The sequence below is a fragment of the Micromonospora sp. NPDC049048 genome (assembly GCF_043197615.1).
In the GTDB taxonomy this organism is placed as follows: domain Bacteria; phylum Actinomycetota; class Actinomycetes; order Mycobacteriales; family Micromonosporaceae; genus Micromonospora.
Genome location: NZ_JBICTM010000004.1, coordinates 1 through 115343, shown reverse-complemented (window position 1 = coordinate 115343; position 115343 = coordinate 1). Strand labels below are relative to the sequence as shown.

The window sequence follows — 115343 nt, the reverse complement described above, 5'->3', positions numbered from 1 at the left end:
CACCTGCGCCGCGCCGACGGCCAGCGGGTCGACTTCGACACCCCCGGCAAGGTCGCCGGCTTCCCCATGCGCGCCGGCGACGTCCTGGTGATGGAGTCCGCCGGTGGCGGCGGCTGGGGAGACCCGCTGGACCGCGAGCCCGAAGCCGTCGCCGAGGACGTCCGCCAGGACTACCTGACCGGCGACGAGGCCCGCCAGCGCTATGGCGTGCACCTCGACGCCGCCGGAGACGTCGACCGCGCCGCCACCGCCGAGGAGCGCCAACGGCTGCGCAACGAGCGGAACTGGCTGCGCCTCACCACCACCGACCGGCCCGCCTACACCGGGCGGCGCGGCCAGCGCCGACTGGCCTACGTCGCACCCGGCAGCGGCCTGGCCGAGGAAAGCCTCGTCGAACTGCACGGCGTGCACCCGGCCCCACTGCGGGCCTGGCTGCGGCACGACACCACGCTCGCCGCCGACGAGCTGGCCCTCGACGACGACGGGATGCAGATCCTCGGCACCAGCACCGAACACCGCGCGTACGTGCGCGTCCTCACCGGGGAGGAACGGTCATGAGCAGAGTCTTCCGCGTGCCGGTGCCGACAGCCACCGCCCGCACCGCGACCGGCACCGGCAGCGCCCCCGCCCCGCAGCCCGCGCCGGCCCGCGCCGGCATCGTCGCCGGCTGCCTCAGCCCGCACCCGCCCCACCTGATCTACGCGGAGAACCCGCCGCAGAACGAACCCCGCTCCACCGGCGGCTGGGAAACCCTGCGCTGGGCCTACGAGCGACTGCGCAAACGCATCCGCGAAGTGCACCGCCCCGACGTGCTGATCGTGCACGCCCCGCACTGGATCACGATGGTCGGCCACCACGTCAACTGCGCACCGAACCCGCGCGGCATCTCCGTCGAGCCGATCTTCCCGCACCTCTTCCGCTACCGGTACGACTTCCGTACCGACGTGGAACTCGGCGAGGCCATCGCCGACGAGGCCAGCGGCCTCGGCCTCGTCACCCGCAAGATGCGCGACCCCCGGGTACGCGTCGACTACGCCACCATCGGCGCGCTGCACCTGGCCAACCCCGCCTGGGACATCCCCGTGGTGTCCCTGTCGGCGAACAACAACCCGTACTTCTACTCCGACGCGTCGCTGGAGGAGATGGAGGTGCTCGGCGAGGCCACCCGCCGCGCCGTCGAGGCCACCGGCCGCCGCGCCGTCCTGCTCGCCTCCAACTCCCTGTCGCACCTGCACTGGCACGAGGAGCCGGCGCTGCCGGAGGACATGGAACGCGAACACCCGTACAACAACCACCAGTACCGGTGGGACATGAAGCTGCTCGAGGCGATCCGCCGGGGACCCACCGCCCCGCTGCGGGAACTCATCACCGAACACATCGAGGCGACCGCGTCGGAGACGAAGGCCGGCAGCCTCACCTGGATGCTCGCCGCGATGGGCTGGCCCAAGGTCGCCGGTGACGTGCTCGGCTACGGCACGATCATCGGCACCGGAAACGCCGTCGTCGAGTGGCTGCCCGAGGGGAGTCCCCATGGCTGACCGGACCGGAATCGTCGCCGGAGCGCTCCTGCCCGGCATGCCCCACCTGCTGGCGAAGGAACCCGCACCGAGCTGGGCGGCACTCGCCGCGGCGGCACGCGACGTGGGAGACCGACTGCGCCGGCTGGAGCCGGACGTCGTACTGCTGCTGTCCACGCAGTGGTTCACCGTCCTCGGCCACCAGTTCCAGTGCGACCCCAACCCGCGCGGCGAACACGTCGACGAGAACTGGTACGCCTACGACTACGGCCTGCACCGCTACGACCTGCGCTTCGACGTGGAGTTCACCGAACGGTGGGCCGACCGGGTGCAGGCCGACGGCAAGCAGGCGCGCCGCACCCGCTACGAGGGCTTCCCCATCGACACCGGCACCATCGTCACCTCGGCGCTGCTCGACCCGGAGCGCAAGCTGCGCTGGGCGCAGGTCTCCTGCAACCTGTACGCCGACGCCGACACCCTCGCTGACGTCGGCCGGGCCGGTGCCGCCGTCGCCCGCGAGGCCGGCGTACGCGCCGCCGTCGTGGTCGTGAGCGGCCTGTCCTCCGGCCTGATCCAGCAGTGGATCGAACCCGGGCAGGACCACATCGGCGCACCCGCGCACGAACAGTGGAACACCCGTGTACTCGACCTGCTGACCGCCGGCAAGGTCGACGAGGTGCTCGCCATCCGCGAGGACTACGCCCGGCAGGCCCAGGCGGACAGCCAGTTCCGGGCCCTCGCGTTCGCCGCCGGGACCGGCGTCGCGAGCGGCCCGGCGCAGCTGCACTCGTACGGCCCGATCTGGGGTACCGGCGGCGCCGTCCTGTCCTGGAACCTCCCCGAGCGTCCCTGACCGAAGCCGACCCGCAACCAGAGCAAGGAGTAGACATGCGAAACGTGGCCGTGGGCTTCGTCGAAGCCGAAGGGTTCACCCCCATCTTCGACGCCGTCGACGCGATGGTGAAGGCCACCGAGGTCGAGGTGACGAAGGTCGTACGCCTCGGCGGCGGCATCGTCGCGGTCGCCGTCCGCGGTGACCTCGCCACCGTCGAGGAGGCGGTGGACATCGGCGAGGAGACCGCCCGGGCGCGCAGCCGCTCGGTGCGCTCGATCGTCTTCGCCAGCCCCTGCGACGCCGTGAGCGCGCTGGCGGTTGAACCTGACCTCGTCGGCAACTGACAACCGGGTAAGGAGAATCAGACATGTCCTCAGACATCGCGATCGGAATCGTCGAGACGCGCGGCCTGGTGGCCCTCTCGGCGGGCATCGAAGCCATGATCAAGACCGCCGACGTCCGGTGCGTGGCCGTGGAACGGGTCACCAGCGGCTACCTCGCGGTCGCCGTCCGGGGCACCCTCGCCGCCGTACGCCAGGCCGTCTCCGCCGGTGAGGCCGCCATCCGCGCCCACGGCGAGCTGCGCAGCTCCCAGGTCTACCCGAAGCCCCACCCGACCACGGCGGCACTGCTGGACGCGGCCGAACCGTCCCGCATCCGCGAGGTCATCGCCGGCCTGCGAGGAGAAACCGATGGTGCTCGGTGACGTCGTCGGCAAGGTGTGGGCCGACCGCATCCTGCCGGGGCTGCAGGGCAAACGACTCGTCCGGGTCCGGCCCCACGGCGACGGGCCCGAACTGGTCGCCGTCGACCCCCTGAACGTCGGCGTCGGCACCACCGTCCTGGTCGTCACCGACGAAGCCGCGGCGGCGGTGACCGGCCAACCCACCGTGGACGCCGCCGTGGTCGCGCTCGTCGCCGACTCCGGCAGCGAGCGGACCGAGCCCAGCACCTGAACCGGAAGGGACACCAGAGCATGCCCGAGTCATCCTGGCCGGTGAGCCTGCGCGACGGCCACCCGAGCGCCGACCCACCGGTCCTGCGCAACTTCGTCGGTGGTGAGTTCGTCGAGGGTGGGCGGCGGTTCGTCAAGCGCAGTCCGGTCACGGGCGAGCCCGTGTTCGAGGTCGTCGAGGCGGACCGGGCGTGTGTGGATGATGCGGTCGCGGCGGCGCGGGCCGCGTTGCGGGGGCCGTGGGGTCGGATGGGGGAGCGGGAACGCGCGGAGGTGTTGCGTCGGGTCGCCGATGAGTTGGAGCGGCGTTTCGATGATCTGGTGACCGCTGAGGTGGCGGATACGGGTAAGTCGATTTCGCAGGCGCGGACGTTGGATGTTCCGCGTGGTGCGGCGAACTTTCGCGCGTTCGCGGAGATCGTGGCGACGGCGCCGACGGAGTCGTTCACGACGGTCACCCCGTCGGGTGGGCGGGCGCTGAATTATGCGGTGCGTAAGCCGGTGGGTGTGGTGGCGGTGATCGTGCCGTGGAATTTGCCGTTGCTGCTGTTGACGTGGAAGGTCGCTCCTGCGTTGGCGTGCGGTAATGCGGTGGTGGTGAAGCCGAGTGAGGAGACGCCGGCGTCGGCGACGTTGTTGGCGGAGGTGATGGCGGCTGCGGGGGTGCCGGAGGGTGTGTTCAATCTGGTGCACGGGTTCGGTCCGGATTCGGCGGGGGAGTTCCTGACCCGGCATCCGGACGTGGACGCGATCACGTTTACCGGTGAGTCGTCGACGGGGAGCGCGATCATGCGGGCGGCGGCTGATGGGGTGCGGCCGGTGTCGTTCGAGTTGGGTGGGAAGAACGCGGGTCTGGTGTTCGCGGATGCGGATCTGGATGCGGCGGTGGCGGGTTCGGTGCGGTCGAGTTTCACCAATGGTGGTCAGGTGTGTCTCTGTACGGAGCGGATTTATGTGCAGCGGCCGGTGTTCGAGGAGTTCACGGCCCGGTTGGCGCAGCGGGCTGGTGAGTTGTCGTTCGGGTGGCCGGCGGATGAGGCGACGGTGAACATGCCGTTGATCTCGCATCAGCATCGGGAGAAGGTCCTCGGCTATTACGACGTGGCCCGTGGTGAGGGGGCGCAGGTGCTTGCCGGGGGCGGGGTGCCTGCGTTCGGTGACGCCCGTGACGGTGGGGCGTATGTGCAGCCGACGGTGTTGACGGGGCTGGGTGCGGATGCGCGTACCAATCGTGAGGAGATCTTCGGGCCGGTGGTGCACGTCGCCCCCTTTGACGACGAGGACGAGGCGTTCGCGCTGGCCAACGGCACGGAGTACGGGCTGGCGGCGGCGGTGTGGACCCGCGATGTGGGTCGGGCGCACCGGGCCGGTATGCGGTTGGACGCCGGCATCGTGTGGGTGAACACGTGGTTCCTGCGCGACCTGCGCACCCCGTTCGGTGGGGTGAAAGCGTCCGGGATCGGGCGTGAGGGTGGCGTACATTCCCTTGATTTCTATTCCGAGTTGACCAACGTCTGCGTGGACCTGACATGAGCGGCGGCGTTCGCATCAGTGACGTGGATGCGGTGGACGTGGCAAGCACATCGTGGGTCGGGCGCACCGGGCCGGCAAGGGGTTGGACGCCGGCATCAGTGTTGCGGGGTGTCCGTCCGGCTTCCGGTCGACCCGCGGCTTTCGGTAGCGGCGGCGAGTGGAGTGGAGAGCTGACATGAGCGTCGACTACGAGGCCGCCGCCAGGGATCTGGTCGAGGCGCGGGAGAGCGGCAAGCCGTGTCCGCCGCTGCGGGGGCGGCTGTTGCCGGAGGGCGACGTCACGTCGGCCTACCTGGTGCAGCAGCTCCAGGTCCGGCGGTGGTTGGACGCCGGCCACCGGCGGGTCGGTGCGAAGGTCGGGTTGACGTCGCGGGCGGTGCAGGAGTCGTTCGGCGTGTTCCAGCCGGACTTCGGTGTGCTGCTCGATGACATGGCGGTGCCTGACGGGGCCGAGGTGTCGATGGGCCGGCTGTTGCAGCCTCGGGTGGAGGCGGAGGTCGCGTTCGTGTTGGGCGCGGATCTGCCGGATGAGCGGATAACGAGTGCGGATGTGATCCGGGCGGTGGATCACGTGTTGCCGGCGATCGAGATCGTGGATTCGCGGGTGGCGGGTTGGGACATCTCGATCGTGGACACGGTGGCGGACAACGCTTCCAGTGGTCTGTTCGTGTTGGGCACGACGCCGCGTCGGTTGGCGGATGTGGATCTGCGGTTGTGCGGGATGGTCCTGGAGCAGGCGGGTGAGCCTGTGTCGGTGGGGGCGGGCGCGGCGTGTCTGGGTAATCCGTTGCATGCGGTGCAGTGGTTGGCGCAGACGATGGCCTGTTCCGGTGACTCGCTGCGCGCCGGGGACGTGGTGCTGTCCGGTGCGCTCGGCCCGATGGTTGCGGTGACGCCCGGCGCGGCGTACGAGGCGCGGATCTCCGGCCTGGGCTCTGTCCGCACGTGCTTCTCCAAGGAGGCGTCGTGAGTGCGGTGGGGGTCTTCGCGGTGCGTGCGCGGGGTGGCGGGGCGGCCGTCGCGGTCTTCGGTGAGGGGGAGGCGTCGTGAGCGTTGGTGTGGCGGTGATCGGGTCGGGCAACATCGGCACCGATTTGATGATCAAGGTGTTGCGGTTGTCGGAGTCGCTGCGGATGGTGGCGATGGTGGGCATCGACCCGGAGTCCGATGGGTTGGCGCGGGCGCGCCGGTTGGGTGTGGCGACGACTGCCGAGGGTGTCGACGGCCTGGTGGCGATGCCGGAGTTCGCCGAGGTGGAGTTGGTGTTCGATGCCACGTCGGCGGGTGCGCATCGGCGTAACGATGCGGTGTTGGCGGCGCATGGTCGCCTCGTGGTGGATCTGACGCCGGCGGCGATCGGCCCGTATGTGGTGCCGCCGGTGAATCTGGACGAGCATCTGCATCAGCGGAACGTGAACATGGTGACCTGTGGTGGGCAGGCGACGGTGCCGATCGTCGCGGCCGTCGGTCGGGTGACGCCGGTGGTGTACGGGGAGATCGTGGCGTCGATCGCGTCGAGGTCGGCGGGGCCGGGAACGCGGGCGAACATCGACGAGTTCACCGAGACGACGGCGCGGGCGATCGAGGTGGTCGGTGGCGCTGATCGTGGTAAGGCGATCATCGTGTTGAATCCGGCTGATCCGCCGTTGTTGATGCGCGACACGGTCTACTGCCTGTGTGAGGACGCCGACGCGGATCGGGCGGCGATCGCCGGGTCGGTGGCGGAGATGGTGGCGGCGGTGCAGGAGTACGTGCCGGGCTACCGGTTGAAGCAGGACGTGCAGTTCGACGTTGTGGATGCGTATGTGCCGTCGTTGGGGCGGCGTCTGCGGGGGTTGCAGGTGTCGGTGTTCCTGGAGGTCTCCGGCGCGGGCCATTACCTGCCGGCGTACGCGGGGAATCTGGACATCATGACGTCGGCGGCGTTGCGTACGGCGGAGCGGCTGGTCGGGCTGCGATCGGCGGCGTCCGGCAACGGCAGCGCGGGCCAGCACAGCACTGATGGCGCGGGTCGGGGTGTCGTGGAGGTGACCCGGTGACTGATCTGTACATCCAGGACGTGACGTTGCGCGACGGCATGCACGCCGTGGCTCACCGGTACACCGTGGAGCAGGTCCGTACGATCGCTGCCGCGTTGGATGCGGCGGGGGTGGCGGCGATCGAGGTCGCCCACGGCGACGGTCTCGCCGGGTCGAGTGTCAACTACGGCCATGGTGCGGCCAGTGACGCCGACTGGATTGCGGCGGCGGCCGAGGTGATGACGAACGCGAAACTCACCACCCTGCTGCTGCCCGGCATCGGCACCATCGCCGACTTGAAGGCGGCGAAGGCCCTGGGCGTGACGAGTGTGCGGATCGCGACGCACTGCACGGAGGCCGATATTTCGGCGCAGCACATCGCGTGGGCGCGGGAGAACGGCATGGACGTGTCCGGGTTCCTGATGATGTCGCACATGAACGATCCGGCCGGTCTGGCGGGGCAGGCGAAGTTGATGGAGTCGTACGGGGCGCACTGTGTCTACGTCACCGACTCCGGCGGCCGACTGCTCATGTCGGACGTGGCGCAGCGGGTGGACGCGTACCGGCAGGTGTTGGAGCCGACCACGCAGATCGGTATCCACGCCCACCACAACCTGTCCCTCGGCGTCGCCAACAGCGTCATCGCCGTCGAGCACGGCCGGATCCTCGGTGACGGGCCGCTCGGTTCGGCGCACGGGCGGACGGTGCGGGTGGATGCGTCGCTGGCCGGGCAGGGCGCCGGGGCCGGTAACGCGCCGTTGGAGGTGTTCGTGGCCGTCGCCGAGTTGCACGGGTGGGAGCACGGCTGTGACGTGTTCGCCCTGATGGACGCCGCTGACGACATCGTGCGGCCGTTGCAGGACCGGCCCGTGCAGGTGGACCGGGAAACCCTGTCGCTGGGCTACGCGGGGGTGTATTCGAGTTTTCTGCGGCACGCGGAGCGGGCGTCGGACAAGTACGGGGTGGACGTGCGGTCGATCCTGGTCGAGTTGGGACGCCGCCGGATGGTCGGCGGGCAGGAAGACATGATCGTGGACGTGGCACTGGACCTCGCCGGCAAGGAGACATCATGATCGGGCCGGACACCGCCGGTATCGCCGAGCGGTTGGGCGTGGCGGCGGACACCGCCACCGCCATCCCACAGTTGGCCGCCGAGACCGGTCTGGACGTGGACGCGGCGTATGGGGTGCAGACCGCGTTGATCCAGCGTCGTCTCGACCGGGGTGAGCGGCTCGTGGGGTTGAAGATGGGTCTGACCAGCAAGGCGAAGATGGCGCAGGTCGGCGTGGACGAGGTCATCTGGGGCCGCCTCACCGACACCATGCGCATCCCCGACGGCGGCACCCTCGACACCACCGCGTTCATCCACCCACGCGTGGAGCCGGAGGTGGCGTTCCTGCTCGACCGCCTGCCCGAACCGGGCGAGCCGGTCGGGGACTTCACCGACGCCGTCCGCGCCGTCGCCCCCGCGATCGAGATCATCGACTCCCGCTACGCCAACTTCAGCTTCTCCCTACCGGATGTGATCGCCGACAACACCTCCGCCGCCGCGTTCACCATCGGCGCCTGGTCCCCGGTCCCGGACGGCCTGGACAACCTGGGTGTGCTGCTGGAGATCGACGGACGGGTCGCGCAGGTCGGCTCCACCGCCGCGATCCTCGGCGACCCCCGCCGCGCCTTGGACGAGGGCATCCGGCTGGCCGGCCGCCACGGCGTACGCCTGCGCGAAGGGTGGGTGTTCCTCGCCGGCGCCGCCACCGCCGCCGTCCCCCTGAAACCCGGCGCCCACGTCCGCGTCGTCGTCGAACACCTCGGCACCACCTCCCTGCGAGCAGCCGCATGAGCGCACAGGCGCACGTCGTCGCCGGCAAAGCCGTACCCCGCGGCGCGTTTCCCCACGTCAAGGTCGCCGGCGGCTTCGTCTTCGTCTCCGGCACCTCCAGCCGCCGCCCCGACAACACCCTCGCCGGCGTGCAGGTCGACGAGCTCGGCACCACCAACCTCGACATCCGCGCCCAAACCCGCGCCGTCATCGACAACATCGCCGACCTACTACGCACCGTCGGCGCCGACCTGACCGACCTCGTCCAGGTCACCACCTACCTCGTCAACATGAACGACTTCGGCGGCTACAACCAGGTCTGGGCCGAATACTTCGACGCCACCGGCCCCACCCGCACCACCGTCGCCGTCCACCAGCTACCCCACCCACACCTGCTCATCGAGATCCAGGCCGTGGCCGTACTGCCCTGACGGACGAACAGTGCTTCACGGTGCGGACGACATGGTTTCGTAGACCGTCTCCAGGCCACGCTCCGCGCGGACCAGCGAAGCCAGCCACTCGCGCGTCTCGGGATCGGTCGAGTAGAGCAAGGTGCCGCGCATGCCCCGGGTCATCAGCACCTTGTAGGTGTTGCGGATCAGACGGTCCGCCTCGTTGTCGCTGAGCGCCTTGCGGCTGCGGAACGCCGGATCCTTCGACTCGGAGCGCCGGGTGACCAACTGCCCGTCGCGGGCGACCAGGTCCGGCCCGATGATCACGCCCGACCACTCGTACTCGAAGCCCTGGGCGGTGTAGACGCAGCCCACCTGGCCGAATCCGTGCGGGTCGGTGGCCCAGAACGCGCTGCCCGGCGCCTCGCCGACGCTGCGGTCGCTCTTGACGTTCCACGGCCGGGCCCAACTGCCCACCTGCACATCAGGAACGAGGGTGTCATCCGGGCGCGGATCGCTCCACGGCCAGCAGTATCCGGCAGACATCCGTGCCGTCTCCCCAGCCGCCTGCTTCCTGACGAGAAACGCCTCCAACTCATCCAGCGAGTCGGCGAGCCGAAGGTCGAAGCGGCCGTCGCCGGTCCAGACCGTCGGCTCGCCACCGTCGAGACCCAGGAGATCAAGCACCCACTTCTCGTACGCCTCGCTGCCGCCGCAGCGAAACTGGTCGTGTAGCGAAACGACCTCGACCTCCAGGCCGAGTTGCTCGGCATACCGGGAAATGACGTCGACGCTGCCGAGTTCGCCGGGCTTGACCACCTGGTGCTCGTCGAGCAGGAACACCGGCACCCGCGCGGCGGCGATCAGTTCGTCGACCTGCGGGCGGGCCTTGTCGCGCTTCGCTTTCGGCGTGAACCGGTTGACCGAGGTCTCCCGGATGCGGTGTGCCTCGTCGCAGATCAGCACGTCGAACCCGTTGCGTTCCGCGTTCGTGAAGCTGTTGAAGTAGGCGAACAGGTTCTTGATGCGGGTGGACCCCTTGCCGGCGTAGCGGCGTAGAGTCTGGGTGAACGACCGTGAGCCGGTGGCGTGCATGACCGACCGGTTCTGCCGGGCCAGTTCGCCGAGCACCGACAGGGCGATCACGCTCTTGCCGCTGCCCGGCCCACCGGCGACGACCACGACCGACTTGCGGTCCGCCGACTGGGCCCGCTCCACGGCGTGCAGGACCAACTCGTACGCCAGGCGCTGGCCGTCCAACAAGGTGAAGTGCGACCGTTCCTTCAGTTCCTGCGCGGCGTACGACAGAAGGTGCCTGCTGGGCCGGACGGAGCTGGTGAGGAACCGGTCCGCTGCGGATGCGCCCGGCGCCGGCGCGAGGTGCGTGCGGAGGTAGTCGAGGAACTGGCCGCGACGCTGTTTGGTGAAGATCCGGCTCTGCTCCGTGGGGCGACGCGCGAACAGGTCTTCGACGTCGCGGTCGACGGCGTTGTGCAGGTACGCGGCACCGCGCACCGGATTGTGCCGGTCGGCGAGGACACCGAGGAAGTCCGTCAGGTATTCGCAATAATCGCTGATCTGCACCCCCGGGTGGAGGCGCGGACCTCGGGCGTGCTCGACCAGAACGAGTCGGTCGGAGCCCTCATAGGACTCGGCCTGGGACCACTGCTTCAGCTCCACGACCACGTAGGAGTCCTCGGCGGTCCTCGGGTCGACACCGGCCAGCACCACGTCGACACGCTTGCTCGTCAGCGGAAGCTGGTACTCGACCAGCACCTCGACCTGTCCCAGCCCGGCGTCGGCGAGATCCTGACCGAGCACCAGGAGGCTGCGGGACCAGGACCGCCGTTCACTCTGGCTCACGGCGTGGCGGAGGTTCTCGGAGATCCGGTCGGCCAGGGTGCCGTTGGTGGCCAGTCGGAGCAGACCATCGGCGGAGGTGCGGAACGCTGACAACACTTGCCCCCGGGCAGCACGAAATGATCGTGCGCATGGGGGGCGTGTCCAGCCACAGCCGGAAGCCCGTCGTTACGCGCCTGTATGAGGGGACTGTAGCGAAGAGATCAACTCATCGCCACGATCAAGGCCGTGCCTTTGCGGCCGAGCCCTTCGCCCGCTCCACCGGATACCGGACGGCCACCTCGTCGAGTTTGGTCATGGCAGCTTCGACGAGGTCGATGTCGAGCACGTCGGCGAGTCGCGTCAGATAGACCATGACGTCGCCGATCTCGGCCTTGACCCGGGCACTGGCCTCTGGGTCGGACATGACCTCGGTGGCCTGCTCGGGCGTAAGCCACTGGAACTCGGCGATCAGTTCACCCACCTCGCCGGCGAGCGCCATGGCCAGGTTCTTGGGCGTGTGAAACTGTTGCCAATCACGTTCGTCCGCGAACGCGCGCAAGCGTGCCGCCAGGAGATCCATTCGCGTGATCCTGCCATGCCAAGCGTGGCTCGTCGTACGTCGGGCCTGGCAGCACATGCGAAAGCCGACCAGATCGGCGACGACGGAACCAGAACGGTCAGGCCCGTGAACCACCGAGCCTGACTGTTCTGTCACAGGCTGACGAACAGCGGCCCGGCCACGGTGGTGCGTGGGTCCGCGCCGCCGTCGCCGGGGCGGCCGGGTCCGCGGGCGTCGGAGGCGCGGGAGGTGGGCAGGGTCCGGGCCGGTACCCGCACGGCCGCCGACGGCAGGGTGAGGTCCCCGTGCGACCCGCGCTGCCCAGGGCAGCCCTTGGTGCCGTCGCTGGCCCTCGGGGTGGGCAGCACCCAGCACCGGCTCGCCGGCCTGAGGTGCCGGTGTCGCTGGCTCTTGGTGTCGGCAGCAGTCAGGCAGCGTCGGTCAGGGTGCGGTCCGCGTGTCCGGTGGGTGTGGCGCGTGCGGCGGTGGCATTCGCGGAGGAGCGGCTGTCGGCCGCCGTCGGTATCGGCGGCAGCGGGGTGGCGATGCCGGCGAGGCTTGGCCGGCGGGCCGCCCCGGCCGTTGGGGACATGTTCGACCCGTAGGCCACCGCGGTCGGGTCGGTAGTAGGCCGTGGCGGGTTCCGGTCGGTTCGATGAGGTCGGGCAGCCCGTACTGGTGGCCGGGGCCCTTGCCGTCACGGGCGCATGGTGTCGGCAACGTCCGCACCTCCCTGGAGTGGCTCGGCGGGAGTGGCCAGCAGGAACAGCCGGTCTCTGCGGTGGGCGGCGCCGACGTCGGATGCGCGTAGGCATAGCCAGCTCGTGTCGTATCTGATCGTGGCCAGATCACGGTGGACGATGTCAAGTCTTCGCTGAAGGAGAGCGGCGACGTTCTCCACGAAGAGCAGCTGCGGTCGAAGGACGCGAACGGCTTCGGCGACGTGGGTTCCAGACGCTGGAGTCTTTACCGGTGATGCCGACACGTCTCCCGGCATTGGAGATGTCCGCGAGCGACGCGTGTCCCGGGCGGCAGGTTCAGGGCGTGGGTCATGAGTCGAAGCTCCGTCGCAGCAGTTGATTGACGCGGTCGCGGTCGATGGCGGTGATCTGGCGCAGCGCGTCGTCCCATTCGGTGCTGGTGAAGTGCGGGCCGGATATCAGGTCGTGCAGCCGCTGGACCGGTGCCGCCCAGTCCTGCTGCCAGATCTCCGGTTCCAGGACGGTGCGCAGCTGATCGAGTGCCTGGTGTAGATAGGCCAGCCGGGGCAGGTGGCGGGGTGTGACCACCGCGTTCGCGCAGGCGGTGCAGGCCAGGAACGACGCCCAGCATGACTCTCCGGGCTCGCTGAACGGGCTGGCGTGGTAGCCGGTGCAGCCGGTGGTGGCGGTGTCGCGGCTCGGGTCGCTGTCGATGCGGCTGGCCCGGGCGTGGAAGGTCGTGTAGGCGGCCGCGATTGCGTCGGCGACGCCGGCGCTGATCTTCAGTGCGGCTTCGGCATGGGTGCGCGGGTCCGGCAACACGTAGCGCGTGTCGTGGGTCTCGCGGGTGTGCTGCGTCGGCGTGCGGCGATGCGCAATCACGACGGTTCTGCGCAGCCGTCGCAGATTGAGGCTGACCCCTTCGCCGAAGCTGGTGCGCCGGTTGTGCCAGATGTTGTCCTGCCAGCCGGTCTCGAACATCCGGCTGGGATCGCCCGCGACGCTGCGGGGACTCCATCCACGGCGCCAGATGATGAGAGCCGATCGGATGGCGTGCCCAGGGCGGGCGAGTGTCTCCCGGGCGGCCCACGTGGCCTCCAGCGCCTGGGTCACCAACCGGCAGGGTGAGTTCGCGCCCCAGTCGGCGAGGTTGCGGGTCTCGTACTGGGGCGCGGCACCGCGGCGCCGTTTCTCCAGTTCGATCCGGTGGATGATCTGGTCGGGGTTGCCGGCGTCCGGGGTCGAGTCCGGAATCCTCAGCTCCATCACCGGGGTGACGTTCCAGCCGTAGGCGGCCACTGTCAACGCCGGCTGAACTTTGGCTCTGGCACACATTTTGTGAGTCGCGCTCGTCGGTAGTTCGGGTTGGGTGCCGGGATGGAGATCATTCCGGCGTTGCTGCCGCACCTGACGGGCCTGCGGTTGGGTGCGGTGGTGGTCCGCGGCGTCGGGGTCAGGATCGACGCGGCGACCCAGACGGTGCGGGCGCGGTGTGGCGCGTGCGGCACCTGGTCAACCACTGTGCATGGTCGCTATGTGCGGCGGCTGGCCGATGTCAGGTTGGGTGGCCATGAGGTGCTGGTCGCGCTGACGGTCCGCCGATTCACCTGTGCGAACGCCGGATGCCTGCGGCGAACGTTCGTCGAGCAAGTGCCCGGTCTGACTCGTCGGCATGCCCGTCACACCGTCTTGGCGGCGGGCGACCTGGAGGCGGTCGCGGTGGCGTTGGGCGGTCGACCGGGCAGTCGGTTGGCGCAGCGGTTGGCGGTGTCGGTATCGCGGATGACGTTGATCCGGATGATCCGGCGGATGCCCGATCCGCCGCCAGGGACTCCGACGGTGCTGGGCGTGGACGATTTCGCCCGCCGTCGTGGCCACCGCTACGCGACCGTGCTGCTCGACATGCACACCCGCCGGCCGATCGACATCCTGCCCGACCGCACCGCCGACACCCTCGCCGCCTGGCTGCGCGACCATCCCGGCGTTCAGATCATCTGCCGCGATCGAGGCGGTAGCTATGCCGACGGCGCCCGCAAGGGAGCACCTGACGCGATTCAGATCGCCGACCGGTGGCACCTGCTGAAGAACCTCAGCGACACCGTCGAGAAAGTCATCCGCGGGCACCGCCGATGCCTACGTACGCACACCGCTTCGACACCCGCCCTGGCCCCGCCGACCGACGAGCCGGTCAGGACGGGACGTCGGGCAGCGAACACCCGCCAACGCCATACGGCCGTGCACGCCCTGCGAGCCGAAGGACTCTCAATCAGCGCGACCGCCCGCCGCCTCGACATGAACGTCAGAACTGCCCGCAAGTACGCCCACGCCGCCACCGCCGAGGCGTTGATCGGCCCGAACGCCAGCAGCCGACCCAGCGTCCTTGCCCCGTTCCACTCCTACCTGCGGCAACGCCTCACCGAGGGCACCCATCAGACCGCTGACTTGCACGGGGAGATCGTGGCCCGCGGCTATCAAGGGAGCTTGCGGGTGCTGCGGGACTGGCTCGCAACGAACCGCACCCGACCCACCCCTGCAACCGCAGTCCGGGTGCCGTCGGCACGGCGGATCACCGCCTGGATCATGCGACCCGGCCACAAACTCACCGACGACGACCGCGCTGATCTCGCCGACGCCCGCAGTCGCTGCCCGGACCTCGATACCGTCGCCGGTCTCGCCCGCAGGTTCGCCGCCCTGGTCCGCCACCAGGGCACCGGGCAGCACCTCGACGCCTGGATCGACCACGCCCGCCACGCCGGATACCCCGAGATCCGCGGCTTCGCCGCCGGCCTCGCTGGCGACCGCGACGCCGTCGTTGCCGGCCTCGCCCAGCCCTGGAGTTCAGGTCCGGTCGAGGGTCAGGTCAACCGCATCAAGACGATCAAGCGACAGATGTATGGCCGCGCGAACATCGACCTCCTACGCAAACGCGTCCTGACCAACCCGTGAGCCACCACCAAGACCAATCACAGAAAGTGTGCCAGAGCCAGTTTTCAGGCGGAGCCGACATCGGTTCCTGCTCGACTCGGGTATCGCTCCGGACGTGGTCGACGTGGCCACCCGCTCCAGCTCGACTGGGCCGCGCGGTGGCCGGCGGTCACGAGCGGGTTACCGCCGTTACACCACTGCGCTCTCGACGATCACGGGGCGACCGCAGGCTCCTCGGCATAGGCAGCGTTCAGAATGTGCAGGAATTCCTGGTCCTGGACGAGCGGCTCGTCGCCGAGTCGCGCGACCGCGATGCCCGGCGTCCACGAGTTCATCACCGCGGCCGCGAGACGCCCGCCGAGCTCGCCGCGCCTGACCTCCTGCGTCCGTTGAGGGACTCTTAGTGCGTCGAGTCGGCGCGTCAGGATCTGCATCGTGACGCCGGGGAGGACCTCGGCGCACGGCCAGATAACGGCCTCTCCGTCCCAGAAGGCGAGGTTCCAGATGGTGGCCTCGCTCAGCCGACCCGATCGGTCGGCGAACGCGGCGTCGTCGAAGCCCCGGGCGCTCGCGCGCCTGAGCAGGAGCGTCTTGGACACCTCGCCGACGTGCTTGACGCGGGGAAGATGCCGCTCGTGCTCGACGACGTCGAGCGAGAGAGGTCCGGACGGCGCAGTCGCGGGATCGGTGACCTTCACCAGCACGTCGAGGTCAACGTCGTCCCCAGCGGGGGCGAACTCTCTCGGCCGCGAGGAGACGAAGCATGTCAGCGACGCGTCCGGGGGAGCGGCCGCCAGAGCGCTGCGCATCTGCTCGAGGATCGTCTCGTCAGCCAGGTGGCGGCCGAAGAGCTCGTCGCTGGCGTCCCGGAGACGGGCCAGGTGCAGGTCCAGCCCCCGCACACGATGGTTCCGGACCTGCATCGCGGTGAAGTGGGCGAACCCGGCGAAGGCCAGTGGCGCGAGATCCGCCGCCTCGGCCGCCCTACCATTGAACAGAGTGATCGATGTGGTCATGCAAGCGACCGTAGGAGTTGACACCAGTGGCAGGGGCAAGCGGCGCGACCCAGGGAACGGCGCTGCGGATCGGCGATGTCGCGGCTCTCACGTCGGCCACGCCGCGGATGCTGCGTCACTACGAGAACCAGGGCCTCATCGCCGCGGAGCGCTCGTCCGCCGGCCAGCGCCTGTTCGATCCGTCCGTCGTCGAGCAGGTCCGCTCCATTCGGTGGCTGCTCGGCGCAGGGTTGCCCGTGGAGGCTATCCGCGAGCTCCTCGACTGCATCCACGACACCGACCGCCTCGAACCGTGCGCAGTTCCGCTGCTCGTGGAGCACCTTCAGGCGTACGACCGCCGCATCGCCGAGCTCACGACGACGAGGGACGCGCTGCAGGGGCTCATCGACGCGTCGAACGGGTGATGATCGATCATCTGCGTCCCTGATGGCGGCTTGGATCACCGTCGACACGATGTCGTTTCACGTATCAGTGCACGAGCCTCCGCCGATACTTGGATCATGGCGAAGGCGCGCGAGAAGGAACCCGAGACCATCACCGCGGACGGACTTCGCGCGGCGGCGGTGGAAGTCCCTGATGGCGAACACGGTCGCGCTGGTCGAGGACGCGGCGCTCCTCGCCTCCCATGACGGCCCCGGCCGGGCGCAGGCGCTGATCGTGCTCGCCATGGAGGAACTCGCCAAGGCGCGCTGGCTGTACGAGGCGGCCGAGCACCAGTGGACGGCTCCGCTTGGCCTCTACGGCCTCGAACCGAGGCCCGCGGGCGACGTGATCGTGCCGGAGGGTCTGAGCTCGACCCGACGGCCCGAGCAGGATCGCATCGCCGAAGCTGACCGGTTGCTCTCCGAACTCGGAGAAGATGATCGCGGTGCCATCGCGCACGATGATGATCCGCACGCAGTCGTACGCTGCCGGCCCGATGGGGCGGTGAATGCTGCGGGTTCGGGCCTTGAGCGGCTCAACCATCATCGCGGTGACCCGCCGGTTGGATGAGCGTCCCGCGGGTGTGGGGAGGCCCCGACATCGCCCGCAGGACGCTCATCTGTGGTTCGGCCGGTCTATGCGGTGACCTCGGCCTGCTCAGCGGCGGGTACGGCGTCTTCCTGCGTGGCTGCTTCGGGCAGGCGGAGGAAGATCGCGAGGATGATCGCTGCGCCGATGGCGATGGCGGCGTTGCCGCCGATCGCAAGCTGCAGGCCCGGCAGCAGGGTGGCTGCGACGACGCCGGTGGCGATGGCCGACATCACCGGGGTGCCGAGGGCGATGCCGACCTGCTGGCTCATCGTCACCAGCCCGGTTGCGAGGCCCTGCTTGTCGGCGGGGACGCCTGCGGTGGAGGCGACAACGTAGCCGACGATCGCCACGAGGTTCGCGATGCCGCCGATGAAGGTGAGGATCAGGATCGGGATCAGCCAGTTCCGGCTGTCGCCGGCGAACGCGAGCGGCGCCGTCGCTGCGGCCTGCACGATGAGCCCGGCGACGATCGCGGTCTTGGCGCTGGTCTTGCCGATGATCTTCGGCGCGATGAGCCCGCCGATGACGGTGCCGATGCCGAGCACGCCCAGGATGAGGCCTGCGGTGATCGCCGAATAGCCGAGGATCTGCTGGAGGTAGAGGGTGAGCAGGAACACGAGCGAGGTGAAGGTGCCGAACGCGAGGAGGCCGGCGGTGTTGCCCCAGCCGATGTTGCGGCGCTTCAGCAGCCCTGGGGCCACCAGCGGTTCCTTGACGCGACCCTCGATCGTGAAGAACACGACGAACAGGATCAGGGCGGCCAGGATCGGCCCCCAGGTTCCGGGGTGGGTCCACCCGGCGTGACCGGCGGTGTCGATCCCGAACACGAGGGCGACCAGGGCGAGGGTGATGGTGATCGCGCCGGGCACGTCGAGCTTCGGGCGCTGGCCGGCCGCGGGCTCGCGCAGGACGAACGGGGCGACGAAGATGACGGCGACGGCGACGGCGACATTGATGAAGAACGCCCACCGCCACGAGACCGCGCCGGTGAGGAGGCCGCCGAGCACAGCGCCCGCCGTGAACCCGGCCGCCATGAGCGCCCCGTTGAGTCCGAGCGCCTTGGAGCGTGCCGGACCCTCGGGGAACATCGTCGTCATCAGCGACAGCGCGGCGGGGGTGACCATCGCGGTGGCGATGCCCTGTCCGATCCGTGCCGCGATGAGCAGCACGGGCTCGGTGGCGAGCCCGCCGGCCAGCGACGAGCCGCCGAGCAGCACGATGCCGATCATGAACAGCCGCTTGCGGCCGAACAGGTCGGCAACACGGCCGAAGAACAGTGTGAACCCGGCGGCGCAGAGCGCGAAGGAGGTGACGATCCACTGCAGCGCGGAGGTCGGGAACCCGAGCTCCGTGCCGATGTGCGGGAGCGCGACGTTGAGGATCGAGAAGTCCACGGCGAGGGTGAAGTTCGCCGTCAGGAGGACGGCCATCGCGATCTTCTGGATCGGCGTGAAGCGCTCCGCCGGGATCGAGGTCGCGGCGGTGCGTGGTGGTGGTGCGGTGTCTGTTTTGCTCATGCCACCCAGACTCGGGCCGCGCGAATGAGGTAGCCAGATCCCCGGTTGCCTGGCCTATCGTTGCCTAGCACTCACAGGGTCAGGCTCCGCTCGCACGAGTGGCAGACAATGGATGCCATGGCAGCACAGTCTCTGGATACGGACGGCCCGGTCACCGAGCTGGGCGAGTTCCTGCGCTCACGCCGCGACCGCATCTCGCCCGACGAGGCCGGCGTCAACTCCTACGGCCGTCGCCGCGTGCCGGGCCTGCGCCGTGAAGAGCTCGCGCAGCTCGCCGGTGTTTCCGTCACGTATCTGACTCGGTTGGAGCAGGGGCAGTCGCAGAACGCCTCGGATGCGATCATCGACGCGCTCGCCCGTGCCCTGCAGTTGGATGCCGACGAACGCGCCCACCTGTACGCCCTCGCGCATCCGGCCCCGGTCAAGCGGCCCCAGGCGTCGAAGCCGGAGGTCGCCAAGCCGGGCGCGGAGCAGTTGCTGCACTCGATGGGCGATGTGCCTGCGGTGCTGCTGGGCCGGTTCAACGACATCCTTGCGTGGAATCGTGCTGGGCATCTGCTGCTGGCCGGGCACCTGGACTGCGACGCACCTTCCGACGTGGAGGATCGTCCGAACCAGCTCAAGCTCCTGTTCCTTGACGAGCACACCCGCGACCTCTACGTCGATTGGACCGACGAGGCCGCCCTTGCCGTCGCCTCGCTGCGGTATGTCGCGGCGCAGTTCGCCGAAGATCGCCGCCTCGCCGCGCTGGTCGGCGAGCTGTCGATGAACAGCCCCGAGTTCGCCCGCCTCTGGGCGGGCCACGACGTCCGCCTGTGCACGAACGGGTCGAAGCGGTTCCGCCATCCCGAGGTCGGAGAGCTGGAACTCGGGTACGAGGTGCTGCACCTGCCCGAGGGCAACGGGCAGCGCATCCTCACCCACACTGCCGAGCCCGGCAGCGCATCGTTCGCCGCCCTGCGGCTGCTGACCTCAACGTCCTGACGCCAGGCCTGAAAACGTCGAAGCGCTCCGAGGAAATCTCCTTGGAGCGCTTCACTGTGCGCAGCAGGCTATGCGGCGAAGCGTTCGGCGAGCAGCCGGTGGGAGGCCAGTCGGTCTGCGGGATCGCTGGTGAGGGTGTTGACCATGATTTCCTCAGCCCCGTGCGCCGCCGCGAGCGCGGTCAGCTCGGCATGTACCTCGTCGGGGGTGGCGGCGCTGATGGTCTTGCCGCGGGCCTTCGCGCGGATGCGCTCCTGATCGTTCCACCCGTGACGGGCCGTGGTCTCGGCGGACGGGATCGGCCCGTCCTGGCCGAGGTCTTTGCACGCCCGCCACAGCAGCAGCGCATCGCCCTGGGCTTGCGCCCGCTGCTCGGTCTGGGCCGTGATGACCCGCACCGCGAGCATCGTGTGCGCGGCGTGCCCGGCCTCGTCCGCGGCCTCCCGATAGGCGTTGGTGGCTTCCTCGCCGCCGCGGGGTACGGAAGAAGTGCTCGTGCGCATATCCCGCGCCGAGCTCGCCGGCCAGCGGCGCGGTCGAGCCGCCTGCGCCGAGCACCCACACCCGGCCAGCGGCTTGCCAGCCACCGGTCCGTGCGGCGAACCGCGCTCGCGAACGAGCTGGGCGGTCTTCTCGCCGTAGCGTTGGTCGTCCAGCGCCGCCCGTCCGGTGTCCACGCGATCTCCGTGCACCTGCCCGAGGGTTCCCATCACCTCAGCGACCTTGGACGCCGGGTACAGCGGGAGCAGGATGCGGCCAGTGCCGACCCGGGTCGTGGTGGTGCGTTCAAGGGCGAGGGAGGTCATCATCTCCGGGGCCGGGCTCGCGAACGAGCGCGAGCGGTGGTGCTCGGCGAACCAGATCCGCTGATACCCCAGCTCCTCAGCCTCCTGTGCGAAGCGGATGCCGCTCGCGACGGCCTCCGCCTCCGTGGGGGCGTGCTCGGTGAGGGGCACCTGGTCGAGGATCGAGATCCTCACGCCGACCACAGCTCCTCGCCTGCGGGGTGGAGGACGGGGATGATGCGCCAGTCACCACCGACCTGGAACACGAGATTGTGAATGTCCGCGCCCGCGATCGTGCGCAGCACCGGGATCAGCTCCTCGGCGTGCTCAGCCTTGGCGACATTGAGCGGCCATTCCCCGATTGTGGCGCCGCGCAGGTGCGGGTGGTGGATCCCGGCTCCGTAGGTGGCGATGATGCTGATCGGGGCGAGGTTCGCGGCCCGCTGCTCGGGCCAGGTCAGCAGCCAGGAAGCGATGAGTCCGCCGCGCTGGTCGCGGTGCAGGCCGGTGACCTGGATCTTCCCGGAGCCGGCGAGCAGGTGCTCGTTGAACTCTGCCAGCACCCGCCGCGTCGGGGCATCCAGGAGGTCAACGGCCTCGGCGAAGGCCGACTCCTTGCCGGAACGGGTGACGTGCCCGAAGTGGTTGCCGTCGCGCAGGTCGATGAAATGCCGGGTCAGCGCCTCCATGGGCGCAGGAACGGTCGTATCGATGGTGGTCATGAGGGGGCTCCTCTCGTTGTCGCGGTGTTGTGGTCAGGTCAGTTGCGGGTAGCGCTGAGCGCCGGAGTGGACAGTGCGGCTGCGACCGCCGCCGTCACGTTGCTGCCGGAGCGGAGCAGCTCTGCGTGCCCGGCGCCGGCGACGGTGTGCATCACCGGCACCCCGTCGGCACGGAGCCGGCCCGCGTAGGCGGCCACGTCATCGCGCACCGGATCGTCCTCACCGACCACCAGAGCGACCGGGGCGAGCCCGGCCAGATTCGATGCCGCGAGCGGTGCCGGCGGAAACGTCGGATCGGGCGCCCTGCCGAGCCAGAGCTGCCAGGCGACGCGCAGACTGGCGGCGCTCGGGAACGCACCGGAATCAGCCGCGTAGGAGGGGCGGTCGCATGCCGGGTCGAGCGGCGGATACGCGAGTAGGTGCGGCGGCACCGGCTCACCGGCGTCGCGGCGAGCGAGCACGGCGATGGCAGCGACGGTACCGCCGGCGCTATCGCCACCCACGACGACCGGCAAGCCTTCTGTCTGGTTCTCAGCCCAGGTGAGCGCGGCGAGCATATCGAGCACGGCGGCCGAAAAGCGGTGCTCCGGCGCGGGACGGTAGTCCACCGACGCGACCGCCCATCCCGAACGGGCGGTGAGCGCGGCCGTGACCGGCGCCCAGGCCGCGGCGGAACCATACTGCCAGGAGCCGCCGTGCGCCCACACCAGCCATCCCCGCGGCGTGCTCGGGCGGTGCGTCAGGATCGGCACCCGCGCACCGTCTGTGGCGACCGCACTGGTGAACGCCGCCTCGGGTGCAATGACAGTCGTCATGGTCATCCTGCTCCTCAGAGCTGGCGCAGCGCGCCGCCATCGACCGACCACTCCGCGCCCGTCACCTGTCCGGCCCGCGGCGAGAGCAGGTAGGCGATCACGCCGGCGACGTCCTCGGGGCGGCCGATCCTGCCGGTGGGCAGGCGGCGCTCCTCCCGGATGAACCGATCGACCGCGGTGTCGGGATCGGTGCCGAAGCGCGCGGCGAGCTGTTCGGCGAAGCCGCCCTGCGCATCGAACAGAGCAGTGCGGGTGGGGCCGGGCGAGACGACGTTCGAGCGCACCCCGACCGGGCCGAGCTCAGCTGCGAGCGACTTCGACAGCGACAGGATCGCTGCCTTCGACGCCGCATAGGGCGCCATCGTCGGATCGGGCATCCGGGCGGCCTCACTGCCCAGGTGCACGATGCTGCCGCCACCGGCCTCCCGCATCGCGGGAATCACCGTACGGGTCAGTCGGGCGACGGCGAACAGGTTGACCTCGAACGTCGACCGCCACAGCTCGTCCTCGATCTCGGCGAACGAGTCGCGGGTGTCGAACAGGGCGGCGTTGTTCACCAGGCCGTCGATGCGACCATGCCGTTCAAGAGTCTGCGCCACGAGCCGTGCCGTGGTTTCCGGGCTGGTGAGGTCGGCGGCGATGAAGTCGGCCGAGGCCGGCAGCACGCCGTCGCCGGGTTCGCGGCGGGCGACGGCGACGACGGTGGCGCCCTCGGCTGCGAGGTTGTGGGCGGTGGCGAGGCCGATGCCGCTGGTTGCGCCGGTGATGATGACGACGCGGCCGTCGAGTTCGAGATGCATGAGCGGGCTCCTTCTCAGGGAGTCAGGGACGGATGGATGCGGTCTTGCGGCGCGCGGCGATGCGGGCGGCCACGATGAGGGCGAGCCCGAGGAGGGTGAGCGCCCCGCCGGTGATGGTCGGGCTTCGCAGCCCCCATCCGGCGGCGATGGCCGCGCCTGCGAGGCTGACGCCGATGGTGTTGCCGAGGTTGAACGCGGCGATGTTCGTGGCCGACGCGAGTGTCGCGGCGCCCTGTGCGTGGCGCATCACCCGCGCTTGCAGGCCGGGCACCGTCGCGAAGCCGACGAGCCCGAGCAGGAACAGCAGGATCGCCACGAGGATCGGCATACCTGCGACGGCGCCGAGCGTCAGGATCACGACCGGCAGCAGGATCGACAGGACCAGCACCGCGTTGTCGGGGTTCCTGTCGGCGGCTCTCCCGCCGAGGATGTTCCCGGCGAACAGGCCCGCTCCGAAGACCACCAGCAGCGACGGAATCGCGGCGGTGGAGTAGCCGGTGACCTCGCGCAGCAGCGGCTCAATGTAGGTGAACACCCCGAACATGCCGCCGAACACCAGTGCGGTGGTGAGCAGTGAGGCGAGCACCTGCGGGCGGACCAGCGCACGGAACTGCTGAGCAACGGGGAGCTGATCCTGCTCGGGGTCGGTCTTGGGCACCAGGGCGATGAGCCCGGTGAGGGCGACGACGCCGAGTGCGCTGATGATCCAGAACACCGTCCGCCAGCCGAGCTGTTGCCCGACGAGCGCGCCGGCCGGCACGCCGAGCACGTTCGCGATCGTCAGTCCCGCGAACAACGCAGCCACCGCAGAAGCCCGCTTGCTCGTTGGTACGAGCGCGGCGGCGAGCACGGCGCCGATGCCGAAGTAGCCGCCGTGTGCGAGCGCCGCGACGATCCGGCCTGCGAGCATCACCTCGTATGTCGGCGCCCATGCCGAGAGCATGTTGCCGACGACGAAGAACCCCAACAACAGAACGAGCGCGTACTTCGGGGGTTGCCGCATGAGGAACGGGGTGATGATGAGCGCGCCCGGCACAACCGCGAGTGCGTAGACGCCGACGAGGTGCCCGGCCTGGCTGATTGTGACGCCGAGATCGTCGGCCACCTCGGTGAGCAGGCCGGCGATGACGAACTCGGTCAACCCGATCCCGAACCCGCCCACGCTGAGCGCGAGCAGCGCCAACGACGCGGCACGGCGCGTCACACCAGTGGACTTGGTCGAAGGGGCGGCAGCGGTCGTCATTCGGCGTTTTCCTCCTCGGTCGGGTTTCCTGAGGAGCGGCCGTATCTGCCATGGCCCAGTCCCATATCCACCATGCGTGGGTGCCGAGGAGGTAGCCAGAACCCTCGGTTGCCTAGCACTGGCAGGGATAGGCTCTGTGTGCGCCCTGTTCACCTCGTGGATATGACGGTCTCGATGCGGGTGATGTCGGCCGGTGCCGGCTACGAGTACCTGCTGCGCACCGTCGCCGTCGGCGATGGCGACCGTGATTTCTCGACTCCGTTGACGAGGTATTACACGGAGGAGGGAACTCCTCCGGGGTTTTGGATGGGGTCGGGTCTGCCGTATCTCGGCGGCGGTGAGCTCGCCGAGGATGGGCAGGTGTCCGAGGCGCAGCTTCAGCTCCTGGTTGGGATGGGCCGCGACCCGATCACGGGTGAGCCGCTGGGTGAGGCGTATCGGCAGTACGCGAGCGTGCAGGACCGCGTCGGCCGGCGGGTCGTCGACCTCGACCCGGAGCTTGGGCCGGTGTCTCGTGCGGAGCAGGTCGCGACGATTGAGGCGGAAGAGGCCGAGCGCGGCTCCCGTCGGGCGGTTGCGGGCTACGATCTGACGTTCTCGGTGCCGAAGTCGCTGTCGGCGTGGTGGGGTGACGCGGACGCGGGCACGCAGTCGCTGATCGCGGACGCGCACCATCAGGCGGTGGCGAAGGTGATCGCGTTTCTCGAACGCGAGGTCGCGGCCACCCACGTCGGCGCGGCCGGACCGGAGGGCGCGGTCGCGCATGTCGATGTCGCAGGCGCGCTCGCGACCGCGTTCGATCACCACGATTCCCGCTCCGGCGACCCGCAACTGCACACGCACGTGGTGGTGAGCAACAAGGTGCTCACGGTGCAAGATCAGAAGTGGCGGACCCTGGCCGGGCGGCCGGTGCACGCCTCGGTCGTCGCACTGTCCGAGCTGTACAACGCGACCCTCGCCGACCGGATCACCGACATGTTCGGGATCGAGTGGGAGGGCCGGGATCGGAACCCGGTGTGGGAGCTCGCCCCGGTGCCCGAACTGGTCGACAAGTTCTCCTCACGGTCCCGGCAGATTGAGGAGGAGAAGCCCCGCCTGATCGACGCCTACCGGAACAAGCCGGAACAAACACGGCCGCGAGCCGTCGGCGAAGACCGTGCTCAAGCTTCGCGCCCAGGCGACGCTGGCGACTCGTCCGGAGAAGCGGGTGCAGTCGCTCGCTGACCTCACCGTCGGATGGCGACACCGCGCCACCGAGCTGCTGGGTGAGGACGCGACCGCCTGGGCACGCACCCTCACCACAACCGGAGAGCAGGCGGCCTTGTTGCGGGCCGATGACGTACCGATCGACACCATCACGGACCTCGGCCGTTCGGTGGTCGCGGCGGTGGGTGAGAAGCGGTCGACGTGGCGGCGCTGGAACCTCCACGCCTCGGGTGAAGGCGTGCAGATGAGGTAGATCGCCCGCGCGGACCTGGACCATCCAGAGCGAGAGCTGGTCGGCGTTTCTCGGCTGTGGCGTCAGGAGTTCGGCGAAGCCGGCGCCGCTCACGCGTCGATCACGCCGATGTCCTGGCGAAACGCCAGATCAGCGAAGTGCGGCTGGAGTACTAGTCGATGCGTTTACTGCCGGCACCGCGATGTTGACGGACGTTCTGGACTCGGCCCATTCGACCCGTGCGCCTGGCGAGTCGGGGCCGGTTCTACCGGATGCGCCTACAGCCAGGCAGTAACCAGCGTCATCTCATCGGCTACGACAGCGCATTGCGCCGGGCGCGGCCAACGCGCGGACAGCGGCTACTTGTTTCATTGACCTGCGACCGTGGCCCGGCCAGGCTTCGGTCGAGGCGCCCGGGTTGTCGCTCTCATTGCGGCTGCCCACGCTGGTCGTGTGGCTCTCATTTGGCCTGCGCAGCCCGGGCGTCGCCCCAGGGCGGGGAGAGGCTCAAGAGGGGTTTGCTCTGCTCGAAGTAGCGTTGCCCTCCCGGCTCGACAACCCAGGTGGATCGAGCAATGGAGGACCTGTTGAGCGTCGCGTTGGATCGCGTGGTCATCGGTATGGACCCGCACAAGCGTTCCGCCACCATCGAGGTCATGGCCCGCGACGAGACCATCGTCGGCGGCGGCCGGTTCGACACCGACCGCGACGGCTACACGGCGATGAGGACCTACGCTAGGCGGTGGCCGCACCGGGTCTGGGCGATCGAGGGCTGCCAGGGCATCGGCCGGCACATCGCCAACCGGCTGCTCGCCGACGGCGAGCAGGTCGTCGACGTCCCGCCGAAGCTGTCCGCCAGGACGCGGGTGTTCGCCACCGGGCAGGGCCGCAAGACCGACGCCACCGACGCCCACTCCATCGCGCTGGTCGGCACCCGCATGGCCGGGCTGCGCCCGGTGGTCAACGATGAGCAACTGGCCCTGCTGCGGATCCTGGTCGACCGACGCCGCTCCCTCGGCGTCGACCACACCCGGATGGTGTCCCAGCTGCACCAACTACTCCTCGAGCTGATCCCCGGCGGGGCGAAGAAGAGCCTCTCCGCCGCCCAGGCCAAGGCACTGCTGGCTACAGTCCGGCCCCGGGACGCGGTCGGCAAGGCCCGACGGCGGGTCGCCGCGGAGCTGATCAGCGACCTCGAACGGATCTACCAACGCACCAAGCAAGCCGACAAGGAACTGAAAGAACTGGTCGCGGCCACCGGCACCACGCTGATGGACCTGCACGGCATCGGACCCTCCGGCGCCGCCCGACTGCTGGTCGAGGTCGGCAACATCACCCGGTTCCCCAACCGAGCCCACTTTGCCTCCTGGAACGGCACCGCCCCCATCGACGCATCATCCGGCGACCAGGTACGACACCGACTCTCCCGCGCAGGGAACAGGCAGATCAACCGGGTGCTGCACATCATGGCCACCGTCCAACTCCGCAACCCCACCGAAGGACGCGCCTACTTCGACCGGAAGAAAGCCGGCGGTAAGACATCGATGGAAGCGATGCGCGCTCTGAAACGACGCCTGTCCGACATCGTCTACCGACGCATGATCAACGATGCGGTGGCCACGGCGGCGGGCCCGGGAGGACAACGGGGAACGGCAACTGGCTCCAGCGTGACCGGCTCTCATCCCCCAGCCGGCTCTTCGGAGAAGTCACTTCCCGGACCCGCCGAGACCCAGGATAGAACGCTCCTCCCGGCGGTGTCTTGACACAGAGGGGAGCCAGATCCGGATGGTAGCCAGCGAACTCGGTTGCCGCTCTGTCGATGCCTGTGACACGGTGCAGATCCCCGACCCCCGGCTCCGAGGCCCAGATGACGATCTACTTCTACGGTGCCGACGAGGTTCCGTACGGTTGCTTCTCCAACTTCTCCGGCCACGGCTTCGACCTCGACGGCCACTGGTGGACGACCTCCGAGCACTATTTCCAGGCTCAGAAGTTCCCCGGTACCCGCCACGCCGAACTCATCCGGCGGACGGCGTCCCCGTTGCGGGCCGCCGAGCTGGGCCGCGACCGGTCCCGGCCGCTGCGCCGCGACTGGGATCGGGTCAAAGACGACGTGATGCGCCAGGCCGTGACGGCCAAGTTCACCGCCCACGCCGACATCCGCGCCATCCTGTTGGACACCGGCGACGAGGAAATCGTCGAGGACACCAGCACTGACCACTACTGGGGACGCGGCCGGAGTGGCACCGGCAAGAACATGCTCGGACGGATCTTGATGCGCACCCGCACCCAGCTACGCACCGACCTCACCCAGAACGCCAATGGCCGGGCTACCTCATCCTCGACGTGGTCCACGACGAGATCAGGTACGTCGAAGTGCTGTACCGATCACCGCTGTGCTGACAGCGCTCGCCTCCACAGTCGCGCGGTCGGCGGCATGAGCGTGCAGCCGACCTAGCCTTCAAGCTGCCCGGGGAAACGCACCTCGACGACCTCGGCCACGGCTTCGCTGTCGCCGCTTTCCGCCACCGTGAGTAGGGCACGGTCTTGGTCTAACGAGATCCCGACGTGCCCGCCTCGCAGGCGGATCGCTGTTCGAGCCGGAAAACCGTTTGAGTCCTCCTTCCGCGTTCCCGTAGGTTGCCGATGCCCCGTCGCAGCGAGGACAGAGGACAAACCGCGTGACCCCGCCCGCTCTTTAGACCTGACGCCTTCTTCCGCGCATCTACAGGCCGACCCTCCCGTCGGTTCTGCCGGGCTGCCCGCGTGCGCCCGTCCATGCAGCGTTTGAGGCCGCGCGCAATCGGCCTCGTGTCAGGTCTTTAGAGAGATCATCATGTCTTCACAACCTCATACTGTGCTGCCCTGGATCGTTCGCCGAACCAGGCTGCCTCTGCTGTCGTTGCGGTGCGTGGACTGCCGGTCGGAGTCGGCCACCACCGGCGAAGGCAGGTTCCGCGTCAACGCCAACGGCAAGCTGCTGGACGTGTGGCTACTGGTCCGTTGCGTCTCCTGCAATCGGACGAGCAAACTCACCGTGCACGAGCGATCGTCCGTCAGATCCCTCGATCCGGCGTTACTCGACGGTTACCACGCCAACGATCCGGAACTCGTGGCGGCCACGCTGCTGGATCCGCTGCTCGCTCGGCGCAACCGGTACACCCTGGACTGGCAGGGGGCCTGGCAGCTGGACACCCCACCGGCACAGCTCGACGAGGCGTGGCCCCTGCAGGTGGAGGTCGACTTCCAGGATCCGGTGCCGGTCCGCCCGGAGCGGCTCATCGCGCAGGGGCTCCACCTCAGCAGAAACGAGGTACTGCGCCGGATCAAGTGTGATATTTCCCTGCGCCGTCCGACGAGCACCGGATTCACTTTTGTCGTGATGATGAGGGACTCGATGAACTAATTTGCACTCCCAGCGGTGCGAGTCGCAGCCGCTACCACGTCACATACGCATACAGCGGGAATCAGAAGTGGGGACATAGGCCGGCTCGCCTATGTCCCCACTTCTGACAATGTTCGTTCGTTGCCGTCTACCGCTCCTGACTTGATCAAATGCACTCAACTCGGCAGATCCGCGCATTGGCGTGCGGCACCAGCAGTCTTGACCCTTACGCACCGTTACTTGGCTCTCGGCGAGGCCGCCCGTGGTGGGTCCCTTTATGGCCGCCCCGGTGGAGCCCATTTCGGCCGTCATAGCCATGATGACCAAGGATCGGTTGTGGGTCCTGAGCAAGGCGCGCACCGAGAAGTCCACCGTGGCGGAGTGGGCTCATGGTATGCGCGCTCCTCTCTGGGCGGTGACGGCGTTGGCAGCGGCTGGGGCTGGAGCTAGTACTGCAACAGCAGTAGGCGAATCGAGTTCGGCTCGCGTTCGTTGGTCTGCCTGTGACGGATGTTGATGTTGGCCGGTGGCATGGGAGTTGGACCGGTTGCACGCGCGGATCGGGCCTCGGTTTCGTCGGTCGCAGCCGCGGCGGCGGGCGCGTCAGTACCTGTGTGGGCTGGTCTCGGGTCTGGGCCGTAAGAACGGTTGGACCCTGGCTGAGCAGGTCGGGATGTGTCGCCGGACGGTATGCAGCGGTTGTTGCGGTGGGCGGACTGGGTCGTCGACGCGGTCCGTGACGATGTGCGGGACTACGTGGTCGAGCACCTCGGCGATCCGGGCGGTGTGCTGATCGTCGACGACACCGGCTTCCTGAAGAAGGGCAACCGGTCGGCCGGAGTGCAACGGCAGTACTCCGGCACCGCCGGTGACGCGTGGCCGGCCGGTGACCGGGCCAGGTCAGAGCGCCGGCGACAGGTACAGGAGACGGTTGGGCGAGCCGACCCCCGGGTTGATCACGACCGGGCTGGCGACGCTGAACAGGTAGCTGGCCACCTGGGCCGGCGTCCAGGTCGGGTTGTTGCTGAGGACCCGAGCGGCGACGCCGGCGACGAGCGGTGCGGCGTGTGAGGTGCCGCTGATTGTCTGGGTCGCGGTGATCGAGCTCCACCAGGCCGACGTGATGCGCTCGCCGGGGGCGAAGATGTCCAGGCAGGGTCCGAAGTTTGACCAGCTTGCCCGGTTGTCGTTCGTTGACGTCGCGCCTACGGTCAGCGCGGTCGGCACCGATGCGGGCGAGACGTTGCAGGCGCTCACGTTCGAGTTGCCGGCCGGGACCGTTACCGTGATGCCGTCGGCGACCGCGTTCGTCACTGCGGTGTTGAGCGCGACGGTGGGGCTGGTCAGCACGCCGATGTTCGCCACGGCCGGCTGCCCGGCGGGGTGGTTGGCGATCATCCAGTTGATCCCGTTGATCAGCATTGACAGCGTGCTCGGCAGGGCGCAGTCGAACACCTTGACCGCCACCAGCACGACGTCCTTGGCTGCCCCGTAGGTCGTCCCGCCGACGGTGCCGGCGGCGTGGGTGCCGTGTCCGCTGCAGTCGTTGGCCGGGAGTGCGCCGTCTACGGCGTCGTAGCCGTACACCGCCTGGCCGCCGAAGTCGGCATGGCTGATCTGGATCCCGCTGTCCACGATGTACGCCCGGACGCCGGTCCCGACACTGGTGAAGTTGTAGGTACCACTGAGCCCCAGTGATGCGTCGATCCGATCAAGGTTCCACGGCGCGTTCGTCTGGGTGGTCGCCAAGCTGGTCAACCGGTCCTGCTCCACGACCGCTACCGCCGGGTCGGCGGCCAAGCGCCGGGCCACCGGCTCGGAGGTCCGCACGGAGAAGCCGTTCAGCGCGTCACGCCAGACCTGGTCGGGACGGAAGCCGAACCGGTCGGCGAGGCGGGATACGTCAGCCTGCCGATCCCCGACCGTATCGCCGCTGTCCTTGAGGATGACCACGTAGCTGCCGGGCACCGGGGTGGCGTCGCCGGTGCCGAGGATCTCACCGGTCGTCTCGGAACGCGGTTCGGGGACGGGTGTCGCAGTGGCCGGTCCGGCAGCCGCGGTGAGGAGCATGACCGTGGTGGCGAGCGTGGCAATGGCGGCCGTTCCTGCTCGACGCTCGCGGGCGAAGATCGTGTGGCGGTGGAGCCTCATCTCCCAGCCTCCCTTTGTTCCGGCCATTTCGGCGGGCGTACGACGCGCCGATTGAATGGTCTGAATGGTTTTGCTGGATCGTATCGCCGATATGCAGATGGATTCCATAGCCAATGCATAGAGTTCAATCGACGGAGGTCTTTTTGCGCATCAAGTGAGAAGAGTTCCGGCTCGATGTATCAGGGCTGCTTCCGGTGCTCCGCCTGCGGCTGCTGCTGTCTGCGGGGGCCGCGTTGCGGCCTCGTGCTGGGTGCGGCCCCAGGCCTCGTCAAAGTCGTGGCTGGGTCGGAGTCCGATGAAGCTCGACTGCCTTCGCTCGGGGAGGGCCTGGCCATAGCCCGCGCCGTGGGCAACGTCTTGGCCGCCCGCCGGCGATGGCCCGGAGGAGCTCGCGTAAGTCAATCCTTCTGGGAAGAATTCTGGTGTTGGAACGTTGTTTCGCTGCTGCGCACCGTCACAGGACGACCACAGGCCCTGGTGTCGTACCGCTGATCGAAGCTGCGGCGGCAGGGCGGGGTGGCCCGTGCGTGCGGGGAGGACGGACAGGTCACCCCTGCCAGCCCGCGAGGGAGAGACCGGCAGCAGATGAGCGTCCGCAACCAGCGACCGGCAGCGAACTACCGCCTCTCGGCGTACACCAGTCTGCTGCCGTGGCAGGTTCGCGAGCGACTCTTCAACCCGGTCGGCCTCGGACGCTGCGGCCTGGAGCCCGCCGACGTCTACGACTTCCTCGATTGAGTCGCCGGCGACATGGCCAACGTCTACGCCGCCCTGGCCGCCAGCCACCGGGAGGCCGCCGTCCTCAAGGACACGCTGCGCCGCCGGCGGTCCGAGCAGCCTCGCATCCGCGCCGACCGGGGAAACCGGGCATGACCCAGCGGTACGTCGTCCATCTGCCCGTCGCCGCCGCCGACCTGCCGGCCGCGCAGCGCTGGCCGGAGTGATCAACCGTTGGCTGCTGGTGCTGCCGCAGACCGACCCGGGAAGATCACCGTTTCGGAAGAAGACAACCAGCACGTGCGTTAGGTTCTGTCTCGCGGATCTTGGTCGTCGGGGATGGCGCGTAGCCAGTCGAGGGTTTCGACCAGGTCGAGGGTGGCCTGGAAGTTGGCGGCCAACTTGTCGTATCGGGTGGCGAGTCCTCGCCAGTGTTTGCGCCGGTTGAAGCCCCGTTCGACCTGGTTACGGCGTCGGTAGGCGACCGGGTCGAACGTCGGGGGTCGGCCGCCGCGTCGTCCTTGCCGCTTCCGGTTGGCGATCTGGTCGTTGGGCTCGGGGATGACTGTGGTGATGCGCTTGTCCCGCAGTGCGGTCCGGTTCGCTCGGGAGGAGTACGCCTTGTCGCCGGTGAGCGAGTCTGGCCGCTTACGGGGTCGGCCCATGCCGCCGGGGCGGGGCACCCGGATCTGTTCCAGCAGCGGGATCAACTGGCGGGTGTCGGCCGCCTGACCAGGAGTGATCCGGGTGGCCAGGGAACGGCCACGCCCGTCGGCCAGGGTGTGGATCTTCGTGGTGAGACCACCCGGCGATCGGCCGATGGCCTGTGCTGCCCGCGGCTCCTCACGGGTCAGCCCCCTTTACGGGCACCGGCGGCATGCTGGTGGGCACGCACGATGGTGGCGTCGACCTGGGCGTTCCAGTCGATGCCGTCGTCTAACTCGGCCAGGGCGATGACGTGGGCCTTCAACCGGGCCCACGTCCCGTCGGCCGCCCATCGGCTGAACCGTCCGTGAGCGGTTTTCCATGACCCGTACCGTTCCGGCAGGTCCCGCCACGGCGAGCCGGTGCGTTTCACCCAGCAGATCGCGTTGATGACCTGCCGATGATCCCGCCACCGGCCGCCCCGCACGGGCTGCGCCGGCAACAATGGCGCCAACACAGCCCACTCGTGGTTCGTGAGGTCACCTCGCGCCATACCAGGCTTAACGAGCGAGACTCATGATCCGCAAGACAGAACCTAGCGGGTCTTCTGTGACCTGCGGATGCCTGAGGGCCGGCGCTGCCTGCTCCGTGCCGACCACGACGGCCCTTGCTCCCGCCGCCTTCCTCGGTGAGCACTCCGACAGTGCACCTGTTGAGTTGCGGGCCGAACTGGTTCCCTACTCGGGATAGCCAGCGGAGTAGGTCGCGTCCACGAGTTCTTGAAGGTGTCGGATGACCGAGGCCTTGTGGTCCGTCTCCGGAAGTTGTTGCTCGCCAGCCTTGACGAGCCCGCCTCGCCAGTGGCGGATGATCTCGCGCTGGGCCCTTGTGGACAGCTGGTCGATCCAGAGAGATCCGAGGTTGTTGTCGATGATTTCTTGAAGATGGTCGGCAGCTTCCCGGTCGGAGAGCCGTTCGACCAGAAACTCCAGTGTCCAGTCGAAGAGACCACCGGTGGCGGTCCAGTCGACCCCGGGTTTCAACACGATCAGGCCGGCCATCACTTCCCCACGATGAATACCCGTGGACCGAGATCACGGTCCGCTAGGAACTGTTCAACCCTGGCCGTCTGCTCGGCCGAGAACTTTGAGACGTCAACGGGCACGAAGTCGGCCTTGTCCAGGTGTCGTTCGATCTGATACTGAAGCTGCGGCCACTGCCGGTCGAAGAACTGGCCGGGGAAGTTACCGACGGCATCATATGTGCGCCCCGCGTCGTCGACCCAGTCGGCCGAGGAATCTGCAGGGGCGCGACTGAGTTGAACGCCGATGAGTTGTTCCAACCGTACCGCGGTTTCGGCCTCGCCTGGCCTGAACTTCCCGGTCGCCGGGTCCATGCCGAGAGCGTGGACGCGTTCTTCCTCGCTGGCGTGTCGAGCGGGGGGCTCACGAGGCGTCCCGGGAGTCGAGGTGCCGTCACCGGATCTGCCTGGTTGGCTACTGACCAGCCGCCCCAGAGCCTGCTTCAGCTTCTCGATGAGGTCGCCGAGTCGCCGGATCTCCGGCATCAGCCGTCGCAGGCTGGCCAGTAGTCCTCGTAGCAGCCGTGCGATCCGCCCCGCCCATGACGCCACCAGCGTCGTCACCTGCTCCACCACCAGCGGCGCGGCGAAGCCGCCGGTGACGACCAGTTCGCCGGCGTACACGATGAGCCGGGAGACGCAGGTGGCGATGGCGTCGCGGACCAGCAGCCGGACGGCGGCGACCAGGCCGGCGGCTCCTTCGGTGACGGCGGCGAGGGTGTCGGCGCCCTGGGCCAGCCCGCCGATGGCCTGCTGCTGCTCGGCGGCCCAGGCTCGGTAGGCGGGGCCGGCGCCGCCACCCCAGCCTGCGACGTCGGTACGGACGGCGGCGGCCAGGTCGGCGGCCTCCCTGCGCAGCGACGCGGCGACGTTGCGCCAGGTCTGGGCGTGGGCGGTGATCTGCGCCGGGTCGCCCGCGAGCCAGTCCAGTGCCTCGCTGAGCGGTTTGACGTGTTCGATCAGCCAGGCGATGCCGTACTGAAGCAGCGCGCCGACCGGGTCGGAGACGAAGGCGAGGGCGTCCAGGCCGGCGCTGACGACGCCGAGGGTGCCGTCGATCCAGCTGCCGGTGCGGACGCCCTGGGCGATGAGCTCGATGTCCTCGCAGATCCAGATGCCGGCCCAGGTGCTGGGCGGGGTGTCGGATGCGGTGGCGACGAGCGGGTTGGTGGTCACTCCTTGTGCCGTATCCGCTGTAGCGACCGCTCGGCCCGAGCGTCGGCGGCCCGGTAGCGGTCGGCGCCGGTCCGCAGCCTGTCGGCCGTGTCGCGTACCGAGCCGGCCGCGGTGTCGATGCCCTGGACCAGGGTCTGCTGGAGGCCGTCGAGTAGCACCGGCATGACCGCGCAGAGCCGTCCGTACGCCTCGGCGCCCAGCCGGACGTGCTGGCCGGCCTGGCGGGCGGTGTCGAGACTGTCGGCGCGGCGGTCGAGGCGTGCGGCGTGGCGGGTCAGGTCGTCGGGGTCGACCTGGATGCCCTCAGCGCCGGGCATCCGGTGTGCCCCGGTCGGGATCCAGCCGGCGGCGGTACGACTCGACCAGCGCCGCCGCTGTCGGATCCTCGGCGCCGAGGACGCCCGTGGTCGCCTCGGTGATCCTGCTCAGGAGGTCGGTGTGAGCGGCTTGGGTGGTCGCCAGGATCTGCCGGGCGGTGTGCGCCGCGGAGTGTTGTCGGGTCCGTTCGTCCAGCCGCAGGCCGACCAGCAGGCCCGATGAGTCGACGGTGACCTCGATCGCCCGGTCGGGGCTGGTCGCCGTGCCCCTCAGCGCCTGCACCCGCGAAGCCAGCTCCTTGGCCCGGGTCGCCCGGTCCGCGACGGACGTTTCCCAGTCGTCGAGCCGGCGCGTCGCCTCGTCCAGCGCGGCTTCGTCCGTCCACATGACTGACCCTCCCCAGGGCATCGACGCCGACCGGTCGGTGTCGCCGTCACGCTATCAATCAATGGCATCGCGTACGGTGACGGCCGCCGCTCTGGCCCCGCACGCGTCGGCACGCTCTGGTTACGGAAAGTTTGTAGATCATGGTTGACAAACCGTGCTCGAGGTCTACTTTGTAGACAGGGTTCTACAAGGAGGTGAAGGGCCCGTGGTGCGAGAGATGCTCAGCGTGGCTGACATCGCGGCGATGTTCGGCGTCGAACCGAAGACGGTCAGCATGTGGCGGCTGCGCTACCCGGAGTTTCCCGAACCGGACGTTCTCGTCGGCGGCATGGCGGGCTGGGATCCCGAGCGGGCCGAAGAGATCCGTGTCTGGGAGAGCCGGCGCCCCGGACAGGGGCGGCGCGCGATGCTGGCCGAGCACATCCAGGAGACGTTGCGGCGGACGTTCATCTTCCGGTTCATGCGCCCCGATGACTTCGCCTGGGCACCGATCGACTTCCCCGGCATCGAATACGAAGACGGTCGGCTCGCGGACGGCATGCAGGTCAAGGCCGCGGAGCACCTGATCGGCGCACTTCGCGACCAGGGCTACGAGATCGTCTTCCAGGACCCCGGCACCGACACGACGGAGGCCGTGCGACACGTGCTCTGGGACCGGTGGACCGCGCAGGAGGTCGGGGGGAACGAGTTCCTCGGGCAGTTGTTCGATGACTACGGACGGATCTACCGCGGCTGCACGGCCTTCGATGCCGCCTCCTACACGCTGAACCGGCTCGAAGCGCTCGGCGGCGAGATCCGCACCGTACTCGGACCGTCGCCGCAGGTACGGGCCCGCCGGTCGCGATAGCGCGATTGCGCGGCCCCGAACAGCACAGTCCCCTCTCGGGGGCATCGACCCGACGCACAACTGGTCGCCGGACGACACCGGACAGGAATCGAGCGGCCGGCGTGACGGCATCCTGGAGGCTGGAGACTTCGTGGAGACATCCGAGCACCACATCGAGCCCGCCGTCGGCAGGCTGGGCGTCCTGACAATCGGGCTCGGCGCCGTGGCGTCGACCTTCATCGCCGGCGTCGAGCTGATCAGGCGCGGCCTCGCTGAGCCCGTCGGCTCGCTCACCCAGATGGGCACCATCCGCCTCGGCAAGCGGACCGAGCACCGCGTGCCGCTCATTCGCGACTTCGTACCGCTGGCCGGCCTCGACCAGCTGGTCTTCGGAGCCTGGGACCCGATCTCGGACACGGCCTACGACGCCGCGCTCAAGTGCGGTGTGCTCGACCGGTACACACACATCGAACCGATCGCGGCCGCGCTCAAGGAGATCGAGCCCATGCCGGCCGTCTTCGACCAGCGTTACGTACGGCGGCTCGACGGCACCAACGTCAAGCCCGCAGCGACCAAGCGCGAGCTGGTCGAGGCCATCCGCAGGGACATCCGCGAGTTCAAGGCGAAGCACTCCTGCGCCCGGCTCGTGATGATCTGGTGCGCGTCCACCGAGACCTACATCGAGCTTGGCCCGGCCCACCAGGACCTGGAGGCGTTCAACGCCGCGATCGACGCGAACGACGAGACCATTGCGCCCTCGATGCTCTACGCGTACGCGGCGCTCACCGAGGGCGTCCCATTCCTCAATGGCGCACCGAACCTCACCACCGACATGCCGGCGCTCACGGAACTCGCCCACACGGCCGGCGTACCGATCGGTGGCAAGGACTTCAAGACGGGGCAGACGCTTCTGAAGACCGTGCTGGCGCCGATGTTGAAGGCCCGCATGCTCGGGCTTCAGGGCTGGTACTCGACCAACATCCTCGGTAACCGCGACGGCGAGGTGTTGGACGACCCCGACAGCTTCCGCACCAAGGAGAAGTCCAAGCTGGGCGTGCTCGAGCACATCCTGCAGCCGAGCCTCCATCCCGAACTCTACGGCGACTACTACCACAAGGTACGCATCAACTACTACCCGCCCCGCGGCGACCAGAAGGAAGGCTGGGACAACATCGACATCGTCGGCTGGCTCGGCTATCCGATGCAGATCAAGGTCGACTTCCTATGTCGTGACTCGATCCTGGCAGCCCCCCTGGTACTCGACCTGGTGCTCTTCACGGACCTCGCCCAGCGGGCGGGGCTCAGGGGCGTGCAGGAATGGCTGTCGTTCTACTTCAAGGATCCGCAGCATGCGCCCAGCGTCTATCCCGAGCACGACCTGTTCATCCAGCAGACCAAGCTGAAGAACACCCTCCGCTGGCTGATGGGCGAGGAGCAGATCACCCACCTGGGAGCCGAGTACTACCAGGACTGAAAACCGGCTCGTCCCCGCCCGCCGAGCACGGTCAGCGGGCGGGGACGAGCCGGCCCCACTGACATGGCCGACCAAGCGTCGGCGTTCGCCACGGACCGACCGGCGGCCTTCTGCGAACCCGACAGCCGTCGACGACCGTACGGCCAGCACCTCCGCGAGTTCGTCGGCCAGCCAGCAGGCGGCCTACCGGGACGGCAGCGGGGCGGCCGGACGAACCGCGGTGAACTGGTCGTGCTCGTAGCGGGTGGCGGAGAGCAGCAGCAGCCACTCGTCGCAGCCCTGCCACGGGTAGAGGTCGGCGGCGCCACCGCGTACGGTCCGGGGTCCGTCGCCGGTACGTGGCCGGGCATCCGCCGGCGCACCCGCGAAACCGGGGATCCACACGTCGGCGCAGATCTCCCCAGCCGAGCCCATCGCCGCCAGGCCGAAGGCATTCTCCCCGGCGGCCGTGCGCTCCTCGTCGCCGAAGTCGTCGAGGATCTGCTCCTCGTCGGGTTTGTCATCGCCACGGAACGTCAGCGTGGTGGTGCCGGCGCGGGCCGCGTACTCCCACTCGGCTTCGCTGGGCAGCCGGAAGGGCAGGGCGTCGAGCAGGTCGTCCAGATCGTCCTCGAGCCGGGCCGTGTTGGTGTCCTCGTCGGCGTAGTCGTCGTCATAGTCGGCCAGCCAGTGCCGGACCTGCCCGACCGTCAGCGGGTGCCAGGCGAGCAGGAACGGTGCGACCCGCACCTCACGCACCGGCTGGGCGTCCCTGGCGGCCCTGAAGAAGGGCTCGAGGGTGTCCTCGACTCCTCCGTCGCGCTCGATCGCACGTACGGCCTCCAGTTCCGCCTCGGACAGACCCATGCGGAACGTGCCGCCGGGCACCTCCCGGAACACCACCCCCGACGCGGTGTGCCGCCACGCCGGACGTCCGGCCACGATCTGCTCCGTCCACATGGCGCCGAACGCTAGCAGCCGAGGCATCCCGCGGTGGAGCCGTCCGCCCGGATCGTGGTCGCCGCGCGCCGGACGTTCACCGCGCGCCGTCGGCGGAGGGTCAGTCGGGCTGGATGCGTAGCGTCGTGATGGTCGTGGCAAGCATGACGTAGTGCCCGACCAGCAAGCACAGCTCGATGCACTCGCGTTCGTCCAGATGGGCGCGCAGCGCCGCCCACGCCTCGTCGTCGAGGTCGCGCTCGCGAACCAGCGCATCGACCGCGACCAGCACGGCGTGAACGCGGCCAGACCACCCGGCGCCGACGTCGTCACCGGTGACGCGCTCGATCTCCGCGTCGGTGACGCCGGCCCGCCGCGCGAGCCTCAGGTGGTGGTCGTGCTCGTAGCGGCAGGCGCACAGGTGCGCGACCCGCAGGATGACCAGTTCGGTCTCCCGGCGGGGCAGCACGCCGCCCGGCATCAGACGACGGGCGAAGCGCAGCCAGCCGCGAAACAGCGGGCGGTGACGGCCGAGCGTGAGGAACAGGTTCGGCGGACCGGTGCCCGTGACCCGGCCCGCCGCCCGGCTGAACAGCCAGCCGAACGTACCGACGTCATGCCGGCCGCCCGGGCTGATGCGTGGCCCGGTCACGGCTGGTCGGCCGGCTGCGGCGTGGTCAGCGGCGGACGCTCCTCCCGCGCGATGCGCAGCACGTCGGCCAGCCCGCGTTGGAACCTCCGGTCGAGCAGCGGCTGGACCGCCATGCGCAGCGGCAGCACGGGCCGCACCCAGCCGGGGGCGACGATCCGCCGGCTCCGTCGGGCGATGCCGCGCTCCAGCGCGGCGACGCCGACCTCCAACGAGGCGACGCGGTGCAGCCGGCTGCCGCGCAGCAACGCCGTCGCGGCTTCGGTGCCGAACCCGCGCGAGGTCATGTCGGTGTCCAACTCGGCGAAGTACGCGACGCCGGCGCGGGCGCCGGAGGGCCGCAGCTCGACCCGCAGCGTGTTGCCCAACGCCTCGACCGCGGCCTTGGAGGCGCTGTACGCACCGAGCAGCGGCGCGTGCACCGCCGCGGCGAGTGACGCGATCACCAACGCGTAGCCGTTCGGGTGACTGATGTGCGGGCACGCGGCGCGCAGCGTGTAGTAGGTGCCGAGCACGTTGACGGCGTTCGTCCGCTCGAACACGTCCGGGTCACCGCCGACCAGCGGCAGTTGGGCGGCGACTCCCGCGTTGGCCACGACGACGTCGAGCCCACCGAGCCGGTCCACGGCCATGTCGACCGCGGCCTCGACCTGGGCCCGGGAACGGACGTCGCAGGTGCGCCACGGTGCGTCGCCGCACGCCGCCGACACCTCGGCCAGCAGCTCGGGCTCCAACCCGACGACGGCGACCCTGGCGCCCCGCTGGTGCAACCGACGGGCCAGCGCGGCGCCGATCCCACGGGCGGCACCGGTGACGAGGACCCGCCTGCCGGCCAGCGAACCCGAACCAACGTTCATGGCGGAAGTATAGATACGTCCGGATGGACTGCGAGGTGCGAAGCCTGCCGGCTCAGCGGCGTCAGCATCGGTGCCGCTCGGGGCGAGGGGTTCCGGACGGTCACCGCCCCGGCTCTGGCTCCCGCCGTTCGGGCTCGTCTTCGGCCCGCCCACGACTGAGGAAGTACGCCCCGAGGGCGCCGGCGAGGGTGCCGAACACCACCACGGAGTAGACGGCCAGCACCAGTTCCAGTATCTGCGCGAACGTGTCGGTGGCATCGAGCGGCACCCCGGTGATAGTGGTGAGCGCGGCATCATGCAGGGCCTGTCCGAGCGTCGGGTAGGAGCCGGTGAGCGTCAGCAACTGCCCGGCGGTGACGGCGATCGTCACGGTCACGACGGTGAGCCAGGCCAACCGGTCGGTGAGCAGCCGGCCCGCCGAACGGGAGCCGCGGACGGCGGCGGCGATCACCCCGGCTCCCCGGGCGGCCCGAAGCGCGATGGCCGCGCGGGCGAAACGTAGGAAGGGCACGGCGAGGAAGATCACCTGCCACCAGTTCTGCTTCCAGAACTGCCGGGCGCAGCGCCGAGCCAACCAGGCACGAAGGACGAACTCCGCCACGAAGACGGCCCACAGGATCCAGCTGGCGACAGTGAGGACGGTGCTGAGCGGCTCGTCGTGGGTGACCGCCTGGACGAGCACCAGCAGCAGGAACAGCACGCCGAGGGCACCCATCGGCTTGTCCAGCCGGCGGACGAGGTCGTCGAGATCGGTGGACACCGTCAGGCACCGGACGCACGGGTGTCGGGTTCGGCCGTACCGGCCGGGCGCAGCCGGGCGACGCGGCTTCGACCGATGTCCAGGGTCGGGTCACCGGTTGCCTGCATGTTCTGGCTCCTCGGGCCGGTCGTCCGGGGTGCGACGTCGATTACCGACCGTAGGGCTCGACCGCGCCGTGACCCGCTGTTTCCGGCAAGCGCCGGATATTCGCAGGCCACCCGACGACCCGGTGAGCCCGTCGTCGCGCTCGATGCCTGCCGTACGGGGTCGCGGCTGACCGACGTTCAGTCGTCGCAGCCGATCCCGTCGCCGTCCCGGTCGAGGTCGTAGATGTCGCTGCCCACCACTCGGACCGGTCCGTGGACGTAGGCGGGACCGTTGCCGCTGCCGCCCGCGCAGTCGACGTCACTGGCGATGGGTACGCACGCCCCGCTGTAGTTCGGGTCGCACTGCCGCGTCTCCTTGGTCCCGACCCTGACCACCCGAGTGACCGGCGCCTTCGTGATCTCCGACTTGACCAGCTTCCTGGCCGTCTGCACGCCGTCGGTGTGGGTGACCTGGTAGGTGAGCGTCCTGACGCCGGCGACTCCCCGGGTGGACACCTTCCTGGTGCCCTTCGGCAGGGAGGAGTCGCGGATCGTCCTGGTCTGGAAGGCGATCCGCTGCGTCTCGGTGACCGTGCGCGTCCGCACCACCGGCGCCGCGGGCGTCGTCGGTTCCGCTGCCCCGGTGGGCGTAGCGACCTGCTGAGGGGAGGCCGGCACGGTCACGGGCGGGGTGGCATCGGCGGCCGGGACAGTCGGCACGGCCTCGGCGGCGGGCTGCTTCTGGCCCTGCGGCTCCGGAGGGGCAGCGACGATCGTCGAGATGATGACACCACCGCAGCACAACAGCACCAGCGTGACGGCGCTGATCAGCGCGACCTGCACGCTGGTGCCGCGCTTCGGTGGCGCCGGGAGAGCCCCGCCGGCGGGAAACTGCGCGATCGGGTACGGCGGTGGCCCGGGTGCGGGGAGAGGTGGGGTCTGCCCGTGCCACGGTTCCTGGGGGTACGTCACGGCTGAAAGTGTGCGCACCAGGGCCACCGACCAGCACCGGCCAGTCAGCCACGTTCCGTAGCAGTCTGCTGACGGCGCACCGTTCGTTCGTCGGGCCGCTGCCGTCATGAGGTGAAGATCGCCGTCGATCGTTCCTGCGCGCAGTGCGACGGAATCGTGCGGTCAGCCGTCCGGCTCGCGACGAGCCACCGTACGCCCTCGTGCTCACACCGATGGGCGCGCCCATCGGGTCAGAGGGTCGGCACCGCCGTGATGCTGCGCGGTTGGAGCCGGATCGTGAACCGTACGCCCCCGATCGTGGTGACGCTGTCGCTCTCGGCGTTCTTCTCCGCCCAGTCGTACGCCTGCTGGCGCAGTTCCGGGTTTCCGGCGAGCACGGCGTCGGCCGTGGTGGCGAAGAGCGAGGCGCACACCTTGGCGCCCGGCTTGAACGCACAGTCCGCCCGGATGAGGCGCACGTGGGTCTCGTCGTCGAACTCGATGGAGACGGTCAGGTCCCACCTCAGGTTGCCCGGCGCCGTGCACTGCTGGAACTGGGGGGCCTCGCTGACTGTCCTAGAGGGCCGTTCGGGAGGCGTACAGGTGTAGGAGTTGGTCTTCTTCAGCCAGTCCTCGGCGATGGTCGCGACCTTGACGCCGGGCAGGTAGCGGCGATCCGCGGAGGGGAAGTCGGCGCCGGTCGACGGCAGCGCCGACGGCCCGACCGGATCGGTGGTGAGCGTGCCGGCGGCCCCGCCCGAGACCGCGCCGGCGAGCCCGCAGAGGACCAGGGACACGACCACGGCCAGCACCAGCGCGATCCTGCCCGGCCCGGGGGAGCGCCCTGCTGCTCCGGGTGACGGCGGCGTGGCGCCCGGTCCGGTGCCGATGCCGACGGGCGGCTGAGGTGGCGTGCTCATCCCTGCCCCACCCAGACCCGCAGGCGCAGGGATTCCTTGCCGGCGGCCGTCAACTCGTAGCGGTAGGCGCCGATGGTCGCCTTGGCGCTCTCGCCGCCATCGAGGCGCTGGTCGAGCCAACCGCGCACCTCCCCGACGGTGACCGGGTCGTGGGAGACCGGGATGGACCCGAGCCAGGTGAGGAAGGACCTGGTCGTCGCGGGGACCTTGTCGCCGTAGTCGGAACGCACCGACCCGGACAGGTTGGTGATCAGGTTCTCGTGGCTGTCGACGTATGTCGTGAACTCCGCTCCGGCGATCCCGAGCTCGCACGTCGAGACGCCGTGGCCGCGCTCCTCGCAGGTGAAGCCCTTTTGCGTGAGCGCGTCGGTGAGCATGGCCGGGCTGAGGCCGGGGATGCAGCGGCCGCCGCCGCACCGGGCGGTCTGCGCGCCGAGCTCCGAGTTCCGGGCGACGGCGTAGCCGCCGGCCCCGGCGCCGAGCAGCGCGACCAGGCCGACCACCCCGGCGACGAGAGCGAGTCGCCGCCAGCTCGCCGCGCGCCGCCCCTTCACCTGGCCGGCATCGCCCGGCCCTGAAGGACCGGCCGGTGTGCCGGAGGGACTGGCCGGGTCAGGGCCCGGGGTGGGGGGCGTCGGCTGCACCGCGTCACGCTCCACTTCGTACGAAGGTTGCCCACTGCTGGGTGAAGGCGCTGCTCGTCATGCCGAGCACCCGCTTGCAGACGGCGTTGAAGATCGGCGTCTGCACCAACGGTTCGCCCTCGGTGTCGTTGTACTTGATCACGCTGGCGTAGAACTCGACCGCGGCCGTCCGGCCCTTCGTCCGTTCCACGAAGTAGAAGACCGTCGAGGACAACGCGTACTTGAAGCTGGCGTCCCGGTCGTAGAAGTCCTTCGAGGTCGGCACCGCGCCGCGGAAGGCGCCGGCCGCCACCCGACTGTTCAGGTAGGGGCGGTCGTTGACCTGCTCGGCCCAGCGGGCGAAGCCCTCGACGGCCCAGGTCGGCGCGCCCAGCACCCAGCCACCCGGGCTGAGCGCGGTCACCCGGGCGCCGACACTGTGCGCCACCTCGTGGCGGATCACCCGGCGCGGGTCGTCACCGATGGCCGCGATGTTCTTGAGGTTGACCACGACCCGGGAGCCGGCGTACTGGTCCTGGTAGACGTCGCCGTTCTGCCGTACGCCCTGCTGCGGGATCTGGAAACCCTCGATCTCGGGCTTGAAGTTGCTGCTGCCGCCGAGGCCGTACCACCTGCGGTAGTTCTCCGCGTCGCGGGTCAGGAACAGCACGTGCCCCGGGAACCGGAGCCGGTCGCCCCAGAGCGACTCGACGTGGCGGATCTCGCCGCGTGCGGCGTCGGCGTAGCGCTGGAGATCCGGCACGCTGGCGTCGCCGATCAGGCAGGCGTTGTCGACATGGTGGACGGTCAGCGGCGAGAGGTGCCAGGGAGCGTCGCCGCGCAGGCCGTACGCACCCATCTCGTCGGCGTTGTCGCGGGTGAGCGGCAGGATCTCGGTGATCACCAGCCGGCCGTCGCGGCGTGCCAGCGAGTAGCGGAAACTGGAGGCCGGCGCCACCCCGCCGGGCCCGGCGTCTGCGGTCAGCTGCACGACCTCCTGCACCGGCGTGAACCGGTGCACCTCGCCCTCCGGCGTGCCGATGGCCTGCTCGGCGATGTACCCGAACGTGGTCAGCTTCAGCTTGCGCAGGTTGTCGAAGAGGAGCTTCTGCGCCTGGACCAGCTTGGCGTCGGAGTGGTTCAGGTCTGCCAGGAACGCGGCCTCGTCGCCCTGCCGCAACGCCTCGGCCCGGCGGTCGAGCAGGGCTTGCAGGGCCTGCTTGGTGGGCTCGCCCGTGGACTGGCTGCCCTCGTCGCGGAGCCGGGGCCGTTCCTGTTGGCCGCAGCCGGCGACGACGAGACCGGTGGTCAGCAACAACGCGCGCCGTGACCAACCACCACAGGCTCTGCTGCCAGGTTGCTGTCGCACTGCCGCTCTCCCTGAGATCCACCGAACGTCCGACGAGCCGCGAGCGAGATCATGCCACGGGCAGGCGGTGCCCGAGTACCCACGGGGCGTTCGCCACCCCGGGCCGGTGGCAGACACGGCCGTGCCGACGGGAGGCGTCACGCCGGGGCGCAGCGCCTCATTCCGGCTCGTGCAGCCGGTCCAGGCGGTCGCGATGCGCCCGCGTCAGGTGGAGCCCTTCCGCCGCGAGGTTCTCCTCCAAGTGGGCGATCCGTGCGGTGCCGGGGATCGGAAGGATCACCGGCGACCGGCTCAGCAGCCAGGCGAGGGCAACCTGCGTGGCGGTGGCACCAAGCTCAGCGGCCACGGCGGCGATCTGCGCCGTCGCTCCCGTCGCCCCGGCTGCGACGGGCCGCCACGGCAGGAACGCGATTCCCGCCTGCTCGCAGGCCTCGACGACAGGCTCGTGCTCCCGGTCGAGGATGTTGTACCGGTTCTGCACGCTCGCCACGTCGACGATCTGCCGCGCCTGGTCGAGTTCGGCGGCGGTGACCTCGGACAATCCGATCCGTCCGATCTTGCCCTCGGCCCGCAGCTCCCTGAGCGTGCCGAGCTGGTCCGCGAGCGGCGTCTCCGGATCGATCCGGTGCAGCTGAAGTAGCTCGATGCGCTCGACGCGCAGTCGGCGCAGCGCCTGCTCGACCTGGGCGCGCAGGATCGATGGACGCCCGTCCAGTTTCCACTCGCCCCGGGGCCCCGTCCGCGCGACGCCGACCTTGGTCGTGACGAGCAGCCCGTCCGGATAGGGGTGCAGGGCCTCGGCGAGTAGTTCCTCGTTTGCGCCGCCGCCGTACAGGTGGGCGGTGTCGATCAGGGTGACGCCCAGCTCGACGGCCCGCCGAGCCACCGCCCGGGAGGACTCGCGGGCGGGCTGCGGATCGGTGGGCAGGTGCATGGCACCGAACCCCAGCCGCCGAACCTCCAGGTCTCCGCCGATACGAAACGTCGTCGATGTCATGCGTCCCCCTCGCCGGGCGGTCACGGTAGCAGCACGGATCGGGTCGTGCGGACCGTCCGGACCAGAGCTGGGGGAGTGGACCGCCGGCTTCCCCGCGCCGGGCGCGGCCCCTGCTCCCGCCGACTCCTGATATCGGATTTCCGTCAACCGGCGCGGACGCACACTTCGACCGAGGTGAACTGGTGAGGACGGAACGACGGCCGTCTGTGTCCTCATTTCCGGGAGCTGGTCAAGCGCTGCTGCTTGCGCGCCAACACCACCTCCGATGCACAATGGGCAGCGAGAAGGAGCGCGCCGGCACGACCAATGAGATTCGCCGACATCGATGGAGGCACGTCCATGGCGTTGACCCCGGCGGCTGGCGGCGGTTGCGGCGAGTCGTCGATGCCACCCCCGCCGATCCGGTCTCTGCAACCGGTGAATTCCGACGTCGAGTGGGACAGCTTCGACCCCCAGGCATACGTCCGGCACAACTACGCGGTGCTGCGTGCCGACGATCGGGAAATCCTCTGCCGGACCAGAGACTTTCTCGCCAGGGCGAAGCTCTCCGACGCGGACTGTGTCGACGTGGGATCGGGGGCGAACCTCTACCCGGCGCTGTCGCTCCTGCCGTTCGCGCGCAGGGTCGACCTGTGCGACTGGTCGACGTCCAATGTGAGCTGGTTACGTACGCAGATCCACGGCTATGACGAACTCTGGGACCCGTACTGGCAGGTGTGCGCGGAAAATCCGGCGTACTCGGCGCTGACCGATCCACGAGGCCGCCTGGCGCGGGTGGGCCGGGTGCGGAAAACCTCCGTCTTCGACGTGCCGAGGCACGCCTGGGACGCCGGCACCATGTTCTTCGTGGCCTGCTCCATATCGGCCGACCGGGCGGAGGCCGAACGCGCGATCGGCCGGTTCCTCGACGCGCTGCGGCCCGGCTCGCCCTTTGCCGTGGCGGTCATGCTCGGCTCCCGCGGCTACCACGTGGGCCAGCGCCTGTACCCGGCCGTGGCGCTGCGGCGCGCCGAGGTGGTGGCCCGCATCGCGGCGGGCGCGTACGACCTGGACGTCCACGAGGTGCGGCTCACGCCGCCGCTGCGGGACGGATACCGCAGCATGCTGCTGGCCACCGGCCGTACCCGCGGTTGATCACAATGCCTGGTGACGGGAGGCGCCGGCCCATCGACCCGGCCTGCCCGTACGGCATTCACCTCGCACCCCGACCGGCCGACACGCGGCTGTCGAAGCCGTTCGAGTGGCACTCGACTGGCCCGCTACCATGTTGTTGCACGTCTTTGTGGATCACCGTGGATCATCGCGTGAACGGCAATACCCAGCAGTTTCTTGTCGACGACTACAGCAGACGGCGGTGAATCGTGCGGATACAACCACGCCAGGAGATCCTCGACATCTGGCGTGCCACGGTGCGAAGTTGCTGGCAGAACGGCGAATGGCGCTGGGGTGGCCGAAGCGGCAGCAACTCGATCAGCGATGCGGAGCAACTGCTGACGCTGCTGCTCCCGGCGGCCAAGGTCCCCGTGCTGTCACTCGACGACCCGGATCGCGCCGACGACGAGGTGATCGAGGCACTCAGCCCGCTCGGCGGCGCGATCGAAATTCCCCGCCGGCTGGTCAGCGTGATCACCGACTACTTCACGCGGTACACCGACGACACCGGCACCCCGGTCTTCAGCGGCGGAACCTACCTCACTCCGCTCGACGGCGGCGCGGAACTCACCGACGAGCAACGCTCCCTGGACATCGTCGACTCGTTCGCGGTGTCCGTCACGCTGACCCTGGCGACGATCGGTTTCGTCAAGGTCTACCGCGGCACCACCAAACGACGCGACCTGCTGGCGCAACTGGACGCCCTGGACCAGATGGCCAGCGCGCGGCTCACCGCGGCCATGGTCGGCCTGCTCCGCAGTTTCAGTACCTTCGTCTTCTCCGCCAGCGACGAGTACGGCGTCCGACTGTGCGACATGATCAACCAGGACGAGGTGCCGCGCCGCGAACTCGTCGCCGCGCTGCGCGAGCAGTTGCGCGAGACGATGGCCAGCCTGCGCAGCGTCGTCATCGGGTCGGGCCGGGTGACCGAGGACCTGGACAACAGCGAGATGCTGTTCGAGTGCGGCTGGTCGTGGGGGCTCATCGCCGGGGCCGAGGAGGTCCCGACCACCGAGCCGATCGGCCTGCAGCGCGACGGCGCGGCGGAGAACGCCCCCTACCTCTACTTCACGGTCATCGCGATGGACGCCATCGAGGACCTGAACTCCGAACGCACCCGCCTGCTCGGGTTGCTCAACGAGGAGCAGCAGCGGCTGTCCCGGGCGCTGCAACTACGCTGGGAGCTGACCCGGACGTACTGGGCGACGGTGGCGACCTTCGGCAACCGACGGCGCTGGCCCATCGAGGACATTCCCTGGCGGACGACCGACGGCGACCGGACCGACTACTACACCCTCCAGGCCACGTCGCTGGCGGTCAAGGGCCTGGTCGCCGGCGGGCGCGGCGGCGACGAGGAGTTCGGCCGGATCGCCGCGGTGCTGGTGGAGCTGGCGCAGCGCGCGCGGATCACCCGGCGTGCCTCGCCCGACGAGCCGGCGCTGCTCGTGCACGCGCCCGGCAAACGGGTGACCCTGATCGACGACACGTCGAAACCGATCATGACGTGGAACGTGAACGAGTACTCCACGGTGCTGCTCCAGCGGGCGGCCACCGTCGCCGGTCTGCTGAACAACGCCCGGCGGCGCAGCGAACTGCTCGAGCTGGCGGACGAGGTGTGGGAGCACCTGCTGCTGCGGCGCATCCCCGACGGCCAGCACCGAGGCCTGTGGGACCACGCCGGAGGCGCCTTCCCCGGGCTGGCGCCGAAGCCCGACGCACCCTCGTGGTATCTGACCGAGCGGGTGGTGGAGGCGCTGGTCAGCGCCGGTCAGCTGCTCTGGGACCGGCCGTTCCCGCGGGCCGGCCGACTCGCCTCCTACGCGCAGGACCTCATCGACGAGGCCGAATACCTCTTCGACCGGGAGCTGATGCGCGGCACGTTCGCCGGCGAGGCGATGCAGCGCAGCATGCGCAGCATCCGGGCCAGCCTGCGCCGGGCGCAGTCGCTGGTGGACGAGCGCCCCGGCACGGCGGCCGCCCTGGCGAACTCCCTGCTGCTGCTGCTCAACGACATCGCCACCGGGCAGCAGAAAGCCAGCGAGGGGATCTGAATGCTGGTCTTCGTCACGTCGCACAAGGGCGGCACCGGACGTTCGGTGACCGCAGCGAACATCGCCTACCGCAGCGCGCTGTCCGGCCGTCCCACCTGCTACCTGGACTACGACTTCGGCTCGCCCACCGCCGGCATCACCTTTCAGATCCCACAGGCCGTCAACGGGGTGGAGGGCGCCGGGCCCAACGGCGGCGGCCTGCACCGGTATCTGCGCGGAGAGATCCCGTCTCCGGAGCAGCTGGACGTGTGGGGCACATCAGAGCGGGCCAGCCTGCGCCAACGGCCCATCGGGTCCGGTCCGCTGGTGCTCCTGCCCGGGCAGCGCAACGGCAGCGAGTTCGGGTTCACCAACGACATCGCCAAACGCTGCGCCGAACTCTTCCTCCGCCTAGAGGAGGAGTTCGACCTGACCCTGGTGGACCTCAGCGCCGGCCGGTCGTACGCCAGCCAGATCGCGCTGGCGGCCACGGCCATCGCCACCCTGCGCAAGGTCACCGTTCGCTGGCTGGTCTTCCACCGGTGGACTCCCCAGCACGTCACCGCGGCCGCCGACCTGGCCTTCGAGGCGGGCGGGATCGTGGCCATGGGCAAGGAGTACGGCCACGAGCCGGACCGGCTGCGGGAATCGCTGCGGTTCATCCGTACGGCGGTGATCGATTCCCGCGGCCCCGAGGTCGGCCACCTCGACCTCGCGCAGCAGGCGTTCCTGCGTAAGTGCGACGCCGAGCTGTCGGAGTTGGCCCGACGACGGGGCGTCGGGCGCACCACGCTGTTCGGCGTGGTGCCGCTGGATCCCCTGCTGCAGTGGCGGGAGCAACTCATCTCGGACCACGACGTGCAAAGCAAGATCGCGAACGTCAAGACCGTGGACGCCTTCGTGGATCTGACCGAGAAGCTCTTCGACGAGACGGCATGGGAGACCGTGTGATTGGCGTGGATGTCAGGTTCCAGGAGGCAGCTGCGGTGCGACGTACAGAGAGCGTGGCGTACTCGCATCTGTCGGTGGAGTTGGGGCACTTCTACGCGAAGGACTTCGGCGACGGATGTCAGGAACTGCGACGCCGGTTCGCCCGGATCGCGGACTTCTCCGCCGCGATCCCGGCCCTCGCCCGACGAGGGCTGCCTCCACACCGCCAACCGCGGATCAGCACCTGCTTCATGGTGGACGACTACTTCAATCGCTTCGGCAGCCCCCGCGACGTGATCCCGCAGGTGCAGAGCGCCGCGGCGGAACACGGGCTGACGCTGGACTACGTGGCCCGGGAGTCGAGTTTCGCGCGGCACGACGGCGTCGAGCTCGCCCAACTGGTGGTCGACACCCTGGTGGTGGAGCCGCCACGGCACACCACCGGGAGCCGCCCACCGCTGAGCGAGTCGGGATGGCTGTCCAACGGCAAACGCTCGCCCGGGCACGCCGACGCCCCCGCGATGACCCTGCCCCGGCCGTGGTCCCCGCCGGTGCAGTCCGGTGACCCCCAGCACTCCATCTTCGTCGACATCGAGCTGTGGTCCGACGAGCCGAAGACCCGGGTGTGGGCCTGCGCGCTGCTCGCCTCGGTCTGGCAGCTGACCCGGCTGGGAGTGCTACGGCACCGGGGCGAGACGGTCCGGCAGCCCTGCCAGCTCGCCGGGGAGCTGCCCGCCGACTGGGACGAGCTGCCGGCGATCGTCCAGCTGAATCCGCTCGCCGCGCCGTTCTGCGCGTACCGCACGCTGACCCTCATGAACACCCACTACCTGCCGGTGGAGCTGGCCGTACGGACCATCCTCAGCCAGGTGGCGGTACCGTCCGCAGTCGCGCAGCAGGTCGCCAAGCGGGCCGGCGGCGAGGGCCTGCAACTGCCCAGCGAACTGGTCGACCGGTTGAGCTACGTGTTCATCGGCGAGTGAGCGTGCTCAGCGCCCGCACGGCTGGGTGACCGCCACCCGGTTGGCCAGGTCACGTAGCAGAGCCATGTTGTTGACGCTGATCTGGTCCCGGATCCAGTTGACCGACGACTTCCACTGCCGGCTGAACCCGGGCACCTGCTCCAGGCGGTCCCAGATCGGCCGCAGTCGCGGGTGGACCCGAGCGCCCGGCAGCCACAGGTGCAGCAGGTGCTCCAGCACCGGCCGCAGCCGCTCGATGTGCTCCTGCCCCCCGGAGGCCGGTCGCGTGACCGCGGCCTCCACCAGGGACGACAGCATGGTCAGCAGCCAGTCGTGCAACGCGAGGTCCTCGCAGAGGCCGGCCACGGCAGCCGGCACGTCCTGCGGGCCGACCACGAGTTCGACCGTGCGCAGCGTGGGGGAGTCCACGGTGACCACCGCCGAGACGTCCTGTCCCGGCTGCTGGTCGACCCGCGCCGTCCACCGCAGCCGGGTGCGCGCCGCGCGCAGCGGCGGGTGCCGGTCCAGCAGGCCGGACATCTGCACGCCGTCGAGCACCCGGCCGGTGATCGCCTCCAGGTTCAGCACGTCCGCGTTGTTGCCGTGCAGGAAGCCCGCGGCCAGGTCAGCGGCGTCCAGCTTGCCGACCGTCTCGAGGACGCCGGGGTTGGCCAGATAGTGCGACCACGGCTGGCGGCGCTCGCCGGCGACGACCTGGATGACCGAGGAGGCCTGCACGATCCGGCCGCCCGTGATGATGGCCCGGGTGACCACGGCACCCACCCCGCGCAGCTGACGGTTCCTGGCGCTGGGTAGCCAGCAGTCCACGCCGGTGCGGACATCGGGCGACACCGCGTAGAGCGAGGGGCGTCGGGAGGTCAGCACGACCTCGCCCTCGACCAGGCCGAGTACCTCCGAGCTCTGCTCCTGGGCCAGCGCCGTGCTGTGCTGCAGCAGGCTGGTGTGCACCTCACCCACCGTGAGCATGGCTTCCTCCGCATCGCAGGCACCGTCCGCGGTCGCCCCGCGGAATGCGGTCCCATGGTGATTGACGTACGCCGCCGTGACCCGCACCGACACGGATCCGTGTGGTATTACCGAACTCCTCGCGAGCCGGAATGCGGCTCGCCGGAACCATCTCTGTCCTGCGGTCATCATAGGCCGCCTGTTCGCGGGAATCCCACGCATGGGCGGGGTCGCGAGTGTTCGCGGGTCAGAGCGGTGTGAAGGCAGCTGATATTTTCATTGGTGCGGTCGCCAGCCACCCCCTGGAGTTTGCCGTTGATGAAGGTCTACATTTCGGCCACCCAAAAGGACCTGCTGGAATATCGGGCCGCCGTGCACGTCGTGGCGCGTCGTCTCGAGATCGAGGACGTGGCCATGGAGGCGTACGGCGCCGACATCCGGCCACCGTTGGAACGCTGCCTGGCCGACGTGCGCCGGTGCGACCTCTACGTGGGCCTGTTCGCCTGGCGCTACGGGTTCCGGCCACCCGGGCAGGAGTCCTCCATCACCGAGCTCGAGTACCGTGAGGCGCTCGCGGCCGGAAAGCCCTGCCTGATCTTCCTGCTCGCCGAGGACACCCCCTGGCCGGTCGACATGATCGACCGCGACGCCGACTGGCAGCAGATCGTCGCGCTGCGCGGCGAGCTCAAGGAGCGCCACCTCTGTGCCTTCTTCTCCGGAGTGGACGACCTCGCGGCCAAGGTGACCATGGCGCTGGCCGAAGTACGCAGCGGCCGGTCGCCGGCGCGCCAGCTCGCCGACCCGGGCACCCCCCTGCCCGAATCCGTGCGCAACCAGTACCACAAGCAGCTGGCACTGCGCTACCAGGCCGTCCCGCTGGACGCGGTCTCACCGCGCCCCACAATCGGATATCTGACGCTCGGCCTACCGAAGATGTTCGTGGAGCCCCGCGTACACGAGGACAGCCGGCCGGAGATGCCGAAGGCCTGGTGGCGCTGGGCCAGCTCCACCACCGACGGTGACGGCGGGCTGCCCGGGGTGGTCGACTCGGAGGAGGTGGAGCGGCTCTGGGAGGAGTACGCGGCCAAGGACGCGCTGGCACTGTTCGACGTGGTGTGCGATCCGGGCCGGCGGGCGATCGTACTGCTCGGCGACCCCGGCTCCGGCAAGTCGGCGGCCGCGCAGTACCTGGCGCTGGCGCTGGCCGGGGTCTGCGACGAGCCTCGGCTGGCGGCGCTGGACCGCTACCTCCCCGTCCTGATCGAGCTGCGCTCCTACGCCGCGCACTGCGGCGACGGACGGTGCGACGGCCTGCTGGACTACATGGGCCACCGCCACCAGCAGGGACTGGCCGGGATCGAGCAGAGCGTGCTGGAGGCGTACCTGCGGCACGGCGGACAGGCGCTCTTCCTGTTCGACGGCCTGGACGAGGTGTTCGACCCCACGCAGCGCGAGGAGGTGGCCGCACAGATCGCCACGTTCGCCAGCGAATACCCCGGAGTGCGGACCATGGTCACCTCACGGGCGGCCGGATACCTGCGGCACACCTTCGCCAACGCCGGCTTCGACCACTTCACACTGGAGGACCTCGACGACGAGCGGATCGCCCGTTTCCTCAGCAACTGGTACCGCTACGTGATGCCCACACCGGCGACCGAAGCCGACCGGCAGCGGCGACAAATTCTCGACGTGGTCCGCAGATCCCGGGCGATGCACGAGATCGCCGGCAACCCCCTGCTGCTCATGCTCATGGCGATCGTCGGCCGAGGCCACCCGCTGCCCCGCAACCGGCACCGGCTCTACGCCCACGTCACAGACGTCCTGATCTCCGAGTGGGACGTGACCAAACAGTTGCGCGAGAGCCACGGCGACGTCCCGCTGCTGGACCTACAGGCAAAGCGCCGGTTGGTGCGCCACCTGGCGTACTGGATGCAGTTCCGGGAGTCCGGCCCGGCAGGAAACTATATTGAACCCGACGAGCTGGCGCGGATCTTCCGGGACCACCTCGTCGCGTTCTACGGTTTCGAGAACGAGCGGGCGCTCGCCATGGCCTACTCGATGATCGACAAATTGCGTCAGCGAAGCTTCATCCTGGAACGGTACGGGCTGCGACTGTTCGGGTTCGTGCACCGCACGTTCCTGGAGTTCTTCTGCGCCGAGGAGATCGTGGACAGGTTCAAGCACGATCCGGACGCCTGGGGCCTCGACCGACTGCGCGCGTTGTTCCGCGACCACTGGGCCGACCCCTCCTGGCGTGAGGTGCTCCGGCTGGTCGCCAGCGCCCTGCCCGCCCAGACCGCCAACGACCTGGTCATCCTGCTCGCCACCGAGGCCAACCAGCCCTGGCCGCCGCTGAACCTCACCGGCCCACCGTGGAACCTGGTGCTGGCCGCGCAGTGCGTGGCGGAGGCGCCGCAGCCCGCCGAACTGGCCGGCGCGGGCGACGCGGTGCTGTGCCAGCTCGTACGGCTGGTCGAACACGGCATCTCCGCCGACGACCCCAACCTGGCGGAACTCACCGAGCAGGAACTGCTCTCCTCGATCCGGGCCCTCGGGTCGAACTGGCCCGGCCGGCAGGCATTCCTGCACTGGTACCGCCGACGCGGCGTGCACACCAGTTGGCGCTCCGGCTCCGCGTTCGCCACCCGGGTCGCCGCGGTGCTCTCCACCGCCGAGGAGCAACTGGAGGAACTGCTCGCCCAGGAACTCGGGCAGGGCCGCGAGCGGCAGGCCCACCTCACCCTGGTCGCAGGGCTGGCCGAGACCGCCGGCCGGCTGGACGCCACCAGCCCCAGCCGCCGCCGCTGCCGGGACCTCCTGCTCGCCGAGGCGCAGGCCGAGGTCTCCACCACGGTCCGGCAGGCCGCCGTACGGGCACTGGTCGCGCACTTCAGCACCGACCGCGACCACGTCGACATCCTGCGCGACCTGGCCCGCTCACCCGATCTCGCGGTGCGCGCACTGGCCGTGCAGTCCCTCGGCGGCCGCAGCGAGCTGTCCGAGGACGTCCGCCAGGTGCTGGTCAACGCCACCGAAGACCACGCCACCGCAGTGCGGCGGGCCGCCACCGCAGTCCTCACCGCGCGCTGCGCCGACCTGCCGGGCGCCACCGGGACGCTGCAGCGGCTGCTGGCCACCGACACCGACCCCGGCGTGGTGCAGCGCGCCCTGGAGGGCCTGCTGGCACTGCCGGAACACGCCGAGACCGCCCGCACCCGGGCGTTGCAGCGGGTGACCGGCGACTCCCCGGACGAGGTGCGGCGCTGCGTGGTGACCGAGCTGCTGCCCGGGCGGCCCGGCCCGGAAAGCACCGAACTGCTGCTGAAACTGGCCGGCTCGGACCCGTCCCCCCGGCTCCGCGCGGTCGCCGTGCAACGGCTGGCGCTCGTGCCCGACCCGGACGGGCGCTGCCGAGCCCGGCTGGTCGATCAGATCACGCGCGACGAGGACGCCTCCGTGCGCGCCGCCGCCGTGACCGCGCTGATCGACCGGGGCCGTGCCGACGACATAGGATGGACCGTGGTGGCGAAGGCGGCCCGTGTCGACGAGGACGCGACGGTGCGCCTGGCCGCGGTACGCGCGCTGGCCGAGGCCTACCCGGACCACCGCACCGGGGAACTGCTGCTGGAGAAAGCCGACAGCGACCCGACCGCGAGCGTCCGACTCGCCGCGGTCGACCTGCTCACCGGCCGACCGCTGCTCGGCCACGCCACCCGTGACCTGCTCATCAGCCGCGCCGCCCAGGAGCGGGACGCGATCGTCCGGCTGCGGGTCACCCTCCGCCTGACCCGGCTGGCCGACCCGCCCGACCCCGAGGTGCGCAAGTGCCTGGCCGAACAGGTCAGCCGAGACCCCGACCCGAACGTGCTGCGCGCGGCCGCCCAGGCGCTCGCCCGGCACGGCGAGACCGACGCCCTGATGGAGACGCTGTGCCGGCGGGCCCGCCGGGACAGCTACGTCGGCATCCGGATGGCCGCCGTGCAGACCCTCTGCGCGCACGGAAGCCCCGACGTAGTGACCGACGTGCTGCTCGAGTGCGTCGAGTCGGACACCGACCCCACCGTCTTCGACGCGGCGGTGCGCTGCCTGGCCGAGCAGGGCTCCGCATCCATGGCGGTGACACTGCGGCTCCTGCGCCGCCTGGCGGACCAGGACCCGGCGATCCGCGCCCGCATCGCCGCCGCGCTCGGCGCGCACTTCGGAGCCGACCCGGAGGTCCGAGTGCTGCTCGTAGGGCTGGTCCGCGACGATCCGGACCTGGAGGTCCGGCGCCGGGCCGTGGAACAGCTCGGAGCCGCGCTGGCCGGCCAGGTGGGGGTGCGGGAGCTGCTGCTACGGCTGGCGGACGACGACGACTGGGAGATCCGCCGGACCGCGCTGCTCGGGCTGACCCGGCACTACTCCAGGGACAGCCGGACCCGGGGCGTGCTCGTGAGGCTCGCCCGCCAGGAGGACGACAGCGTACGGCGGCTGGCCGGGCAACTACTGGCCGCGCTGCCCGACACCAGGCCCGACGACTTCCCGTGACCGGGCCCGACCGACCGCCGGACCAGCGGTGCCGCCGCCGGTGAGCGGGCCGAGCCGGCGGGGGCGCCGACCGCCGTTCGCCGCAGCCGGTAACGCGCCGGCGGGCGCGCGCCGAGCGCCGTCCTGATCGACCTGGTCAAATAAAATGCCGGTCATGACAGACCCGGTCGCCACCTCGCGCCACCTGGTCGAATGGTGGCTCCGAGCCGTGTTCGGAGTCATCGGGCTGGCCGCCTTCATCCTCGGCTACATCGGCTTCGACCGCCTGCTCCAGGCCCGGCCGGAGACCGCGCACGACCCGTTCGACGTGCTCTACTACGACCTGCAACTCTTCGTCTTCGGCGCCGAGCCCTTCCAGAACGCCGGGCCCTACCCGTGGCAGCTACAGGTCGCCCGGTTCGCCGCCCCGCTGTTCACCCTCCTCGCCGTGGCCGAGGCCAGCCGGCTGCTACTGGCCGCCGAGAGCCGCCGCCTCCGGGCCCGGCGAGCCCGTGGTCACGTCCTGGTCTGCGGCGACTCCCCGTTCGCCCACATGCTCGCCGACCGGCTCTTCGCCGACGGTGAACGCGTGGTCGTCGTGCGCTCCGAACCATTCGGGCCACTGGAATACCGCCTCCGCCGGTATCTCGGCGTCGTCGGCGACCCGGCCAGCCCCCAGGTGTTGCGCGGCGCCGGCCTGCCCCGGGCCCACACCATCTACGCCTGCAGCGAGGACGACGACCGCAACCACGCCATCGCCAACACCGTCAGCCGGCTCATCCAGGACCGGCGGCAACCACCCCGGGTCTACGTGCTGGTCCACGACTCCGAGATGTGCCTGTCGCTGCAGGCCCGGCGACTCGGCGCCGCCGGATCCAGCCGGCTACGACTGGACTACTTCCACGTCGACGACATCGCCGCCCGCGCGCTGCACCGGCACCACCCGCTGCCAGCCGTGACCGGCCGACCCACCAGGGTCCTCATCGCCGGCACCGGCAGCTTCCGCCGAGCCCTCCTGGTGGAGACCGCGCGGCACTGGCGGGCACGCCGGGCCGACACCCCTCCCGGCCACGCCGTGCCGCCCCTGCGGGTGGACCTCGTGGCCCCGGACGCCGGCACCGAGCTGGCCGTCGCGGCGTCGCGCTACCCGTTCCTGAACACGGTCTGCCAGCTCACCGCGTACGACCGGGACCTCGACGGCCTCGTCGGGCTCGACCAGGTCGGCCGCGACCGCTACGACCGCATCTACGTCTGCGCGCCGGAGGAGACCAGCGGCCTGCAGTTCGTGCTGGACACGCCCGCCCTCTGGCAGCGCGCCGAGAATTCCGTCTTCGTACCGGTCTACCAGCAGGCGGCGCTCGCCGCCGCCTTCCACGGCGACTCCCGCCACGACCTGCTCGACGAGGTGCACGGCAAGCTGCGCCTCTACCCGGTACTGACCCGCGCCTGCGATGCCCGGCTGATCGCCGAGGACCTCACCGAACGGCTGGCCCGGCTGATCCACGAGCGGTACCTGCAGGCCCAGCAACGCGCCGGCGTACGCCCCGGCGACGCGCCGGCCATGGTGGACTGGTCGCGACTGCCCGAGTCGCTACGGCGGGCCAACCGGGCACACGTCCAGGACATCGCCGCAAAGCTGCTCAACCTCGGGTGCGTCGTGGCGCCCCGGCGCGGCGGCAGCAGCGACGCCGCCGCCGGGCAGATCATCGACGACCGGATCGAGGAACTCGCCCGCCTCGAGCACGAACGGTGGTGCCGAGAACGACGCGGGGAAGGCTGGACGCACGGCGAACCCCGCGACGACGCCCGGCGACGGCATCCCGCCCTGCGGCCCTGGGCCGAGTTGCCCCTCGACGTCCAGGAGCAGAACCGCGCGGAGATCCGGGCACTGCCGGACGTCCTGTCCGACAGCGGATTCGCGCTGATCCGGCTGGCGCCCGCAGTGCCCGCGCAGCGGAGAGGACCGAGCGATGCCGGCTGAGCCCGCACCGGTACGCGTCGGCGTGACCGGGCACATCAACCTGACCCGGGACACCGAGTTGCTCGTCGCCGACGCGCTCCTCGTCGAGCTGCGCCGGATCAGCGACCGGCCGGTGCACGGCGTCACCTGCCTGGCGGCCGGTGCCGATCAGCTCTTCGTGCACGCGATCCTGGAACTGGGCGGCACGTACGAGGTGATCCTCCCGGCCCGCGACTACCGGACCGCCGTGATCGACCCGGAGAACCGGACGACCTTCGACGACCTGCTCGCCCGGGCGGCGGCGGTCGTCCACACCGGCCACGACCACTCGGACACCGCCGCCTACGTGGCCGCCAACCGGGAACTGGTACGCCGGGTGCAGCGACTCGTGGCGGTGTGGGACGGGGAACCCGGCTGCCACGCGGCGTCGACGGACCGGACGGTCGACTGGGCGCGGGGCCTCGGCATCCCGACCACGGTCCTCTGGCCCGCCGGCGCCCGCCGGATGCCCCGCAGCGACTGACTCCCGAATGATGTCCATTTTTCGATGTCGTTGTAGGGTGCTGCGGTGCCTCCCCCTTCCACCGTCAGCGCGCCACCGGGCGACCGCGCACCGACCTCCGAACCCGCGCCGTCCACCGCCCGGCAAGTGCGGCGCGCACGCTTCAGCGAATCCGGTCTCGCCTGGCTGATGCTGCTGCCCTCGGTGGCGGTCTTCGCCCTGTTCGTGTTCTGGCCGCTCGGGCGCACCCTCTACCTGTCCGTGCACGGCAACGACATCTTCGGCGCCGCGTCCGAGTACGTCGGCGCGGCGCACTACCAGGACATGCTGTCCGGCGAGTTCGGCAAGGTGCTGGCCACGACGGCGCTGTTCACGCTCTTCTCGGTGGTCCCGGCCGTGCTGGGCGCGCTCTTCGTGGTGCTGCTGCTGGAGGCGCGCATCCGCGGCGTACGGGCGCTGCGCACCGCGTTCGCGCTGCCGTTCGCGTTCTCGGTGGCGACCGCCTCGGTCATCTTCGCCGTCATCTACAACCCGGCGATCGGGGTGGCCAACGGCCTGCTCGGCTCCCTCGGCATCGACCGCGTCAACTGGCTCACCGACCCGTCGATCGCGCTGCCCGCCGTCTGCGCCGCGACGGTGTGGATGAACTTCGGCTACAACATCCTCGTGCTCTCCGCCGGGGTCTCGGCGATCTCGCCCGAGGTGGTCGAGGCGGCCCGGCTGGACGGCGCCACGGGCTGGCGGCTGGCGACACGGATCACCGTGCCGCTGCTCTCCCCGCAGCTGTTCTTCCTCGTCGTGGTGTCCACGATCCACGCCCTGCAGAGCTTCGGGCAGATCCACATCCTGACCAAGGGCGGGCCGGACCAGGCCACGACGACGCTGGTCTACTCGATCTACGAGAAGGCGTTCGCGTTCGGCTCCTCGGACTTCGGCGCCGCCAGCGCGCAGGCCGTCGTGCTGCTGGTCATCATGCTCGGCTGCACGGCTGTCCAATTCGGCGTCCTCGAACGGCGGGTCCACTACCGATGAGAAAGCTCAACCTCGGGCGGGTCGCCGTCTACGTCGTGCTCGGCCTGGCCGCGATCCCCGTGCTGTTCCCGGTCTACTACGGCTTCGTCGGCGCCGTCATGGGCCCCGGCGACCTGGCGACCTATCCGCCCGCGCTGGTACCGAGCGCGCTGCACTGGCAGAACATCACCGACGTGTTCCGCTCGGTGCCGCTCGGCCGCTTCTACGCGAACTCCGCCGTGCAGGCCGGCGTCATCACCGTGGCGCAGGTCGTCACGAGCATCTTCGCCGCGTACGCCTTCGCGTTCCTGCGCCTGCCGGCGAAGGCCGCGACGTTCAGCCTGTTCCTCGCCACCCTCATGGTGCCGTGGGAAGCGATCATCATCCCCAACTACCTGGCCATCTCCGACTGGGGCCTGACGCGCGGCGGGCTGACGTACCTCGGCCTGGTGCTGCCGTTCCTCGCCTCGGCGTTCGGCACGTTCCTGCTGCGCCAGGCGTTCCTGCAGTTCCCGACCGAGCTGCGCGACGCGGCGGTGATCGACGGGTGCGGCCACTGGCGCCTGCTGTGGCGGGTCATCGTGCCGCTGTCCAAGCCCTCCATCGCGGCGGTCGGCGTCTACGTCTTCCTCTCGGCGTGGAACCAGTACTTCTGGCCGCTGATCCTGATCCGCGACACCGAGTTCCAGACCCTGCAGATCGGCATCTCCCAGCTCAACGACGCCGAGGCCGCACAGCCGGGTCTCGTCCTGGCCGGCGTCGCGTTGTCCCTGCTCCCCACGCTGGCCGTCGTGATCTTCGGCCAGCGCTACATCGTCCGCGGGCTGACCGCCGGGGCGCTGCGTTGAACCATCGAGAAGGAGAAGCAATGAGAAGACCTCGGCTCCGCCGGACCGCGGCGGCGTTCGTCGCCGTCGTGGCCGCCGCCGCGCTCACGGCCTGCGGCGACTCCGGCTCAGGCACCGACGGCGACAGCGGCGCGCTCGACGCGCCCGGCGCCGAGGTGCTGGAGAAGGCCACGGACAAGACCACGATCGAGTTCTGGCACGCGATGAAGGGGGCCAACGCCACCGCCGTCGACCAGCTCGTCGCCGACTTCAACGCCCAGAGCGGCGGCAAGGTCGAGGTCAAGGCGGTCTTCCAGGGAAGCTACGACGAGACGATCGCGAAGTACAAGGCGTCGGTGCAGCAGAAGAGCACGCCGGCCCTGGTGCAGATCTACGACATCGGCAGCCGCTTCATGGTCGACTCGAAGCAGGTCGTGCCGATGCACAAGTTCATCGAGAAGGACGGCTTCAACGCCGCCGACATCGAGCCGAACATCGCCAGCTACTACTCGGTCGACGGCAAGCTGTGGTCGATGCCGTTCAACTCGTCGACGCCCCTGCTGTACCTCAACAAGGAGGCGTTCGAGCGGGCCAAGCTCGACCCGACCAAGCCGCCGAAGAACCTCGACGAGATCGGCGAGCTGGCGAAGAAGCTCACGGTCAAGGACGCCAGCGGCAAGACCGTCCAGTACGGCTTCAACGCCGCCATCTACGGCTGGCTGGTGGAGCAGCTGCTCGCCACCGACGGCAAGGAGTACTGCGACAAGGGCAACGGGCGCAGCGGCCTGGCCACGAAGGTGCAGTTCGACCAGGAGACGGCCGTGCGCGTCGCGCAGTGGTGGACGGACCTGGTGAAGGGCGGCTACGCGACGAACACCGGCCGCAAGACCGACGACGCCCAGGCCGCCTTCAAGTCGGGCACGGTCGCCATGCACCTGGAGTCCACCAGCGTGCTGCGCGGCTACGTCGACGCCGCGAAGGGCAAGTTCACCGTACTCACCGCCCCGTACCCGAAGGTGAGCGCCTCCTCGACGGGTGGTCCGATCATCGGCGGCGCCTCGCTGTGGATCAACGGCGTCGGCCACAGCGACAAGGAGAAGCGGGCCGCCTGGGAGTTCGTGAAGTTCGCCTCCGGGCCGGTCGAGCAGGCCAAGTGGCACACCAGCACCGGGTACGTGCCGATCAACGCCAAGGCGCTTGACGAGCAGATCGACAAGGACTGGATGGCGAAGTTCCCCCAGTTCCGTACCGCCGTCGACCAGCTGCACGCGCTGCCGCCGTCGGTCGCGTCGGCCGGCTGTCTGCTGGGTGTGATGCCGCAGGCCCGCAAGGCCTCCGAGGACGGCCTCGAGGCGGCGATCGTCGGTAGCAAGCCGGCCGAGCAGGCCATGAAGGACGCGGCGGCGAGCGTGCAGGGCGCCATCGACAGCTACAACAAGTCGGTCGGCTGACCCCGCGCCACGTGATCGTCGAGAAGGGCCAGTTCCCCACGGAACTGGCCCTTCTCGCTGCCGGCCCACGGTCGGTGCCGCCGGCACCGGTCCCGGCGGCACCGGTCCCGGCGGCACCGGTCCCGGCGGCACCGGTCCCGGCGGCACCGGTCCCGGCGGCACCGGAGTCCGGGCTCCGCCGCAGGAGCACCGAGCCCCTCGCCGGTGCGCATCTCGTCCGGCGGGGTGCGGGCGGATCCTAGGGTGGGCCGTGCCACCGATCGAGGGAGAGACCGTTGCCGCTGTCGTACCGCCCGCCCCGTTGGAGCCCGACAGGGGCGGCCCTGAGCCTGCTCGTCGGGCTCGCCGCCTGCACCGTGCCGGGGAGGGAGCCGCCGGAGCCGCAGATCGTGGTGACCCAGGAGAACCTGCGCGGAAAGGAGACCCCGGCGGGGCAGGAGGGCCCGGCGCCACTCTGGTCGGTGCCGGTCAGGCGGCTCGACCAGCCGTTGACACAGCTCGGCCAAGTCGTCGTCGTGCCCGACGGGCGGGAACTGCGCGCCGTGGACCGTTCCACGGGGCAGGACCGGTGGCGTCACCCGTTCCCGGTGAGCTACCAGTACGCGGTCGCCGGTGAGCTGATCGTCGTCAGCGCCAGCAACGGGGGGCCGCTGGAGGTGCTCGACGCGGCCACCGGCGCCACCCGCTGGCGGGCGGAGGACACCCAGGACGTCGTCGTCCAGCAACGGAACGTCTACCACCGGGCATGCGTCGGCACCGGCCGGTCCGCGACGTGTGTGGTCGTCGCCCGGGACGTCCGCGACGGTCGGCACCTGTGGAAACTGCCCGCCGACCGGTTCGCCCGGGTGTCCGACGACGCGGTCGGTGTCCGTCCGCCCCACGCCGCGCCCACCGAGCGGTACGTGGTGGTGCGGCTGACCGCGTCCACCCGGACCTACACCGTGATCGCGGCCAGCACCGGCAAGGCCGGCGCCGGGCGGCTGCCGAGCCGGGCCTGGTACGGCTTCCTCGCCGGTGACCTGCTGGTGAGCACCGACCACGATCCGCCCCGCGGCGACCGGCTGTGCACGGTCAGCATCGCCACCGTCAACGCGGCCACCGGCGCCAGAGGCTGGTCCGGTGAGGTCTTCAGCGGGCGGCGCGAGGACGGCGAGTGCGTCAAGCGGCTGGCGTACGACCACAGCGGGTTGACCATGATCGGGGTCGGCACCCGGCTCGTCGCGGTCACCGCCGACGGCCGGCCACAGGCGGTCGACCTGCGCACCGGCAAGGCGGAGTGGGAGGGCACCAGCCCCGGCGTGCCGATCAACGGGGACGACCGGTCCGTGCTGGTGCGGCGCACCGCCGACGAGGGCGAGCTGGCGCTGCTCGACATGGACACGGGCGCGACGCGGTGGAGCGCCCCGGATCCGGGGATGTCCGGCACCTCGGCGAGCTGGCGGGCGAGCGTGACCCGGCGCCTCGTGGCGGTCAGCGGCACGGTCGGCGAGCGGCCGTTCGTGCTCGTCCACGACGTGTCGACCGGTCGCCAACTCGGCCGGTATCCCGGTTGGCTCGCCGGCGCCGGGGACGACTGGGTCGCGGTCAGCCGTTCCGGGGGACCGGACGGGATCGCCCTGGACCTGCACGCCTTCTGAACCGGCCCACGGGAGCGGCGGCCGGCCAGCCGCCGCTCCCACTCGACGGAGCAGCGGCCACCCGGCTGACCGATCCGTGCCGCCCGACCGAGCAGCGCCGCCCGACCGAGCAGCGTCGTCCGGCTGGCCAAGCAGTGCCGCCCGCGCGACGCGGAGAAGACGGTCCCCGGCCCGCCCGGGCCGGGGACCATCAGCGGACGCCGGTCGCTCCGGCACGCCGCCCTCAGCGCAGACGGGCCTCGATGGCCTCGATGACGCGCGGGCGCAGCTCCGCCGCGCGGATGACGGCGTCGACGGAGCCGACCTCGACGGCGCGCTGGATGTTGTGCACCCGGTCGAACTCGGCGGCCACCTCGCCCAGCTTCTCCACCCGTACCGTCGAGCGCAGTTCGTCGAGTTCCGCCGTCAGCGCCGCACGGTCGGTGCCGGAGGCCGCCGCGACGCGGGCCTCCAGCTCCCGCACGCGCGGGTCGGCGGCGGTACGGGCGTTCACGTCACCGGAGAACACCACGGCGGCGGCGGGGGCGCCGCCGAGCACCGAGGCGAACGAGCCCTCCAACGCGAGCACCGTCATGTTCGGGTTCAGCGCCTTGGAGAACACCACGAACGCGCCCCCGTGGTAGCGCGAGATCACGCAGAACACGATGGGCCCGCGGAAGTTCACGATCGCCCGGCCGATCTCGGCGCCGTACTCCAGCTGCAGGTTGCGCATCGACTCCGGCGAGCCGTCGAAGCCCGACAGGTTCGCCAGCACCACCAGCGGCCGGTTGCCGCTGGCCGCGTTGATCGCCCGCGCGGCCTTCTTCGACGACCGCGGGAACAGCGTGCCAGCGGTGTAGGTGTCCGGGCCGTCGGTGGGCGGGAAGCCGCGCCGCGGCACCGCCCGCGACTCGATGCCGAGCAGGCACACCGGCATGCCCCCGAGGTGGACGTCCTGCACCGCCACGGTCTCCGCGTCGGCCATGCCCGCCCACCGTTCCAGCACCGGGTGGTCCTGGTCGGAGAGCGCCCGCATGACGGTGCGGATGTCGAACGGCTTCTTGCGGTCCGGGTTGGCCTCGGCGGAGAAGATCTCACCGACGGTGGTGAAGTCGCTGCCCACCACGACGTGCGGGAAGGTGGAGATGTCCCGGTCGACGGGGTCGCTCGTCCGCGTCCGCCGCGGCCCCTGCTCGCCGGGCGCGACGTACGTGTGCTCGTAGTGCGCCATCAGCACGTCCCGCGCGGCGGCCAGGTTCGGCGCCCAGTACTGCGCCTGCCCGTTGGGGCCCATCACCCGGTCGTAGCCGCCGATGCCGAAGTTGTCCTCGGCCGACACCCCGCCGGAGAAGTCGAGCGACTGCTTGCCGGTGAGGACCATCGCCGAGTCCGGCGTCATCACCAGGATGCCCCTGGTGTGCATGAGCATCGTCGCCTCGGCGTTCCAGTACGGCTGGGCGCCGACGGTGATGCCCGCGACCACGATGTTGATCTCGCCGCCGTCCTGGGTGAACTCGACGATGCGCTTGAGCGCCGCCGCCACCCAGTCCATGTTCTCCGTGCCCGACTCCATGGAGATCCGGGCACCCGCGGACAGCGCGTACCACTCCAGCGGCACCCGCATCCGCTCGGCCAGGTCCAGCGCGGCGATGACCCGGCGGCACTCCGCCTCCGACAGCGCGCCGAGCGCCTTCGTCGGATCGCCGAGCAGCACGACCCGGGTGACGCCCTGCGGGTGCCGACGGGTCGGCGTGGTCACCACGCCCGCCACGATCGCCGCCTTGTTACGCCCCTTCGGCCGGTCGACCGGCACGAGCGCGTGGTCGTCGTCGAGATCGTGCTCGACGAAGGTGCCGAGCAGGCCGGTCAGCTCGTACGGGTACACCGCGTTACGGCTGCTCGCGCGAAGCACCTTCTGCCGGTAGTCGTCGAGCGGCTCGACCGGCTCCTCCGACGGCTCGCCGACGGTCAGCTCCGTACCGCCGGTGGCGTCGAAGGAGATCCGCACAGCGATCTTGGCCAGCTCGCCGGTCCTGGCGTCGCGCTGCCGCGCGATGAACAGGATCTCCTCCAGCCCGGCGCCCGCCGTCGTCGGCAGCACCCGCCGGGCGATCATCTTCAGTTCGGCGCGGGTCAGCTCGCTCGGCGGCCAGACGTAGATCACGATCCGGTTGGTGCTGAAGCGCTTTTTCGACGGCCGCAGCGACTGCGCGCGGCGGATCGAGTCGAGGCAGGTGGCGAGGACGTCCTCGGCCGTGGGCAGCGCCACCAGCCGCCCGTCGTGCTCGCGCAGCTCGGCCAGGTCGCGTACCTGGGCGAACGCGACGAGCCGGTCGTCCGACGGGTTCTCCCGCGCGACGCACTGGAAGAGGTAGACCTCCTCGTCCGACGACGGCAGGCGGGTGAGGTCGAACCTGCTCAGCCGCTCCATCTGCATGCGCTGCGCGATGTACGGGTGCAGGCCCCGGATCAGCCGCTCCTCGACCATCCTGACCGTCGACGGCCGGAAGGTGAAGTGGTGGTGCATGACGGCGCCGCTGCGACCCGCGACGGTGGTGGTCAACCTGCGGACCTGGTTCGGCAGGGGGTGCGCGTTGACGACCTCGTGCAGCGCCGCGGCCATCGCGTCGAAGTCCTCCGGCTGCCCCTCCCAGGCCAGGTAGATGTCGACGTCGATGGCGTCGCGGCTGCTCGCCAGCTCCGCGAGGCCGCGCAGCGCGTCGCCCAGCGCCTCGAAGCTGACGGCGGAGGAGACCACGCACAGCCCGGGCCGCTCGGCGACCACGAACGTGCAGCCCTCGGCCACACTGGTGCGTACGCCGGTGAGGCCCTTGTTGCCGTAGTAGCGCCGGGTCAGCACCTCCAGCATCACCGCGTTGTCCAGATCGTCGCGGACGAGCCGCTGACCGAGCAGCCGCACCAGCGGCTCGGTGGAGCGCACCATCTCGGCGATGCGCTCGGCGCGGTCCGGTGCCTCCGGGTGCGCGTCGAGGTGCCGCAGGTGCTTGCGGACGTCGGCGTAGACGCGGGCGCGGTTGCGGCGCAGCAGCGGCTGGGCGAACCAGGCGAACACCACACCCCGCGCGAGGTCGGAGACCACCGGGAAGCGAACCTGCGTCGCGGCCACGAGCCGCTCCAGCGCGAGACCGGCGGGCTCGCGCAGCGACTCGTCCGGCGGCGGCTCCCGCAGCCAGGCGCGCAGCAACGTCGCGACGACCGTGGCGTCGGCCGACGCGCGTTGCAGGGCGAGGAAGATCCGGAACACGGCGGCTTCGAGCTCGGGGGAGCGCTCCAGGTCGGTGACGCCGTAGTGCCCGAGCGCCTTCGCGAGCTTGGCCTGGAACGCCTCCGGCAGCCCGGCCCGCTCCACGTCGAGGCACTGGAGGTAGGTGTGGAAGTACTCGCGGGCGCTGGGCACATGGCCGGCGCCGCCGCCGTCCTCGCCCGTCGGCCGGTTACGGCTCAGCTCGGTGAGGTCGGCGAACACGTCGATGAGGTCGAGTTCCTCGGCCAGCGTCCGGTGGCCGTCCTCGGTGGCCGCCCGGCGTGCGGCGAGGTAGTCGTCGAGCAGCCGGCGCTCGTCGTGCGGGTCGACGTCGAAGCCGAGCAGCAGGCTGCGCAGGTCCTCCTGGCCGCGCGCGGCGCGCTCGCGGGCCGGGACGGTGCCGGACGCGGCGGGCAGGTCCAGCTCGACGGACTCGTCGGCCGAGGTCTCCCCGGCCTCGGCGTCGTCGGCGAGCGGCTCCAGCCGCAGCAGCGGCGCACCCGTCTCCACCTGGGAACCCACGGCGACGACGCATTCCTTCAGCCGCGCCTTGAACGGTGCCCGTAGCACCGTCTCCATCTTCATGCTCTCCAGCACCAGCACGGGCGCGCCCGCCTCGACCTCGGCGCCGACCCGCAACGGCGTGGCGACGACCAGCGCGGGCATGGGCGAACGCAGGACGCCGCCTTCGTCGCGGGTGACCCGGTGCGCCACGCCGTCGACCTCGACCAGGTGGATCGGTCCGTGCGTGCCGATGAGCAGGCGGTAGCGGGCGCCGTTGACGAGGATCTGGCCGGTGTGCCGGTCGAAGCGCTCCAGTTCGACGTCGGCGGTGCGGACGGCCCCACCCGCTTCGATGCCGACCCGGAAGCGGTGCGCGCCGACCCGCGCGACGCGTACCCGGTAGCCGACGCCACGCAGCTTGAGGTCCAGCGGCCGGCCGCTCTCGTGCTGCACCTGCGGGCGCCCGCCGAACGCCGTCGACAGCAGCCGCTGCCGCTCGACGCGTTCCTCCTCCTCGTACGCCTCGATGGCGGCGGCCGCCAGCGCGACGGCGGAGTGCCGGTGCGAGACGAGCCTGCCCTCGCCCCGGACGCGGTCGATCCAGCCGGTGTCCGCGCTGGCGTCGATCACCTCCGGCTGGTCGAGCAGGTCGAGCACGAAGCTCTTGTTCGTCGCGCCGCCATCGATGATCACCGTCGTCTGGGCCATCGCGCGGCGCAGCCTGCCGAGCGCCTCGTCGCGGTCGCGGCCGTACGCGATGATCTTCGCGATCATGGAGTCGAAGTCGGCGGGGATGGTGTCGCCCTCGCTGACGCCGGTGTCCACGCGGATGCCGGGCCCGGCGGGCAGGTCCAGCCGCGCGATGCGGCCGGGGGAGGGCGCGAAGTCGCGGTCGGGGTCCTCGGCGTTGAGCCGGGCCTCGATGGCGTGGCCGCGCTCCACGGGCGGCTCGCCTTCGAGGCGCCCGCCCGCGGCCACGTGCAGCTGCGCCTTGACCAGGTCGAAGCCGGTGGTGGACTCCGTGATCGGGTGCTCGACCTGCAACCGGGTGTTGACTTCCAGGAACGCGAACAGGCGGTCGCCGGGGTGGTAGAGGAACTCGACGGTCGCCGCGCCGCGGTAGCCGACCGCGACGGCCAGCCGCTCGGCCGACGCCTTGAGCTCGGCCGCCTGCTCGGGGCCGAGCACCGGCGACGCCGACTCCTCGATGACCTTCTGGTTGCGCCGCTGCACCGAGCAGTCGCGGACCCCGAGCGCCCACGCGGTGCCCTGGCCGTCGGCGATGACCTGGACCTCCACGTGCCGGGCGCCGGTGACCAGGCGCTCCAGGAACACGACGCCGCTGCCGAACGCCCGCGCGGCCTCCTGGCTGGTGCGCTCGTAGGCGTCGGCGAGTTCCGCCTCGTTGGTGATTACGCGGATGCCGCGCCCGCCGCCACCCGCGGTCGCCTTCAGCATCAGCGGGTAGCCGATCTCGGCCGCCGCCGCCAGGGCGGCGTCCAGGGTCTCGACCGCGCCGCGGCTCCACGGCGCGACGGGCACGCCGACCTCCTCGGCGATCAGCTTCGCGCCGATCTTGTCGCCGAGCTTGCGCATGGCGTCCGGGCTCGGCCCGACGAAGGTGACGCCGACCCGCTCGCACAGCTCCGCGAACGCCGGGTCCTCGGCGACGAAGCCCCAGCCGACCCAGGCGGCGTCGGCGCCGGTCTCCACCAGCGCGCGCTCCAGCACCTTCAGATCGAGGTACGGGCGCGCGGAGGCGGGACCGAGGTCGTAGGACAGGTCCGCCTCGCGGACGAAGGTGGCCGTGCGGTCGACGTCGGTGTGCAGGGCGACGGTCTCGATCCGTGTCCCGGTCTGCGCGGCGATGTCCCGGACAGCGTGGATGAGCCGCATGGCGGCCTCACCGCGGTTGACGATGGCGACACGACTGAACACCGACCAGCCCTCCTGTAGCCCAATGATGCGCGGGCCGCGACGTCGCGGCACCTTCGGCAGTGTCCACCCTCCCGCCTGTGGATCAAAAGGCCAGGGATCCGAATCGACGCGGCCAACGTGGAGGATTGTGGCTCTGACCAGGCAAAACGCTGGCCACCTTCTTGATCGTTTCCCGGTATGTGTTAGGGGGTATCCACATGGTGGGAAAGTGATGTCCGCGCCGGGCGCAGATGTTACTGACGGGTCAGGGGGCGCTGCCGCCGTCGAGGTCAGCGACGAGCGACTCCGGGACGCGCATGCGCCACGCGTCGGTGACGAGTTCACCCAGGCGCTCGGCGTCCACCTGCGCCAGCCGCAGCATGACCAGAGGCAGCCCGTCGTACGCGGGCGTGGTGAAGAAGAGCTCGGGCTCGCCGAGGAGCAACGCCTGCTTCTCCGCCTCGTCGCCGACATACAGCACCGCGACGTCGGTCCGGATGAGGCGCGGCCGGCCGGGCCGACGCTCCGGGTAGGACCAGACGAACCCCTTGTCGGCGACCCGGAAGTCGAAGCCCTCGCTGTCGATCTCGACCACGTGCGGCAGCGCCCCTGCCAGGTGACGGACGTCGTCGGCGTCAGCCATCGAGGTCGCTCCGGACCATGTTCTCCCGCATGCGCGCAGACTAACGGCCACCTCCGACACCGATCGGCTGTGAGCTCGGTTACCTCACCGCCCGGCGGGAATGAGATCGCCGGATCCGGATTTGGAGCCAGATGTGACTTCCTCACCCTTCCCGGCCCGGCTGCGCACCGACCGGTCGGCGGCGAGCCGATGACGGCCGCCGTCGACGCCCCTGACAGGACGGCAGCCCCACTGACGCGGGGTGACCTGATGAGCCCCCGGCAACGCCTGCGGCTCGTCCTCGTCCTCGGCTCGCTGACCGCCGTGGGCCCGCTGACCATCGACATGTACCTGCCCGCGCTGCCCGCGCTCGTCGCCGAATTCCAGACCACGTCGGCGGCGGTCCAACTGACCCTCACCGGCACGCTGGCAGGCCTCGCCCTCGGCCAGTTGTTGATCGGCCCGCTGTCCGACGCCGTCGGCCGACGCGTACCGCTGATCGCCGGCGTCGCGCTGCACGTCGTGGCGTCGCTACTCTGCGTCGTCGCGCCGAACATCGCGGTTCTCGGCGCGCTGCGGGTGGTGCAGGGCCTCGGCGTCGCCGCGGCCTCGGTGGTCGCGATGGCCGTGGTCCGTGACCTGTTCGACGGCGCGGCCTTCGCCAAGCTGCTCTCCCGGCTGCTGCTGGTCATGGGGGCCGCGCCGATCCTCGCGCCGACCCTCGGGGGTGGGCTGCTGCGCTGGACGGACTGGCGCGGCGTGTTCGTGGCACTGGCCGCCTTCGGCGTGCTGCTCGCCGTGGTCGCCGCCCTCGGCCTGCCCGAGACGCTGCCACCCGACCGGCGCCGGCGCGGCGGCGTGGTCGCGACGGTGGGCGTCTACGGCGCACTGCTGCGCGACCGCACATTCGTCGGCCTGGTCCTGGTCGCGGGGCTGGCCATGGCGGCGTTGTTCGCGTACGTGGCCGGCTCGTCGTTCGTCCTGCAGGAGCAGTACGGCCTCGACGAGCAGGAGTTCGGATTCGCCTTCGGCGCGGGCGCGGTCGGGCTGATCGCGGCGACCCAGTTCAACGTACGGCTGCTGCGCCGCCACTCACCGCAACGGATCCTCGTCGTCGCCCTGGGCGTGGGGACCGTGGCCGGACTCGCGCTGCTCGCCTTCGCTGTCACCGGAGTCGGCGGGCTGCCGAGCCTGCTGGCGTCGCTGTGGGTGGTGCTCGCGGCGGCGGGCCTCGCGATGCCCAACGCGCCCGCCCTGGCCCTGTCCCGGCACGGGGAGACGGCCGGTACGGCCTCCGCCCTGCTCGGCGCCGTGCAGTTCGGCGTCGGTGCGCTGGCCGCGCCCCTGGTGGGCGTGCTCGGCACCGGCGCGGTCGCCATGGCCGTCGTCGTCGCGGGGGGCATGCTGGCGGCCATGGCGGTCCTGCTCGTCGTGGTGCGGCCGGCCCGGCTCGCCGGCATCGAGCCGGACGCGGTGGTCCTGGCGACGCACTGAGGCACTGGCGGGGGCGCGTTTCAGGAACACCCCCCGCGCGTGCGGAGACCAGGGCGGTCGCTCCCACGTCGGTCGAAAAGACCAGGTGTTGCGGGGCGCGAGGGTGACGACGCTCGCTCCCGCAACCCGGTTGCATGCTGACCGGTGGGTGTGAATAGTCTTTGCACCATGTCGAGCCCTGAGGCATCCAAGGTGGGGGCTTTCGGTCACGCCGTCAGCTCCCTGAACCGCTGAGTTCTTAGCCCGCCTCCCAGCAGTCTTTGCTGCCTGGGACATTTGCGCGCGGCCCTGGGGCGCTGGCCGCGGTGACGAGACGTCTCCTTCTCCTTCTCGCTCACCTCGGAGCTCTTGATGCCTCTCCCGCTCTACCTGCTTGCCGTGGCGGTCTTCGCCATGGGCACCTCGGAGTTCATGCTTGCCGGCCTGGTGCCGGACATCGCCACAAGCCTTGACGTGTCGGTCGGGGCCGCCGGGCTTCTGACCTCGGCGTTCGCTGTCGGGATGATTGTCGGCGCGCCGCTGATGGCGGCGCTTGCGCGCCGTTGGCCTGCCCGGGCCAGCCTGTTGAGCTTTGTGCTGGTCTTCGCCGTGGCCCACGTCGTGGGCGCCCTCACGACGAGTTTCGCGGTTCTGCTCGTCACCCGCGTGCTCGCCGCCCTGGCCAACGCGGGCTTCCTGGCGGTGGCACTGAGTACGGCGGCCACGCTCGTCGCATCTGATCAGAAAGGGCGCGCGCTGGCGGTGCTGCTTTCGGGTACGACGGTGGCCACCATCGCCGGAGTTCCCGGCGGTGCGGTGCTCGGCACGCTGCTCGGCTGGCGGGCAACCTTCTGGGCGATCGCACTGCTGTGCCTTCCCGCTGCCTACGGCGTCGTGAAGGGCATCCCGGCCCGTGCCGGACAGACCCCTCAGGGCACTGCGGCCGGCTCGTCTCTTCGGCACGAGATCGCCCAGCTCGCGATGCCCCGGCTGGTGCTGGTCATGCTGCTCGGTGCCCTCGTCAACGCCGCCACCTTCGCCACGTTCACCTTCCTGGCGCCGATCGTGACTGACACCGCCGGCTTGGGCGACTTGTGGGTCTCGGTCGTGCTGGTGCTCTTTGGGATCGGGTCCTTCACCGGCGTCACCCTCGCGGGACGGCTCTCCGATCAGCATCCCCGCCTCGTGATCGCAGTCGGTGGCCCGTTGCTGCTGCTCGGCTGGGTCGCGTTGGCGGCCCTGGCCGCCCAGCCGATGGCGCTTCTGCTCCTCGTGTTCGTGCAGGGCGCGCTTTCCTTCGCGTTGGGCAGCACCCTGATTGCCAGGGTGCTCTATGAGGCAGCAAGCGCCCCCACCATGGGAGGGTCGTATGCGACCGCGGCGCTCAACATCGGTGCTGCCGGCGGCCCCGTCGTTGCAGCAATGACCCTGGGGACCGATATTGGCCACCTCGGCCCGGTATGGGTCAGCGGCGTCATGGTTGCGATTGCACTGGTCATCGCCCTGCCGCTCCGGCGATTCATTACACCCCGCGTCGGTCAGGCGATCCGATGACCCACGCGAACGCTCCGCTGAGCATTGAGGGACGGCGGCGACTCATCAAGCGCTGCCGACAGTGGGGTCTCCGGTAGAGGTTTTTCGACCAAGAAGAACCTGACACCGGAGACCTCGTGGCCACCTTGGCGGTGACGAGGCGGCACGACCTGACCGACGCCCAGTGGGCGGTGCTGGCACCGCTGCTGCCTGCGGGTAAGCGGCCAGGTCGGCCGTGGCAGTGGAACAAACGGCAGCTCATCGACGGCATCCAGTGGCGGGTTCGCGTCGGTGCGCCGTGGCAGGGGAAAGCAGTTGTCGGCGGAGACCGGGGACACCTAGCCTGCTGGCTGTGTATGCCTCCTGCCTGCGGACGCGCCGGGTGTCCCGGTGAGCGGTCGCCTTCGTGAGATAGCCCGGCAGACGGTGGCGATCGCCGAGTCCGGCCGGTACCGCGACGGCGGCGGCGCCGAGGTCGTCATCGGCGCGCAGGTGCGGGCCGCGGTCGCCGGCACCCGGCACCACCTTCCGGACGAGGCGCTCCCGGTGGCGGACACGCGGGCCGGAGCCGGCGACGTCGAGGTGACGTACGAGTCGACGTTGCAGGCGGCCCGCCGGGTGGGGCCGGACGCGGCGTGCCTGGTGTTCGCGTCGGCCAAGAATCCCGGCGGCGGATTCCTCGGCGGAGCCAAGGCGCAGGAGGAGAGCATCGCCCGATCGTCCGCCCTGTACCCGTGCCTGCTCGCCGTGCCCGACTTCTACGCGTTCCACCGCGGCCAGCACGACCTGCGGTACAGCGACCGGGTCATCTACTCCCCGCGGGTGCCGGTGTTCCGTGACGACAAGGGCACTCTGCTCGACCTGCCGTACACCGCGTCGTTCCTGACGGCCGCGGCGCCGAACCTCGGCGCGATCGTCCGCAACCAGCCCGAGTACACCGCCGACGTTCCGGGGGTGCTGCGCCGTCGGGCGCGTCGGGTGCTCGAGGTGGCCGCCGCGCACGGGCATCGGACGATCGTGTTGGGCGCCTGGGGGTGCGGGGTGTTCCGCAACGATCCCGCCACGGTGGCGGAGGCCTTCGCCGACGCGCTGCGGGCGGTCGACCGGTTTGACCGGGTGGTCTTCGCCATCCGCGACAACCTGTCGGGCACACCCGTGTACCACGCGTTCACGCGGCGTTTCGGCGGCGGAGGGCCGGGGCCGGCGGGTGACGGCTGAGCGGACCGCCACGTCGCGCTGACCGCCGTACCGGCCGAACTGGGGTGCGACGCCGCTGCCGGCGAAAGGCGCCCAGCCGCCGACGCCGGGCTCAGCGCGGCTGCTCGGCGAGGTCCCGGATGCCCCGCAACGTGCCGGCCATGGCCTCCCGCAGCGCACCCAACCGGCGTTCGATGATCTCCTCCTCGTTCTCCGGTGCCTGGTCGATGATGAGGCTGAGCCCCGTGCGGCTGGGGCCGATCCGCACGGAGTGCGACAGCCGGCAGCCGTCGTCCTCGGCGACGAGACGGTACTGCCAGGAGGCGCCCGGGTGCCCGGGGTCGGGAGGCCCGCCGCCGAAGCGGTCGTCCGGGTCGGTCACCACCCAACCGAAGACCCGCGGCTCGTCGTAGAGCACGACGTGCGAGACGGTACGCCACTCGCCCAGCAGCGGATGGTGGTTGTAGCCCTCGAACCGGGCGCCGAGGGCCGGCCCACCGCTGCCGTCCAGCCAGCGCACCCGGCGCAGCTCCGGACTGAACCGCGCGGGCAGCTCGATGTCCGTGACCAGTTCCCACACCCGGGCGGGATCCGCCGCCAGGTGGAGGTCGCATTCGACCGCCGGGCCGTCGACATAGCGCACGGCATCCTCCCTCGTGTCCTGCGGTTCGCTGATCCGCCGGCTGGCTCCGCTGTCACCGGACGGCGACAACCGCACCGACCATGATGGACCGTGCTGGGCCGTCCACGCAGCCCCGGCACGGTCGGGCACCCGTCACCACACTGGACGGACGGCGCCTTCCGGGATCTGTGGGTGCGCGATAGGATCCGCCCGGCCACAATGCACATGCTGCGGAGGCGACCATGAAGCTGCAATGGCTGACGAAGGCCTACGCGGCGGGAGCCGGGGCAGCGATCCTGGCCCTGGCGGGCACCGTCTTCGCCATCGGTACCACCGCGCAGCAGCCATCGGTCGTCGACGGCGCCTCGTGGCTGTGGAGCCGGAACACCGGCGAGGCCACCCAGGTCAACGCCGTGTCGGGCATCGTCGCGCTGCGTCAGCCGATGATCGACGCGCAGGGCCACCGGGTCCGGATCAGCCAGAGCGAGCAGTACGTGATCCTGCACGACCTGGACACGGGCCGGGCCACCTCCATCGACCTGGCCCGACTGGGCTTCTCGGGCTCGCTGGAGCTGGGCCTCAAGGAGGAGACCGCGCTGCTGCTCGACAAGGCGATGGCGGTCCTGGTCGACCGCACCAGAGGCATCGTGCGCCCGGTCGACCCCGCGACCCTCCAAGCCGCCGGCGAGCCGATGCGCCTGCCCGCCCCGCTGGTCGGCGGCGCATTCGACAAATCAGGACGACTGTGGCTGAGCGTGCCGAGCCAGGGCACGGCGATCGCGCTCACGCTCCACGCTGGCCAGCTGAAGGTCGAGCGGACCGAGGCGGTCACGGCCCCCGGCCGCCCCCAGGCGCTCTCGGTGCTCGACGACGGCGCGCTCGTCGCCGACCGCAGCGGCGCCGACACGATCACGGTCGTCGGCCCGCAGGGCGCCCGGAAGATCACGTCGCCGGTGCCGCTCGCCAGCGCGATCATGCCGGCCCGCACGGTCGGTACCACCGCGGTGATCACCGTGCCGGCCGAACGGAAGGTCGTCACGATCGGCGACGTGACGGACGGCGCGAAGGTGGGCGTCCTGCCGCTGCCCAGCAAGGGCGAGGCGACGCAGCCCGCGGTCAGCTTCGCCGGCCGGGTGTACGTGCCCGATCAGTCAGCCGGCATCGTCAAGGTCTTCGAAGCCGACGGCGACCCCGCCGGAAAAATAGACGTCGGTGCGCCGCAGACGTCGGTGGAGCTGGAGGTCCGGGAGGACCACCTCTTCATCAACGCTCCCGAGGCGGACAGCGCAGTGATGATCAACAGCGAGGGCAAGTCCTCCCGGGTGCAGAAGTACGACCCGAACCCGGCAGCCACCCCGACGCCGGACGCCACCCCGTCGCTGGGCACGCCGCCCACCGTCGCGCCGCCGTCCACGCGACCCGTCGACCCGCCGCAGCCGACCTCCCCGGCCGAGCCGCCGACCGATCCGGCGCCGACCCGGACCCGGGTACCGGTGCAGCCCCAGCGCCCCGGGCCACCGGTCCCGGTCACCGCGCTGGCCGGAGACGGGGAGGTGCGGCTCTCCTGGGGCCGTGCGACGCGCGGGTCGGCACCCGTGCGCAGCTACACGATCACCTGGGACGAGGGTGGCGGCGGCCAGGTCCGGGTCGGCGGCGACGTGCTGCGCAGGACGATCAGCGGCTTGACCAACGGCACCACGTACCGGTTCCGGGTCGTCGCCACGAACGCGGTCGGCGCCGGACCGCCGGCGCTCTCCCAGTCGGTGCGGCCGCAGGCCACCACTCCACCGGCGACACCCGCTGCCCCCAGGGCCGCCCTGGAAGTCGGCAGCGCCGGTAACCCCACCGGCGCGGTCGAGGTCGACTGGGCGGCGGTGCCGCAGGCCGCCGACTACGTGGTGACGCCGATCCTGGACGGCGAGGCCGGTGCCCACCCGCCGCAGACGGTCTCCGGCACGAGCGCGAGGTTCCCGGGCCTCACCGCCGGGCGGACCTACACGTTCACCCTCACGGCACGCAACGCGGCCGGTCGGGCCTCGGCCGCCAGCCCGCCGAGCGCACCGGTGCGGGTCCACTACGCCCCCGGCGCGCCGGGTGGCGTGTCCGGCCAGCAGAGCGGCCCGGACACGTACCTCATCCGGTGGACCGCCGCGCGCGCCCACGGCGTCCCGGTCACGTCCTACGTCGTACGCGACAGCCGGGGCACGGTGCTGGCCCGGGTCAACGGCTCCACGCTCACCGCCACCGTCACCGCGAGCGGCCTGACGTCGGTGACGGTGACCGCCGGCAGCGCCGACGGCGACGGCCCGCCTGGCTCCGGCCGGGTCCAGGCCGCCACCGCACCACGGGTCACGATCACGTCGACGAGCGCCACCCAGAACTCGATCACGGTCAGGTTCACCGTGGACGGGGGCGGCTCCCCCCGGTGCACGGTCAGCGTCGGCCAGCAACGGGTCGACTCCTGCACGTCGCCGGTGACGGTACGCGGGCTGAACGCGGACACGGCCTACCCGGTGACCGTTGAGGCGACGAACTTCGCCGGCACCGGCAGGGCCCGGGCCGACCAGCGCACCAGGCAGGTGACCTACGGGGCACAGGTCACCTGCACCGACGCGCCGAGCAACCCGCAGCCGGACTTCTGCGCGAACGGCCTGCCGGTCTACTCCGCCAGCAACGACGACGGCGCGGTGCGGCGACGCGTCGCCAACGGCGCGCGCATCGTCGTCACCTGCAAGGTCCACGGCGAGAACCAGCAGGCCGGGCCGTACAACCACGACAAGGAGGGCGACCACTGGGTGCGCCTGACCGACGGTGGTTGGATGTCGTGGGTGTGGCTGCGGTTCGACAACGGCGACAACGTGGAAGCGATCCAGAACTGTTGATCAGACCCACCACACGGGGGACGGGCACGGCACTGGGCGGCGGCCTCCTGCTCCTGGCCGGCCTGCTGCTCGGGTACCGCGAACTGTTCATGCTGGGCGCGGCCGGCCTGAGCGCGGTGACGCTGTGCGCCGCCTGGGGCCTGGTCACGCCCTCGCTGCTGGTCGACCGCGCCGTCGTACCGGGTCGGGTCCGGCGCGACGAACCCGCCGAGTCCGTCGTCGACGTCACGGCCCGAGGCCGCGTCGGCGGGCTCCTCTCGCTGCACGACGGCGTCTGGGACGCGGACGGCAGGCCGGTGTCGGAGCCCGTCACCACCGACGTGGTCGCCCGTCCCTCCCTGGCGGTCCGGGTACGGCTGGAGTTGCCCACGGCCCGTCGGGGCGTCTTCCAGGTCGGGCCGTTGCGGGTCGGCCGCACCGACCCGCTGGGCCTGTGGTCGGCACTACGGCCCGTCGGTCGAGCGCAACAGCTCATCGTCTGGCCGAACTGGCACGCCGTGCCCGCGTCGACGATCGGGCGCACCGCGCAGGTCGACGCGACCCGGGATGCCCGACACACGGAGAGCACCACCTTCCACACGCTCCGCGAGTACGTCCCGGGCGACGACCTGCGCCACGTCCACTGGCGCACCTCGGCCCGGACGGGCACCCTGATGGTCCGTCGGCACGAGGGTTCGTCCCTGGCACGACTGGTGCTGCTGATCGACGACCGCGCGGCGTCGTACGCCGACCCGGACAGCTTCGAGGAGGCCGTCGAGGTCGCCGCCTCGGTGCTGGTGTCGATGACGGACGCCGGACGCCGGCTGGCGGTGGTGAGCGCCGCGGACCCGACCCGCGACCCGGCGACCTCGGTCAGCGCCGGGCTCGATCTGCTCGCCGCAGCCCGGCTGACCGGTGCGGGCGCGTCCGACGAGCGGATCCAGGCCCAGCTCCGGCTACACCCGATGGGCGACGCCCTGCTCGTCGTGACCGGCGGCGCGGTGGCGCTGGCCGGCCCACTCGCATCGAGGTACCACTCGGTGCGGACCCTGGTGCTCGGGCCGGAAGCCCCTTCCGATGCCGCCGCCGGGGTGACCGCCGCACCCACCGCCGTCGGCATCGTCGAGCGGCTGCGGGAGCAACGATGAACCGCCTGCTGCTCGTCCTCGCCGTCGCTGTCGCCGGGTTCGCCGGCGGCGGCCAGATCGCGGACGGCTACGCCGGCGGCGCGGCCCTCTGGGCGATCGCCGCCGCCGCCGTCGGCGCCGCCGCCGTCGGGCAACTGACCGCCAGACACCGGTCCCTGACCCTGCCTGCCAACGCGCTGGGCCTCCTCGCGCTGCTGTTCACCCTGCACCGGCTCATGCCGGTCCCGGACGGGCTGCTCGACGCGCTCCTGCATACCGGTGCCCGCCTGCTGACCAGCGCCACCCCCATCCCACCCCGGGTGGACACCCTGGCCCTGCCCGTGGCGGCCACCTGGATCGCGGTCGCGGTGAGCGGCGCCCTGGCCCGGGGACGTCGCCCCGGCACCGCCGCGCTCGCGCCCGTCATGCTCGCCGCCGCGATGCTCGCCCTGGCCGGCCCGCGTCGGCACCCCGGCTACCTGCTCACCGCGATCCTGGTCGCGGCGCTCGTCCTGCTGCTCGCCCTGACCCGGGCACCGCGAACGGTCCACCGGCGACCGCGCGCGGCCCGACCGGGCACGACGATCGTTCTCGCCACGGTCCTGGCCGCAGGAGCGGGGCTGCTGACACCGGTGCTGTTGCGCAACACCACGTCGACGCCGCCGGACCTGCGCACAATGGTGCTGCCCCCGGTGCAGGCAGAGGATCAGGTGCACCCGCTGAGCCTGCTGGGCCGCTGGCAGGCCCACCCGGAGCAGCCGCTGCTCGCCATCGACTCGAACCGCCCGGTCGTGCTGCGGTGGGCCGTACTTCCCGACTTCGACGGCACGAGCTGGCAGCCAGCCCCGTCCTACCTCGCCGCGGGCGGCGACCGGGCACCACGCCGGCCGGCGGTCGCCGCCGAACCCGTACGCGCGAAGGTCGCCGTCATGGGCCTGACGGGTGGCTGGTTGCCGGTACCCGACGGACTGGACCGGGTCAGCGGGGTGTCGATAGCCATCGACGAGGAATCCGGCGGCGTCGTCGTCCCGGACGGACTGCGCCCCGGACAGTCGTACGAGGTCGAGGCCGCGGTGCCCACGCCGACGACGGAGCAGCTGGTCACCGCGCAGCTGCCGGTATCGGCCGCCCTGGACGACTACCGGGCACTTCCGCCCGGCAACACCGGCCCGATCTTCTCGCTGGCCCTCGACGCCGCCGGTGACGGCCTGCCGTTCCAGCAGGCGACCGCGCTGGCCGGGTGGCTGAAGCGGAACTTCCGCTACGATCCGTCGGCCCCGGGAGGCAGCGGCTACCCGAGCATCGTCCGCTTCCTCACCGCCACCCCGCAGCTCGGCGGTGGACGAGGCACGTCGGAACAGTTCGCCGCCGCGTACGCCGTCTTGGCCCGCGCGCTCGGCATCCCGGCGCGGGTCGTCGTCGGATTCGGGGCGAAGGCCGCCAGGCAGGGCTCGGCCATAACCGTCGTCACCGCCGGTGACGCGCGGGCGTGGCCCGAGATCTACCTGGAACCGGTCGGTTGGATCCCGATGGACGTCACGGCCCCCCGAGCGACCGGCGATCCCTTGACGCACACGGCGCCCCCGCCCGCCCCGTCCGCCGCCGCGACGGCGTTGCCGCAGGCAGCGGTACCGGAGATCCCGGACGCGGAGACGCCGGACGGCGGCGGCTCCGGCGTCACCTGGCGGTACCTCGCCCTGCTGCCGGCGCTGGCGGCCGGCCTACCCGGGCTGATCGTGGCGCTGCGCCTGCGTCTCAGTCGCCGGCGACGCGTCGGCACGGACGAGCTGAGCCGGCTGCGGGGAGCGTGGGCGGAACTACTCGACGCCGCGCGCCTCGCCGGGATCCGCGTCGAGCCGCACTGGACGGTTGGCGCGACGGTCGCCGCGGTGAGCACGGCCGTGGCGACCGTCCCCGAACCGCACCTGGTGACGGCGGTCAACCGCACCTGGTACGCGGCCAGGCCGGACGCCGACGGCGCGGGGCGGGCCGTCACCCAGGCCACGGCGCTCGCACACGGCGTCCGCCGCAACGCGAGCCGGCTGCGTCGCCTCATCTGGTGGCTCGACCCCCGACCACTGTGGTGGTGACGGCACTCGCTTCCGGCTCATTCCTGCGCGACGGCGGAGGTCGTCGGCGCGTCATCAGGCCGGACGCGACACCGACTCGACATACGCGGTCAACGTCTTCTCATGCGATGCGAGCTGGCTCTCCAGCCGCTGTCGCCCGAACTGGTCCGGCTGGCGTCGATACGCGGCGCGCCCGACGTCGGAGGTGAACGCATCGGCCGGCACGGCTGCCTCGCCGGGAGGGATGAACTTCAAGACCTCCCGCAGCGCCGCGAGGCCCATCCGTAGCTCGGCACAGCACCGCGCCCGCTGTGACCCGTTCACCAGGGCGGGATCGGGCGGGACGATTCGCACGGCTCGCTGGAAGCGCTGCAGGAACTGGGCCGGATCAATGATCCGCGAGAGTTGGTCCCCGCCGAAGGAGAACGGTGGCGCCAGCGTGTCCGGAATCGCAAAGCGGAACTCTCGCGTCGCGGCACAACGGGGGCACGGCCCCTCGTACACCGAGATCCGTTCCTCGCCGGGAATCACGTAGTGCTGATGCCACTCGAACCGGTCCTCCCCGCAGGCGCACGGGTGCAGGCTCATGTAGAGGTGGCACTCCTCCGGCGTCCGCGCCCACAGCATGGTGTCCTCCAAATTTTCTCGACATCAACCGCCATCACCGCCCGCCCGGCGACGGAGCCCGCGTCAATCCGATGTTCAACGGCGGAATCTCCACGCTGACCACCACCGCCGCTCGTTCCTCCCGGGCTGCGGCTCCGCGCTCCGGTTCCCGTCGACGAAGCCCGCCGCCAGCTTCAGGTCGAGGTGCAGCATCCGGTCCGCCTCGAGCCAGCGCCGTTCGTCGGGCCCGAGCTGCTCCAGGAACTCGGTCGCGAGCGCGGAACCCGTCGCCCTGGGCAGCTCCGGGCATACGAGCAGAGCGTGCAGTGTCGCCGCCTGGTGCATGAACACATTCCGCGGGCTCCTGTCCTGCAATGTGCTGATGGCCCGGGCGAATGCCAGCGCGGCCTGCCAGCTGAGCCGCTGCTCGGGCGAGAGCACCGCTTCCGGACCACGCGGTGACCCGCGACGTGCCTCGGTGCCGTCAGCGCGCGGTGGGGCTCCGTAGAGCGATCGCAGGCGGTCCTCGAGATCAGCCAGGGGACCCGCCACACTCCCCACCCATCTGTCGGCGGGAACGCCGTCCAAGCGGGCGGCTCCCACCGCGTCCGCGAGCGCCAGTGCCGAGCTGAGCCACTCCCAGTTCAGCTCCGGACCGTCCGGCATCGCGTCGACCGCGGTCAGCACCGCGGACATCGCCGAGACGCCCACCTCGGCATCGGGGACGTGGGCCTCGATCTCGGCAAAGGATGAGTCGTCGCCGTGCGTCGTGGTGATCGCGATCCGGTGTACGGGGTGAACCGCATCGAGAAAACCGGCACCGAGTTCCCGCCGTTCCACCGGCGTGAGTGGAAGCTCGCGCAGCAACCGTGCCACCACCCGGGCACGCTCCAGGACCAACCGATCCGGTGACCAGTTTTCGGCCCGGGCACGCGACGCGGTCTCGCAAGCGGCCGACCATGCCGTGCGCAGGCTCAGCGGCAACGAGTCGGGGTCGTCGTGCAACCGCCGGATCCGGGCGCCGATCCTGTCCAAGGCCAGCTGTGGATCCGTCGCCGTAGATTCTGCCCCCTGCGGCGGTGGCAGTACCGCCAGCTCGAAAGCCGCTTGCAGCCAGGCCCAGCTCATGCGGTCGAAGCCCGGCATCCTGGCCGCCCAGCCCCGGGCCAGGTGCGCCAGGAAGAGCTCCTGCGCGGAACTCACCGCCTCGTCCAGCAGCCCGGCCCGGATCAGGCGCAGCGCCGCCCCGACCACCATCGGTAGCTGCGCCACGTCGATGCCGGCGCCGAGTTCGATCCGGTACGCGCGGGGGCCGTCCTGGCGGACCTCCACGTGCCATCCTCGGCCCACGCCGGTGACGATGTCCACGGCCGCGGGATTGTCGAGCCCGGCGTCGGGTCTCAGCTGGCCGCGAAGGACGTCGGATCGAAAGCCGATTTCCGACACGTACGCGGTCTCTCCGTCTCTCGTACGCATCGCCGCGCTGTCGATGAGGAGATAGTCGGGCCCTTCCACCGCGTACAGCAGCGCCTGCCTGGCGATCCTCGTCACCTGTGCCGGGTCGCCGACCGCGAGAAAGTCAGGTTGCAGGGTGGAGCCGGCGATCGGCTCGAAGGTCAAGACCGGGCCGGCCTGCCAGATCGCGTGCTGACCGGGGCCGAACCCGTCCGAGCGGAGGGGTCGGGTGGCTGTCCAGTCGTCACTGTCCAGCACCCGCGCGCCGAGCCAGCCGTACCGGGTGTGCTGCGTCATGACGGCCTGCCAGTCCCACGGCGGCTCAGTGGACGGGTCGGACGGCGGCGGCCACGTGCCTTCCCCCCTCCGCCACCCCAGCCGGATCAGCCGCGCGAGCGGCACGTTCTCCGCAGCGGCTGCCAGTTCGGTTCGGAGCTCCCGCACCTCGTTTCGCAGCTCGCGTAGGTGTTCCTCGACGACCGGGTACCGGCCGGTACCCGGGTCCACACCCTCCGGATCGGCGATCGCCCGGTCCAGGCGGGCCTCCTCGGCGGCCAGCCGGGACAACACCACGCCGACCGATCCGTGGTCGAGGCGGAACCCGTCGGGGTTCGCGTCGATGCTGCTGGGATGGGCACGCACGGTGGTCACGCCCAGCTCCGCCAGCAGCGGTTCCGCAGCCCGGTCGAACACGTCGACGAAGTCACGTCCCAATCGGGGGTCTGTGTAGTCACGACGATAGAGCAGGCTGCCGTCCTCGCGCACCACCAGGGTCCGCTCCACGGGAGCCTCGATGTCGTTCACCTCGAGTCGCACCGTGACCGCGTTCCCGCTGACCCTCGCGAAGGAACTTCGGATCTCGAACCGGGGGTCTCCGGGGTCGAACAGCATTGCGGGCCACCCGGCCCACGCCGCCTCGCGTTGATCGGGTGGCAGGTCGGCCACGTACGCGGCGAGGATCGCCCATCTGGCTCGCCAGTCCCACGACACCCGCCGCACCACGTCGGCGAGCACCGGCGCGCGCCGCAGGAGTGTCATGACCAGTGCCATCCGCCCGCCCTGCGTCGGATGGATGCTGCCGACGGCGTCGCGTATCGCGTGCATCCGCCACTGCGAGCGCGGTGCGGACGGATCCAGCTCGACGGCGGCGTCCAGGAGCCGGAACGCTTCGGCCACGGTCGCGGGGGCGTGCGCCTGCCGCATGATCCACGCCCGTCGATCCGCCCGCTGGCCGGGGTCGGTGCCGAGTTCCCGGTCGAGCTCGGCGAATCCGAACACCGCCGACAGCCACGGCCACACCCGGTGCGCGTCGCCCGGCGCGTCGTCCGGCTGGTCGAGGACCCGCAGTGCGAGCAGCTCCATCTCGGCCACCCGCCCGTGCAGGTGGGCCTCGTCCGGGGGCACATCCAGCCCACGAGCCAGGATCTCGCGCATCTCGTGGACGAGCGCCTGCGCGATGTCCGCACGCCGGGTCCCGGTGCCGATCGTCACCTGCCACGTCGCCCGCCGGTCCTCAACGGCAAGACGACGCGACATGGCGGACGGCGTCTCCTCGTAGCCCAGCCGCGAGAGATCACCGACTCCCAGCCGCAACCGTATGGACACCCCCGCCACGTCGATGTCCAGGACATCGGGGCGGCCGGGATCCGAGGTGACCTGGGCGTCCGGGCCGAATCCCGATCTCGCCACCTCGCGGGACAGCCTGAGCGTTTCCGCCAGTTGCTCCGCGTCGTCCTCCGGCCGGGTCCCGGTCACGTAGTCGCCCCGGAACGGGCTTCCCGGCCGCGCCGACGCCGTGAGTTCCTCAGGGCTCGGCTCCCCATCCTCGGAATCCTCGGCCTGGGAACCTTCGGTCGGGGGTGCGTCCCCCCGGGGTGCCTCGCCCAGGCGTTCCGGGTCGGGCTGGCGAGGCCGGCCGAAGGCGTCCACGGGCAGTTCGGGCAGCAGTCGTCCGTCGGGCATCGCCCGGTAGCGGCGCACGGTGCCGTCGGGTGACTGCACGTCGATGACGACCACGGCGCCGTACTCGCGCGCGACCCGGGCCGCCCGGAGCTTCGGGTCGAGCACGCCCTGCGCGTCCGGCTCGACCGCGGCGAGGTGGATCTCCTCGACCCGCCGGCGCCCTCGGGTCAGTCGCAGGGCGAGCTCCTCGTGTACGACGGTGGGTAGCACGCCGCGTAGCAGCGCCTGCTCGACCAGGTCGTCCAACGACGGGGGAGGAAGCGCGCGTCGGAGCAGCCGACGCCACCGCCTGCCCGGCAGAACCCGGGCCGGCGGTGGGCCAGCCCATATCGAGGACTGCCCCGGCCCGTCGCCGTTGGTGATCCGGTCGAGGTCGCTGGCGGGAAGCTCGGCGAATGCGATCCCGGGCACGACCGAACCGAGCCGGTGCGGGACGGCGCCGTACCGGGGGCTCAGACGCGACAGTCCCGGGCGGGGGCGATCGACGATCCAGATCGTCACGTCGTGGTCAACCCGGAACCTGACCATCCTGCCGGCGTCGTTAAAGAGCATTCCCGTCTCATCGCGGTCTCCCAGCTTCTCGGTCGCGACCAGCGCCCTGCGTGTGCCGCGCCCGCCGCTGACGGAGCCGAGCACGAAGCCGACGCTTCCGGAAAGGGCCGTTCCCTCGCTGCTCTCGTTCGTCCGCTCGGCGATGTGCTGTGTCCGGTCGGCGCTGCCGAACCTGACCTCCCCCCGGTGGTGCGTGACCGTGACGTCCGAGATCCGGGCGTGGACCTCGATGATGATCTGCTGCCGTGGCCTGCCGGGCACCGCGATCGGCTGTAGTCGGTGTCCGGTCGGAGAGGTCATCCTCGGCAGGAGGACGAGATAGGAGGTGGGAGCCAGCGCGGCCTGCACGGCGTGTGCGATCTCGGCCACGCGACCGCCAACCAGCCCTCGAAGACGCCCCAGGATCGCCTCGGCCAGCGGCCCGGGATCGACCGCGCTGACCTTGGCCAAGCGTGGAAGAACGACCGCGCCGGGCTCGGCGACGACGTCGCCATCCGTCACCTCGCCGTCGAGCACGTCCTGAGGGACGAGCTGAACGACCGTCCCGGTCAGATTCAGCGGCGTCGCCCCGCGGAGGCCGGCCTCGGACTCGAGTGCGACGCGCACCGTGAGGCTCATCGACCGCTGCACCCGCGCGAACGGGGTGAAGCTGGCCAGGTGGAAGAGGCGGGTCAGCTGCTCGCTGGCGCCGCCGGCGACCGAGACGGATCTGGGGTTTTCGAGCGAGACCTTGGGCGAGAGCTTCAACGACGAATAGGGGAACGAGAAATTCGGGAACAGGGCCCGGCCGAGCGTCGAGGTGAGCGTTCTCGCGGCACTCGTCGTCCAGCTCTCCGCTCCCTCCTCGTAGTGGTAGTTCTGATTGATGATGGCAACATGATCGGCCTCGCCCAGCACCGTGCCCTCGCGGCCCAGCTCCATTCCCGTCATCTCGATCACCAACCGGTCGTGGCCGGTTCCGTTTCGTCGGGGAACGTCGATCGTGGTCCGCCACACCTGGGAGCCCCGCGCGTCGTCGATGCCCGTGAGCCATCGGCCGAAGGCGAACCTGTTGTAGAGGTCCTGCCACAGGCCTGGTGTCTGCTCGATCAGGCCCGGAGCCCTCTCCTCGACCATCTGCGTGATTCTCTTGAAGAGTTCCTCGACGGGCCGTCCCTGCTCATCGGCCAGGTCCACGTCGTAGATGCGGTTCTGTCCGATGCCGTGGTGAAGGTGCTCCGGCAGGCCCTGCGCCTGACGAACGGACGGAAGCAGCGATCTGGCTTCATCCCCTGAGCGCAGGGCGGCCAGCAGCGCGACAAGGCCCGGCTGTTCAGACAACTCCGACCGCACATCCACGAACTCCGTCCCCAGCTGAGTGGCCAGCGCGTCATCGATCTTCGGCAGAAGGCTCTCCCACGCCTTGGGGGCGTCCTCGGCGTAGCGGTGCAGCAGTCCCACCGCGGTCAACCGGTCGAGCTTGAGCTCACCGATGGTGTAACGCTTGATGGCGTCGGTCACCAAGTCGGTGGGCAGGTCGAGCCGGCGGGCAGCGTAACCGGCCACCTCCTCGCTCTCGGGCGTGACGTAGAGGACGGTGTGGTCAGTGCTCCTCTCCTCGGTCCTCCTGGGACCGCCGTCGGACCTTTCCGGCGCCGTTACCGTCACCGTGAAACTGGCCGACGCGGTGCGGAACACGTGCTGCCCCAGATGAAGGACGAGGCCTTCGTCGCCGACGATCTGCGCGGACGAGTGGGATGTCGCCTCCTGCGCGGAGACGGCGATGGACCGTTCGCTGCTGGAGGGGCCGAGGAGGCCTTCGTGGCCGAGAGGGTCGGAGGTGCCTGCCTGGCCGAGAGCGTCGGCGATTCCCGGCATGTCGAGTTGCGTGAGCATCGAGCCGGAGAGGGAACCTTGCACCGAGCGATCGACGCCGTGTGACTCGCCCACAGTGTGCATGCCGAAGAGGATGTCCGCTGACACGATGTCCCCGGCGCTGATGACCGTCGAGTCGGCGAGTGTGCCGTCAACACGAATGGTGGTTCTGACTGGCACGCCTCTCCCGTCGAGGGCCATCACCTCGATTCGGTGTCCCACGCCGGTGAAGAGGCCGGGACCGGCGGCGATGAGGCTCCGTACGTTCGTGCCCGCGGCAAGGGGAACGAACGCGGGTGAGCCCGGGTCGACGGTCAGGCCAGCCTCCGCGAGCGCGTGCTCGACGACGGCACGTATCCGCCCGTCCAGGTGGAGGACCATCGCATGACGCAGGTCGCGCGGTGTCGGCCGCTCCGACTCGCCCGGCTGCGACCAGAGCTTACGGTCCGCAAGGAGCGCAACCGGCACAAGGACGTTGGCGGTGGCGCCGTCCACCGTCCCGATGGTGTGGTAGCCGCCCCGCTCCCTGTTTTCGTCATCGTGGCCGTTCCTGCCCTCGTCCCACAACTCCGCCACGAGGGTGAGGGTGTCGCGGTAGACCATGCTGCCCTCTCCACCACCCTCGACCAGCGTCCCTCGGTTGACCCAGTTCGAGGTGCGGCCACTGCTCCGCGTCGACCCGGCCGCTGTCACCGACCCGCCGACGGTGCCGCTGCCCGCAGCGCCCTCCTCGCCGTACGTCGTGCCAGGTCCTCCACCGGCATTGACGCCTGCACTGGAACCCATGCCCGCCCCGGATCCGCCGGAGTGGATGTCCAGGTTGACCACCGTCTGGGCGTAGGCGTGCCCGACCTCTTCGACACGTCGTGGCTCCGCACGTAGCCGCAGCGTCCGCCGCTGCCCCTGGGCGTCGTGAAGGAAAACGTCGATGCCGTCCTGCAGCAACTGGTCGTAGCTCGCCTCGAGGCGCTCGGTGCTGATCTCCTCCAGCACACGGTCGCTGACCGCCTTGTCCAGGGCCGCCGAGTGAGGGCCCTCGCCGGGCAGGAGGCCCCGCTCGTGCAGGGCAGCCGCCACCTGTGCCCGCAACTCCTCGACGCCGGTGAGGTCCTGGACCAGACCTGGTCCGACACCGGGCGCCAGCACACGCCAGTGAGGATTTCGAGGGTCGCGGTGGGGCGGAGCTTCCGGGAGGACATCCCCCTTCAACACCAGGCCGTCACTGCCGAGCAGCGGTTGGCCATCATCGCCGGTCCGTACCGCCCGAGCGGACACCGGCAGACCGGCCCGGTACGCGTACCGCTCCGGCGCGACGACGAGGGCTCGACCGTCCACGGCCTCGACCGGCACGGAACCGGAGCGCCCGGGAAACCGAATCGACGCCCGGTGGACGACCCCCATGTCGTAGACCGCGTTGTCGCCGGCGAACCGCTGCACGCTGGGGTGGATCGCCGAGGCACCCGAGCTTGCGTTGCCCGAACGTGACCGGCTCCCGGCGATTCGGGCTGCGAACTTCCCGAGTTCGTTGATGAACCCGAGGAGCCTGTTCGGGGCTTCGCCCTCCTCCTGCGCGCCCAGGGCGAGCGAAAGGGAACGGTTACGGGACCAGCCGCGCTCGCTGGAGGCCTGGGAGAACGTGACTCGCAGCCATTCCAGGAAGATCTTGGCGCTACGAGAGCCCAACAAACGGGCGTCGGTGACGTCCACATCCGTGGTGACCTGCACGGTGACCAGGCCAGCATCGGCCGTGAGGTTGATCTGCCAGGTCACCGGACGGCCGTTGGCGGTTTGCCGTACGCGTGCCGGATAGACCTCCAGGAGTTGGGCGCGGAGTTGGGCGTGCAGCCGAGCCTCCGCCGCGCTGCCGGGCACGGTGAGATCGCTGAGCTGCGCGAGGAGCCGGTCGTACAGCTTGGTCAGGCCGGTCATGCCCACCAGCGCGTGTTCCGGCATCGGCCTTCGCTCCACCTCCGGAGGGAGCGTGATCGTGGCGCCGGGCTCCTCCAACAGCGGGTCGGGTAGCCACACCGGCGTCCGTACCTGGCGCGCGGGGGGCGGTAGCTCGATCGGTTGCCATGCTTGCGGGTTGTCGTCCGTCGGGTGCCGCCGGACGGATATCTCCAGCTCGGCAGCGAACTCCAGATAGGTGGAGGGGCCGCGGCTGTCAAGCACCGATCCGGGCATGGCGTACTCCGCCCCGGTCGCCGAGAACGATCCGCCCCGTGCCCATCCACGCGTCGCGTCGGCCTTGATCGGCGTACGACGCTCGAACCATCTCGTCAGGCCGGAGAGCGCGGTGGTCAGCGACAGAGGGTTCGACACGATGCCGAGAAATACCGCGGACAGCCGGTCCAGCGGCAGGGTCAGTGAGCTGTTGCGGGATTCGCTGAGCACCAGCTTCCAGATCTGGCTGCTGTGCGCGAAGTACGGGATCTGGCCGATGATCTGCTCGGCGGCGGTGACCGGCGGCGTTTCGGTTTCGATGGCGCTGCCCTCGGGCAGCCGCACCAGCACCTCGACGGTGTTGGCGCCCTCGCCGAACTGGAACACGGCGCCGTCGCCGACCATCCACCGCCACGAAGCCCGCAACATGCCGTCCAGATTCTCCGGGTCGACGAGGTGGGGATGATCGTCCCAGGGCCGCAGCCGCCATCGCTGGCGTAGGTGGCTGTTGATCGCCAAAGCGGCCGTGTCGATCCAGGGCAGTCGATCGTGCGGCACAGTGGCCGCCAGCAGGGCGGTGTCGGGTCGCAGTGCCGCCACGGCCTCCTCGAACTGACCGAGCAGGACAAGCGCCCGTGCCGCGGCGGCCACAGCATCCGACGTGGAGGTGCCGTTCGGATCCGCGCGCCGGGCGCCCGCGAGCGCTGCCAACTCCTCTTCCAGAGCCTCTGCGTGCTCCGCGGCGGCGGTGAACCTCGCCGAAAGACGGCTGTTGCGTGGCTGGACCTCGCCCTCCTGGTACTCCCTCTCTCGCCTCTTCTCGGCGGCGCGGGCTTCAGCCAGACGGTCACCGAGGTCCGTGGCCGAGTCCCCTGTGGTATCCGCGGTTGCGGTGGTGGCGTCGGAATCCGCCGCCTTCCTGGCCGCATCGGCCTTGTTGGCCCGGTCTGTCGCTCGATCCCTGAACATCTTGTTCGCCTCGGCGAACTCAGCCCGGGCGAAGCTCCACGTGCTGGCGGCCACCGATTCAGGGTCGAGCTGTCCCTGAGCCAATCGGGTCAGCGTCGCGCGTAGGCCGTCGACGGCCCTTGGACCCAGCAGCCGACGGGGATCCGGCGTCGCGTCCTTGACCGGGTCGACAGCATCGAGCTTCCGTGTCGCGGCATTGAGCAGTCCGACCGTCGTGGCCGTCAGGTGTCGCGAGGGCACGTACCGGATCTCCGGGCGGTCGGTGAGGATCTCGACCGCCACGTCGACCGCGGCCTTGCCGACAGCCGACCCGGGCCCCTCCGACTTCCACAGCTCGGCCAGACCGGTGAGCGCGTTGACCGCCGGCGTGCGGGTCTCGCCCAGCACGAGGAGCCGGAGCCGTCCAGGACGGGAGCCTGCCAGGTAGCGTGCGACCACCGCAGTGACCACCGCCCGTGCCCGAGGCACGGGATCGACGTCTGCTTCCGTCCCTGCCCTGAGCCAGGCCGCGACGGAACCCACCAGCCACGTGAACATGTCCGGTGTGGCGGAGCTCGGCTCCGATCCGAGGGCATCGTTCACGAACGACTGAGCGAGCCGTTCCGGGAGTTGGACGGCCAGATCGGCCGGCAGGGCGGGGTCGCCACGCAGGGCGGTCAGGCGGTCGGTGCCCATGCTGCTGAACTCGCGGCGTAGTTCGTCGGCCGTGGCCTGCCGCCCACGTTCCACAGCGGCCCAGTACCGTCCGGCCTGCGCGAGGCGCTCGGTGACCGAATCGTGCAACCGGCTCGCTTCGATGCGGTATGTGAGGCCGCGCAGCCCGGCTCGCCGCGCCTGCCGCTCGATGGCGGTGCGTTGCTCTGCTGTCGTGGCGACAGCTCGTTGCCGCAACGTACGCCGTTCCTCCCGCCGGGTGGCAGCGAGGCGCTCGGCCCGACGGACCCTTGGTTGCCGGTAGTAGCTACGGTGAGCGGTGGCGACAGCGCGGCTGGCTTCGGTGAGGTGCCGCACCATCTGTCCGTGCTCTTCGATCCACCGATTCAGCCGGCCCTGGTCGCCGACGCCCTCGCCACGGTGCTGATCACGCCGTTGGACGAGGAGATTCCGCGCGTTGAGGTGCTGCTGGAGAAGCTCGTCGAGTTCGGTGACCATCGCCCCAAGTGCCTGCTCCTCCCGCACCTGTTGGGACCTCGGGTCCTCCGATCTGTCGTGTCGCAGCAGCCGCCGGTAGTTGGCATACTCCTCGACGAGCTGCGTGGGTGAGACCGACCGTTGCGGGGATCGGGCATCGTCGCCGGCCACCTCACCCGACCGCACCGTGTCGGCCAGTTCGATCGCCTTGTCGGACAACACGGCCTGGTCGGCGACCCGCGGCAGCAGGGAGACGAACCGGTGCCGGGCCTGGTCCCGCGTGCGCGTCGACATCGTCGGGTCGGTCGCCAGGCTGGCCAGCACGTGCATCTGGGTCCGCAACGCCGCCTGCCGCGCCCGGCCGCCGGCGCCCGGCCGCAGCCGCATGATCCTGGGCCGGCTGAAGCCGGTGACGAGGTCGGCCAGCTTCGCGGCCAGCAGGACACGCAGCTGACCCTCGTCGAGGGCGTCGAGAGAGGCGCTGATTCCCGCGCCCAGCCTGGCCACCTGGATCGTCCTGGATGTTCCGTTCACCTCCACCCGGACCTCGCCGGTGTCCGCCAGGTCCGCCAGTGCGACCGGGCCGACCTGAACGTCGCCGGACGCGGCCGACATAGCGATCACGACATCACGGACAGCGAACAGCAGATCCACTGGTGCTGCGGTGCGATGGCCGGCGGGAAGATCGGCCGCGTAGGCGTTGAGGATCGCCAGCCGGGCCGGCCGATCCCAGGACAAGCGCCCCAACAGACGAGCGAGAACCTCGTCCTGACGGGCGGCCGTCGTCATCACCGACTCGTGCCCGGCGGGTTCCTCGGGGAGGGTGTCGACGGCATCGCGTACCGCAGCCGTCCGCCAATCCGGTGGCGGCGCAGATGGGTCCCCAACAGCGGCGTCCATGAGCCGGAAGGCTTCGGCCACGGTGTCGGGGGTTTGCGCGTGCTGCAGGACCCAAGTCCGACGTTCCGCCCGTTGGTCAGGGGTGGTGCCGAGTTCCCGGTCGAGGGCGGCGAACTCCATCACCGCCGACAGCCACGGCCACACCTGCTCCGCGGCCTCTGACGAGTCGACTGGTTGCGCGCGGACCTGGGCCGCGAGCACCTCGAACTCGACCACCCGTCCGTGTAGGTGGGCCTCGTCCGGCGGAGCGTCCGACTCACGGGCAAGGATTTCGCGTATCTCGTGGGCCAGCGCCCGCTCGACGTCCGCCGCGCGGGTGCCCGTGCTGACCGTCACGCTCCAGGCGGCTCGATCGTCCTCGCGGGGAAGGGCACGCGACACCGCTGTCGGCGGCACACCGTCGCCCTGCCGTGGAAAATCGCCGACGCCCAGTTGTAGCCGCAGGGCGATCCCGGTGACGTCGACGTCCACCGTGTCGGGGCGGCCGGGAACCGGGGTGACCACCGCCTCTGGACCGAACCCCCACTGCGCCGCGTTGCCGACCAGGGCGAGCGTCAGACCCTGGCGGCTGGCATCGCTGTCCGGTTCGGTCCGCCAGTCGCCCCGGTACGCGCTCCCCGACACCGCGGACGAAGTGATTTGATCGGCGGAGCCCGCCAGCAGCGTGAGATCGAGGTAAAGCTCCCTGTCCGCCGCGAGCCAGCGCAGCTCGTCAGGGCTGAGCTTGTTCAGGAAGCCCTCGGCGAGCGTGGTGCTCATCGTCCTCGGCACACCAGGATGCGTGAGCAGTGCCCGCAGTCCCGAGGCCTGCGCCAGGATCTCGTCCGGCGAGCTGTCGTGGCCGGCATCGAGCGGGCCCTGCTCGTCTGTCGTCTGCTGCCCAGTGGTCGTGAGCGGGTCTGACCCGACACCGTGTCGTTGCGGAGTCGGCACCCGATCCGGCCGCACTGGTCGAGTCTGTTGCGGTCGGCTGCCATCGCGGGGCAGTTGCTGGCGGGCGTCGTCCTGCACGGCGGGGCCGGGCGGATCGCCGAGTTCCGGCCGCGCCCGCGTCGAGTCGGCCCTGACGCCGGCCGCGCTCACTGCCGGGAGTACGTCCGGTGTCGGAGTGGCAACCGGGCCCGCGCTTGAGCGCGGGGTGCTGTCCGACTGCGGCTGATCGTGTGGGGCTGTGGGGTCCGGGGCGGACTCCGGCGATGGGGCCGCGGCCTCTTGCGGGTCGGCCGTCGGCCTGGTCGCGGGCTCGGAGCCGGGCCGGTCACGCCTTCTGCCTGCTTCCGGGGCCCACCGGCCGGCGGCCGGGGTGGCAGCGCCGGGAGTGGATCGGTCGGCGTTGGCTGATGAGGCGGCGGCCTGCGGAGTGCCGGAGGTAGCCGACGGGGCGGAGGGCGTGGTCGTGGGGCCAGCTGCGCCGGTCACCGGTGACGCGCTGGCGGCGGCCGGATCGGTGCCTGCGGCCGCTGTCCCGGCGGTCGGGACGGTTCCGCTGGCCGGTGCTGTTGGGTCGCCAGCCAAGGGGGCGCCGTCAGCGCCGGTCGCCGGGGAGGTGTCGGGTGTTGCGGGTGTGGTGGGGGAGCCGGCCGGGGGGGTGGTGTCGGGACCGGCCGGCCCGTCGGCGGCTGGGGCGGTGTCGCCGGGTGTGGTGGGGGTGTCGATGTCCGCGTCGAGGCCGGCGTGGGTCAGGGCGATTCCGGCGGCGCGTGCGGCTTCGACGTGGGCGCCCATGGCGTGGTGGGCGGCGGTGACGGCTGCGGGGACTGTGGGCGCAGTTTCGATCGAGGCGGTGGCGCGGGCGGCGTTCTGGGCGGCCTCGCTGGCGTTCTGGGCGGCGCGGGCGGCGCTGTCGGCGCTGCGTTGCGTCAGGTCCCGGGAGTTCTCGGCGGTCTGTGCGCGTTCGTTGGCGTCACGGATCTGCGTGGCCGTCGCGGTGCCGCTGGCGGCGACGTTTCGGGCGTGGTCGCGGGCGGCGGTGGCGGCGGTGGCGGCCTCCGCGGCCTGCCGCGCGGCGACGTCGGCGGCGTGTTGGGCGCGCTCGGCGCTCCGTTCCGCTCCGCGTTGGGCTTCCCGGGCCGCTTCGGTGGCGGACGCGCGGGTGTCGACCTGCCGCTGGTTCTCGAGGCCGAACCGGGATCGGAGGCGGTCCTCGACGCGGTTGGTGAGTTGGGCGCCCTCGCTGATGCGGTCCCGGACCATCCCGGCGGCGACCCGCGAGCCGAGGTTGTCGAGATTGAGTCCCCAGTTGTCGTAGACGACGCCGTTGGCGACGGTCTCGGCACCGACCTCGGTGACCGTTTCGTCGATCGCCCGGGTGCCGAGGTTGCCGGCCGTGCGGGTCACCCACGAGTCGAGTCGTCTGGAGAGGTTGTTTCCAAGCGGCGACAGGCCTGACAGGACGGCGCCGGTCGCGCCACCGAGGGCCGCTGCCGCGGTCTTCTTGGTGTCCCACTCCGTACGCGTGCCCATGCCGAGTTGCGTCAACTGCGCGCCGAGGTCCACGCCGGTCTCGGCGAAGACCTCGTTGAGGATCTCGCGGGGCAGATGTGTGAGCCACACCCGCATGTCGGTCAGCAGGCTGGACCTGACCCCGCGCTGGGCGAAGGACTGCCCGGCGCGTTGCACGAACAGTCTGAAGCTCTGCGAGATCACGGCCCGGGTCGCCGCGATCCGCGCACCGGAGGCGATCAGCGCCAGTCCGAACGTCAGCCACGCGGCCACCGCGAAGACGAAGATCTCCAGGATGAGTACCGCGGTCTGGATCAGGGTGGAGAGCTTCTCGTGCTCGATGTCGAGCGCCGCCTGGTCGATCGAGGCGATGATGCCCGGTAGTACTTTCAGGATCTCGTTCGGCGTGTCGATCCCGATTTCCTGCCACAGTTCGGCGAAGGCGGCACCGGAGGTGCCACCCCACGTTTCCTGAAGATCCGCCGCGGCCCTGCCGGCGGCGCTGAATCCGACCTCCAGTTGGGAGAGCAGGGCCTGCCAGTCGGCGGCGAGTTGACGGATCTGGTCCTCGTTGCCCTGGGGCCACCCGGCGCCGCCGGAGCCCACCCAGATGACGGCATCCCGGATCTGGTTCCAGGGCTCGCCGAAGTCCCAGAGTTCGATCATCGCCCGTTGGTCAGGAACCGGGGCGGCGCAGGTCGTCCGCTTCGACGATCGCGATCAACGCGCTTTTCACCGAGCTGGAAAGCGTGACGAGACCGCTGGTCAGGGTCTCGATCGCCGGCCGGATCTGCTCGCCGGCCTTCGCGTAGTTCTGTCGGTACTCACGTCCGCCCGCGTCGTCGCCCCACAACGGTGACATCTGTTCGGTACGCGCGACGAGCGCCGCGGCACTGACGGCGGCGTCGTTCAGGTCGTGCAGCGCGGCGGTGAGCCGGTGCGCCGCCGCCATCGCGGCCGTGGTGTCCCTGACGTCGGTCTGACTGACCATCATCGCTCCCGGATCAGATCGGCGAAGCCGGTGACGAGGCTGTCGGCGTCGCGGCTCAGGTGGGCATCCACCAACTCCTCCGGCACGTGCTGCCGGAGGATCTCCCTGACCCGCTCCTGCACCCCCTGCGCGGCGACCTCGATCGTCTCCTCGATGGTGCGGGCGAGGTGCTCGGCGTCGGGCTGGTGGTAGATGCCAGGGTCGATCATCAGCCGACGCAGCCGACCGTCCGCGCCCACGACGGCTGTCACCAGGCGATCAGCCGAGACGGCGGTCGCCTCCAGCAGGCCGAACTCCTCGCTGATCCGGCGGAAGGAGCCGGTCGCGCGCTCCACCTGCGCACGCAGCCGGTCGGCGGTGTCGCGGAGTGCTTCGACCTCGTCGCGGGTGGCTGACATGGGCCCACGGTACGTCAATCCACATCGCTGGGATAGACACCACTATGGACGATGTGCGGTGGCTACGATGCGCACGTGCGACGCACCCTGATCTGCGCCGTCGCGGCGCTCGCCACGCTGTGGCCGATGGCGGTTCCGACCCCCGCGACGGCAGCCGCCGCATGCTCCCGTGGCCGGGCGGAGGGCACCAGACCCACCACCCAGACCCCGTGGGAGCGGCAGTGGCTCGACCTCGACCACGCGTGGACGATGGCCGGCGCACCGACCACCGTCAGGGTCGCCGTCATCGACACCGGGGTCGACGTACGGCATCCGCAGCTGGCGCGCGCGGTGCTGCCCGGAACCGACCTCGTCGACGGCGGTGACGGCCGGGTCGACTGCACCGGTCACGGCACCGCGTTGGCCTCGCTCGTCGGCGCCAGGACGGAGGCGAAGGTTCCCTTCGCGGGGGTCGCCCCGCAGGCCCGGATCCTGCCCGTACGGGTGGCCGAGCGCATCGACGACGACATGGACCCGCGGTTGGTCGCCGATGGCCTGGACTGGGCGGTGGCCCGGGGCGCACGGATCGCGGTCATGGCGTACACGCTGCCGACCGACAGCCCTGCCGTGCGGGCCGCGGTGGCGCGGGCGGTGGCCCGCGACGTACTGGTCATCGCCTCGGCGGGCACCGTCGCGGGAGGAGCGGAGACCCGGGGCGCTCCCGTCCCGGCAACCTACCCGGGGGTGCTCGGCGTGAGCGCGGTCGACGGCACCGGAACGGTCCAGCCGGAGACGTATCCCGGCCCGCACGTGGACCTCGCAGCTCCCGGCGTGGGCATCACGGCGGCGGCGCCCGCGCGCGGCCACACCAACTACTCAGGCCCCGACATGGCCGCCGCCGTCACGGCGGGCGTGGCCGCGCTGGTCTGGGCCGACGATCCGCAGGCCGCTGCCGGAGCGGTGACCCGCCGCCTGGCCGCGACGGCTGATCCGTCACCGGGCGGCGCGGGCAGCCCCTCCTACGGGGCGGGCATAGTCAACCCGGTACGCGCCCTCAGCGAGCCGGTCGCGACCGGCGAGCCGCGGTTGCCGAACGCGTTCCTGCCGGTACCTGCGGCCGCGGGCGGGGCTGGGCCGGCGCGCGGTGCCGTGATCGGTGCCATCTGCGTCGTCGCGGCGCTGGGGGTGACCGGTCTCGGCGCGCTACGACGGGCCCGCCGACGTTCCCGCCAGTAGGAGCGAGCCGCCTGGCCCGGATCGGCGAGGCCTGACCGTCGGCGGTCGGCGCGTCGGACACCCCCGGCAGGTCGTGTCCGCGAGCTGCTGCCCGCACCTGGCCGTAAACGCACCCGGCCGTAACGCACCCGCCCGGAAACGCATTTGCGCCGGCCAGGGCCGACGCAAACGGTTTGGTGCTCGCGGAGGGGCAGGCTCTGCGGCTATGCCCGGATCGAAGCGTTCTGGAAGTTCTTCGAGACGCCGTCTTCGGTTTCCCGCATGTTGGCGTTGGCCCGCTGAACCCTGATCGCGATCTCCTGGGCGATCTCGCTCATCTTCACCTCGGCGCCGTCCCAGATGGTCTTGGTCTCCTGGTAGGCGGCGAGACCGGTACCGTCCCAGTCGGCGAGACTGCCGTCGAGCCTTCTCCGCAACCCGTCGAGCTCGTTGCGCACCTGACCGATAGCGTTGATCATCGCTCGGGCGCAGTCGTCGATCGTGTCGAACTCGTACCGGACGATCCCCGCCATGTCAGACCTGCCTCGTCGTCGTCAGAGCGGCGCCGACCTTGCCGGCGCCGAGATCCACCGCTGCCACGTGTTGGGCGGCGCTGTCCTCCGCCTCCTGGTAGGTGCCGCTGGAGCCCTGAACCCGCTTACCGAGGTCCTCCAGCGACTCGTAGAGCTTCATCAGCTGCGCCTCGTACTGCGGGTAGAGCTGGCCGAACACCTGCTGCGCGGAGCCCTTCCACCCGGACCCGTCCAGGATGGGGGCCAGGGAGTTCTTGAGCTGCGCCTGAATAGCGACCAAGTTGGCCGTGGTCGACCCGATATCACGCGCCGCCTCATCGAGGCCGGCGGTCTCGTGCTGAGATGGGGCCATCCCAATCCTCCGTCTGATAGGCCTGAGGCGACCACAGCGGTGGCGGATGCCACACGCGCGAACTCTGGTGCCATCACGGCCGGATCCCATTATCGCGGTGGAGAAACTGTGCTGCCGTCGCCCGAGCGTCTTACCACAGAGGACAATAGCGGGCCGATCGGCATTCCGACAGTATCCATTCACGACCACGAAACGTGGCCCTGCCGAAAGGCCACGGCTGATCAGCGGGGCCGCAGCGGCGTGGCCAACCGGGCCCGGGCGGGGTCGAGCGCCACGCCCTCCTGCACCCGGGCGAGCAGGGCCCCCGGCAGCGGCACCGGTGTGCCGGAAAAGCCCAGCATGGCCGGCACGTCCCCGCTGGCGCACGCGTGCCGCACGCCGAGATCGGTGACGAGCACCAGCGGCCCGCCAGACGCACCGGGACTCGCCATGCTGCGGGCGAGCACCGCGTGGCCCGGTGCCACGAGCACGGCGTCAGCGAGCGGAGCGCCGTCACCGGCGGCACGTCGAGCGACGGCACCGGCCGCCTTCGTCGGCAGCTCGCCGTCGACGGTGACGGTGATCGCGTCGCCGAGCATCCCGGCGCACAGCAGGCCCGCCCGCGGTCGGACGAAGGCGGGAACCTGCTCCGGCGGGGCGAAGCCGGGCAGCGTCATCCGCGACACGATGGGCGCACCGGCGAGTTCGGCGGGCGTCACCGTCACCGACTGCGCACCGGCGGCGCCCCGCACCAGGGCCTGCTGCAACGCGGTCAGCTCCTGCAGGCCCTCGCGGCGTACGAGGTAGATCCGCTCCGCGCTTTCCGCGCCGGACAGGCGGACCAGCTGACCGACCCTGGCGTGCGGGAACCTGGCCAGTCGGGAGCCCCGCCCGGGAACGTCGACGGGACCGAGCCGCGCTCCCAGCGGAATCGGCGCGAGCCACGCGTCGTTGACCGGCACCCCGTCCTGCGCCGAGAAGCCCAGGGCCGGCAGGACGTACCCGGGCTCGGTTATCGGGAACCGGTGGCCCGACCACAGCAGGTAACGGGTGCCGTCGGGGCCGGCGAGCAGCACCGCCTGCTCACCGACCGGTGTGGCGGCGACGGGCTGCGCTCCGGCCAGGATGACGGTGGCCGGGCCGCTCTGGCCGGCGGCGTCCGTACGCGGCATGGAACACAGGCTCCACGCCCCGGTCAGGTACTTCTTGACCGGTACGAGCTCGTCCGGCGCGCCGGGGAGGCCGAGTAGCGCCCCCCTGGACCAGGTCAGCGACGCGCCGGCGACCCGGGCCGACCTGTTGCCACCCATGATCAGTGCGGCGGAGCTGAAGTTCGCCACCGGATAGAGCGTCTTCGAGGTCGCATCGCACACGTACGTCGCGCCGGTGTCGCGTTCGACGATGACGGTGTCGCAACGCTGCCAGGTGGTCTTGCCACCCGGGAAGATGAGGCCGACCACCGCCGTGCCGGCCAACGCGATGACCAGGATCATGATGCCGGCGAAGGCGGTCGCCCCGCCGTGCCGCCCGGCCCAGTCCAGCGGATCCGGTTTGTGGGCGAGCAAAGCCCGCACCTGCCGCAGCATCAGGTACTGCTGCGACTGGATGAGATCTCGACGGCTGAGCATCCCCGTCAGCCTCCCAGGCCGCGGAAGTAGCCGAACAGCCCGAGCACGAGCGCCACCAGCACGGGCACCGCCGCGGTGAGCACCATCGACATGATGTCGGCGAGTCGACCCAGCCGGGGCGGCGCCGGTCGCCGGGACAACCGCAGCCCGAGCGCCAGCGACACCAGCGCGACCCCGATCAGGCCGGCCACGAGCGCAGCCGCCGCCATCGGCGTACGCGTCGGGCCGGTCCACGCGTACCAGGCCAGGCTGAGCGCCCCGACGATCGCGGCGCCGATCAGCGGGGCGCGGTGCCGCACGGCCGCGAACGCGCGCGCCCGCAGCGCGCAGGCCACCGTCATCGCGCCCACCAGCAGCAGGCCGCCGACGGTGTGCGCGCGGGTCAGGAGTACGAGGCTGACGCCCGTGGCCACCATGGTGCCGAACAGCAGGCCGGTCAGGAGGCTGTCGGCCCGGCGCACCGCCGCCTTCAGCTCACCGGCCGCAGGGGGCGGGCCCTCGGCCGCACCGGTGATGGAGGGGACCGCCGGCGCCGGAACGCCCCCGATCGACATGGCCAGGCGCGGCAGCGCGAAGAGCCCGATCACGACCAGCCCGCCGACGACCGCGGCGGCGCCCTCCACGGTGGTGAGCCCGGTCGCCGCCAGCACGGCAATCCCGCCCAGGCCGCTCGCGAGGGCGGCTCCGGTCACGAACGGCACTGACGGGAGCAGCAGTTGACCGGCGAGTGAGACGAGCAGCAGGGCGGCGGCGGCACCGGCGACCGGCCACGGGCGCAGCTGGACGGCCTCGCCCTCCGTGCCCGTCAGCAGGGCCCCGACCGCCGCGTAGAGCAGGGCGGCGGCCCCGGTGAGCTGGGCGGTGGCGTGGTCGCGCGCGACGCGGTCGGCGAAGATCGCCGTGAGCAGCAGCGTCGCCGCCCCGGCGAGGGTCAGCGCGCCGGCCTGCCACGAGGCCGGGCCGGTGAGCAGCAGCACGGCGCCGGCCGCGAGCACCGCCGTGGCGACCGCGCGCCCCGCCCACCGGGTCGACTGCGCGCTCCACTGCGCCCCGAGGCCGGTGGCCTCGTCCGCGATGGCCTCCGCGACGTCGTCGAACGCCGGTTCGGGCCAGGTCGCGTCATGGGGGGAGAGGACGAGCGTCTCGCCGTCGAGTACGTTCTGCATGGCCAACGAATGGGCGTTGTCCAGTCGCTGGCCGTCGATCCGACGGAGGACCCAGCCGCCCCGCTCGACACCGTCCTCACCGAGTGCCGGCCCGGCGTGCCGCAGCAAGGTGGGCATGATCCTGGCGAGCGCGACGTGCTCCGGAACGGTCACTTCCATGCGGCGGTTCGGTGCGATGACGACGATTCGCGCCAGTCCCGTCTGCTGCTGCACTCGTCAGCCTCCCTTGTCGGATCCACAGTAGACAAGATCGTGATCGCCGTCACTACTATGTGTCGGTGGCGACGATCATCCGCAGACGACGGGCCCGACGTGCAGCTCCGCCCTTCCCGGCCGGCGACATCGTGCTGGAGCCGCCCGCGGAGATTCCCGATCCCGAGGGCGGCCTCGCCGGGCGTCTGATCATGATCCTGCCGATGGTGGCCGGAGCCGCCGCGATGATGCTCCTCTTCGCCGGAAACTCGGGCGGACTGCTGCGCATCATCACCGGAGGGCTGCTCGGGATCGCGATGCTCGGCATGGTCGGCACCCAGCTGACCCGGTCGTCCGGCGGCGGCAAGGCGCAGATGAACCAGCTGCGCCGCAGCTACCTGTTCGAACTGGCCGGGGTACGACGTACCGTCCGCAACGCCGTCCGGGTCCAACGCACGGCCGAGTACTACCGGCACGTCGCCCCGGGCATGCTCTGGTCGATGGTGGACACCAGCCGGCTGTGGGAGCGGCTCCCCGCCGACTCGGACTTCGGTCAGATCCGCATCGGGTTGGGCCCGCGCGAGTTGACCGCGCCGCTGGTGGCGCCGCCGTTCGTGCCGGTCGAGAAGGCCGAGCCGGTCAGCGCGGGCGCGCTACGTCGGTTCCTGACGACCTACCGGCAGGTGGAGGACCTGCCGGTGGTGGTGGCGCTCGACGGGTTCGCCACCATCCACCTCTGCGGCGACCCGGACAGGGCCCGCTCGGTGGCCCGGGCCATGATGGCGCAGGCGGCCTTCGGTCACGCCCCGAACGACATGATGGTCGCGGTCTGCTCGGCCGAGGACCGGCGCTACCTGTGGGAGTGGTGCAAGTGGCTCCCGCACGCGGCCCACCCGTCGCAGACCGACGCGCTGGGCCCGCTGCGCCTGATCAACACCTCGGTGGTGGGCCTCGAGGCGATGGTCGAGGAACTGCTGGTGGCCCGGCCGCGGTTCAACCCGTCGGCCAGCGAGGTCAGCTTCGAGGGGCCGCATCTGCTCGCCGTCATCGACGGAGCGGAGACCGCCGGCTCCGACCACCTCGCCACCGACACGGGCCTCGAGGGCGTCACGGTCGTACACGTCTGTGGTGAACCGCCACGCCACCCGGACCGCACCTGCCTCGTGCTCGACATGGGCGAGGACGGCACCATGACCGCGACCACCCACGGCAGCAGCCAGGTGCTGGGCCGGGGAGACGAGATGCCGCTGGTGCTGGCGGAGAGTCTGGCCCAGCAGCTAGCCCCGCTGCGGCTCGCCCAGGCCGGGACGGGCGAGCAGGCCATGAACTACACCCACGAACTCACCGACCTGCTGGAGCTCGACGAGCCGGAGCAGATCGACCTGTCGCGCACCTGGCAGCCGCGACCGAACCGGCAGCGGCTCCGCGTACCCATCGGTGTCATGCCGGACGGGGAGCGCCTCGAGCTGGACCTGAAGGAAGCGGCCCAGGACGGCATGGGCCCGCACGGCCTGCTCGTGGGCGCGACCGGCTCGGGCAAGTCGGAGCTGCTGCGCACCCTCGTCCTGGCGCTCTCCGTGACCCACTCGCCGGAGGCGCTCAACTTCGTCCTGGTCGACTTCAAGGGCGGCGCGACCTTCACCAAGCTGGACAGGCTGCCCCACACCAGCGCGGTCATCACCAACCTCGCCGACGAGCTGCCACTGGTCGACCGGATGGCGGACGCGATCAACGGCGAGCTGGTACGCCGCCAGGAGCTGCTGCGCCGCGCCGGCAACTACGCGTCGCTGCGGGACTACGAACGGGCGCGCGCCGCCGGTGCGCCACTCGACCCGGTGCCCAGCCTGCTGATCATCTGCGACGAGTTCAGCGAGCTGCTCTCCGTAAAGCCCGACTTCATCGACATGTTCGTGCAGATCGGGCGGGTCGGCCGTTCACTCGGGGTGCACCTGCTGCTGGCCAGCCAGCGCCTGGAGGAGGGCCGGCTGCGCGGCCTGGACACCCACCTGTCGTACCGCATCGGTCTGCGCACGTTCTCCCCGATGGAGAGCCGGGCGGTGCTCGGCGTCACCGACGCCTACGAGCTTCCACGTGCCCCGGGACACGGCTTCCTCAAGTACGGCAGCGAGTCGTTGCAGCGCTTCCGCGCCGCGTACGTCTCCGGCGTGTACCGGCGGGCGACCGCCGCCCCCACGCAGGTGGAGGACTTCCCCGTCTCCGTGTTCACGTCCGGCTACGTGGCCGGCCCGGTCGCCCAGGCCGTCACCGACGCGGAACTGGGGGAGGAGGCCGAGGAACCCGCCGACGAGGCGACCGGCGATACGCTGCTCGACCTCATCACCGAACGCCTCGTCGGTCAGGGGGTGCCCGCCCACCAGGTGTGGCTGCCCCCGCTCAGCGAGTCGGACACCATCGAGGACACGCTCGGCGGCCTGGTCACCGACCCCGAGCTGGGCCTGACCACGGCGGACGCCGCACTGCGGGGCACGCTCGACGCGGTGGTCGGTGTCGTCGACCGCCCCTTCGACCAGCGGTCGGACCCGCTGCGGCTGCCGCTGGCCGGCTCGGCCGGGCACGTCGCCGTCATCGGCGCGCCGCAGTCCGGGAAGAGCACCCTGCTGCGCACCCTGGTGCTGGGTCTCGCGCTCACCCACACCCCGGAGCAGGTGCAGTTCGCCTGCCTCGACTTCGGCGGCGGTGGCCTCACCGCCCTCACCGAGCTGCCACACGTGTCGGCCGTCGCGACCCGCCGCGAGTCCGACCTGGTGCGGCGCGTCGTCGCGGAGGTGACCCACCTGATCGCCGAACGGGAGCAGCTCTTCCTCGACCACCGCGTCGACTCGATCGCCGCCTTCCGCCGGCGGGCGGCGGAAGGCGAGTTCGGACCGGCCCGGCGCGCCGACGTCATGCTGGTGATCGACGGCATGCTGACGCTGCGCAACGAGTTCGAGGACCTGGAGGCGAGCGTCATCGACGTGGCCAACCGGGGCCTCGCCTACGGAGTCCACCTCGTGGTCGCCGGCAGCCGGTGGTTCGACCTGCGACCCGCCATCCGGGACGCCTTCGGCAGCCGGCTGGAGCTGCGCCTGGGCGATCCGTCCGACTCCACCATCGGACGGCGGGCGGCGGCGAACGTGCCCGTCCAGGCCCCGGGGCGGGGCATCACCCCCGACGCGTACCAGTTCCTGTCCAGCCGGCCGCAGCTCAACTCGGCCGCCTCCGCCGACAACGCCGTCAGCGAGGCGGCCGCGGCCGTACGCGCCGCCTGGCCGGGCCGGACGGCGCCGCCGGTGCGCCTGCTGCCCAGGGAGGTCACCTACGCCGCGGTGGCCGGCATGAGCGACCGGCCAGGTCTGCCGATCGGTCTCGCCGAGGCCGATCTCGGCCCCGTCCACCTCGACCCCGACGCGGACCCGCACGTCGTCGTCTTCGGCGACACCGAGTGCGGCAAGTCGTCGTTCCTGCGCATGCTGGCGGCCAGCGTCGCGGACCGGCACACACCTGAACAGGCCCGCATCATCGCCATCGACTACCGGCGCAGCCTGCTCGGCGCGCTGCCCGAGCAGCACCTCATCGACTACGCCACCACCGCCGAACAGGGACTGGCGCTGCTCAAGGAGGCAGCCGTCGCCCTGCGCGAACGGCTGCCCGACTCGGACGTACGCCCCGACCAGCTGCGCGCGCGCAGCTGGTGGACGGGCGCCGAGCTGTACGTCCTCGTCGACGACTACGACCTGGTCGCCGGGGACGGCAACCCGCTGATGGCGCTGCACAGCCTGATACCGCAGTCCCGCGAGGTGGGGCTGCACCTCGTGATCGCCCGCCGCAGCGGTGGCGCCTCCCGGGCCATGTACGACCCGATCCTCAGTCGGCTGCGTGACCTCAACGCGCCAGGGCTGGTCATGTCTGGCGACCGCAACGAGGGACCGCTGCTCGGCAACGTACGCCCGAGCGCCCTGCCGCCGGGACGGGGCTGGCTGGTGACGCGCAAGGAGGGCGTCCGGCTGGTCCAACTGGCCTGGTTGGACAGTCAGGTGTGACGGCGCGGGGTAGCCGGGGCAGGGTGGCCATCAGTACGCTCATGAGTCGTGGGCGATGGTGATCTGCTCCAGGCCGAGCTCGCCGGGCTGCGGACGTTCGCCGACACCGCCGCCGGCACCGGTGCGGCCTTCACCGACGACGCGCGACGACAACTCGGTGGCATCGCCGACACCACCGCGCTGCTCGGGCAGCCGGCGGGCTTCCGCGAGATGCGCTGGTTCGCCCGCGTGGCCGACACCGACCTCGACGCGCTGCGCGCGTTCGCGGAAGAGTTCACCGACGGTCTCGCCAGCACCGCCCGCGGCGCGGACCTCGCCCACCGGTGGTACACGAGGATGGAGGGGCGCTCCACCCAGCAGCTCGACCGGATCGAGGACGCCCTGGCCACGGGCGACCTTCCCGGCCCGTCCTACGACGATGGCACCTCAGCACCCGCCGGCCCGGTTACCGGGCCGGTCGCATACGGCTACGACCTGCCCGGCGTGCAGCGCACCAACTGGGCGGCGCTCGACGCCGACCAGATCGCCACCCTGGTGCTCGGGGTGCGACCGGAGGTCGCCGACGCGCTCGCGACGCAGTGGCAGGTCATCGCCGAGTCGATCGGAGCGGCCGGGGTGACGCTGAAGGCCCAGGCCGACCCCCTGCACTGGTACGGCCAGGGCGGGCGGGAGTTCCGCCGCAACGTCAACCTGACGGTCGCCTCGGCCAGAGCCTGGCGCGACAGCGCCGCCAACCGGGCCGCCGACTACGACGACGCCCGGCGGGTGATCCTCGACGCCCAGCGCGAGCTACGCGCGATCGTGTCGCAACGTGAGGGGCAACTGGGCAACCTGCGGCTCGATCTGGCGGTCGCCATCTCCCCGCTCGGGCAGGCGGGTGTCCAGGCACAGATCGCCGGCGCCGAGCGGGCCGCGACCGAGGCGGCCAGAGCCGTCGCCACGCGGCTCAGCACGACGCTGGCCGCCATCGTGGACGGATGGCGGCCGGCCGCCCCGTACCGTGGATTGCTCGGTCTCGCCCCGGGTGCCGCTGGCGCACCGCTGGTGGACGGTCCCGCCACGCTGATGTCGCCCGCAGCCGGGCCGGCGCTACCCCCCGGCTTCGGGCCCGACCCGGGGCCGACGGAAGCCGGTCCCCAGCCCGGTCCCCAGCCCGGTCCGGGTCCCGCCGGGTCCGCCGGGCCGGGCAGCGTTCCCGGCGGGCAGCCGCCGGGCATGCTTCCGCCGGGCGCGTTCACCGGGCCGGGCACGCCCGGTCAGACCGTCCTGCCGCCCGCGCTCCGCGCTCCCCGGGTGCCGCCGATGCCAAGCGGTCTTCCCGCCGGCACGACGCCCGGCGGCCTGCTCGGGCCGGGCGGCGTGCTGCGGCCCGGCCTGAGCGGCGTGGGACCGGGAGGCATCGGCGGTCCCGGATCCGGGCGGGGGGTGCCGGCGCTCGGCCGTTCACCCGATCGGAACCCGCCGGTACACCACCTCGCCCCGGACAGCCCCGACGTCCGGGAGCCCACCCTCGGCGCGCGGACGCCGCAACTACCCACGGCACGGGAGAACGAGGCGTTCATGCCGATGATGCCCGGCCTCCTGGGCAGGCCGGTGCCGGAGCCGGCGGGACCACAACGCCCATCGGCATACCGGAACCGCACCGCGACTTCCGCCGAGGGCAACCTCTCCGGGCGCGCGGCCAGTGCGCAGACCTCGGTGGCTAGCCGTCCGGACGATCGACCCGGCGTGCTGCGGTCACGTCCCAGCCGGCGTGAGGATGCGAAGGCGGCACCCCCTGCGCTTCCCGCCCCGACCGTGCCGGCCCTTGCTCGCGTGGTGGAAGACAGTCGGCCTGCCAACCCCGCACCCCAGGAAGGCGGCACCCATGGCTGACCCCGTCTCGTTGAAGGCGCAGATAGCGGACATGCGTCATGTCGCCGCCACCATCGGCCGGGCAGCTACCGAGTTCATCGAGGAAACGGACGACATACTCGGTTCCATGGGCGGTGCAAAGTTCACCGTCTTGAACACGGTGACGGGAGCACACCCGATTTCCGAAGTGGGTCACTTCGTCGACTCGCTGAAGACCTGGCTGGGCGGGCCGGAAAATGGAATCGTTGGATATTTGTTTGTCGTGCGGTCTGCCCTCGAAGCCTACCGCCGAGCTGTCGATTTCGCGGCGGACTCCTATGCTTCCCAGGACGGATGGTCCCAGAACCAGCTCAGGAAGCTCGACGTCGACCTGCTGAGCAAAATGGGCATCACCGACATCTCGATGGACGAGAAGGATCCGGACTACACGAAAGAGGGGCTCTCCAGCAGCGGCGTCCAAGCGTTGGCGAAAAACAGCTCCTTCGAGCCCCGGGGGAAACTCGTCAGATCAAACTGGATGGGGGTCGACATCGAATCCATGTATCTGATGCTCACCTCTCCCCAACCGGAGCCGCTGCGGCGGGTGGCGAGCGGAATTGCCGAACTCGCCACGACGCTCAGAACCCACTCCGGCATCCTCGACCAGAGGGTCGACGACGTGGTGAGCCCCGACAGGTGGGACGGCAAGGCCGCCAAACGCTACGCCACGCTCGCTACCGAGACGTACCGGTCGTTGAATTCCTGGTCGGAGAACCTGGTCAGGCTGGCGCTGACCGTGGTGTACAGCGCCGACAAGCTCGCGGAGGCCAAACAGAACGCGCAGACGGTCTATGGCGAATATCGAGGCTACGTCGACTTGGCGACAAGAAACTACGATAAGTACTTCAGCAACATTAATGATTACAACGCATATGTAGCGCAGGTGAGGGATAACTACACCAAGACCATGCGGACGGTCGCTACGGATCTGACCGACACGTTCGAGGCGAGGTCGTCGTGGCACCTGCCGGGACCGTACGCAGGGCTGTGGATGCCGGGCACGACGGACCTGGCGGCTCCCGGGCCGGGTCCGGGGCCTGTCGGCGGGCCGGGAGGTGGGCCCGGTGGCGGTCCGGGAGGCGGCCCGGGCCCCGGGCCGAACGCGACCCCGAAGGGACCCGACACGGGGCTCGGGCCGCTCATCCTGCCGGACCAGGATCCGCCGAAGGACGACAAGAAGCCGACCAACCAGGACGACCCGAACAAGAGGCCGGACGGCGCGAACCCCAACAACCGTCCTGACGTGCCGACCCCGAGCCTGCCGGGGCCTGGCAACGCGGCGGGGCCCGGTGGGCTGCCGGGGCTGAACGACCTGCCAGGCTTGGACAACCTGCCGGGACTCGGAAACGCGCCAGGGTTGGGAGCCGACCCGGGACTCACCCCGGGGCTTCCGACCCTCCCCGTCCTCCCCGGCATCACACCGGGAGTACCCACCCTGCCCGGTGCTCGGCCCACTCTTCCTGGTGTGTCGCCGGTGGACACCCCTTCGGCCACCCCGCTGCCCGGCAACGGGGTCTCACTTCCCGGCCGTACCGGTGGAGGGCGGCTCGGCGGCGGGATCGGCGGTGACCCGGTGACCAGCCTGCCCGCCGCGAACGTCACCCCGTTGCCCCCCGCAGCCGTCACCCCCGTCTCCGCCGCCAGCATCGGCCCCGGTGGCGGCGGTGGCGGCGAGGGGAGCAACGGGGTGCCGATGATGCCGCCGATGATGGGTGGCATGCCGCCGGGCGCCGGGGGCGGCGGTGGTCAGGGTGGCGGCCCTCGGCCCGTACGCCGGGGTGGCCCACGGCTCGTCGACCCGGGCGCGGGCAGTGGCCCCGCCGCGCTCAGTGGCCGTAGCCGGGATCAGCGCCGCGACCAGCCGAAGGTCGTTTCGGTGGACACCGAGAGCTGGACCGTCGACCAGGAGCCGGTGCAGGCGCCGAGTAAGCCGCAGGCCCGCCCCATGCCGGGCGTCGGCTGAGCGCCGGCCGGTCCGACCTGCCGTTCCTCTACGCGGCACGGTGGCAAAGCACGACCCGGCCGCCGCGCCGTCCTGGACAGCGGGCGGCCGGCGCGTCGTGTCCTACGCGATGGCGGCGGCCAGGTCGTCGAGCAGCAGCAACTGCAGTTCGTCGGCGCTGGGGACCCGGCGTAGCTGCCGCAGCCGTTGCGCCTGCGCCTTGCGGATCCCGTCGAAGAGCTTGCGCGCCTCCCGGGCGTTGCCGAAGTTGCGGTCCTTGCCCATCGCGGCGAAGTAGCCGCCGATCGACGCGTGCAACTCGTCCGACAGCCGGTACTCGTGGGACTCGGCCATGGTGGCGAGGATGCTGACCAGCTCGTGCGGCGAGTAGTCCTCGAAGACGATCGTCTTGTTGAACCGGGACGCCAGGCCGGGGTTGGCGTCGAGGAACTCCACCATCTCACCGGTGTAGCCGGCGGCGATCACGGCGATCTCGTGCCGGTGATCCTCCATCAGCTTGACCAGCGTGTCGATCGCCTCCTGGCCGAAGTCGCCACCGGATCCGAACGACCGCGACAGCGTGTACGCCTCGTCGATGAAAAGCACGCCGCCGATGGCCTTCTCGAACGCCGCCGCCGTCTTCTCCGCCGTGTGCCCGAGATACTGCCCGACGAGGTCCCGGCGGGCCACCTCGACGAACTCGCCGCGTGGCAGGACGCCCAGGGAGGCGAGCAGTTGGCCGTAGATGCGGGCCACCGTGGTCTTGCCGGTGCCCGGGGAGCCCGCGAAGATCAGATGGTTCGTGGACGGGGCGACCGTCAGCCCGCCACGGCGCCGCCACTCGTTGACCTGCAGCTCGTCGATGATCCCGAGCACCTCGGCCTTGACGCCGGGCAGACCGACCAGCGCGTCGAGCTCGGCGAGCAGTTCCTCGGAACGCTTGGGGTCCTGGGCGCGCATCGCCACCGGCTCCACCCGGGCGGCCGGGCGACCGGCTTCCAGCATCTCGACGTTGCTGCCCGGGGCCAGCAGGATTCCGGGGGCGGCCGTCTGCTCGGTGGTACAGCCGGTGATCTGCCCGCCGCAGTCCGGCCCGACGCTGACGCCCACCCCGACCGTCTCGGAGATCCGGCACCGGCGGAGCACCACGCTGCTGGCCTGGACCACGGACACGCCGATGTCCCCGGTGCGGGAGACCGTGCAGTTCTCCAGGGTCGGGCGGGAGTAGTCGTACACGTAGATGCCCCGGTAGCCGGCATCGGTGACCAGGCAGTTGCGCAGGACCGGGTCCGCCGAGCGGATCAGGATGCCGTCGGAGACGATCTCCGACACGGTGCAGTTCGAGATCGAGCCGGCGCAGTCGTCGATCTGGATGCCCAGCCGCGCGCCGACCACGCGGCAGCCGTCCAGGTCGAACTCGGTGCGGGCACCGAGCTGGATGCCCGCGGCGGACGCCGCCGAGCATTCGCAGCCGACCATCGTCAACTTCGTGCCGGTCGCGCTGACGGCCGGGGCGTCCACACTGGTGATGCGCAGGTGGCGGAGTTCGACCGTGCCCCGCTCGCAGTGCACCGCCGGGCGCTGGGTGTCGGGCGCGAGCAGGGTCACGCTGTCGGCCTCGGCCGCCACGATGCTCAACGACCTGTCGGTGAGCACCAGGTTCTCGCGGTATTCGCCAGGCCCGACCACGACCTGGTCGCCCGGGCCGGCCGCCGCCACCGCGTCGCTGATCCGGGGGTACGCGCCCGCGTGGCTGGTCGACACGAACAAGGTCGTCATGGTTTCGCCGTCCCGAATCGAGTGGTGCAGACCTGCACCGAAGAAGCAACCTGGTCAACCGAGAGCACAGCCACCACGACGAAACAGTAGTCCACCTCAGGATTGACCGCGTTGATGCGTACCGACGTCGCGCCCTTGGGCGCCTCGGCCAGGGTCGTCGGTGGCAGGCCGACCGGGCCGCCGATGACGTAGAAGGGCGCCTTGCCTGCGCTGCGGTCGGCGAAGGTGAGGGTGACGGTCACCCGTTCGTCCTGCATGTTGGTGACCACCGGCGCGGATTCGGCCAGTTGGGCGGCGTCCGGCAGCGACGACGGGCCCGGCGAGCCGGATCCGGTCCCCACGACACCCCGGCTGAGGGCCACGCCAGCCACGAGCAGCGCGACCACCACCGCGCCGACGAGTAGCCAGCGCCGGATGTGCGACACCGACGTCGCCGCGCCGCGGCCGGCTGGCGCGGCTGGCGAGGACTCCGTTGGTGGGTCCGCCGGTGCCGCCGGGCTCTCGACCGCGGGTGACTCCGCCCGCGCCGGTCGGCCGGGCGCCTGCTTGTCGGGGGAACGGGTCGCCGACACGGTTGACGTCGCCGGCGTCGCCGGCGTGGCCGGCGTCCGGGCGGGCCGCTCCGGGGCGGCGGCATCAGGTGACCGCGAGGTCGTGAGCCGGGCCGACACCGGCAGCAGCTGCCCGCAGCTCGGGTTCATGCAGTACGAACTGTCCCCGTGCTCGTCATGCCCGCACTGACGGCAGGTCACCTTCCGCATGCCGATGATTGTGGCACGGAGGACCATCGGAAGGGATCACGCGAGCCGTTGCCACGGCCCGGCTCGAGGCCACAATCGTCCACTTACGACAGCCGTCACGGGTTCGGTGGGGCCTTGAAGAGTTCCACGACCTCGTCGGGCCGCAGGGCCCGCGTCCACAGCCGGACACCGTCGATGTCGCCGCGCAGGTAGTTGCCCGGCTCGCCGTTCCACTTGGCCCGCCCGATCGTGAACGGACCGGCCGCCCGCCACGGCTTGCCGATGGTCCGGGTGGTGCCCGCCACACCGTTGACGTAGACCTGGATCCGCTTCGTCTTCGCGTCGTAGGTCCCCACCAGATGCGTCCACTGCGTGGTCACCGGCTCGTCCGACGTGGCCGTGGCGTTGTCGACCGGATCGATGACGTCGGCCGCCATCCAGTTGAAGGCCCACTTGCGGTGGTACCAGCTGTATTGCAGGTAGAAGCCGCTGGCGTTGGTGCCGTCCTGCCCGACCGCCGCCATGGCCAGCTTGCCAGGGTGGGCGGCGAGCTTGACCCACGCCGACACCGAGTAGCTGGCCGTCGTGTCGACCATGGCACCGGCCGTCGCGCAGTACTCGTTGCTGCCGTTGAGGGTGACCACCGAGCCGCGGACCGGATCTGTGCGCCAGTCCATGCCGTTCTGGCACTCCGCGACGGCGACTGCGCGCTCGTCGACCGCGAGCTGCACCATGTCGGGAAGGTCGGGCAGCACCGGGGCGGCCGGCTCACGCGCAGGCGCCGGCCACAGCACCACCACCGCGGCGACGAGTACGGCCACACCTGCGCTGAGTCCGGCAAGGACCGTCACCGTTCGCGACTGCACGACTCTCCCGAGGCTCGATACTGCGGTTGTGGGCGCATCAGCGCGTCGACCTTGGTGCTCAACCGAGCGGGCCACGGACGGTGGCACCCCGGATGCAGCGGTAGTCGGACCAGGTGACCACGGCCGGGTCGTCCCAGAAGATCACGAGACCGGCCCGGAAGCAGTAGCCGGTGTCCGGGTCGAGACCGTCGACGCGGACCTCGCCCCGCTGAACGGTCACCGGTTCGACCCGGGAGCGCATCCCGCCGCCGGTGGCGAGGACCTGGACGAGACGTTGTTCGTCACCCTTGTCCGAATTGGCCCAGTGCAGGACGGCCGCGGTCCGCTCGTCGCGGACCTCGAGCCCGGTGGGCCGGGTCTGTTCCAGCACCTGAGCCACCAGCTCGGGGTTCATCGACGCGCTGGTGGCCCGGGGGACTTCCGTGACACCGTCATCGTCCTGCAGCAGCGCGACGACGCTGACGGTCAGCGCCGCGACGGTCACCAGCGCGGCGGCGAGCACGAACTGCCGTCGACCGGACCGCTGCCCGACCGGCGGCACGGTCACCGCCGCCGGGACGGGTTCGGCGGCCGGCTGGCGCGCTGTGTCGGCGGTCGGAGCGTCGCCCTCGCGTCGGGTCTGCCCGGCCGGGGCAGGGGCCTTCCGTTCTACTGTGGTCAGCAACGCGCCGCACGCGGGATTCATGCAGTATGAACTGTCGCCGTGCTGTGAGTGTCCACATGCGGCGCAGGCGGCATCGGCCATGGCGCCGATTCTGACACGGATCCCCGGATCCTGGCGGCCCGCCCGCGTCGGTCGCGCACCAGACCGCCCGCTTCGGTCGCGCACCGGGGCCGCCGGCTTCGGTCGTGCACTGGCCGCCCGCCCCGGCCGCGCGCCGGGACACCCGGCCGGCGGCCAGCCACGCCGTATCCGGAGAACCTCTGCTCAGGCGGGTGCCTGTGCGACGATCGTCCTGCGCGTCGACCGGTCCGGCCCGCCCTCGCACCGATCTCTGGCAGGAACGCGGAAGCCTCACACCTCGTACCCCTTGGAGAACATGATGCCCCTTTCCCCGGCCCGGGTCCTCGCCGCGCTGAACGCGGTGCGACCCCCCGACCGGACGTCCCCGGTCATCGGAAGGGCCGTCGTGGTCGGCGGCAGCGTCGCGGGGATGCTGGCGGCTCGCGTGCTGTCCGACTACGCGGAGAGCGTCCTCGTCGTCGACCGGGACGACCTGCAGGTGACCGGCGAGCGGCCGGGCGTGCCCCAGGGCACCCAACTGCACGCACTGCTGCCCGGCGGCTTCCTCCAACTCGAGCACCTGTTCCCCGGTTTCCGCGAGCAGGCCGTGGCCCAGGGCGCGATCGAGGCGCCACCGGCGGCGCGGCGCAGCTACCTCGACGGCCGCCGCAAGGTCGTCGTACCGGACGACGCCGACAGCCTCGCGGGCACCCGGCCCCTGCTGGAGGGGCTGATCCGTCAGCGGGTCCTGCGGCTGCCCAACGTCAAGACGGTCACCGCCCGCGCCACGGGTCTCGTGTGCGACGGCGCCGTGGTCACCGGGATCCGCTGCGACGTCGGCGGGATGGCCGGCGTCGAGTCGAGCGACCTCGTGGTGGACGCCATGGGGCGATCGAGCCGGCTCTCCGACTGGTTGGAGCAGGCCGGCTGGGAGCGGCCCGCCCTGCGGCGGATGACCGTCAACCTCAACTACGCGACCGCGCTGTTCCGCCGCCCGGAGACGGACCCGGAGGCCACGGTGGTCATGGCGTTGCACACCCCCGAGACCCGGTCGGACGTGGCCGGCGCCGCGTTCTTCGCCGTCGAGGACGGCCGGTGGATGGCCATGATGGCTGGCTACGAAGACAACCGTCCGGGGCGCACGGCCGACGACTTCCGACGCCGGCTGCGCGAGCAGTTCCCGCCGGAGTTCGGCGAGATCGCCGGGCACGAGATGCTCGGCGAGGTCCGGACCTACCGCCACGCCGACAGCCGGCGGCGGGACTTCCACGCGCTGCGGCGATTTCCGGCCGGGCTCGTCAGCGTCGGTGACGCGGTCGCGTCGTTCAACCCGGTGTACGGGCAGGGGATCACCGCGGCGGCCCTGCACGCGGCCTGCCTGTCGACGTACCTGCGGGAAGGCCCGGATCCGAGCCTTCCCGCACGTCGCTTCTTCGACCTGCAGAAGGTCGTGGTGGACGTCGCCTGGTCGATGTCGACCTCCGCCGACCTGGCGCAGCCCCACGTCGACGGGCCCTACCCGCGCGGCTACCGGCTCTCCAGTTGGTTCAGCAGGCGGATCGTGGAGGCGACCGTCACGGACGTGTCGACGGCGCGCCGCTTCAACGACGTCGTCTCCCTGCGCGTACACCCGAGGTCGCTGGCCACGCCCGCCGTGGTCCTGGGCGCCCTGCGCGCCAACCTGCGCGCCCGCTGACCCGGCCGACGGCCCCGCGCCGGACGTCCCCGCCGCCACGACCCGTTCCGGTGCGGCGGCGGGGACGTCCGGCGACCGACGCCTGGGCGCGGCCCACGGACCGGCGTGGACCAGGGCGTTGCTCAGCTCACCGATGCCCGACGTGTCAGAGGGTGGTTTCGCCGTTGAGGCCGAAGTAGTCGTGCCATTTGGTGCTGGGGTTGAAGGTGGTGCCGGTGGAGAGTCCTACGTAGACGTCGTTGGTGTTGCCTTTGGTGAAGACGATGATGTCGTCCTTGCCGTCGCCGTTGGCGTCGGCGAGGTAGGGGAATTCGCCGTTGAGGCAGAAGAAGTCGTTCCATTTGATGGTGGTGCCGGCGAATGATGTGCC

The 115343-nt window shown here is 70.8% G+C and carries 90 protein-coding genes and 4 pseudogenes (1 of these 94 running past the window's edge); 50 read left to right on the top strand and 44 right to left on the bottom strand.

Annotated elements, in window-relative coordinates:
• The 12 genes and pseudogenes from ACGFIG_RS15250 to ACGFIG_RS15195 form a co-directional block, all read left to right on the top strand.
• Positions 1-558, top strand: partial view of a hydantoinase B/oxoprolinase family protein gene (locus ACGFIG_RS15250; RefSeq protein WP_393003139.1) — the final stretch only. 1461 nt of this gene lie to the left of the window's left edge; the window shows 558 of its 2019 coding nt (coding positions 1462-2019); the start codon falls outside the window, past its left edge; it ends in the stop codon at positions 556-558.
• Positions 555-1538 carry a tRNA U-34 5-methylaminomethyl-2-thiouridine biosynthesis protein gene (locus ACGFIG_RS15245; RefSeq protein ID WP_393003137.1) on the top strand — a complete coding sequence of 328 codons (984 nt, stop codon included), beginning with the start codon at positions 555-557 and terminating at the stop codon, positions 1536-1538. The genes ACGFIG_RS15250 and ACGFIG_RS15245 overlap by 4 nt, the downstream gene beginning before the upstream one ends.
• Entirely contained in the window at positions 1531-2370 is an 840-nt protein-coding gene (locus ACGFIG_RS15240; protein WP_393003135.1) for a 2-amino-5-chlorophenol 1,6-dioxygenase subunit alpha, read from the top strand. The genes ACGFIG_RS15245 and ACGFIG_RS15240 overlap by 8 nt, the downstream gene beginning before the upstream one ends.
• Before the next feature lie 35 nt (positions 2371-2405).
• Positions 2406-2696: a BMC domain-containing protein gene (locus ACGFIG_RS15235; RefSeq protein ID WP_151454615.1), complete on the top strand. Its 291-nt coding sequence runs from the start codon at positions 2406-2408 to the stop codon at positions 2694-2696.
• Between the two features lie 23 nt (positions 2697-2719).
• On the top strand, positions 2720-3058 hold the full coding sequence (locus tag ACGFIG_RS15230) for a BMC domain-containing protein (protein WP_393003133.1): 339 nt from the start codon (positions 2720-2722) through the stop codon (positions 3056-3058).
• Positions 3045-3308 carry a EutN/CcmL family microcompartment protein gene (locus tag ACGFIG_RS15225; protein WP_393003131.1) on the top strand — a complete coding sequence of 88 codons (264 nt, stop codon included), beginning with the start codon at positions 3045-3047 and terminating at the stop codon, positions 3306-3308. Before ACGFIG_RS15230 ends, ACGFIG_RS15225 begins: the two co-directional genes overlap by 14 nt.
• Positions 3309-3328: 20 nt before the next feature.
• Positions 3329-4840 carry a 2-hydroxymuconic semialdehyde dehydrogenase gene (locus tag ACGFIG_RS15220; protein WP_393003129.1) on the top strand — a complete coding sequence of 504 codons (1512 nt, stop codon included), beginning with the start codon at positions 3329-3331 and terminating at the stop codon, positions 4838-4840.
• 175 nt (positions 4841-5015) lie between these two features.
• On the top strand, positions 5016-5810 hold the full coding sequence (locus ACGFIG_RS15215; protein WP_393003127.1) for a 2-keto-4-pentenoate hydratase: 795 nt from the start codon (positions 5016-5018) through the stop codon (positions 5808-5810).
• A 76-nt stretch (positions 5811-5886) separates the two neighbouring features.
• Positions 5887-6810: pseudogene (locus tag ACGFIG_RS15210) on the top strand (acetaldehyde dehydrogenase (acetylating)); the annotation flags it as partial.
• Between the two features lie 65 nt (positions 6811-6875).
• Positions 6876-7931: a 4-hydroxy-2-oxovalerate aldolase gene (dmpG, locus tag ACGFIG_RS15205; protein WP_393003125.1), complete on the top strand. Its 1056-nt coding sequence runs from the start codon at positions 6876-6878 to the stop codon at positions 7929-7931.
• Positions 7928-8701: a 2-keto-4-pentenoate hydratase gene (locus ACGFIG_RS15200; protein ID WP_393003123.1), complete on the top strand. Its 774-nt coding sequence runs from the start codon at positions 7928-7930 to the stop codon at positions 8699-8701. Before dmpG ends, ACGFIG_RS15200 begins: the two co-directional genes overlap by 4 nt.
• Entirely contained in the window at positions 8698-9111 is a 414-nt protein-coding gene (locus ACGFIG_RS15195; protein WP_393003121.1) for a RidA family protein, read from the top strand. Before ACGFIG_RS15200 ends, ACGFIG_RS15195 begins: the two co-directional genes overlap by 4 nt.
• 15 nt (positions 9112-9126) lie before the next feature.
• Here ACGFIG_RS15195 and ACGFIG_RS15190 read toward each other — a convergent pair whose 3' ends face one another.
• From ACGFIG_RS15190 to ACGFIG_RS15170, 5 genes are all read right to left on the bottom strand, one after another.
• Entirely contained in the window at positions 9127-11028 is a 1902-nt protein-coding gene (locus ACGFIG_RS15190; protein ID WP_393003119.1) for a DNA/RNA helicase domain-containing protein, read from the bottom strand.
• Positions 11029-11152: 124 nt separating this feature from the next.
• Positions 11153-11494: a nucleotide pyrophosphohydrolase gene (locus ACGFIG_RS15185; RefSeq protein WP_393003117.1), complete on the bottom strand. Its 342-nt coding sequence runs from the start codon at positions 11492-11494 to the stop codon at positions 11153-11155.
• Positions 11495-11625: 131 nt separating this feature from the next.
• Complete coding sequence (locus ACGFIG_RS15180; RefSeq protein WP_393003115.1) at positions 11626-11841, bottom strand: hypothetical protein; 216 nt, start codon at positions 11839-11841, stop codon at positions 11626-11628.
• Between the two features lie 329 nt (positions 11842-12170).
• Positions 12171-12470, bottom strand: a complete 300-nt coding sequence (locus tag ACGFIG_RS15175; RefSeq protein ID WP_393003113.1) for a DNA cytosine methyltransferase — start codon at positions 12468-12470, stop codon at positions 12171-12173.
• A gap of 52 nt (positions 12471-12522) precedes the next feature.
• Positions 12523-13473, bottom strand: coding sequence for a hypothetical protein (locus ACGFIG_RS15170; RefSeq protein ID WP_393003111.1), 951 nt, complete (start codon positions 13471-13473; stop codon positions 12523-12525).
• A gap of 78 nt (positions 13474-13551) precedes the next feature.
• On the opposite strand from ACGFIG_RS15170, the gene ACGFIG_RS15165 reads away from it, so the two are divergent.
• Positions 13552-15120, top strand: a complete 1569-nt coding sequence (locus tag ACGFIG_RS15165; protein ID WP_393003109.1) for an ISL3 family transposase — start codon at positions 13552-13554, stop codon at positions 15118-15120.
• Positions 15121-15311: 191 nt separating this feature from the next.
• Here the strand turns inward: ACGFIG_RS15165 and ACGFIG_RS15160 are convergent, their stop codons facing one another.
• On the bottom strand, positions 15312-16115 hold the full coding sequence (locus ACGFIG_RS15160) for an aminotransferase class IV family protein (RefSeq protein WP_393003107.1): 804 nt from the start codon (positions 16113-16115) through the stop codon (positions 15312-15314).
• A gap of 26 nt (positions 16116-16141) precedes the next feature.
• On the opposite strand from ACGFIG_RS15160, the gene ACGFIG_RS15155 reads away from it, so the two are divergent.
• Both ACGFIG_RS15155 and ACGFIG_RS15150 read left to right on the top strand, forming a co-directional pair.
• Entirely contained in the window at positions 16142-16519 is a 378-nt protein-coding gene (locus ACGFIG_RS15155) for a MerR family transcriptional regulator (protein WP_393003105.1), read from the top strand.
• A 22-nt stretch (positions 16520-16541) separates the two neighbouring features.
• Complete coding sequence (locus tag ACGFIG_RS15150; protein WP_393003103.1) at positions 16542-17108, top strand: AbiV family abortive infection protein; 567 nt, start codon at positions 16542-16544, stop codon at positions 17106-17108.
• Between the two features lie 65 nt (positions 17109-17173).
• Here the strand turns inward: ACGFIG_RS15150 and ACGFIG_RS15145 are convergent, their stop codons facing one another.
• Positions 17174-18646: an MFS transporter gene (locus ACGFIG_RS15145; protein ID WP_393003101.1), complete on the bottom strand. Its 1473-nt coding sequence runs from the start codon at positions 18644-18646 to the stop codon at positions 17174-17176.
• A gap of 117 nt (positions 18647-18763) precedes the next feature.
• On the opposite strand from ACGFIG_RS15145, the gene ACGFIG_RS15140 reads away from it, so the two are divergent.
• The gene (locus ACGFIG_RS15140) at positions 18764-19630 is read left to right on the top strand and encodes a helix-turn-helix transcriptional regulator (RefSeq protein WP_393003099.1); all 867 of its coding nucleotides are present in this window, start codon (positions 18764-18766) and stop codon (positions 19628-19630) included.
• A gap of 68 nt (positions 19631-19698) precedes the next feature.
• Here ACGFIG_RS15140 and ACGFIG_RS15135 read toward each other — a convergent pair whose 3' ends face one another.
• The 5 genes from ACGFIG_RS15135 to ACGFIG_RS15115 are packed head-to-tail and all read right to left on the bottom strand — an operon-like array spanning position 19699 to position 23995.
• The gene (locus ACGFIG_RS15135; RefSeq protein ID WP_393003097.1) at positions 19699-20610 is read right to left on the bottom strand and encodes an LLM class flavin-dependent oxidoreductase; all 912 of its coding nucleotides are present in this window, start codon (positions 20608-20610) and stop codon (positions 19699-19701) included.
• Positions 20607-21137: a hypothetical protein gene (locus tag ACGFIG_RS15130; RefSeq protein WP_393003095.1), complete on the bottom strand. Its 531-nt coding sequence runs from the start codon at positions 21135-21137 to the stop codon at positions 20607-20609. Before ACGFIG_RS15130 ends, ACGFIG_RS15135 begins: the two co-directional genes overlap by 4 nt.
• A 38-nt stretch (positions 21138-21175) precedes the next feature.
• Positions 21176-21958, bottom strand: a complete 783-nt coding sequence (locus tag ACGFIG_RS15125) for an alpha/beta hydrolase fold domain-containing protein (protein ID WP_393003093.1) — start codon at positions 21956-21958, stop codon at positions 21176-21178.
• A gap of 8 nt (positions 21959-21966) precedes the next feature.
• A complete protein-coding gene (locus ACGFIG_RS15120; RefSeq protein ID WP_393003091.1) occupies positions 21967-22752 on the bottom strand; it encodes an SDR family NAD(P)-dependent oxidoreductase in 786 nt (261 codons plus the stop codon).
• Positions 22753-22774: 22 nt separating this feature from the next.
• On the bottom strand, positions 22775-23995 hold the full coding sequence (locus tag ACGFIG_RS15115; protein ID WP_393003089.1) for an MFS transporter: 1221 nt from the start codon (positions 23993-23995) through the stop codon (positions 22775-22777).
• Positions 23996-24157: 162 nt separating this feature from the next.
• Here ACGFIG_RS15115 and mobF point away from each other — a divergent pair, with 162 nt between their 5' ends.
• The 6 genes and pseudogenes from mobF to ACGFIG_RS15085 form a co-directional block, all read left to right on the top strand.
• Positions 24158-25219 carry a MobF family relaxase gene (mobF, locus tag ACGFIG_RS15110; protein ID WP_393003087.1) on the top strand — a complete coding sequence of 354 codons (1062 nt, stop codon included), beginning with the start codon at positions 24158-24160 and terminating at the stop codon, positions 25217-25219.
• Positions 25203-25454: a hypothetical protein gene (locus tag ACGFIG_RS15105; RefSeq protein ID WP_393003085.1), complete on the top strand. Its 252-nt coding sequence runs from the start codon at positions 25203-25205 to the stop codon at positions 25452-25454. Before mobF ends, ACGFIG_RS15105 begins: the two co-directional genes overlap by 17 nt.
• 554 nt (positions 25455-26008) lie before the next feature.
• Positions 26009-27196 carry an IS110 family transposase gene (locus tag ACGFIG_RS15100; RefSeq protein ID WP_393003083.1) on the top strand — a complete coding sequence of 396 codons (1188 nt, stop codon included), beginning with the start codon at positions 26009-26011 and terminating at the stop codon, positions 27194-27196.
• A gap of 104 nt (positions 27197-27300) precedes the next feature.
• Positions 27301-27891: an NADAR family protein gene (locus tag ACGFIG_RS15095; RefSeq protein ID WP_393003081.1), complete on the top strand. Its 591-nt coding sequence runs from the start codon at positions 27301-27303 to the stop codon at positions 27889-27891.
• Between the two features lie 453 nt (positions 27892-28344).
• Positions 28345-28839, top strand: a complete 495-nt coding sequence (locus ACGFIG_RS15090) for a DUF1062 domain-containing protein (protein WP_393003079.1) — start codon at positions 28345-28347, stop codon at positions 28837-28839.
• A gap of 505 nt (positions 28840-29344) precedes the next feature.
• Positions 29345-29688: pseudogene (locus ACGFIG_RS15085) on the top strand (transposase); the annotation flags it as partial.
• A gap of 30 nt (positions 29689-29718) precedes the next feature.
• Here the strand turns inward: ACGFIG_RS15085 and ACGFIG_RS15080 are convergent.
• A complete protein-coding gene (locus ACGFIG_RS15080) occupies positions 29719-30969 on the bottom strand; it encodes a S8 family peptidase (RefSeq protein WP_393003758.1) in 1251 nt (416 codons plus the stop codon).
• Between the two features lie 585 nt (positions 30970-31554).
• Between ACGFIG_RS15080 and ACGFIG_RS15075 the strand changes: the two genes are divergently transcribed.
• Both ACGFIG_RS15075 and ACGFIG_RS15070 read left to right on the top strand, forming a co-directional pair.
• A complete protein-coding gene (locus ACGFIG_RS15075) occupies positions 31555-31707 on the top strand; it encodes a hypothetical protein (RefSeq protein ID WP_393003077.1) in 153 nt (50 codons plus the stop codon).
• A 12-nt stretch (positions 31708-31719) separates the two neighbouring features.
• Positions 31720-31842, top strand: coding sequence for a hypothetical protein (locus ACGFIG_RS15070; protein ID WP_393003075.1), 123 nt, complete (start codon positions 31720-31722; stop codon positions 31840-31842).
• Between the two features lie 149 nt (positions 31843-31991).
• Here the strand turns inward: ACGFIG_RS15070 and ACGFIG_RS15065 are convergent.
• The 5 genes from ACGFIG_RS15065 to ACGFIG_RS15045 form a co-directional block, all read right to left on the bottom strand.
• Positions 31992-32884 (bottom strand): IS5 family transposase gene (locus ACGFIG_RS15065; RefSeq protein ID WP_393003073.1). Its coding sequence is split into 2 segments (ribosomal slippage): positions 31992-32545 and positions 32545-32884, totalling 894 coding nucleotides; the frame shifts between segments, so codons are not numbered across the junction.
• Between the two features lie 184 nt (positions 32885-33068).
• Positions 33069-33392: a hypothetical protein gene (locus ACGFIG_RS15060; protein WP_393003071.1), complete on the bottom strand. Its 324-nt coding sequence runs from the start codon at positions 33390-33392 to the stop codon at positions 33069-33071.
• Positions 33392-34588 carry a WXG100 family type VII secretion target gene (locus ACGFIG_RS15055; protein ID WP_393003069.1) on the bottom strand — a complete coding sequence of 399 codons (1197 nt, stop codon included), beginning with the start codon at positions 34586-34588 and terminating at the stop codon, positions 33392-33394. The genes ACGFIG_RS15060 and ACGFIG_RS15055 overlap by 1 nt, the downstream gene beginning before the upstream one ends.
• Positions 34585-34905, bottom strand: a complete 321-nt coding sequence (locus ACGFIG_RS15050) for a type VII secretion target (RefSeq protein WP_393003067.1) — start codon at positions 34903-34905, stop codon at positions 34585-34587. The genes ACGFIG_RS15055 and ACGFIG_RS15050 overlap by 4 nt, the downstream gene beginning before the upstream one ends.
• Positions 34892-35293, bottom strand: a complete 402-nt coding sequence (locus tag ACGFIG_RS15045; protein WP_393003065.1) for a YbaB/EbfC family DNA-binding protein — start codon at positions 35291-35293, stop codon at positions 34892-34894. Before ACGFIG_RS15045 ends, ACGFIG_RS15050 begins: the two co-directional genes overlap by 14 nt.
• A 154-nt stretch (positions 35294-35447) precedes the next feature.
• Between ACGFIG_RS15045 and ACGFIG_RS15040 the strand changes: the two genes are divergently transcribed.
• Together ACGFIG_RS15040 and ACGFIG_RS15035 are read left to right on the top strand one after the other, a co-directional pair.
• Positions 35448-36140: a hypothetical protein gene (locus ACGFIG_RS15040; RefSeq protein WP_393003063.1), complete on the top strand. Its 693-nt coding sequence runs from the start codon at positions 35448-35450 to the stop codon at positions 36138-36140.
• Positions 36141-36270: 130 nt separating this feature from the next.
• Positions 36271-37593: an inositol-3-phosphate synthase gene (locus ACGFIG_RS15035; RefSeq protein ID WP_393003061.1), complete on the top strand. Its 1323-nt coding sequence runs from the start codon at positions 36271-36273 to the stop codon at positions 37591-37593.
• Between the two features lie 183 nt (positions 37594-37776).
• On the opposite strand, the gene ACGFIG_RS15030 is transcribed toward ACGFIG_RS15035, so the two are convergent.
• The 9 genes from ACGFIG_RS15030 to ACGFIG_RS14990 form a co-directional block, all read right to left on the bottom strand.
• Positions 37777-38532, bottom strand: a complete 756-nt coding sequence (locus ACGFIG_RS15030) for a formylglycine-generating enzyme family protein (protein ID WP_393003059.1) — start codon at positions 38530-38532, stop codon at positions 37777-37779.
• 100 nt (positions 38533-38632) lie between these two features.
• Complete coding sequence (locus ACGFIG_RS15025; protein WP_393003057.1) at positions 38633-39163, bottom strand: carboxymuconolactone decarboxylase family protein; 531 nt, start codon at positions 39161-39163, stop codon at positions 38633-38635.
• The gene (locus tag ACGFIG_RS15020; protein ID WP_393003055.1) at positions 39160-40017 is read right to left on the bottom strand and encodes an SDR family NAD(P)-dependent oxidoreductase; all 858 of its coding nucleotides are present in this window, start codon (positions 40015-40017) and stop codon (positions 39160-39162) included. The genes ACGFIG_RS15025 and ACGFIG_RS15020 overlap by 4 nt, the downstream gene beginning before the upstream one ends.
• Positions 40018-40117: 100 nt before the next feature.
• Positions 40118-40777, bottom strand: coding sequence for a hypothetical protein (locus ACGFIG_RS15015; RefSeq protein ID WP_393003053.1), 660 nt, complete (start codon positions 40775-40777; stop codon positions 40118-40120).
• A 284-nt stretch (positions 40778-41061) separates the two neighbouring features.
• Positions 41062-41835 (bottom strand): G5 domain-containing protein, encoded by a 774-nt coding sequence (locus ACGFIG_RS15010; protein ID WP_393003051.1) that lies wholly within the window; start codon positions 41833-41835, stop codon positions 41062-41064.
• Between the two features lie 230 nt (positions 41836-42065).
• Positions 42066-42734, bottom strand: a complete 669-nt coding sequence (locus ACGFIG_RS15005) for a hypothetical protein (protein ID WP_393003049.1) — start codon at positions 42732-42734, stop codon at positions 42066-42068.
• Positions 42731-43288 carry a hypothetical protein gene (locus ACGFIG_RS15000; protein ID WP_393003047.1) on the bottom strand — a complete coding sequence of 186 codons (558 nt, stop codon included), beginning with the start codon at positions 43286-43288 and terminating at the stop codon, positions 42731-42733. Before ACGFIG_RS15000 ends, ACGFIG_RS15005 begins: the two co-directional genes overlap by 4 nt.
• A 94-nt stretch (positions 43289-43382) precedes the next feature.
• On the bottom strand, positions 43383-44726 hold the full coding sequence (locus tag ACGFIG_RS14995; protein ID WP_393003045.1) for a hypothetical protein: 1344 nt from the start codon (positions 44724-44726) through the stop codon (positions 43383-43385).
• A 157-nt stretch (positions 44727-44883) separates the two neighbouring features.
• Positions 44884-45723, bottom strand: a complete 840-nt coding sequence (locus tag ACGFIG_RS14990) for an aldo/keto reductase (RefSeq protein WP_393003043.1) — start codon at positions 45721-45723, stop codon at positions 44884-44886.
• A 339-nt stretch (positions 45724-46062) separates the two neighbouring features.
• On the opposite strand from ACGFIG_RS14990, the gene ACGFIG_RS14985 reads away from it, so the two are divergent.
• The 4 genes from ACGFIG_RS14985 (at position 46063) to ACGFIG_RS14970 (ending at position 50818) form a co-directional block, all read left to right on the top strand.
• Positions 46063-46857: an SCO2525 family SAM-dependent methyltransferase gene (locus tag ACGFIG_RS14985; protein WP_393003041.1), complete on the top strand. Its 795-nt coding sequence runs from the start codon at positions 46063-46065 to the stop codon at positions 46855-46857.
• A gap of 227 nt (positions 46858-47084) precedes the next feature.
• On the top strand, positions 47085-48926 hold the full coding sequence (locus ACGFIG_RS14980) for an SCO2524 family protein (protein ID WP_393003039.1): 1842 nt from the start codon (positions 47085-47087) through the stop codon (positions 48924-48926).
• A complete protein-coding gene (locus tag ACGFIG_RS14975; protein ID WP_393003037.1) occupies positions 48927-49856 on the top strand; it encodes an SCO2523 family variant P-loop protein in 930 nt (309 codons plus the stop codon).
• The gene (locus ACGFIG_RS14970) at positions 49841-50818 is read left to right on the top strand and encodes an SCO2522 family protein (RefSeq protein ID WP_393003035.1); all 978 of its coding nucleotides are present in this window, start codon (positions 49841-49843) and stop codon (positions 50816-50818) included. Before ACGFIG_RS14975 ends, ACGFIG_RS14970 begins: the two co-directional genes overlap by 16 nt.
• A 6-nt stretch (positions 50819-50824) precedes the next feature.
• On the opposite strand, the gene ACGFIG_RS14965 is transcribed toward ACGFIG_RS14970, so the two are convergent.
• The gene (locus ACGFIG_RS14965) at positions 50825-51784 is read right to left on the bottom strand and encodes an SCO2521 family protein (protein ID WP_393003033.1); all 960 of its coding nucleotides are present in this window, start codon (positions 51782-51784) and stop codon (positions 50825-50827) included.
• Between the two features lie 297 nt (positions 51785-52081).
• Here ACGFIG_RS14965 and ACGFIG_RS14960 point away from each other — a divergent pair, with 297 nt between their 5' ends.
• The 7 genes from ACGFIG_RS14960 to ACGFIG_RS14930 all read left to right on the top strand — a co-directional run bounded on the left by ACGFIG_RS14960 (position 52082) and on the right by ACGFIG_RS14930 (position 63657).
• The gene (locus ACGFIG_RS14960; protein WP_393003031.1) at positions 52082-56290 is read left to right on the top strand and encodes a HEAT repeat domain-containing protein; all 4209 of its coding nucleotides are present in this window, start codon (positions 52082-52084) and stop codon (positions 56288-56290) included.
• Between the two features lie 154 nt (positions 56291-56444).
• Positions 56445-58250 (top strand): RyR domain-containing protein, encoded by a 1806-nt coding sequence (locus tag ACGFIG_RS14955; protein WP_393003029.1) that lies wholly within the window; start codon positions 56445-56447, stop codon positions 58248-58250.
• Positions 58240-58752, top strand: a complete 513-nt coding sequence (locus ACGFIG_RS14950; RefSeq protein ID WP_393003027.1) for a hypothetical protein — start codon at positions 58240-58242, stop codon at positions 58750-58752. The genes ACGFIG_RS14955 and ACGFIG_RS14950 overlap by 11 nt, the downstream gene beginning before the upstream one ends.
• Before the next feature lie 126 nt (positions 58753-58878).
• Positions 58879-59763, top strand: coding sequence for a carbohydrate ABC transporter permease (locus ACGFIG_RS14945; RefSeq protein WP_393003025.1), 885 nt, complete (start codon positions 58879-58881; stop codon positions 59761-59763).
• Positions 59760-60590, top strand: a complete 831-nt coding sequence (locus tag ACGFIG_RS14940; protein ID WP_393003023.1) for a carbohydrate ABC transporter permease — start codon at positions 59760-59762, stop codon at positions 60588-60590. Before ACGFIG_RS14945 ends, ACGFIG_RS14940 begins: the two co-directional genes overlap by 4 nt.
• Before the next feature lie 20 nt (positions 60591-60610).
• Positions 60611-62020 carry an ABC transporter substrate-binding protein gene (locus ACGFIG_RS14935; RefSeq protein ID WP_393003021.1) on the top strand — a complete coding sequence of 470 codons (1410 nt, stop codon included), beginning with the start codon at positions 60611-60613 and terminating at the stop codon, positions 62018-62020.
• 275 nt (positions 62021-62295) lie between these two features.
• Positions 62296-63657 carry a PQQ-binding-like beta-propeller repeat protein gene (locus ACGFIG_RS14930; RefSeq protein WP_393003019.1) on the top strand — a complete coding sequence of 454 codons (1362 nt, stop codon included), beginning with the start codon at positions 62296-62298 and terminating at the stop codon, positions 63655-63657.
• Positions 63658-63880: 223 nt separating this feature from the next.
• Here the strand turns inward: ACGFIG_RS14930 and ACGFIG_RS14925 are convergent, their stop codons facing one another.
• Together ACGFIG_RS14925 and ACGFIG_RS14920 are read right to left on the bottom strand one after the other, a co-directional pair.
• Positions 63881-69343, bottom strand: a complete 5463-nt coding sequence (locus ACGFIG_RS14925) for a carboxyl transferase domain-containing protein (protein ID WP_393003017.1) — start codon at positions 69341-69343, stop codon at positions 63881-63883.
• 244 nt (positions 69344-69587) lie between these two features.
• A complete protein-coding gene (locus tag ACGFIG_RS14920; protein WP_393003015.1) occupies positions 69588-69965 on the bottom strand; it encodes an MmcQ/YjbR family DNA-binding protein in 378 nt (125 codons plus the stop codon).
• A 249-nt stretch (positions 69966-70214) separates the two neighbouring features.
• On the opposite strand from ACGFIG_RS14920, the gene ACGFIG_RS14915 reads away from it, so the two are divergent.
• From ACGFIG_RS14915 to ACGFIG_RS14900, 4 genes and pseudogenes are all read left to right on the top strand, one after another.
• The gene (locus ACGFIG_RS14915; protein ID WP_393003013.1) at positions 70215-71438 is read left to right on the top strand and encodes a multidrug effflux MFS transporter; all 1224 of its coding nucleotides are present in this window, start codon (positions 70215-70217) and stop codon (positions 71436-71438) included.
• Positions 71439-71789: 351 nt separating this feature from the next.
• The gene (locus tag ACGFIG_RS14910) at positions 71790-72971 is read left to right on the top strand and encodes a Cmx/CmrA family chloramphenicol efflux MFS transporter (protein WP_393003011.1); all 1182 of its coding nucleotides are present in this window, start codon (positions 71790-71792) and stop codon (positions 72969-72971) included.
• A 116-nt stretch (positions 72972-73087) separates the two neighbouring features.
• A pseudogene (locus ACGFIG_RS14905) lies at positions 73088-73255 on the top strand (transposase); the annotation flags it as partial.
• An 85-nt stretch (positions 73256-73340) separates the two neighbouring features.
• Positions 73341-74168, top strand: coding sequence for a TIGR02452 family protein (locus ACGFIG_RS14900; protein WP_393003009.1), 828 nt, complete (start codon positions 73341-73343; stop codon positions 74166-74168).
• 91 nt (positions 74169-74259) lie between these two features.
• Here the strand turns inward: ACGFIG_RS14900 and ACGFIG_RS14895 are convergent, their stop codons facing one another.
• Positions 74260-74790, bottom strand: coding sequence for an SRPBCC family protein (locus tag ACGFIG_RS14895; protein ID WP_393003007.1), 531 nt, complete (start codon positions 74788-74790; stop codon positions 74260-74262).
• A 221-nt stretch (positions 74791-75011) separates the two neighbouring features.
• Here ACGFIG_RS14895 and ACGFIG_RS14890 point away from each other — a divergent pair, with 221 nt between their 5' ends.
• The 3 genes from ACGFIG_RS14890 to ACGFIG_RS14880 are packed head-to-tail and all read left to right on the top strand — an operon-like array spanning position 75012 to position 80847.
• Positions 75012-77651 (top strand): fibronectin type III domain-containing protein, encoded by a 2640-nt coding sequence (locus ACGFIG_RS14890; protein WP_393003005.1) that lies wholly within the window; start codon positions 75012-75014, stop codon positions 77649-77651.
• Positions 77648-78778, top strand: coding sequence for a DUF58 domain-containing protein (locus ACGFIG_RS14885; RefSeq protein WP_393003003.1), 1131 nt, complete (start codon positions 77648-77650; stop codon positions 78776-78778). Before ACGFIG_RS14890 ends, ACGFIG_RS14885 begins: the two co-directional genes overlap by 4 nt.
• Positions 78775-80847 (top strand): DUF3488 and transglutaminase-like domain-containing protein, encoded by a 2073-nt coding sequence (locus ACGFIG_RS14880; RefSeq protein ID WP_393003001.1) that lies wholly within the window; start codon positions 78775-78777, stop codon positions 80845-80847. The genes ACGFIG_RS14885 and ACGFIG_RS14880 overlap by 4 nt, the downstream gene beginning before the upstream one ends.
• A gap of 54 nt (positions 80848-80901) precedes the next feature.
• Here the strand turns inward: ACGFIG_RS14880 and ACGFIG_RS14875 are convergent, their stop codons facing one another.
• The 4 genes from ACGFIG_RS14875 to ACGFIG_RS14860 all read right to left on the bottom strand — a co-directional run bounded on the left by ACGFIG_RS14875 (position 80902) and on the right by ACGFIG_RS14860 (position 96249).
• Complete coding sequence (locus ACGFIG_RS14875; protein WP_393002999.1) at positions 80902-81465, bottom strand: hypothetical protein; 564 nt, start codon at positions 81463-81465, stop codon at positions 80902-80904.
• Between the two features lie 63 nt (positions 81466-81528).
• On the bottom strand, positions 81529-95526 hold the full coding sequence (locus ACGFIG_RS14870; RefSeq protein WP_393002997.1) for a hypothetical protein: 13998 nt from the start codon (positions 95524-95526) through the stop codon (positions 81529-81531).
• A gap of 10 nt (positions 95527-95536) precedes the next feature.
• Entirely contained in the window at positions 95537-95851 is a 315-nt protein-coding gene (locus ACGFIG_RS14865; RefSeq protein WP_393002995.1) for a hypothetical protein, read from the bottom strand.
• Positions 95851-96249, bottom strand: coding sequence for a YbaB/EbfC family nucleoid-associated protein (locus tag ACGFIG_RS14860; protein WP_393002993.1), 399 nt, complete (start codon positions 96247-96249; stop codon positions 95851-95853). The genes ACGFIG_RS14865 and ACGFIG_RS14860 overlap by 1 nt, the downstream gene beginning before the upstream one ends.
• Positions 96250-96324: 75 nt before the next feature.
• Between ACGFIG_RS14860 and ACGFIG_RS14855 the strand changes: the two genes are divergently transcribed.
• On the top strand, positions 96325-97464 hold the full coding sequence (locus ACGFIG_RS14855) for a S8 family serine peptidase (protein ID WP_393002991.1): 1140 nt from the start codon (positions 96325-96327) through the stop codon (positions 97462-97464).
• A 203-nt stretch (positions 97465-97667) separates the two neighbouring features.
• Here ACGFIG_RS14855 and ACGFIG_RS14850 read toward each other — a convergent pair whose 3' ends face one another.
• The 4 genes from ACGFIG_RS14850 to eccD form a co-directional block, all read right to left on the bottom strand.
• On the bottom strand, positions 97668-97976 hold the full coding sequence (locus tag ACGFIG_RS14850) for a WXG100 family type VII secretion target (RefSeq protein WP_393002989.1): 309 nt from the start codon (positions 97974-97976) through the stop codon (positions 97668-97670).
• Between the two features lies 1 nt (position 97977).
• Positions 97978-98328, bottom strand: coding sequence for a WXG100 family type VII secretion target (locus ACGFIG_RS14845; RefSeq protein ID WP_393002987.1), 351 nt, complete (start codon positions 98326-98328; stop codon positions 97978-97980).
• Between the two features lie 221 nt (positions 98329-98549).
• Positions 98550-99935: a type VII secretion protein EccB gene (gene eccB / locus ACGFIG_RS14840; protein ID WP_393002985.1), complete on the bottom strand. Its 1386-nt coding sequence runs from the start codon at positions 99933-99935 to the stop codon at positions 98550-98552.
• A 5-nt stretch (positions 99936-99940) separates the two neighbouring features.
• Complete coding sequence (gene eccD, locus ACGFIG_RS14835) at positions 99941-101314, bottom strand: type VII secretion integral membrane protein EccD (RefSeq protein ID WP_393002983.1); 1374 nt, start codon at positions 101312-101314, stop codon at positions 99941-99943.
• Between the two features lie 65 nt (positions 101315-101379).
• Here eccD and eccCa point away from each other — a divergent pair, with 65 nt between their 5' ends.
• The 3 genes from eccCa to ACGFIG_RS14820 are packed head-to-tail and all read left to right on the top strand — an operon-like array spanning position 101380 to position 109189.
• Positions 101380-105333, top strand: coding sequence for a type VII secretion protein EccCa (gene eccCa / locus ACGFIG_RS14830; protein WP_393002981.1), 3954 nt, complete (start codon positions 101380-101382; stop codon positions 105331-105333).
• 48 nt (positions 105334-105381) lie between these two features.
• Positions 105382-107208 carry a hypothetical protein gene (locus tag ACGFIG_RS14825; RefSeq protein WP_393002979.1) on the top strand — a complete coding sequence of 609 codons (1827 nt, stop codon included), beginning with the start codon at positions 105382-105384 and terminating at the stop codon, positions 107206-107208.
• Positions 107201-109189, top strand: coding sequence for a hypothetical protein (locus tag ACGFIG_RS14820; RefSeq protein WP_393002977.1), 1989 nt, complete (start codon positions 107201-107203; stop codon positions 109187-109189). Before ACGFIG_RS14825 ends, ACGFIG_RS14820 begins: the two co-directional genes overlap by 8 nt.
• 102 nt (positions 109190-109291) lie before the next feature.
• Here ACGFIG_RS14820 and ACGFIG_RS14815 read toward each other — a convergent pair whose 3' ends face one another.
• Positions 109292-110947 carry a right-handed parallel beta-helix repeat-containing protein gene (locus ACGFIG_RS14815; protein ID WP_393002975.1) on the bottom strand — a complete coding sequence of 552 codons (1656 nt, stop codon included), beginning with the start codon at positions 110945-110947 and terminating at the stop codon, positions 109292-109294.
• Positions 110944-111336, bottom strand: a complete 393-nt coding sequence (locus ACGFIG_RS14810) for a hypothetical protein (RefSeq protein WP_393002973.1) — start codon at positions 111334-111336, stop codon at positions 110944-110946. The genes ACGFIG_RS14815 and ACGFIG_RS14810 overlap by 4 nt, the downstream gene beginning before the upstream one ends.
• 25 nt (positions 111337-111361) lie before the next feature.
• Between ACGFIG_RS14810 and ACGFIG_RS14805 the strand changes: the two genes are divergently transcribed.
• Positions 111362-111688 (top strand): hypothetical protein, encoded by a 327-nt coding sequence (locus ACGFIG_RS14805; RefSeq protein ID WP_393002971.1) that lies wholly within the window; start codon positions 111362-111364, stop codon positions 111686-111688.
• A gap of 115 nt (positions 111689-111803) precedes the next feature.
• Here ACGFIG_RS14805 and ACGFIG_RS14800 read toward each other — a convergent pair whose 3' ends face one another.
• Both ACGFIG_RS14800 and ACGFIG_RS14795 read right to left on the bottom strand, forming a co-directional pair.
• Positions 111804-112553 (bottom strand): LamG domain-containing protein, encoded by a 750-nt coding sequence (locus tag ACGFIG_RS14800; RefSeq protein ID WP_393002969.1) that lies wholly within the window; start codon positions 112551-112553, stop codon positions 111804-111806.
• Between the two features lie 58 nt (positions 112554-112611).
• Positions 112612-113238, bottom strand: coding sequence for a fibronectin type III domain-containing protein (locus tag ACGFIG_RS14795; RefSeq protein WP_393002967.1), 627 nt, complete (start codon positions 113236-113238; stop codon positions 112612-112614).
• Positions 113239-113596: 358 nt separating this feature from the next.
• Here ACGFIG_RS14795 and ACGFIG_RS14790 point away from each other — a divergent pair, with 358 nt between their 5' ends.
• The gene (locus tag ACGFIG_RS14790) at positions 113597-114973 is read left to right on the top strand and encodes an FAD-dependent oxidoreductase (protein WP_393002965.1); all 1377 of its coding nucleotides are present in this window, start codon (positions 113597-113599) and stop codon (positions 114971-114973) included.
• Between the two features lie 145 nt (positions 114974-115118).
• On the opposite strand, the pseudogene ACGFIG_RS14785 reads toward ACGFIG_RS14790, so the two are convergent.
• Positions 115119-115343 (bottom strand): annotated as a pseudogene (locus ACGFIG_RS14785) (N-acetylmuramoyl-L-alanine amidase); the annotation flags it as partial.

Excerpts from the sequence above, each read along its gene's own strand:
- mobF (WP_393003087.1), top strand. The coding sequence starts at position 24,158 with ATGACGGTCTCGATGCGGGTGATGTCGGCCGGTGCCGGCTACGAGTAC.
- ACGFIG_RS15120 (WP_393003091.1), bottom strand. The coding sequence starts at position 22,752 with ATGCATCTCGAACTCGACGGCCGCGTCGTCATCATCACCGGCGCAACC.
- ACGFIG_RS14790 (WP_393002965.1), top strand. The coding sequence starts at position 113,597 with ATGCCCCTTTCCCCGGCCCGGGTCCTCGCCGCGCTGAACGCGGTGCGA.
- ACGFIG_RS15215 (WP_393003127.1), top strand. The coding sequence starts at position 5,016 with ATGAGCGTCGACTACGAGGCCGCCGCCAGGGATCTGGTCGAGGCGCGG.
- ACGFIG_RS15095 (WP_393003081.1), top strand. The coding sequence starts at position 27,301 with ATGACGATCTACTTCTACGGTGCCGACGAGGTTCCGTACGGTTGCTTC.
- ACGFIG_RS15230 (WP_393003133.1), top strand. The coding sequence starts at position 2,720 with ATGTCCTCAGACATCGCGATCGGAATCGTCGAGACGCGCGGCCTGGTG.
- ACGFIG_RS14920 (WP_393003015.1), bottom strand. The coding sequence starts at position 69,965 with ATGGCTGACGCCGACGACGTCCGTCACCTGGCAGGGGCGCTGCCGCAC.
- ACGFIG_RS14970 (WP_393003035.1), top strand. The coding sequence starts at position 49,841 with ATGGGAGACCGTGTGATTGGCGTGGATGTCAGGTTCCAGGAGGCAGCT.
- eccB (WP_393002985.1), bottom strand. The coding sequence starts at position 99,935 with ATGCTCAGCCGTCGAGATCTCATCCAGTCGCAGCAGTACCTGATGCTG.
- ACGFIG_RS15005 (WP_393003049.1), bottom strand. The coding sequence starts at position 42,734 with ATGAGCACGCCACCTCAGCCGCCCGTCGGCATCGGCACCGGACCGGGC.
- ACGFIG_RS14985 (WP_393003041.1), top strand. The coding sequence starts at position 46,063 with ATGGCGTTGACCCCGGCGGCTGGCGGCGGTTGCGGCGAGTCGTCGATG.
- ACGFIG_RS14960 (WP_393003031.1), top strand. The coding sequence starts at position 52,082 with ATGAAGGTCTACATTTCGGCCACCCAAAAGGACCTGCTGGAATATCGG.
- ACGFIG_RS15030 (WP_393003059.1), bottom strand. The coding sequence starts at position 38,532 with ATGTGGACGGAGCAGATCGTGGCCGGACGTCCGGCGTGGCGGCACACC.
- ACGFIG_RS14910 (WP_393003011.1), top strand. The coding sequence starts at position 71,790 with ATGCCTCTCCCGCTCTACCTGCTTGCCGTGGCGGTCTTCGCCATGGGC.
- ACGFIG_RS15080 (WP_393003758.1), bottom strand. The coding sequence starts at position 30,969 with ATGAGGCTCCACCGCCACACGATCTTCGCCCGCGAGCGTCGAGCAGGA.
- ACGFIG_RS15130 (WP_393003095.1), bottom strand. The coding sequence starts at position 21,137 with ATGACCACCATCGATACGACCGTTCCTGCGCCCATGGAGGCGCTGACC.
- ACGFIG_RS14865 (WP_393002995.1), bottom strand. The coding sequence starts at position 95,851 with ATGGTCAGTCAGACCGACGTCAGGGACACCACGGCCGCGATGGCGGCG.
- ACGFIG_RS14915 (WP_393003013.1), top strand. The coding sequence starts at position 70,215 with ATGAGCCCCCGGCAACGCCTGCGGCTCGTCCTCGTCCTCGGCTCGCTG.
- ACGFIG_RS15115 (WP_393003089.1), bottom strand. The coding sequence starts at position 23,995 with ATGACGACCGCTGCCGCCCCTTCGACCAAGTCCACTGGTGTGACGCGC.
- ACGFIG_RS14955 (WP_393003029.1), top strand. The coding sequence starts at position 56,445 with ATGACAGACCCGGTCGCCACCTCGCGCCACCTGGTCGAATGGTGGCTC.
- ACGFIG_RS14870 (WP_393002997.1), bottom strand. The coding sequence starts at position 95,526 with ATGATCGAACTCTGGGACTTCGGCGAGCCCTGGAACCAGATCCGGGAT.
- ACGFIG_RS15195 (WP_393003121.1), top strand. The coding sequence starts at position 8,698 with ATGAGCGCACAGGCGCACGTCGTCGCCGGCAAAGCCGTACCCCGCGGC.
- ACGFIG_RS14795 (WP_393002967.1), bottom strand. The coding sequence starts at position 113,238 with ATGAATCCCGCGTGCGGCGCGTTGCTGACCACAGTAGAACGGAAGGCC.
- ACGFIG_RS15150 (WP_393003103.1), top strand. The coding sequence starts at position 16,542 with ATGGCGGCTTGGATCACCGTCGACACGATGTCGTTTCACGTATCAGTG.
- ACGFIG_RS15225 (WP_393003131.1), top strand. The coding sequence starts at position 3,045 with ATGGTGCTCGGTGACGTCGTCGGCAAGGTGTGGGCCGACCGCATCCTG.
- ACGFIG_RS14975 (WP_393003037.1), top strand. The coding sequence starts at position 48,927 with ATGCTGGTCTTCGTCACGTCGCACAAGGGCGGCACCGGACGTTCGGTG.
- ACGFIG_RS15235 (WP_151454615.1), top strand. The coding sequence starts at position 2,406 with ATGCGAAACGTGGCCGTGGGCTTCGTCGAAGCCGAAGGGTTCACCCCC.
- ACGFIG_RS14950 (WP_393003027.1), top strand. The coding sequence starts at position 58,240 with ATGCCGGCTGAGCCCGCACCGGTACGCGTCGGCGTGACCGGGCACATC.
- ACGFIG_RS14845 (WP_393002987.1), bottom strand. The coding sequence starts at position 98,328 with ATGGCCCCATCTCAGCACGAGACCGCCGGCCTCGATGAGGCGGCGCGT.
- ACGFIG_RS15045 (WP_393003065.1), bottom strand. The coding sequence starts at position 35,293 with ATGTGGACGGACGAAGCCGCGCTGGACGAGGCGACGCGCCGGCTCGAC.
- ACGFIG_RS14890 (WP_393003005.1), top strand. The coding sequence starts at position 75,012 with ATGAAGCTGCAATGGCTGACGAAGGCCTACGCGGCGGGAGCCGGGGCA.
- ACGFIG_RS14820 (WP_393002977.1), top strand. The coding sequence starts at position 107,201 with ATGGCTGACCCCGTCTCGTTGAAGGCGCAGATAGCGGACATGCGTCAT.
- ACGFIG_RS15125 (WP_393003093.1), bottom strand. The coding sequence starts at position 21,958 with ATGACCATGACGACTGTCATTGCACCCGAGGCGGCGTTCACCAGTGCG.
- ACGFIG_RS14965 (WP_393003033.1), bottom strand. The coding sequence starts at position 51,784 with ATGCTCACGGTGGGTGAGGTGCACACCAGCCTGCTGCAGCACAGCACG.
- ACGFIG_RS14940 (WP_393003023.1), top strand. The coding sequence starts at position 59,760 with ATGAGAAAGCTCAACCTCGGGCGGGTCGCCGTCTACGTCGTGCTCGGC.
- ACGFIG_RS14815 (WP_393002975.1), bottom strand. The coding sequence starts at position 110,947 with ATGACGACCTTGTTCGTGTCGACCAGCCACGCGGGCGCGTACCCCCGG.
- ACGFIG_RS14850 (WP_393002989.1), bottom strand. The coding sequence starts at position 97,976 with ATGGCGGGGATCGTCCGGTACGAGTTCGACACGATCGACGACTGCGCC.
- ACGFIG_RS15240 (WP_393003135.1), top strand. The coding sequence starts at position 1,531 with ATGGCTGACCGGACCGGAATCGTCGCCGGAGCGCTCCTGCCCGGCATG.
- ACGFIG_RS14880 (WP_393003001.1), top strand. The coding sequence starts at position 78,775 with ATGAACCGCCTGCTGCTCGTCCTCGCCGTCGCTGTCGCCGGGTTCGCC.
- ACGFIG_RS15185 (WP_393003117.1), bottom strand. The coding sequence starts at position 11,494 with ATGGATCTCCTGGCGGCACGCTTGCGCGCGTTCGCGGACGAACGTGAT.
- ACGFIG_RS14935 (WP_393003021.1), top strand. The coding sequence starts at position 60,611 with ATGAGAAGACCTCGGCTCCGCCGGACCGCGGCGGCGTTCGTCGCCGTC.
- ACGFIG_RS15075 (WP_393003077.1), top strand. The coding sequence starts at position 31,555 with ATGAGCGTCCGCAACCAGCGACCGGCAGCGAACTACCGCCTCTCGGCG.
- ACGFIG_RS15220 (WP_393003129.1), top strand. The coding sequence starts at position 3,329 with ATGCCCGAGTCATCCTGGCCGGTGAGCCTGCGCGACGGCCACCCGAGC.
- ACGFIG_RS15100 (WP_393003083.1), top strand. The coding sequence starts at position 26,009 with ATGGAGGACCTGTTGAGCGTCGCGTTGGATCGCGTGGTCATCGGTATG.
- ACGFIG_RS15140 (WP_393003099.1), top strand. The coding sequence starts at position 18,764 with ATGGCAGCACAGTCTCTGGATACGGACGGCCCGGTCACCGAGCTGGGC.
- ACGFIG_RS15070 (WP_393003075.1), top strand. The coding sequence starts at position 31,720 with ATGGCCAACGTCTACGCCGCCCTGGCCGCCAGCCACCGGGAGGCCGCC.
- ACGFIG_RS14805 (WP_393002971.1), top strand. The coding sequence starts at position 111,362 with ATGTGCGACACCGACGTCGCCGCGCCGCGGCCGGCTGGCGCGGCTGGC.
- ACGFIG_RS15020 (WP_393003055.1), bottom strand. The coding sequence starts at position 40,017 with ATGAACGTTGGTTCGGGTTCGCTGGCCGGCAGGCGGGTCCTCGTCACC.
- ACGFIG_RS15175 (WP_393003113.1), bottom strand. The coding sequence starts at position 12,470 with ATGCCGGGAGACGTGTCGGCATCACCGGTAAAGACTCCAGCGTCTGGA.
- ACGFIG_RS14860 (WP_393002993.1), bottom strand. The coding sequence starts at position 96,249 with ATGTCAGCCACCCGCGACGAGGTCGAAGCACTCCGCGACACCGCCGAC.
- ACGFIG_RS15245 (WP_393003137.1), top strand. The coding sequence starts at position 555 with ATGAGCAGAGTCTTCCGCGTGCCGGTGCCGACAGCCACCGCCCGCACC.
- ACGFIG_RS15145 (WP_393003101.1), bottom strand. The coding sequence starts at position 18,646 with ATGAGCAAAACAGACACCGCACCACCACCACGCACCGCCGCGACCTCG.
- ACGFIG_RS14990 (WP_393003043.1), bottom strand. The coding sequence starts at position 45,723 with ATGACATCGACGACGTTTCGTATCGGCGGAGACCTGGAGGTTCGGCGG.
- ACGFIG_RS15060 (WP_393003071.1), bottom strand. The coding sequence starts at position 33,392 with ATGGCCGGCCTGATCGTGTTGAAACCCGGGGTCGACTGGACCGCCACC.
- ACGFIG_RS15165 (WP_393003109.1), top strand. The coding sequence starts at position 13,552 with ATGGAGATCATTCCGGCGTTGCTGCCGCACCTGACGGGCCTGCGGTTG.
- ACGFIG_RS15160 (WP_393003107.1), bottom strand. The coding sequence starts at position 16,115 with ATGACCACATCGATCACTCTGTTCAATGGTAGGGCGGCCGAGGCGGCG.
- ACGFIG_RS15200 (WP_393003123.1), top strand. The coding sequence starts at position 7,928 with ATGATCGGGCCGGACACCGCCGGTATCGCCGAGCGGTTGGGCGTGGCG.
- ACGFIG_RS15050 (WP_393003067.1), bottom strand. The coding sequence starts at position 34,905 with ATGCCCGGCGCTGAGGGCATCCAGGTCGACCCCGACGACCTGACCCGC.